The organism is Sedimentitalea todarodis (assembly GCF_032595355.1).
In the GTDB taxonomy this organism is placed as follows: Bacteria; Pseudomonadota; Alphaproteobacteria; order Rhodobacterales; family Rhodobacteraceae; genus Sedimentitalea; species Sedimentitalea todarodis.
On record NZ_JASMWN010000001.1, the window covers coordinates 282176 to 397518 of the forward strand.

Here is a 115343-nt window from a genome sequence, read left to right on the forward strand (position 1 = left end):
AGAACGGGAAAGCAGTCGGCATGGGGGAGCTACCTTGTCTCGTTCCCCGAACCCGACGGCGGTTGTGTCGGCAGAGCCGGTCACACTGTCCTGTCCGCGTCAGCTCGCTTCGAACAGGACCAACGACTGGCAAGCCCGTGATGCGTTTTTCTTGGATTTGAATGTTCACACGGATAAGTCGACGTAATTTCCTGCCAAGACTCAGCGAGCCAAGACTCAGGGAGCCAAGACACGACCAGCAACAGCATCAAGCCGCGCCACCAGGTCAGGATCGCGCGCGTCAGGCGCGGTCAGGATCGCGTGTTCAAGCGCGATGTCACAGCCGTGGGGGCAGGGTTGGCGGTCTGCACCCAGAAGATCTGGCAGGCGGCGCACAAGCGATCGTGCCTTGTCCGCGTTGCCTGTCAGCGTTGCGATGATGTCCGAGATATCAACCTCGCCATGATCGGGGTGCCAACTGTCAAAGTCGGTGATCATCGCGACGGACGCATAGCAAAGTTCGGCTTCTCGGGCGAGTTTTGCTTCGGGCATGTTGGTCATGCCAATCACGTCGCAGCCCCAGATTTCGCGGTACATGCGCGATTCGGCGAGCGTCGAGAATTGCGGCCCCTCCATCGCGAGGTAGGTGCCGCCGCGATGCACGGTGATGCCAGCGTTGCGCGCCGCTGTTTCGCAGGCATCGCCAAGGCGAGGACAGGTTGGATGCGCAAGGCTCACATGGCCGACACAGCCCATCCCGAAGAATGACTTTTCGCGCGCAAACGTGCGGTCGACGAATTGATCCACAATCACGAAATCACCGGGCGTCATTTGCTCACGGAACGAACCACTGGCAGACACGCTTATCACATCCGTCACGCCCAACCGTTTTAACGCATCGATGTTGGCACGGTAGGGGACGGTGCTGGGCGAATGCACATGACCGCGACCGTGGCGCGGAAGAAATGCCATATCGACCCCGTCCAGAACCCCGGTCAAAATGGCGTCGGACGGCGTGCCCCACGGGCTGTCCACCTGTTGCCATTGCGCGTCCTGAAGCCCGTCTATGTCGTAGAGTCCCGAGCCGCCGATGATACCGAGTCTGGTCTTGGTCATGAAAATCCCTATCGCTTTCGCGTTGGTAAGGTGACGAGCTTGGCCCCGGAAATCAAGCAGTGAACCCGGCGGATGGTCTCGAGGTGATCCCTTGCGACCGGGATGCGACCTGCCGGCAGCCACGAAACAACGGGAACGTGAGTATCCGGGCGTGAGCCCGTGTCGGAGGCGGGCAAGGCCGGCAAGGCGGACAATTGCGGCACAGTGGCCCGAGCGGCGGCTGTCTCTGGACCTTTGGTTCGGGATGCGTCATATCAGGAACGAATTCGCGGAGGCACGCATGGGCATTCTCAACTCTTTACTACGCGCGGTGACCTGGTGGAACGGGCAGACACTGAACACGCAGATCTTTACCTGGCGCAAGGGCATCAAGGTGGGTGATGACGAGCAGGGCAACGTTTATTACCGCAACTCTGACGACAGCAAACGCTGGGTGATCTTCAATGGCGAAGTCGAGGCAAGCCGGGTCAATCCTGATTGGCATGGCTGGCTGCACCATACCTGGGACGAACCGCCAACTGACAAACCCCTTGTGCACAAGCCCTGGCAAAAACCGTACCATGAAAACCTGACCGGAACCGCGCTTGCCTATGCGCCGTCCGGATCGCTCCGCCGGGCGGACCCTGCGCCACGGCGCGACTACGAGGCGTGGAGCCCCGAGTAAGCTCGGCAAATCAACGGAGCGCGACATGTCGCACAACACAACCGAAATCGTCGTCGGCGGCGCCGTTCTGGCCGGAGCGCTGGCCTTTGCCCTCTATGCCGGTCAGGCGACGGGGCTGTCCGGCACAGGCACGGGTTATGAACTGAACGCCAGTTTCCGCTCGCTCGAGGGGGTCAGCGTCGGCACCGATGTCCGCCTCGCCGGGGTCAAGATCGGGACAGTGACCAAAATGGAACTGAACCCCGAAACGTACCGCGCCGACACTACGTTTTCCGTACTCGAAGGCGTTCCGGTGCCTGATGACAGCGCTGTGGTGGTGTCATCCGAGGGGCTTCTTGGTGGCAACTTCGTCGAGATCATGCCCGGCGGATCACCGTTCTTTTTCGAGCCCGGAGCAGCGATCGAAGACACCCAGGGTGCGGTCAGCCTGATTTCCTTGCTGGTCAAGTTTGTGGCGGGCAGCGGAGGCGACGAGTGATCCGCAACCTGTTGGCCCTGGCGCTGTGTGCCCTTGTCGCGCTTCCGGCGGCGGCTCAGCATCAGAATGCCGTATCGGCGGCAGGTGCAGTGCTGCGCGCGCTGGACAAGGTCGACGGGAAAACGATCGATGTCACGGTGCGCTCCGGAGGGGCAGCGGATGCATTCGGCCTCACGGTTGAACTTGCCGATTGCCGCTATCCGGCGGACAACCCGACCGGGGATGCCTTCGCCTTTCTGATCATCCGCGATATCGGCGCATCCGATGTCGACTTCCAGGGCTGGATGATTGCATCTGCCCCGGCACTGAACGCGCTGGATCACAGCCGCTATGACGTCTGGGTATTGCGCTGTATCACGTCCTGAGCGGAGGGAACCGGCGGTCCGGAGAAGTTGGCGGGCTGGCCAATCGCTTGGTCAAGGCGTTCGTGATAGTCCCCACGAGGGATTTCCACTGCGCCGAGCGATGCCAGGTGCTCGGTCAGGAATTGGGTGTCAAACAGTTGAAATCCGGCCTGTCGAAGACGATCCACCAGATAGGCAAGTGCGATCTTTGAGGCGTCCGTCCGCCGCGAAAACATGCTTTCGCCAAAGAAGGCTGCACCAACCGTCACGCCGTAAACCCCGCCAACCAGGTCCGCGCCGTCCCACACCTCGAGGGAATGTGCATATCCGGCTTCGTACAGCGCGATGTAATGCCGGCGAATCTCTGCGTTGATCCAGGTTTCGGCCCGATCCGCGCAGCCATCGACGACTGCGGCAAACGCAGTATCAATGCAGATGGTAAACCCGCACCGCAGAAGGCGGCGGCGCAGGGTTCGCGATATGTGAAAGCCGTCCAGCGGCATGATGCCACGACGCTTGGGGTCTACCCAGAATATCTCGGCATCATCGCGGTGCTCGGCCATCGGAAATATTCCGATGGTATAGCCACGCAACAAAAGCTCGGGTGTCAGAGTCATCCGCGCCTCATCAGAGCGGTTGAGCCGATCGGAGCCTATCCGTCGGCCAAATTGGTTTCCAGCCAGTGCTCAAGCCAGTGAATGTTGTAATTGCCGCTGTGGATATCCGGTTCAACGAGCAACTCCCGGAACAGAGGAATGGTTGTGTCTACCCCGTCGACAATCAGTTCCCCCAATGCCCGGTTCAAACGCGCCAAGGCTTCGGGGCGATCGCGGCCATGGACGATCAGCTTGCCAATCAGGCTGTCGTAATAGGGTGGGATCGAATAGCCGTCATAGAGTGCCGAATCCATCCGCACACCCAATCCGCCGGGCGCGTGATACTGGGTAATCTTGCCGGGGCAGGGCGAGAAGTTTGGCAGTTTCTCGGCATTGATCCGCACTTCGATCGCGTGGCCATTGATGACCAGATCATCCTGTCCAAAGGACATCGGCAGCCCCGAGGCCACCCGAATCTGTTCGCGCACGAGATCGACGCCGAAAATACTCTCGGTGACGGGGTGCTCGACCTGCAAACGGGTGTTCATCTCGATGAAATAGAACTCCCCGTTCTCATAGAGAAACTCGATGGTGCCGGCGCCGATATAGTTGATCTTGGCAACCGCATCGGCACAGACCTTGCCGATCCGGGCGCGTTCTTCGGCGGAAATCACGGGGCCGGGGGCCTCCTCGAAAACCTTCTGGTGCCGCCGCTGCAACGAGCAATCCCGCTCGCCCAGATGCACGGCCGTCCCCTTGCCATCGCCAAACACCTGAATTTCGATGTGGCGCGGGGTGGTCAGGTATTTCTCGATATAGACTTCGTCATTGCCAAAGTTGCTCTTGCCTTCGGCGCGGGCGGTTTGAAAGGCGCGCTCCGTGTCGGCGGCGGTTGCAGCCACTTTCATGCCTTTGCCGCCGCCACCTGCCGTGGCCTTGACGATCACCGGATAGCCGACCTCTTCACCGATCCGTTTGGCGGTGGCCAGATCAGGCACGCCGCCTTCGCTGCCGGGCACGCAAGGCACGCCGAGTGCCTTCATCGTGTCCTTGGCAGTGATCTTGTCGCCCATGACGCGGATGTGTTCGGCGGTGGGGCCGATAAAGGTCAGGCCGTGATCTTCGACGATCTGCACGAAATTTGCGTTCTCAGACAGAAAGCCATAGCCGGGATGGATCGCCTGCGCTCCGGTAATTTCACAGGCCGAGATGATCGCGGGCAGCGACAGATAACTCTGGCTGCTGGGCGGCGGACCGATACAGATCGATTCATCGGCCATGCGCACATGCATCGCATCGCTGTCGGCGGTGGAATGAACCGCGACCGAGGCAATGCCCATTTCGCGCGCTGCACGGACCACACGCAAGGCGATTTCCCCGCGATTGGCAATTAGGATCTTGTCAAACATGAGATTGCCTTATTCGATAATGACCAGCGGGGTGCCGTATTCCACTGCAGCGCCATCCTCGACCAGGATACGCTTGACCGTGCCCGATTTCGGGGCCGGGATATGGTTCATGGTCTTCATCGCTTCGACGATCAGCAGGGTATCGCCTTCGGAGATACTGGCCCCGACGCTGACAAAGGCAGGCGATTCTGGTTCAGGCTGCATATAGACCGTGCCGACCATCGGCGACAGGACCGCGCCGGGGTGGCTGGCCGGATCTTCGGCAGCGTCGGATATTGCGGCTGTGGGGGCCGCCGGGGCGGCGACAGAAGCGGGTGCTGCGGCGAAGGGCATTTGTGCGGCAGCCGGCGCGGCTTGGATCACGCGACTAACACGGACATTCAGGCTGTCGTCTTCGGCGTAATCGCGTTTGACCTGCACTTCCGTCAGGTCGTTGTCTCGCAGCAACTCGGCAAGTGCCTTGATGAATGCCACGTCTGACTCGTGTTTGGTGTCTGTCATGATGTCCTCGACCGGTTCTGCTATGCCCGCCTGTCCCGCGGTTTTTCGTCTCCGCGCTTATAAGACAAGGTCTTGCCTGTGAAAAGCGCCGTTCGCTTTGCACAACATGGCGATTTATTGGGAGAATTGCCAGTGGTCCTGTCGCAATGGCCTTCGAGATGGTCCTCAAGGGGAATTCGGCGTCGGTTTCGCGCCGACCCACTTGCGTGTCGTGGAAAAGCGGTCGCTGGATTGGGCCTGCTCTCGTGCCTGTGATGAGCCGGGTGGTTGCGCATTTCCCATCACGGCCATGCGACAGCGCAGTGGCCAGGTTGGCAAAAATCCGGATACAACTGTCCAAGGCGATCATTGCATGGGGTGGGTGGCATGAACCTTGGTAACTGGCTGTTCCGGCAGGCGCAGGCGAATCCGGCGCGGCCCGCGCTGTACCTGGGCAAGGAACAGGTCGCGGATTTTGACGGCTTTCATGACCGGGCGAGCCGGACCGCGGGGTGGTTGGCGGCCCAGGGCATTGCACCGGGCGACCGCGTTGCAATCTTCATGATGAACTGCCCGGACTACCTCATTGTGAAATACGGCATCTGGTATGCGGGGGCGGTCGCGGTGCCGGTCAATGCAAAGCTGCACGGGCGCGAAGCGGCGTTCATATTGCAGGATTCGGGCACCTCTCTGGTCTTTGCGACACCGGCTCTGGCGGAATCCCTGACTGACGCACAGGTTGAATGCCGTGTCGTGATCATCGGTGACACCGAGCACGCAAGCGCATTCGACGCAATCCCCGTCGACGTCCCGGTACCCCGCGGCGCGGATGATCTGGCCTGGCTCTTTTATACATCCGGCACCACTGGACGGCCAAAGGGCGTGATGATCACAAATCGCATGTTGATAACGATGTCGCTGGCCTATCCGCTTGATGTCGACGCCGTGTGCGCGGAGGACGCGGTGATCTACGCCGCCCCGATGAGCCATGGCGCGGGCCTTTACAATATCGTCCACGTTCTGAAGGGGGCACGCCATGTCTGTCCGACGTCCGGCGGATTTGAGCCCGCGGAAATCTTCGATCTCGCGCGGCATTTCGGACGGGTCCAGATGTTTGCCGCCCCGACAATGGTCAAACGCATGACCGAGACCGCAAAGGCGACAGGCGATACAGGCGAGGGGCTGCGCACGGTCGTCTATGCGGGTGGGCCAATGTACAACGCCGATATCATCGACGCGGTTGACCACTTTGGGCCAAAGTTTGTCCAGATCTATGGTCAGGGGGAGTGCCCGATGGGGATCACCGCGCTGTCCCGACACGATGTTGCGGACCGGACGCATCCAGGGTGGCGTGCGCGATTGGCCAGCGTCGGTCGCGCGCAATCGCCGGTCGAAGTGCGCATCGGGGACGCTGACGGAGCCCCGGTCCCCGCCGGCACCCATGGCGAGATCATGGTGTCAGGTGATGTCGTGATGCCAGGATACTGGCAGAACCCGGAGGCCACGCAGAAAACCCTGATGGATGGATGGCTGATGACCGGGGATATCGGGTTCATCGATGCGGACGGCTACGTGACCATGCAGGACCGCTCCAAGGACATGATCATCACCGGTGGTTCAAACGTCTATCCGCGCGAGGTCGAGGAGGTGCTTCTGACGCATCCCGACGTGCGCGAAGTTTCAGTGGTGGGCAGGCCACATCCGGAATGGGGCGAAAGCGTCGTGGCCTTTGTCGTGGGCACCGCGTCGCCCGAGGATCTCGATCGGCTGTGTATCGACAACATCGCCCGGTTCAAGAGGCCCAAAGACTATATCGCGCTCGATGAACTGCCCAAGAATAACTATGGCAAGGTCCTCAAGATCGAATTGCGCAAGTCGCTGGAGGACGGCAAATGACGGATTTGACGGGAAAAACGGCACTGGTCACCGGGTCGGTTCAGGGCATCGGACTGGCGATTGCCGAGACGCTGGCAGGGGCCGGTGCGCGGATTGCGGTGCACGGGATGGCCGGGGACGCGCAGATCAAAGATGTCTGCTCGCATTTGAAACACGCGGGTGCGCCGCAAGCGGAATTCTTTGCAGGCGATTTGCGCAATCCGGAGCAAATCGCCGATCTGATGAGCGCTGTCACTGATTGGGGCGGGGCCGACATTCTGGTGAACAATGCGGGCATCCAGCACACCGCGCCCCTGACCAAAATGCCTGCCGAAACCTGGGATGCGATCCTCGCGGTCAACCTCAGCGCGGCGTTTCATACCATGCAGGCCGCGCTGCCCGAGATGGTCGCGCGTGGCTATGGGCGGGTGATCAACATCTCCTCCGTTCATGGGCTTGTGGCCAGCAAATACAAGGCACGCTATGTGGCGGCCAAACACGGGCTGATCGGGCTGTCCAAGGTTGTGGCACTGGAACACGCAGCGAAAGGGGAGCGCGCGCAGGGCGGTGTAACCATCAACTGCATCTGTCCAGGATGGACCAACACCGCAATCATCGAACCACAGATTGCCGAGCGGTTGGACGCATTCAGAGGGGATCAGGACGCCGTGATCGCAGACCTGATGAAGGAAAAGCAACCCAGCTTGCGCGGCTCTGATCCGTCTGAAATCGGCGCGCTGGCGCTGTGGCTATGCAGCCCAATGGCGCACAATGTGACTGGCACCGCGATTCCGGTTGATGGCGGATGGACCGCGCAATGAGGTTGGTTACAGCTGCGGGTCTTGATCCAGTTCGCGGGCCTGCTGATCCAGCATCTCCATGATCTTGATTTGAATGGCAGACGGCGGCGCGGCTTCCTGTTGCTCTCCGTCGCCTGTGCGTCGCTGCCCCGTTTGTGCGGAAGTCTCTCCTTCGGAGGCAGGCGTGACCATCTGCGTACTGTCCGGCCGCTTCGGTTCCGCAGGAAGCGAGGCCGGGTGGCCGGTTGGTTGCGGCGCCAGTGCCGGTAGCGCAATGGAGATGTTCATTTGATTGCTCCAATCCTTTGGCGGAGCCCTCACCCAAGTACTAGAATGTGGGCAAAATGATTAGCAAAAGGTAAATTGGGCAGGGGAATCATACTAAGAAAAACATCAAATTCAGAAGGATGCTGAGTCGGGAAGGTCGGTCACAACAGACCAGATTTCAACGTTTTGCCGTGCATCCGAGAGCGTCAGGCCACTCATGCAACATGCCTATTAGTCCGCGCAATCGGCCTTTTCCTGCACCGGAGCGCGCTGCGACCTGTGAAATCCGATTTGGACATTTGGTCTTCGCGAACAAACCCTGCCGCGACATGTTCTTGATGACGCCTACGAGCATTTTCATGCAAATTCAGTATCGGTCGGCGATCGAAAATCGCGCAACAAGCTGCTTGAAAAGAAAGAAAATGTTGTAAATAGGTATGCAAGTTGTGCGGCGGATTTGTAAATTTTCCAATGTTGCAACGCAGAAAGCCATTGATACCGCGCTGAAAGGGAGATTTTCGCGTCATGGCCCGTGACACCTTGACCGGCAGCCGGATCCGCGAACGGCGATCAATCGCGGGCATGCGTCAGGCCGACCTTGCACGGCAGGTGGGAATTTCCGCCTCCTATCTCAACCTGATCGAGCATAACCGTCGCAGAATCGGCGGCAAACTCCTGCTGGACATCGCTCAGGTCCTGGGGGTTGAGCCCTCGATGCTGACCCAGGGCGCGGAGGCCGCCCTGATTGCGACCCTACGCGAGGCGGCGGCAGATGCCGGCGCGGTGGCGGCAGAGGTGGACCGGGCGGACGAGTTCGCCGGCCGTTTCCCGGGCTGGGCCGAAGTCCTTGCGGCAGGTCATCGGCGGATCGCGTCTTTGGAGAGGGCGGTGGAAACACTCTCAGACCGGTTGACCCACGATCCGCATCTGGCGGCGTCGCTGCACGAGGTGCTGTCAACGGCTGCAGCGATCCGATCCACGGCCTCGATTCTGGCCGAGACCGGAGAGCTGGAACAGGAGTGGCGGGAGCGGTTTCACAAGAACCTCAACGAAGACAGTTTGCGGCTCGCCGAAAGCAGCAAAGCGCTGGTGGCCTATCTTGATGAAAGCGAAGACGCCGATGAACGGCGCGGGTCGCCGCAGGAAGAGGTCGAAGCGTTCGTTGCCATGCGTGGTTTTCACTTTGTCAGGATCGAAGATGGCACATCAGAAGCCGACGCGCTGGTGCGTGACGCACCTGAGTTGACCTCGCGCGGGGCGCGGCTGATCGCACGAGAAGTTCTGACGCGCTATTCCGAAGATGCAAAGGCGATGCCGTTGGAGGCGTTTCGCGACGCAATCGGACGGTTAGGGTCCGACCCGATCGCATTGGCCGAGAGATTTGGAGCCGATCTTTCGGCCGTGTTCCGGCGACTGGCCACGATGCCTGATGGCGTGCTGGCGAGCGATGTCGGCCTCGTGGTCTGCGATCCCTCGGGCAGTATCCTGTATCGTAAGCAGGTCGAAGGGTTTGCGTTGCCGCGATTTGGGGCCTCGTGCCCGCTCTGGCCGGTTTTCACCGCGTTGAGCCGCCCGATGATGCCGATCCGACGCCGCGTTTCGCAATTGGGGCGTTCTGCAATGCTGTTTGACTGCATGGCGGTTGCACAACCCGTCGGGACGCCGCTCTTCGACGAAAACCCGCTCTACCGATCGACGATGCTGATCCTGCCGGTGTCTGGCGAGAACGAGGACAAGACGACGGTCCAGCCGGTCGGCAGCAGCTGCCGGGTCTGCCCGCGTTCGGAGTGTCATGCCCGCCGTGAACCGTCGATTCTGAGCGATGGCTTTTGACAGGGTCACAGAAGCAGGGTTAGGTTGGGCAAAAGCAATAAAGTTGCGCGACTGCGCGCCCCTGGGGAGGAACGGCGCATATGGGGCGACATGTCCTGCTGATCGAGGATGAACCGAACATCATCGAAGCCATAAGGTTTTTGCTCACCCGCGACGGGTGGGACGTTGGCACACATTCTGACGGTGCGGACGCGGTAGAGGTCATTCAGGCGGCATCACCTGATATGGTCATTCTTGACCTGATGCTGCCGGGCAAAAGCGGCATGGATATTCTGCGCGACCTGCGCGATATCCCCGAGTTCGCCGGGTTGCCGGTGCTCATGCTGACGGCGCGCGGGCAATCTCGCGACCGTGAAATGGCCGAAAAGGCCGGTGTTAGCCGTTTCATGACCAAGCCTTTTTCGAATGCCGAGGTACTGACGGCCGTGCGTGACCTTCTTGCGCAGGCTTCGCGGAAATGACACGGGGCGGACCCGATAGCGAGCTCTCCGACAAGATGCAGCCATCGATGATTCTGGAGCGTCAGAACTACCGCCGCCGTCGCCTGATGGATGCCGCGCGCATTCTGCCGTTGCTCGGTGCGTTGTTGTTCGCGCTGCCATTGCTCTGGCCCGCGTCAGGACCGGAAGGCGACTTGGGCGATGACGGCGTCGCAATGTCCAGTGCCATCATCTACGTGTTTTCGGTCTGGTCCGCTCTGATCGTGTCGATCCTTGTCTTTGGCAAGTCCACGCAGGCCTGGTCGCGCCCGAGCGACGATCAGGGATGAGCTAGGTGGCGTCGCTGAACCTGCTGGTCCTGGTCTGCCTCGGATACGTGGTGTTATTGTTCATCGTCGCCTTTGTTGCCGACCGGCTGGCGGCACAAGGGCGCAGCCGATGGTTGCACACACCGTTGATCTATACGCTGTCGCTGTCGATCTATTGCACGGCCTGGACCTTTTATGGCGCAGTCGGCTATGCGGCGCGGTCCGGCCTTGAATTCGTGGCCATCTATCTCGGACCGACGCTGGTCATGGTCGGATGGTGGTGGGGATTGCGCAAATTGGTGCGCATCGGCCGCAGCCAACGCGTAACCTCGATCGCCGACCTGATCTCGTCGCGCTACGGTAAATCCAACGCGCTGGCAATCTGTGTGACACTCCTGGCGGTGATCGGCGTGACGCCTTATATCGCCCTGCAGTTGCAATCGATCACCCTGTCGTTTTCGATCTTTGCCGAGGCGGACCCGGACAGTGGCTATGTTGATGGATCAAGCGCGCTTTACGTGGCGGCGGGACTGGCAGTCTTTGCCATTCTATTCGGGACGCGCAACCTTGATGTGAACGAACGCCATCACGGTGTGGTCACCGCCGTCGCACTTGAGGCGGTCGTCAAATTGCTTGCGCTGCTGGCCGTGGGGGCATTTGTCGTCTGGGAACTGGCCGGGGGCATTGGCCCGGTCATGGCACAGATTGATGCGTCGGAGATTGGCCAGTGGAATGTGCATTCCGGTCGCTGGGCGACGTTCACCTTCTTGTCCGCTGCGGCCTTTGTCTGCCTTCCGCGCATGTTTCAGGTGCTGGTTGTGGAAAACAGCGACGAGCGCCATCTCAGAACCGCCGCATGGGCGTTTCCGTTCTACCTGTTGTTGATGAGCCTGTTCGTCATTCCCATCGCGGTGGTCGGTCTTGACCTGATGCCCGAGGGATCGAACCCGGACATGTACGTTGTTACCATACCGCTGAGCCAGGGGCGCGAGGGATTGGCGATGCTGTCATTCCTTGGCGGGTTTTCTTCGGCCACCTCCATGGTGATCGTTGCGGCGATGGCTCTGTCAACGATGGTGTCCAATCATATCGTGATGCCGATCTGGCTGTCCTGGCACGGAGAGGGGGGGGCGGTGTCCGGCGATGTACGCAACGTGGTCTTGCTGGCACGGCGGATATCGATTGCCGGAATCCTGGCGCTTGGATACTTTTACCATCGTCTGTCCGGCGGCGGCGATGCCTTGATATCCATCGGGCTGGTCGCGTTCGCCGGAATTGCGCAGATCCTTCCGGCCCTGGTCGGCGGTCTGTTCTGGCGCGGCGCCACGCGGACCGGGGCGCTTGTCGGGCTGGTGGTTGGCTTTTCCGTCTGGCTATTCACGCTCTTGTTACCGGAACTGGGCGGAAATGTCCTTTCGGACCGGATCTACCAGGATGGCCTGTTCGGGATCGGTTGGCTGCGGCCGCTCGCCCTCTTCGGTGTCTCGGGACTGGACCCGGTCGTGCATTCGGTGATGTGGAGTCTCCTACTGAACGCTTCTGGCTTTTGCATCGTATCTCTGGTCACCTTTCCAAGCCCACTGGAGCGCCTTCAGGCCGCGCAATTCGTCAATGTATTCGACCATTCCGTCGGCCCGCGCGGATGGACCGGAACGATCGGCCAGAGCGAAGACCTGATGATCATGTCGCAACGGATTCTCGGGGCTCAACAGGCTCAGGATCTCTTCCATCGCGAGGCCGTGGCGCAGGGCCAGCGCGGGTACTTGCCAGAACCAAGCCCGGCGTTCCTGGATCGCCTGGAACGGGTGCTGTCCGGTTCGGTCGGCGCGGCCACGGCCCACGCCATGATCGGGCAGATCGTCGGAGGATCGTCCGTCTCGGTTGCGGATTTGTTGGCTGTGGCCGATGAAAGCGCACAGTTGCTCGAATATTCCAGCAAGCTCGAGGCAAAATCTGCGGAATTGAGCAATACAGCGCGCCAGTTGCGCGAGGCCAATGCCAAGCTGACCCAACTGTCGTTGCAAAAGGACGCATTCCTCAGCCAGGTCAGCCACGAGTTGCGCACGCCGATGACATCGATCAGCGCGTTCTCCGAAATCCTGCGCGACACCGATGGTTTGGATGAAGCCGAAAAGACCCATTATGCAACGATCATTCACGACGAAGCCCTGCGATTGACGCGGTTGCTGAACGATCTGCTGGATCTGAGTGTTCTGGAAAGCGGACAGGTCAGCCTGAACATGCGTGACGGCAACCTGTCTGATGTGCTGGACCGGGCCGAGGCCGCCGCATTGGCGGGATCGGATCGGCCGCTGCTGGTGCGACGTCAGCGGGACGAAGAGAGATTTGCGTTGCAAACCGATCTGGACCGGCTGGCCCAGGTGTTCATCAACCTGATTTCGAATGCTCAGAAGTATTGCAATGCCGAGAGGCCGGAACTGCGGATCAAGGTGCGAGCGGTTTCCGACAGGTTGCTGATCGATTTTGTCGACAACGGCAGCGGTATCCCGCCCGATTCCCGGTCGGTGGTTTTTGAGAAATTCACACGGGTCAGCGGTGAAAAGGCCGGCGGTGCGGGGTTGGGGCTGGCGATTAGCCGCGAGATCATGCAGCGTCTGGATGGCAACGTCAGCTATTTGCCGGGAAAATCCGGCGGGGCGTTCCGGGTGATACTGCCGCTAGCGACGCGGATGGCAGCACAAGAGCTGCGGGCGTAAAGGTAATTGTAACCAACCCTGCGATAGACCGGGCTCAGACATCTCCCGACTGGCAGGCCGCATTTCATGGTTACCTCTGAGTCAAACTCAGCAATTAGGCGCAAGACGGACACGAATCGGGAAGGTGTGTCCGGGGCGGGCAGATCTGCCGCCGGCGCGCTGCGACTGGGGATTGCGCGGTCTGCGGCGAACCTTTTTGATCTGGCGATTTCGGTCATCGGTATTCGTCAGGCGCGCGCAGAACAGGATGCAATTGGGCGGCACCTCTCTGACGAAAGGCTGTTGATCCTGCTGGATGGTCCACCCGGTTTGACCGGCGCGCTGGTTCTGGATCGTGCCCTCATGGTCGCACTGGTCCAACAGCAGACCATGGGGCGCGTCACCGCCACACCACCGGATGAAAGACCCTTCACTGCGACAGACGCGGCGATGGCAGCACCGCTTGTGGACGCGACACTGGAGCGCGCGGCGAAACTGGCCGAACTGCCTGCCGATGTTCTGTGCCTGACCGGGTTTCGATTTGGCGCACATGTCGAGGACAGACGGTCGGCCCTGCTTGCGTTGGACGCAGATGTGTATCGGGTCTTTGACCTGACACTGGAGTTGGATGGCGGGCCCTTGCAGGGTGAGATGTGCCTGATTCTGCCCGAGCCAAAGCCGCAGGCCGAGACGACCCGGGATGCATCAACGGCGCAGGACCCGCCCACACTCGGTCATGCAATCGGGGTTGCGCGCGCCGATCTGATCGCGGTGATTTCACGGATGCGCGTTCCGCTGGCAGATTTCTCCAAGATGCAGCCGGGGGATCTGTTGCCGCTGGTGCAGGAGCGTCTGGACCGGATCGAACTGGTTTCGATCACGGGTCAGAAGGTGGCCGTGGGACGGCTGGGTCAGGCTGGTGGCCTGCGCGCATTGCGTTTGAATGAAATGCGAACGCCGACACTGGCCGATCGGGATGCGTTTGCAAGCGGCACCGGAGCAAAGGCAACAGCTCTGGACGACCCGATGACAGTGGAAGGGCATCTGGTCGATCCCGAAGTGGACCCTGCCGGCGTCGATGTGCTGTCTGAATCGGAAACCGAAGAGGACTATTCGGGAATGAGCCCCGAAGACGCAGCCGTGGAAATCTCGGCATTGGCTGGGCTAAGAACGGATGAAGCCGGCGGGCTGGAGGAGCCATCCGGGTAAAGCCGGTCGCCGCGTTCAGCTTTGGTGCAGTTGCTCCAGGGTCGGACGCAGCCCGTCCAGTTGATAACCCGCCGCCGACGTGTCGGCGAGGACGTCGTCGGCGGTTCTCGTCGCGGCCTGACCGAGGGCCCAGATGACCGAACATCGCGTTCCCGAGGCGCAGTAGGCCAGAACCGGACCACCCGCGGACTCAACAAATCCTGCCTGACGGGCCACGTTCTCCGGCGTCATCGTTTGGTGGGTCAACGGCAGGACTTCAAAGCGCAGGCCAGCTTCGCGCACCGCTTCGCCGATTGCGTCGGCCTGATGCGATGGCGGCACTTCGCTGTCCGGGCGGTTGCAGATCACAAGCGTGATGCCGGCCTCGACAATTGCGGGGACGTCCTCGACCGAGATTTGCGGCGAGACGGCGTAGACGGGGGATAAGTTGCGCAGGTCCATGGACCGCTGTTTACGCGCGTGTCGTCAGCCTGTCCAGTCGGCCACCAATCGACGTGGCGCATGGACTTCACTGTCGCCAACAGATCTGCCCCCTTGCGTCGATTGCCAGGCGAGGGCCACCTGAGATGGTGCTACGCAGCCCAGCCTGCCCACGACCGGCGAGACCCCAGAAACAGCTTTGTTGACTATATGCGGCTTCACGTCTTTGCGTGACGGTACAGTGATCAGAGCTTGTTGATCGGGATCTTGAGATACACGTTTCCCGCGTCGTCCCTGGGCGGCATTTGACCTGCCCGCATGTTGACCTGGATCGACGGCAGGATCAGTCGCGGCATCCCGAGCGTTGCATCCCGTTCATCACGCATCCGCACGAAATCCTCGACGCAGCACCCCTTACCGATATGCACGTTCAACTCCTTTTGTTCGCCCACAGTGGTTTCCCATGCAAAGTCATCGCGCCCCGGTGCCTTGTAATCATGCCCGACAAAGACACGGGTATCATCGGGCAACGCCAGAATTCTCTGGATCGAGTTGAAGAGCGCCTCGGACGAACCGCCGGGGAAATCGCATCGCGCAGTCCCGAAATCCGGCATGAACAGGGTGTCGCCGACAAATGCGGCATCGCCGATCACGTAGGTCAGGCAGGCAGGCGTATGACCGGGCGTGTGCATGACGTCGCCGCGCAGCTGGCCGATGTGAAAACTGTCGCTTTCCTTGAACAATGCATCAAACTGGCTGCCGTCCCTCTGAAACTCCGTGCCCTCGTTAAACACCTTTCCGAAAGTGTCCTGGACAACGGTGATATGGTCACCAATGCCGATTTTCCCGCCGATCCTCTCCTGAAGATAGGGTGCGGCCGATAGATGATCAGCATGCACGTGGGTTTCAAGAATCCAATCAACACGCAACTTATGCTTGTTCACGTGGTCGACGATAGCGTCGGCGGACTTGGTATCGGTGCGCCCTGATGCCTGATCGAAATCAAGCACACTGTCGACAATTGCACAGGTACTGCCCTGCGGTTCACGTACGACATAGGACACAGTGTTGGTTGCGTGGTCGAAAAAGGCTTTTACATCGGGTGACATGGCGCTCTCCGTACCTTTGTCCGTTCTGACCAAATTGGTACAGATTCCAGTATCTGAATCCGGGATTCGGATGCTGCTGATTTGATTTGTATCAAGGTCTGCGGGCTAAGCGGATGTGAAAATCGGAAATGTGAAGAAAATCATCTTGGGGTTGTGGGAGTTTTCTGAGACTATGGGGGGATGGTACACGTGTTTTGTGTGGCGGTGTTGTGCAGCCGTTACATTTGGAATGTACCCAAACAGAATTAACCGGGGAGAAAGACATGACGATCGACGATCTGAAATTGAGAGCGGCAAATCTCGAAGAGCAGATTTCCCGTGCCAAGGCCGAGACGCGGATTGCGCTTCAGCCTCAATTCTCATCTGTACTTGGAAAGATTGCCGCAGAAGGCGCTCAGGTGCCGGGGCGGTTGCGACGGCTTGATGCGATGCTGGTCGATGAAGCGATCGAAGCGCGGTTCGACAATATGCCTGTCTGAGCAATCAGCCCAGGATCACGCCAACGACCACGAGCATCAGCCCGACCACGGACAGGAACAGGGCGCCCATGTTCATCGGCAGCACCGATTGAAGGATGGCGCGCATTTCCTCATCGGGGAGCTTTGCGCGTCGCGCCTTTGCGACGCGCAAAATACACCATATCAGTCCTGCAAGACCGGCGAGCGAAATCGCCGCGCCTACCCAGATCATCGTTTCAAACATGCTGCCCCCGAAAGGTTCCCTCGTACGCGACGCGCCTAGCGGATCATGTGCGGTCGTGCAACTAGGTTCCGTGCCTGTGCCTGCGGTTTGAGCCTTGCAGCGGCGGCAGGGCGGCGGTATCGACGCAGTTTCTGACATCCATTGATCCACGGAGCCCCTGCAATGAGCGATACCAATACCGATACCACCTATCGAGTGACTGCCGATGAGTTGCGCCAGTTCATCGAACGGGTGGAGCGGCTGGAAGCGGAAAAGCAAGACATCGCGGATCAGCAGAAGGAAGTGATGGCCGAGGCCAAGGCCCGCGGCTACGACACCAAGGTCATGCGCAAGGTGATCGCCTTGCGCAAACGCGACAAGGATGACATCGCCGAGGAAGAGGCGATTCTGGAGATGTACAAGGAAGCGCTTGGCATGTAGGCGCTATCCCGCGCCGACATCGGTGCGGGCGATCGACACCGATTTGATGACCGCATGGATGTGATCGCCAGGCTGCAGAGCCATCACATCGGCGGACCGGCGGGTGATCCTTGCCAACAGGCGGTCTTCGCCGCATTGCATTTGCACGATAACACCGGGGCCGTCGCCGTCGCGCAGCGCCAGTATCGTGGCCGACAGGATGTTCAGGGCGGACAACCCCTGTGGCAGAGCGCGTGACAGGATCACGTCATGTGCCAGGATGCGCACCCGCGTTGCCGTTCCAGGTGCGGTGTCCATTTCTGGCAAGAACAACCGGCCTCCGGACACGCTTAATTCTGTCAGCCCGTCGTTGTGGTGCCTGGTGATCGTCGCTGGCAAGACCGCACCCGCATCGCGCACGCCGATCTGGCGCACCATGCCGGGGTCGGACAGGACGTGTTCGGCTGGTCCTGATCGTGCCACGCTCCCGCCTTCGAGCACGACAACCGTGGTTGCGAGGCGGGCGATTTCGGCGACCGAATGGCTGACGTAGAGGATCGGGATATCGGTGTGGTCGCGCAACCGTTCCAGAAACGGCAGAATTTCGGCCTTGCGCGCCGAATCCAGCGCGGCCAAGGGTTCGTCCATCAGCAGGATCCGAGGCCGTGACAGCAGCGCGCGCCCGATGGCGACACGTTGCTTTTCGCCCCCCGACAGGCCGCCGGGGCGTCGCTCCAACAGGTCCGAGATGCCGAGCAATTCGCTGACCTCTGCGAGGGATGCCCGAGGTTTGGCGCGGGCAAAGCGCTCGCCATAGGTCAGGTTCTGGCGCACAGACAGATGCGGGAACAATCGTCCATCCTGAAACACATAGCCGACGCGGCGCTTGTGTGTCGGCACCGAGAGATCCGAACGGGTGTCGAATACGGGTTCGCCGTCCAGTTCGATGCGCCCGCTTTCGGGTGTCAGCAGACCCGCAACCGCATTGATGACCGTTGTCTTGCCTGTCCCGGACCGGCCGAAGAGCGCAGTAACCCCGCCTGGCGCGCGGAACGAGATTTCCAGGTCCAGCGCACCGAGGCGATGGCGGATATCCACCAGGAGGCTCATGATCCGGCAATCCGCTGTACGGCGCGACGGGCGAGCCATTCCGAAGCCAGAAGCGCGCCCATGGCGACTACGACTGACACGACGACGAGCCGCAGTGCAGACCCTTCGCCACCCGGCACCTGCAGGAACGCATAAATGGCGGAGGGCAGGGTTTGGGTTTGACCGGGAATGTTCGACACGAATGTGATGGTCGCGCCGAACTCGCCCATCGCCTTGGCGAAGGCCAGCACCGACCCTGCGATCAAGCCAGGAAGGATGAGGGGGAGTGTTACCGTGACAAAGACCCAAAGGCGGGGCGCGCCAAGCGTTGCCGCGGCCTGTTCCAGTTTCGGATCCACCGCTTCGATTGCCAGTCGCAGGGACCGGACCATCAGGGGAAACGCCATGATCGCGGCGGCAAGCACTGCCCCGGTCCAGCGAAACGCCAGGATTACGCCAAAGTTGTCATAGAGCCAGCTGCCGATTGCACCCTGCCGTCCGAAGGTCAGCAACAGGAGATACCCGGTGACCACGGGTGGCAGGATCAGTGGCAGATGCACGAGCACATTCAGGATGTGCTTGCCGCGAAACTGCCAACGGGCCAGCGCATAGGCGATGAACACGCCGAATGGCAAGCTCAGCAGGGTCGCAAAGAAAGAGACCCACAAGGACAGCGCAAGCGCCTGCCACTCTGCCGGACCGAGCCAATCGCTCACGCGCCGTCCCCCGGCAATCCAAATCCGTGCTTCTGAAACACTTCGCCAGCTTCCGGAGTGAGTAGAAAGTCCAGAAACGCTTGCGCCGGGGCAGGGTTGGCACCCGTGATGGGTGCTGCCGGGTAGCGGATCGGCGGATGCGAGCCTTCGGGGAACATGCCGACAACCCGAACGTCGGGGCTTGCCTCTGCGTCGGTGGCATAGACGACGCCATAGGGCGCTTCGCCGAGCACCACCAACATCAATGCGGCGCGCACGTTGTCGGTTTGCGCGACGCGGTGGGCGACCTGCTCCCAGACGCCGAGAGATCGCAGCGCGGCGGCACCGTAGATGCCCGCAGGCACGGCGTCGATGAGTGCCATTGCCAGGTGATCCTGCCCCAGTGCGGCTGCGAGATCGAACCCCGGCTCGATCGTCAGATCAGGGTCCACATCCGGCCCCGCGATCAGGACCAGCCGGTTGGTCAAGAGCGTCCGGCGACTGGCAGCAACGATCAACCCATCCTGTTCCAGAACATCCATCCATGCCGCGTTGGCCGAGATAAAGAGATCGGCCGGAGCGCCGTGCTGAATTTGCCGGGCCAGCGTCGAACTGCCGCCATAGGAAATATGCACCGGGTCCGCATAAGTTGCCGCAAGTTCGTCGAGTGCTGATTTCAGGCTGGCGGCAGCAAAGACCGTCACCGGCGTTTCCGCCTTGGTCACGAACGGCGTGATCATTGCAGCGAGCGACATGGCCAGAAAAAGCCGCCGGGACCAGTGGTGCAGCATGGTTGACCCTCTCCGTTGCGAAGGATGGTTCAGATATCGCAAGGGGGCGGGGCGCGATGCAAGCAGATTAGCGCTGGAAAACTGTCACGGGTCAATCAGCGTGACCCCCGGGATCTGCCGGATGCGTGCCAGATCTTCATCGTAGAGCTCGGTCAGTTCCTCGACCAACTCGTCGGTCCAACCGGGCAGGTCGAGTTCTTCTTCCAACTGCTCGGGAATTGCAAAATTCTCCAGAAAGGCGGCGATCACACCACGTTTCTGTTGTTCGTTCAGCCGTGGATGCTTGTGCAGATAGGCGCGAAAACGCTGCATGCCCTCGCGTGTGATCAGATCGCTCAACAGGTCAAAGCCGCCAACGATTTTCTCGTCAGACGGCAGTCCGGCCATTTGCCGAATGATATGGGCCCAGAGCAGGGGGGTATCTTCGTTGCACCAGATCGTCATCTCCATCTGAGGTGCCGCCGCCCGAATTCTGCGCAGACAATCAGACCAGCGCAGTTTTTGCGGGTCCGTTCCCCCAAGCGCATCTGCGAGGTGCTCGGGCGTTGTGCTCCCCAGTACCGCCGGCAGGAATGTCGCCGGATTGCGCAATCCCATGAAAAGGTTCAGTTGATCCCCGCGAAACAGCTTGTGCAGATGGATGACCCGCTCCGGTGCGGCGGGGTAGAACTGTCCGTCCTGAACGGCAAACCGTCGCGACCCGAGAAAATAGGCGTTGGACAGGATCATCCGGTCGGCGTGCTCTTCGTCAAGGATGGCATCCATTAGGACGTCGCGTGCATCTGATGCAGGCGGTGTCGTGGACATGGCCCGGAAGGATTGCCCAAGAAGCTCGCGGTACTTGCCGGGACCGGGTGTTGCGATACCGCGTTGCGAAAAGCCCTGTTTGTTGCGCAAGAGGCATTTCAGAATGCGATCACCATCGGTGCAGTGCGCGCCTGTATGAAAGATGACCTGCATGCCTGCCTTATCGCTCTTTCTTTCGATCTGTGGAAAATTTCAGGTACCCTGTTGTCAGGTGGCCGTCAAATGGCTTTGCCCGACACGGCGGGTGTGACGTCTTGCCATGGTCTGATCTGGCGGCCTGCATCTGTCGTGGATTGTCGCACGACACAGATCGAACGCTTGACCCCGCCTGCTTGCCCGGCCATGAAACGGGGCCAAGAAAATATCGCCCTTCAGGTGGTATACCGAATGACCAAAGGAGGCGAGATGGCCCGCCGACCCCAAACGAGCCCATCCGCGCCAGCAGTGGCCCCCGTCGCCACGGAAGAGCGAGAGCGCTCAAGGGCGATTGGTGGTCTCCAGGCCCTCTGGCCCTTCATGTCCCCGTATCGCGGGTTGATTGTCGCGTCGATCATGGCGCTGGTCCTGACGGCCTGCGTGTCGCTGGCCCTGCCCTTGGCCGTGCGCCGGGTGGTCGACAATTTCCGTGTGCAGGATGGCGCCATTCTGGATCAGTACTTTATGGCGGCGCTGGCCATCGCGGGACTTCTCGCGATTGGCACGGGCCTGCGCTATGCACTCGTTACGCGCCTTGGGGAACGGGTGGTTGCCGATATCCGCATGGCGGTCTTTGACCGCGTGATCGGGATGAGCCCGCAGTTCTTTGAAAAGATCATGACCGGCGAAGTGCTGAGCCGGATCACCACCGATACAACGCTGATTCAATCGGTACTTGGCTCGTCGATCTCGATTGCATTGCGCAACCTTCTGATTTTCATCGGTGGCTTGATCCTGATGTTGCTGACATCGGGCAAACTGACGGGGCTGGTCTTGCTCATCGTTCCGGCTGTCATCGTGCCGATTCTGGTGCTTGGACGAAAACTGAGGGTCATCAGCCGGGAAAATCAGGACTGGATCGCGGCGAGTTCGGGCAATGCGTCCGAAGCACTGGGCGCGGTGCAGACCGTGCAATCCTATACCCATGAAACGGCCAGCCGGGCGCAGTTTGCCGAAATGACAGAGACCTCCTACGAGGTCTCGCGCCGCCGCATTCGCACGCGGGCGCTGATGACGGTGATCGTGATTTTCCTGGTCTTTACCGGCGTTGTCGGCGTTCTCTGGATGGGCGCGCTGGATGTACGGGTCGGAGTCATGAGCGAAGGCACGCTGATCCAGTTCGTGATCTATTCGGTGATGGTTGCCGGGTCGGTTGCGGCGCTTTCGGAAATCTGGGGCGAGTTGCAGCGGGCGGCGGGGGCAACCGAGCGTCTGGTGGAACTGCTGGCAAGCATTGACGCTGTGCAGGACCCGGACCTGCCCAAGGACCTGCCGGAGCCGGTGCAGGGGCGGATTGCCTTTGAAAACGTGTCGTTCCGCTATCCCGCCCGTCCTGAAACCGCAGCACTTTCGGATGTGTCCCTGGATATCGCGCCGGGTGAAACCGTCGCCTTTGTCGGGCCGTCCGGTGCGGGCAAGACGACGATCATCCAACTGATCCAGCGGTTCTACGATCCCGACAGCGGCCGGATCACGCTTGATGGCGTGGCGTTGACGGACCTTACCCGCGATACCTTTCGCCGGCATATCGCACTGGTTCCACAGGACCCGGTGATCTTTGCGACCTCGGCGCGCGAGAATATCCGCTTTGGCCGCCCCGGAGCGAGCGATGAAGAGGTCGAGGCCGCCGCGCGGGCCGCTGCCGCACACGACTTCATCAAGGCGCTGCCGGACGGCTATGACAGCTATGTGGGCGAACGCGGCGTGATGCTGTCGGGCGGGCAGAAACAGCGGATCGCCATCGCCCGTGCCATTCTGCGCGACGCTCCGGTTCTCCTGCTTGATGAAGCGACCAGCGCGCTGGATGCCGAAAGCGAGCGGCTCGTCCAGCAAGCGGTCGATGAGTTGAGTGCCGGACGCACCACTCTGATTGTCGCGCACAGGTTGGCGACCGTCAAAAAGGCCGACAGGATCGTTGTTCTGGATCAGGGGCATATCGTTGCGACCGGGCCGCATGATCAATTGGTGGCCGAGGGTGGTCTATATGCCCGTCTGGCGCGGTTGCAGTTTACCGATGGCAGTGCCGCAGCCTGACCTCCGGGCACGATGGATTTCGTCAATGGTTGAATGCGTTGCGCCACGTCACATGGCTCTGGTGCGGATCAGGCCGTGATGGACCCTTGCGCGACATCTGTTTTCCCCGCATTTTGATATCCAAGTTAAACGCCCGAAACCGGGCGCCCTGGGGAGGAATCCATAATGTCCATTGCCAATCTGGCAGATCGCAACGCGATAGAAACCGAAATGCCATGGGCAGAGCGGGACGTTCCCAAGACCCTCTATCAGATGCTGTCCAAGACCGCACAGAAGTTTCCCAACGGAAATGCCGTCAGCTATCAGATCCTGTCCGGTCCCAAGGACAAGGCGGAAACCCTGACATGGTCCGAATTGTTGCAGCGTTCCGTACAGGCGGCCAACCTCTTTCGCTCACTGGGTGTGGGGGAACAGGATGCCGTCGCCTTTATCCTTCCCAATTGCAACGAAACGATCCTGACCATTCTGGGCGGCGCAATCGCCGGAATCGTCAACCCGATCAATCCCTTGCTTGAACCCGAACAGATCGCGTCGATCCTGCGCGAAACCAAGGCAAAGGTCGTGGTGACGCTCAAGCCGTTCCCCAAAACCGATGTCGCGGAAAAGACCGCCGAGGCCGTGCGTCACGCACCCGATGTCGATACGGTGCTCGAGGTCGATCTGAACCGGTATCTGACGCCGCCGAAATCCTGGATCGTGCCCCTGATCCGCCCCAAGCTGCCAAACAAGGAACATCTGGCCCACGCGGATTACAAGGATTTCAACAAGGAACTGGCGCGCCAACCCACCAGCCTGACCTTTGACGACAGCGCGGGCGACCGTGTTGCGTTCTATTTTCACACCGGTGGCACCACCGGCATGCCCAAGGTCGCACAGCACACCTATGGCGGCGTGGTCTACAATGGATGGGTCGGCGGCGAACTGTTGCTGAGCGAAGAGGACAACATCATGTGTCCCTTGCCACTCTTTCACGTGATGGCCTGTCATGTGATCCTCATGGCGGCGGTCTATTGTGGCAGCCACGTGATCTTTCCAACGCCACAAGGGTATCGGGGCGAGGGTGTATTCGACAATTTCTGGAAGCTGAACGAACGCTACAAGACCACGTTCATTGTAACCGTGCCAACCGCCATCGCCGCCAGCATGCAGCGCCCCGTGGATGCCGATATCTCGACCGTGAAAAAGGCATTCTCAGGCTCCGCACCACTGCCGCTGGAACTGTTCCGCCGCTTTGAAAAGGCCACGGGCGTCACGATCATCGAAGGGTATGGGCTGACCGAGGCGACCTGTCTTGTGTCGGGCAACCCGGTGGATGGCGAAAAGAAGGTCGGTTCGATCGGCATTCCGTTTCCCTATACCGATGTCAAGATCATCAAGGGTTCCGCAGACGGGCCTGTCGAGGCCGGAGAGGACGAGATCGGCGAAATCTGTATCGACAATCCCGGTGTCTACACCGGCAATACCTATACCGAGGTCGCCAAGAATGCTGATCTCTACCATCAGGACAAATACCTCAAAACCGGCGACCTTGGCCGGATTGACGCGGATGGATATCTCTGGATTACCGGGCGCGCCAAGGATCTGATCATTCGCGGCGGCCACAATATCGATCCGGCCGAGATCGAAGAAGCGCTGCTGGGGCATGAAGCGGTGGCATTTGCCGGCGCGATCGGACAGCCGGACGCGCATTCGGGCGAACTCCCCTGCGCCTTTGTCGAACTGGTCGACGGGGCCTCGGTCACGTCGGAAGAGCTGATGGAGTATTGTCAGGTGCATGTGCATGAGCGGGCCGCCAGACCCAAGCATGTCGCGATCCTGGACGAACTGCCCAAGACGGCGGTCGGCAAGGTTTTCAAGCCGGACCTGCGCAAGAGGGCCATCACCCGCGTTTACAACAGCGCACTTGCAGAAGCGGGGAACGCTGCCCGGGTGAGCAAAGTCATAGACGACAAGAAACGCGGTCTCGTGGCGCAGCTTGAGCGCAACGGTGCCGTCGAGGAAGATGTCGCCAAGGTTCTCGGAGACTTTACACGCCCGTGGGAATGGTCAAGCTGACTCCAGCCAGCAAACCTTCCTGGAGGCGGCGATGGACTACGACGCTCTGATCGACACGGAAACCTGGGATTTTATCCGGCGAACGCGGGAAACCTATCCGGATGATCCCGCTGGCCGGACGCTCGAAGAAGAGCGCGCAGCCTATGATGCAATGTGTGCCGTGTTCAGAGCACCTCGCCCCGACGTTGTGGATGTTCAGGACGTAACGGCGCGCGATGTGCCGGTGCGCGTCTATTCCGCAGGGGCCCCGTCTCGGACGGTTGTCTATTTCCACGGAGGCGGCTTTGTGGTTGGCGGGCTTGACAGCCACGACGATGTTTGCGCCGAGATCTGCGTACAGACGGGGTACCGTGTGGTTGCGGTCGACTACCGACTCGCGCCCGAACACAAGCACCCTGCGGCTTTTGACGATGCCTATGCGGCGACGTGCTGGGCCGAAACGGAATTCGGCGATCCAATCATTCTGGCCGGAGACAGTGCCGGCGGCAACCTCGCGGCTGCTGTGGCCCAGCACGCGCGGGGGCGCCTGACGTGCATTATGGGGCAGGTGCTGATCTATCCCGGACTTGGCGGGGATGTCGACGCGGGCTCTTACATCGAACATGCCGACGCGCCGCTGCTGCAGCGCGTCTATCTGGTCCAGTACGCCGGGGTGCGTGCGGAAGACGGCAAAGCGCCCACAAGCGATGCGACCTATGCGCCGCTACAGGGCATTGATTTTTCCAACCTTCCGCCGACCATCGTGTTCTCCGCCGAATGCGATCCGGTGCGTGACGACGGACAGGTCTATTGTGACCGCATCCGCGCGTCTGGGGGCAAGGCGCATTGGATTTGCGAGCAAGGGCTTGTGCATGGATATCTGCGTGCGCGGAGGACTGTGGCCCGTGCACAGGATAGTTTCGAGCGGATCGTGGTCGCCATAGAGGCGCTTGGCCAAGAGGTTTGGCCCTACGACTGATCCGGGTCTGTGGCCCGATCAGGTCAGGAAGGGCTTTGCCTGCATCGTCTCGGGGATCGGCGCGCCCAGGCGTGACAGGACCGTCGGCGCGATCTGCAACTGGTCGATCATTGTATCTTCAGGTGGTCCATCAGCCGGGCCGAAATAGTAAAGGGCCGTGTCCTGTTGCAATGGATCGCGCCCGCCATGATGGCCCCGCGCGTCCTGCCCGTGATCGGCGGTCACGATGATCTCGTAGCCGGCGGCCCGCCATTTCGGGATGAAGGGCGCGAGCATCTCGTCCATCATGGCGCAGGCGTGATCCATCTCGGTGCAATCGTGGTGGAACCGATGCCCCATGCTGTCGAGCGTGCAGGTGTGCAACAGCCCGTAATCCAGGCCGAACCTCAGGCAGAGGCTGGTCAGGGTGGCGAACAGATCCACATCGCTTGGGGTCATCTGATTGTCTTGACCATAGCCGGTCATGCTGTGGAACCGGCCATGATTGATGGTATTGCTTTCGGGTTCGTCATATTCGATATCGCGAACGTAATCAAAGGGGTGGCGGTTGAAAAACTCGGACCAATAAGAATGCGCCACGGCCCCGGTCACGCCGTTTTCTGCGCGCACCTGGCTGAACACATCGGGCTGAGACAGGCGAAACACGTTCTTGTTGCCGGTGCAGCCATGCACCTGCGGGCTGACCCCGGTGTGGATCGAAGCATAGCAACTGGCCGAGATTGACGGCAGCACCGCGCGGTGTGTCCAGACCCGTGCCTCGCCGGACTGAACCCAGCCTTCGAGATTGCCGAAGAGGCGCCGGAAGTTACGATAGGGCACGCCGTCAAGAATGATGAGAAGGAGTTTTTCGTCCATGCCGCTGCCCCGCTGTTTTGTTCGGCATAGGATCGGAAACTCGGCTAGCGTGCAACGTGAATACGCCAGCCTATGGGCCCCGCCCTGCGCTGGCACAACGGGCCTGCGGCCCCTGTATCCGTACCGTTGGTATATTAAATGAAACGACAAAGGACAGCGAAGTGCAAGATTCGGAGTTTGCGAAGTCGGTTGGCACACATACGTGAAGGCACGTATTGGCGGTCACTCGTCTAGAATTTGAGCAACAAGTACTAAGAGTCGACAATAGTATTTATTCCACTGGCCCTAGTGGTGGCAAGGAATTGATCCACGTGTTGTCATCAACAACTATGCCAGCGTCGAGTAGCTCTGCAAAATACTTTCGATTTTTTCTGATTTCCTTGTCCTTTTGGTATTCGCTCTCCCAACACGAACTATCTTCGAGGCAACTTGTGAGGCTCTCAAGATAGAGCGTAATGACTCTAGCGGTGTTGAAAACGGTAGCGAGATATCCGTTTGAAATCTTCACTGCCTCACGAGTCCAAGTCCTCTTCTTCTTTGTCACAAATCGCTCAAAGGTCCATGTAATGCGATCGGGAGTAGACTCAGTAAAAGATATCGACCCATGAGCAATGATGGTTCTTACTGCGTAGAGCTCATCTAGCTGATATTGTAGCCACAGGAGATTGAGTTCTCCGGTCTGAAGAATCGGAACTTTTAGTGGTTTTGGGGAGTTGGCCACGGCATTGATCAGGAAGGTAGAGGTGGTCCTGGATTTTCGACCAGTTTGCAGCCTTGTTAAGATGGATCAGGTTTTCAAATCAGGCTGCTAATCTCATTGGTTCTGTTTTGCTGGCATATGCCTCGTCAGGGGTCAAGATTCCGTGCGTCGAGTGCGGGCGTTCAGCATTGTAGTCGGCCAGCCACTTTCCGATGCCAGCCCTCGCCTCTGAGCCCCTTTCGAAGGCACGTATATAGACGCATTCGTACTTCAAGGATCGCCAGAGCCGTTCGATCATGCGGTTGTCACGCCACGCGCCTTTGCCATCCATGCTGATCTTTATCTTTGCCTCGGTGAGCACGTCGACCCAGTCGCCGCTGGTAAATTGGCTTCCCTGATCCGTGTTGAATACTTCCGGCGTGCCGTGTTTGGCCAAAGCCTCGTTCAGGGCCTCGATGCAGAATCCTGCATCCATGCTGTTCGATAAGCGCCAGCTCAGAACCTTGCGACTGTGCCAATCCATGATCGCCACCAGATACAGGAAACCACGCCGCATCGGGATGTATGTAATGTCAGCGCACCAAACCTGGTTCGGGCGGTCGATCACCAAATTGCGCAACAGATATGGCCAAATCTTATGCTGCGGATGCTTTCTACTGGTGTTGGGTTCCTGATAAATCGGAACCAAACGCATAAGGCGCATCAACCGCCGGACACGATGACGGCCACATTGGTGATTATTGCGCTTCATATATCGAGCCATTTGGCGTGACCCATACCATGGCGTTTCCAAAAACTGCTTATCAATGATCCCCATGAACCGCAGGTTCTCGGTACTTTCGCCCTTTGGCTCATAGTAAAGATTGGACCGCGTCAGTGTTAGCAGGGCACATTGTCGGCGAACGCTCAGCTTGTGGTCCTTGCTCACCATTTTTTGCCTCGCGTTCCGAGAAGTTGGTGCGAGGCATCGGCCAAAAAATCCCGTTCCACCACGAGCTGGCCAATCTTGGAATGCAGCTTGTCAACTTCGGTGGCGTTAATCTGTTCTGGTGCCGCGCCTCGGCGCGCGAATGCCGCCGCCATGTTCTCTATCGCAGCCCGCTTCCATGTGCCGATCTGAGTCGGATGCACACCATATTTTTTGGACAGTTCCGCCAGCGTCATCTCCTCCCGGATCGCTTCAAGCGCAACGCGGGCTTTGAATTCTGGCGAATGGTTCTTTCGTTTCTTCATTCTGGATCACTTCTTTCATCATGCGATCCACCTTAACAACTGGTCCGAAATCCCGCGACCACCTCTCTTTTGCATTGCCTGCATTTAGGCCAGGTGCGGATGTTTGGTGCACGGTGCTGGGCGGGTGGTTTCGGGTGGCTGGGTTCCGGTCAATTCCCTGCGCTTTCCATCTTGCGGTTCTCGATGACCTCTTCCAGCCACCCCAGCCTCATCTCGGGAACCGAAGACAGCAACAGGTCGGTATAGTCGTCAAACGGTGGGCTCAGAACCTCGGTCTTTGAGCCATAGCGCTGCACCTTGCCCTGATACATCACGGCAATGCTGTCGGCGATGGCGCGCACCGTGGCGAGATCGTGAGTGATGAAGAGATAGGCCACATCTTCGACCTTTTGCAGTTCGAGCAAAAGCTTCAGGATGCCGTCCGCAACTAACGGGTCGAGCGCCGATGTCACCTCGTCGCAGATGATCATCTTGGGCTTGGCCGCCAGGGCGCGGGCGATACAGACGCGCTGTTTCTGGCCACCGGACAGTTCCGCCGGATAGCGATCCTGAAAGCCGTCGCCCAGTTCGATTTCGTCCAGCAATTCCTGGATGCGCTGCTGTTTTTCACGTCCCTTGAGACCGAAATAGAATTCGAGCGGGCGGCCAATAAGGGTGCCGACCGTCTGGCGGGGGTTCATCGCGACGTCGGCCATCTGATAGATCATCTGCAATTCGCGGAGATCCTCAAGGGTGCGGCCTTCGAATGCCGGGCTGAGAGTGCGCCCTGCAAAGTCGATGACGCCGTCGCGCGGCGGCAGCAGCCCGGTGATGACACGGGCCAGCGTGGATTTGCCAGAGCCGCTCTCGCCAACGATAGCGAGGGTCTGGCCCGGATGCAGATCAACGCTGACATCATGCAGCACGTCAAACTGCGTACCGGGATAGCGCGCGGTGATGTTCCTTACCGACAGCACCGGTTCCGGGGTCGGCTCCTTTTCGATATGCTTGATCGAGCGGACGGACACCAGCGCCTGCGTATACTCTTCCTGGGGTGCGTTGATGATCTGATCGGTGGTGCCGTATTCGACCATGTCACCCATGCGCAGCACCATGATGTGATCGCTGACCTGCGCCACCACGGCCAGGTCATGGGTGATGTAGAGCGCAGCGACACCGGTGTCGCGGATCGCGTCCTTGATGGCGGCCAACACGTCAATCTGCGTGGTCACATCAAGCGCCGTGGTGGGTTCGTCAAACACCACCAAATCGGGTTCGGGGCAGAGTGCCAGCGCCGTCATGCAGCGTTGCAGCTGCCCGCCCGAGACCTGGTGCGGATAGCGGCTGCCGATGGTTTCCGGATCGGGTAGACCGAGTTTGGTGAACAGCTCGATCGCGCGCTCTTCGGCTTCCTTGCGGCCGAACTTGTTGTGGCGAATGGCGGCTTCGGTGACCTGCTCCATGATCTGCTTGGCCGGGTTGAAAGAGGCGGCAGCGGACTGGCTGACATAGGTGACTTCGCCACCGCGCAGACGGCGCACATCGCGCACCCCGGTCGTCAGGATATCGCGCCCGTTGACCCAGACTTCGCCGCCGGTGATTTCAACGCCACCCCGACCATAGGCCATGGTTGCCAGACCAATGGTGGATTTGCCGGCTCCGGATTCGCCGATCAGGCCCAGAACTTCGCCTTTCTGAAGGTCGAAATCCACACCATGCACGATTTCGATGTCATGGGGTTTTTCACCCGGTGGATAGACAGTTGCTCCGATCTTGAGACCACGGACTTTGACAAGTGGTTCTGACATTATCCACGCCCTCCTTTCAGGCTGGTGGTGCGGTTCAGCACCCAGTCGGCCACAAGGTTGACCGAGATCGCCAGTGTTGCGATGGCAAAGGCAGGGATCAGCGCCGCCGGGATGCCGTAGACGATGCCTTCCTTGTTTTCCTTGACGATCCCGCCCCAGTCCGCCTCGGGCGGTTGCACGCCCAGTCCAAGGAAGGACAGTGTCGAGACGAACAGCACGGCAAAGATGAACCGCAGGCCCATCTCCGCAACCAGCGGACTGAGGGCATTGGGCAGAATTTCACGGAAGATGATCCACGCAATTTTTTCGCCGCGCAGGCGGGCGGCCTCGACATAGTCCATCACGGTGATGTCAACCGCCACCGCGCGCGCAAGGCGAAAGACACGGGTCGAGTCAAGCAGCCCCATGACGAGGATCAGAACCGGGACAGTGACCGGCATGACCGACAGAACAACAAGCGCAAAGATCAGCGTCGGGATCGACATGATCAGGTCGACAAAGCGGGACAGGACCTGATCGACCCAGCCACCGGATACAGCGGCCAGAAATCCGAAAATCGAGCCGGTAACAAAGCTGATGATGGTGGCCATGGTGGCGATAAAGATCGTGGTGCGGCCGCCATAGATCATGCGCGACAGCAGATCACGTCCGATGCTGTCGGTGCCAAGCAGGAATTGATCCGAGGATGGCTCCCAGACACCGCCGACGATTTCGGCCATGCCATAGGGGGCAAGGAGCGGCGCAAAGACCGCCATGAGAAAGTAGAGTCCGGTGAAGAACAATCCGATGAGCGCCGAAATGGGAATATTCTTCATTTCGGATGCCTCAGACGTGGATTGGACAAGATAGAGACAATATCGGCGAACATATTGAGGCTGATGTAGACCGCTGCAAAGATCAGTCCGCAGGCCTGCACAACCGGTACGTCGCGTTTGCTCACGTGATCCACCAGATACTGACCCATGCCGGGATAAACGAACACCACTTCGATCACGACGACGCCCACCACGAGATAGGCGAGGTTCAGCATCACAACATTCACAATGGGCGCAATGGCGTTGGGAAACGCGTGTTTGCGGATGACGTCGAGACCTGACAGCCCCTTGAGTTCGGCGGTTTCGATATAGGCGGATTGCATGACGTTCAGGATCGCGGCGCGTGTCATGCGCATCATGTGCGCCAGAACCACAAGTGTCAGCACCATGACTGGCAGTGCGATGGCATTGAGCTTCTGGCCCAGGGACATGCCGTCATTGATCATTGCCACGGACGAAAACCATCCGAGTTTGACCGCGATCAGATACATGAGGACATAGCCGATCAGAAATTCGGGGATCGAAATCGAGGTCAGGGTTATCGCCGAAATCAGCTTGTCCGGCCAGCGGTCCTTGTAACGAACCGACAGCAGGCCGAGGAAGATGGCCAGCGGTACCGAGATCAATGCGGCCCAGAAGGCGAGGAACAAAGTGTTGCTGAGGCGGCTGCCGATGCTTGAGGCGATGTCTTGTCCGCTGGTCAGCGCGGTGCCCAGATTACCTTGAAAAATGCCGCCCAACCAACTGAAATAGCGGCTGATTGCAGGCTCGTTCAGGCCCAGTTCCGCGCGCAGGTTGGCCAGTGCTTCGGGGGTTGCCGATTGCCCCAGAATGGACTGTGCCACATCGCCCGGAAGAACGATTGTGCCGGCGAATATCAGCGCTGAAACCAGCAACAAAAGAAGCAGGCTCAGCGCAATGCGCTGAGCCACAAGTGTCAGAATGGGTCCCATTTCAGGCGTTTACCCACATCCGGTGCGGAGCATAGCCGTTCATCAGGATCTGGCCCGGAATGCCTTCGATAAAGCCTGACACCCGCGTGCTGGAGGCCTCGACAAAATCGTTGAACATCGGGCAGATCAGCCCGCCTTCCTCATGCACGAGCGTACCCATATCGGCATACATCTGCTTGCGCGTGGCCTGATCCAGTTCGGCGCGTGCGGCCAGCAGCAATTGGTCGAACTGCTCGTTCTTGAAGCGCGTGTCGTTCCAGTCGGCGGTGGACAGATAGGCGGTGGAATACATCTGATCCTGCGTCGGGCGCCCGCCCCAATAGCTGGTGCAGAACGGTTGGGCGTTCCAGACCTCGGACCAGTATCCGTCATTCGGTTCTCGCTTGATCTCGACATCGATGCCCGCCGCCTTGCAGCTTTGCTGAAACAGGGCTGCCGCATCCGGTGCGCCGGGAAACGAGTTGTCCGAGGTGCGCAGCAGGATCGAGCCATCATGACCGGATTTCTTGTAGTGAAACGCGGCCTTTTCCGGATCGTAGCTGCGCTGTTCCAGTTCGGAATAGAGCGGGTAGGACGCGTTGATCGGTGTGTCGTTGCCGATCGAGCCATAACCGAACAGGATCTTGTCGACGAGTTCCTGCCGGTTGATGCCGTATTTCAGTGCCAGCCGCAGATCCTTGTTGTCGAAGGGCGCGGTGTCACAATGCATGATGAACACATAATGTCCTGGTCCCGACGTCTTGTGGACGTTGATGTTGGGCGCGCGCGCCACCAGGCCGGCGGTGCGTGGCGGCACTCGGTCGATCAGGTCCACCTGACCCGATTGTAGCGCGGCAACCCGTGCCGTATCATCATTGATGACCAGTATTTCAATCGTTTCCGCATGGCCCAGATCGCCCCAGTAGTTGGGGTTTTTCTCGGCGACGAAACGCACGCCCATGTCCACATCCTTGAGGATGTAGGGGCCGGTGCCGATGGCCGCGTCCGGCGCGCCCTTGCCACCGCCGGGCTGGATCAGCAGATGGTAGTCCGACATCAGATAGGGCAGGTCGGCATTCGGCGATTGCAATTCGATCACAACATCCTGGCCATCGACGCGAATGTCCTTGATATCGCGCATCAACCCCAGGGCACCGGACTTGGATTCATCGTCGGAATGCCGTTCAAGTGTCGCCACCACATCTTCGGGTGTGACGGCCTGACCGTTGGAGAAGGTGATGCCGTTGCGCAGGCGGAACCGCCAGGTGCCGGCGTCATCAGAACCTTCGAAACTCTCGGCCACTTTGCCTTGTAGCCCCCCATTGTCGTCCTGTTCGACCAATGGCTCGCCCCAGAGGCGGAGCAGCATCAGACCGGCGGCGTTTGTGGTCAGTGCCGGATCCAGGCTGTCAGTGGTCGAACCGCCCTGCATACCCAATTTGAGGCTGCCACCCTTCACCGGGTCTGCGGCGCGGGCTGCCCGCGCGTACATGGTGCTCGCCATCGCCGCCCCGATACCCAGTGCTGCGGATCGGCCGATAAAGTCGCGGCGGGTCATTTTTCCGGCCGTCACGCGGCGCGCCATGTAGTCGAGTTGGTTGTTCATCAGAATCTCCCGGTTATGCGCCGTGCTTTGCGCGCGGCTGTTATTGATTGATGAGTCAAGGTTTGCGCATTTCGGCCTTCCTCGCAAGAGCGGATGTCACCCGCAGGACAGTCAGTGTCACAGCAGATCGCGCTGAATGCTGTCGCTGACGTCGCGATCCAGTATCAGGATGTCATTTTCATAGGCTTCCAGCCGGGCCGTCAGGTGAAATTGGGTCTTGTCCGACCACATTTCACAGCTCGTTTCGGTCCGCAGGCGGATGTCGTCGCGTTCCAGTTCCGTGGTCCAGTGGCAAACACCCCGCGCCGACAACGGATCGTCAGGGTGAATGGTCCAGCGTTCGCGCGCAATCGACCCGGCGATCAAGCCGTGATCGGCATCGCGGACCTTGCCGAAATCATCCTCGATCACCAAATGCACGTCTCCCGTTGTCAGATCGGTCTCCTGCCGGCGCACATGCGACACGGGGCGCAGGGTCTCGGTCTGCCAGGGAGGATCGGCGTCCGGAGGCGGAAACCGCCATTCATCGCCGGCTGCCGTCTTGCGCAGGGGCAGGTCCAGCGCACCTCGGGTCAGTGTCAGGGCTGTCGTTTCCGGGCTGGGCCAGATCAGCGGCCAGTATGCGGTTGAAATCGCGAGTCGCAACCGGTGGCCCCTGGGCACCCGATAGGCGATGTGATCCAGTGCCAGTTCGATATCGACAGGGGCGCCGGGTGTCAGCGGGGCAGGGTTGTCGGACCCGTCGCGATGACAGAGGTTGAGTAAACCATAGGTGATGCGCGTGCTGGCCCCGTCCGGGTGGACATGGTTCAGCCGGACGGCGATCTGGGCCCGCAGCTTGTCGGCAGTCAACGTCAGGCGCAAGGACGGCGCGCCCACGATATCCATATCGTCTGCCAGCGGGCTGGTGTCAAAACAAGCCGACAGCGCGTCATCTGCACGCTGATCACCGGGCAGTTCGGGGCCCAGCCAGATGGCGCAATATTCGCCCGCCGCCATGCCGCAATGATGGGGCGACCGGATGTTGGCCCCAAGACCGCCCCCGTGGTCGGTGAGCCCCGAATCGGTCAGATGCAGAGTGCGTCGGGGCAGGTGCGATGTTGCGCTGCCGCTCTCGGCGATCCAGCGACCGGGGCGCTCGGTGTACCATGTTGCAGGACGCAGGCCATCCATCAGAAACGCGCGGTAGTCCGGATCGGAGTCGACACCCGTTTCCTCATTCTTGAGCCAGCGATCCCACCAGCGCAGCGCCTCTTGCAGAAATCCGATACGCGGCTCCGGAACTGCGAAATGCGGGTACTTGTGGACCCACGGGCCGACAATGCCCTTGGTGCCGGGGACGTTTTCGACCAACTGTGGAACGGCGTTCTTATAGGCATCCCCCCAGCCGCCCACGGCCAGCACGCGGGCCTTGAACGCGCCGAATGCCTGGCAGACAGAGCCATGTTTCCAATAGTCATTGCGGCGCTGATGCCGCAGCCAGAGCGCGGGCAGAAACGGTTCGTTCTCAAGCCGGTCAAGCCACATCTCGCGCCAGTTTTCGCGCAGCGCCGGATCGGGCGCGCGGCTGGAATAGGACCACATCGTCGCGCCCCAGCCGAGGTTTTCGTTCAGCAGGCAACCGCCCTTGTAGTGGATATCATCGGCAAACCGGTCAACGGTCGAACACAGGGTGATGATCGCCTTGAGCGGCTCCGGCTGAAGCGCCGCGACCTGCAGGGCGTTGAAACCTCCCCAACTGATGCCCATCATCCCGACGCTGCCAGAACACCAATCCTGCGCGGCGAGCCAGTCGATCACTTCGACCGCATCGGCGAGTTCCTGCGGCGTGTATTCATCCGACATCAGGCCATCGCTGTCGCCGTTGCCGCGCATGTCGACACGCATGCAGGCATAGCCGCGCCGGGCGAAATAGGGGTGGGTCAGCGCATCCCGCGCGCAGGTGCCGTCGCGTTTGCGATAGGGCAGGTATTCGAGGATCGCAGGCACCGGATCGGTTGCCGCATCGACAGGCCGCCAGACGCGGGCGGACAGGCGGCAGCCATCGGACAGGATAATGCCCATATCGGACAGTTCTTCGATCTCGCACGGAACGTTTGCGGCGTGGGTCATTGCACGACGGTCTTGTGATGCGGCGCGTGTGTCAATCCCGCACCGCGATCAACAGGTCCATCACGTTGGTGCCCGTCGGGCCGGTTGTAAAAAGCGCACCTTGCTCTTCCAGAAAACGGCCGCTGTCAGCGGCCTTCAGCGCCTCGGCGGCGCCCGCACCCCAGGTGGTGCCATCAACGACGCCTCCGGCTGCATCGGTTGGCCCATCGCTGCCATCGGTGCCACCGACGATAACGGTGATCCCCTCGGTCCCTTCGATTGTCCGGGCCAACTCCAGCGCCAGCGCCTGATTTCGCCCGCCGCGACCGGGGTTGGGCGGCAGCACCACGGTCGGCTCGCCGCCCAGAACAATGACGCCTTGCGGCATGTCCCGCAATCGCGGGCCGATCTGTTTTGCAAGTGTCGGAAGGTCGTCATGCAGTGATTCGGCATTGTCCAGGACTTGCAGTCCAAGCGCCTTGGCCGCGTTGACCGCTGCGAGGCGGGCGATCGTGTTGCTGGCGATGATCCGGGTTTCACAGTCAAAGGGACATGGGTCCGGTGGCGCGCCGATGCCGGACCCGATGACCGACAAGTCGTCGCCCGGCACATCGGAGATCGCCAGCACCTGCGCTGATTGGCCGGGGAATGCGCCGAGCAGGCCACCGCCCTTGATGCGCGAGATTTTCCGCCTCTCGATGTTCATGGCCGTAATGTCCAGCCCGTCTGCCAGAAGCCCGGAGTTGAGGGTCTGAAGGTCCGTCAGGGTCTTGCCCTCTACCGGATCCTCGGCCAGCGACGAAGCCCCGCCGGAGACAAGCAACAACAGATGCGTTCCCGACCCCATACCCTGCACAGAAGTGCGCAGGGCCCGGCCCGCTGTCAGGCTGCGTGCGTCCGGAACCGGGTGCGAGGATTCGATGACATGGACCTCGTCGGGCAGGCCCTTTGCATGGCCATCCTTGGTCACGACCAACGCCGGCAGCGACCCAAAGTGGTCCAGAGCGGCCCGTGCCATGTCTCCCGCCGCCTTGCCAACGGCGATGATCCGGTCGGGCGTCGGGCCGTCAGTGGCCGCAAGTGCTGTGCGCGTGGCGGCATACCCCCCGACCGCATCCACGCCGGCGCGCCAGATCTTGATCGCTCGGGTGTCCATTCAACTCTCCATCCAGATGGTAACGGGGCCGTCATTGACCAGTGCGACTGCCATATCGGCTCCGAATTCGCCAGTTCTGACCGGTATCCCCTGCGCGGCCAGTTCGGCTGCAAAAAGCTCGTAGCTCCGCTTGCCCTCCTCCGGTGGCGCGGCGGCAGAAAAACCGGGACGGTTGCCGCGTGAGGTGTCGGCGGCCAGCGTGAACTGGCTGACGACAAGTGCCGCGCCGCCGGTGTCGAGCAGGGACTGGTTCATCTTGTCGGCCGCATCGCGAAAAATGCGCAGCTTGGGAATCTTGGTCGCGAGTTTGCGTGCGGCATCGTCGCTGTCGCCATGCATGGCGCACACAAGGATCAGCAGGCCGGACCCGATCTCGCCGATTACCTCGTCGTCTACGGTCACACTGGCCGAACTGACCCGCTGAACAAGGGCGCGCATCAGGCTGTTCCCCGCCAGTCAATGATGTCCGAAACCGCGGCGCGTTCCGTGCGAAAGCTATTGGCCGGATGATCGGTGTCCGCGTGCCCAAACGAGATGCCGCAGAGGATCAGGCGATCCTTCGGAATATCAAGATGATCGTGCAGGAAGGGTCCATAAGAAGCCACGGCCGCCTGCGCGATGCTTGCGATCCCCTGCGCCTCAGCGGCAATGGTGAAAGCGGTGACAAAACCACCGCAATCCATCGCGCCATAGGGTCCGAGATCGGCGGGACTGGAGACGATGGCGCAATGTGGCGCGCCAAACAGTGCAAAATTCTCCATCATCTGCCGTGCGGAACCGGCGCGATCCCCTTTTTCAACGCCCACGGCCTCGTAAAGCTGCCAACCGCAGGTGCGGCGGCGCTCCTGATAGACACCCGCATAGCGCGTGGGCCATTCCAGGTCGGGTTGTGGTGTGCCGCTGCTGGCCTCTTGCTGCAAGGCGGTGCGGAACCGGTCAGTGTCTGCACCGCTCGTAACGGTCACTTGCCAGGGTTGCGCATTGCACCAGGATGGCGCGCGACGCGCGGTGGCAATGATCTCCTGGATAACCGCGCGCGGCACCGGATCGGGGCGGAACGCCCGGCAGGAATGCCGCCGCGAAAAAAGCGCATCCAGATCGGAAGGGGTCATTGCGCGTCCTTTGTTGGTTCTGGGGCGCAGGATGACCGCACGGCAACCAATCTGCAAGGGGGCGGAAACACTCAGAGAAACGGTTTGGGTTGATCGAACCGAACGCTACTGGTTGGTCGCTACCACATAGCCTACAGCGGCAGCGACGAGCAGTCCTGCAACAACCGCAATCGCGATCTTGATCGCGGACCACGGCCTCTCGCCCTGCACACGGCCAGTCTGGCCATTGACCACAAAACGATAGGTCTGTCCCCGGTATTTGTAGGCGGCCAGCCAGACCGGCAGCAGGACATGTTTGAAAGTCACGTCGCTGACATCCGTGGCAATGTCGTGGACCCGTTGCTGATCACCGCCAATGTCAAACCGAACGTCACGCTCGATCACCCGCGCCATGTGATGGCGGGCCTCCTCGTAGCCATCCTGAAGCGTGACAGAATAGGCCTCTGCGCGGAAACCAGCGAGAAATTGCGGCTGGTAGGGTGCAAGTGCGGCGAGATCCCATGGCTGCAGGGCGTCCGTAAAGCGTTTGGGCAGGCTGGTCGACGCAAGGATCAGAACATCATCAAAGAATCGCGCCACCCGCCCTGATGCGCGGGTCCAACGGACCTTGGCCACGCGTTGCTGAACGCGTTTTCCATCCCGAACGACGGTTCGGGTGGTGTAATAGACGGTCCCGCGCTCGCCTTTGTATTGTGACCGGGTATTTGCGTCAAAGGTCCAGTAGGGCACATAAATGCCCTGCATCTTGCGCCCCTTGCGCGCATAGTCCTTGAGCCCGCCCGGCGCGAACCAAAGGCGCCCGAGCCAGTTGCTCATCGCGTCATGCGCGCGTCGTTCGTCGAGCATGAACGGCAGCACACCGCGTGGCTTGATGTGCCGGTTGGTGCCGGTATCCGTGACCACGGGCGTGGCGCAAAACGGGCATTCCGCCGCGTGGGTATTGGGGTCGAATTCCACCTGGGCTGCGCAGTTGGGGCATTTCAGAACCCGGGTTTCCTCGATTTCGGTCAATGGCAGGTTCTGGGCCATCGCCGCGTCGAAATCCAGTTCGTTCAGGTTTGCGCTTGCCCACGGACCACCGCTGATCTGCCGTGTGTCGCCGCAGTGATCGCAGACAAGCATGTTCTTGACGGGATCAAACCGGTAGTCCGCGCCGCATTGGTCGCAGGGGAAGCGATGGTCCTGTGGCGGTTCGTGTCCTGCGTCATCCGTCATGTGTGTGTCGGCTCCTGTCGCGCGTCGTCAGGTGGCGGGTGGAGGAGGCGGCAGGATCGTGAAGAGCTGCGCCAGTTCCTGAACATCTTCGGCACGCTTCCAGCCATCCTGTCCGGCGGTCCAGACGAAGGTGTCGCGCCCGAGTGCCCCCTCGGTCGCCATGCGGCCCATCGCGGCCTTGGAAAACGGTCCTTTGGTTTGCCCGGATTCGGCGATGTGCCAGACATGCTCGGCGGGAGGTGGCGGCGGTGCAGGGGCCGCCGCCTGTTGCGCGCGCGGGGCAGCGCCCCAGGGGCCCTGGTTTGCCATTTGACCCGCCATCGCCATGCCCATACCGGCACCAAGCCCTGCCGCCATACCGCCGCCTGCCTGATTGTTGGCGGCGGCGGTCATGGCCTCGGCGGCGGAGTATTGCGTGAACTTGCCAAGATCGCCCGCGAGCCCCATTGACGTGCGCTTGTCGAGCGCGGCCTCGACCGCAGGCGGCAACGAGATGTTTTCGATGTAGAGTTCGGGGATCGACATGCCGTATTCTTCGAGCGTCGGTGAAATCGCCGCCGCGATCAGCTTGCCGAGATCGGCAGTATTGGCGGCCATATCAAGCACCGGAATGCCCGAGCTCGCGATCACCCGCGAGAATTCCTGCACAATAATATTGCGGACCTGAAAGCTGATCTCGTCCATGGTGAATTCGCCATCGGTGCCAACGATTTCGATCATGAATCGCGCAGGATCGGTGACGCGGACGGAAAAGGTACCAAAGGCGCGGATGCGCACCGGGCCAAACTCGGGATCCCGACAGATGATCGGGTTCTTGGTGCCCCATTTCAAATCGGTGAACCGCGTGGTGTTGACGAAGTAGATCTCCGACACGAAGGGGCTTTTGAAACCATGATCCCAATGGCTCAGCGTGGTCAGGATCGGCATGTTGTTGGTTTCGAGCATGTAGAGACCCGGCGTGAACACGTCGGCAAGCTGGCCTTCATGCACGAAAACCGCCGCCTGACCTTCGCGCACCGTCAGCTTGGCGCCGTATTTGATGGCGTGGCCTTCGCGCTCAAAGCGCCAGACCATCGTGTCGCGCGTGTCATCGACCCAATGGATCACGTCGATGAATTCGCCGCTCAGGAAATCGAAGATGCCCATGATGAGGTTCCTTTCAGATCGGGTTCTATAGCTGCTGGCCCATCAGATCGCGGGCGATCTTGCCCGTGACAGGACGCGCCTCGTCAGCGGTCATGCCCTGTTTCAGGCGCGGGTCATACAGCATTTTCAGCAGCAGTTCGTCGTGGCTCGTCAACAGCGCAAACTCGTCGTCATCGTTGAAGATCGACGGGCGGGCGGACGGGCTGTCGTTTGATAGTCCGAGGCCTTGTGCAAGTTCTTCGTGAACACAGGACAGCCGAACGAGATCAGGGTGTTCCGCCCGGATCAGGGCGACGGCGCGGACATAGTCATTGGGATTGTTCGTGTCGGAAACGGCCGCCACGAGGCAATAGTAGGAGCGGGGCAGATTGGTGAACAGATCCAGCTCTGCCTTGCCAATCCCCGGCACGATCTGTTGCAAGCGCCCCCGCAGGAAATCGCTGTCATCCTCGCCCACCACAAAGACATGGAAGTTCGTACCTGTTCTGACCGATGTGATCGCGTGCCCGGTGATCCGAGCCAGGCGGCTGGCATAGCGGTCGATCTGGGCCTTGTCGCGGGTGCGCTGGTCTTGCGGAACTGTGGCTCCAAATTCAGTCCCGATGCGCACCGGGCCGCTCCAACGGCTGAGGCGACCACTTTGGTCCGTGCGGGTGCGGCTCAACCCGGCCCCGCGCGAGTACTCGTCAAAAAAGACGATGTTCTCGAAATTGCGCACCAGATCATCGGAGGAATAGGGCGTGTCGGGGCCACCGCCTTCGGTGCGCAGCAAGCCGCGCGTCAAAAGATCGTTCTGGACCTTGGCATAATAGCGCGCGAGATCGGCGCTCTGGGCCGACGGCGCCACAGGGGCGGGCGGCGTAACGCGCAGGCTGGCGGGGCGTACCTGGGGCGTGGGCGAAGATTTGAGACCGATCTCGTCACACCCTGCAACGAGCAGAGTGGCGCAAATGACCAATGCCGGCCACCGCCTATGCCACCCCGAGCGCATATTGCCGCCTTAGCCCGGAACCGCCGTGCCGGAGTTGTCACCAACCCCGTCGCGGCGGGCTTTGGCCGATGCCAGTGTATCGCGCAGTTCGGCCTCCATCTTCTTCAATTCGTCTTCGGCAGCCGCCCGGCGCGCCTTGCCTTCATCTGCAATCGCGAGGCTTTCGTTGATGGTGCCGATCAGGTCGGCATTGGCCTGCTTGACGGCCTCGATATCAAAAACGCCGCGTTCCATCTCCTGGCGGATCATCTTGTTGCTGTCGCGCAGATTGGCGGCGTTGGCGGTCAACAGTTCGTTGGTCAGATCGTTGGCGTCGCGCACCGCATGGGCGGCCTCCGCGCTGCGCTGGATGGTGACGGCCTGCGCCAGTTGGGTTTCCCAGAGCGGCACGGTGTTGACCAGTGTCGAGTTGATCTTGGTCACAAGGCTCTTGTCGTTTTCCTGAACCAAACGGATCGAGGGCAGCGACTGCATGGTGACCTGTCGCGTCAGCTTCAGATCATGCACCCGGCGTTCCAGATCATCGCGCGCGGCGCGCAGATCGCGCAGTTCCTGCGCGGCCATGACCTGTTTGGCCTCTGGTGCGGCGGCGACGGCAGCTTCCTTTTCCGGGATGTCCGTGGCGTCGATCCGTGCCAGCTTTTCTTCACCAGCGGCAATGTAGAGCGCCAGTTCGTCGTAGAAGTTCAGCGTCTTTTCATACAACAGATCCAGCGACTTGATGTCCTTGAGCAGCGTGTGCTCGTGTCCAAGCAACTCGTCAGTGACGCGGTCGATCTGTCCCTGCACCTCTTCGAACTTGGCGGTGAACTTGGCAAAGGGCGCTGCGCGGCCCAACAGTTTTTCCCACCAACTGCGTTCGCGGCGCACATCCAGCTCGCTGACCGAGAATCCGCGGATCGTCGTAACGATGTTGCGCAGGCTGTCGCCAGCAGGGCCGACATCCTTGTTGCGGACATCTGCGAGCATCGCCTGGCTGATTTCCTGCAACTCCGCCTGCGCGCCAGAGCCGAAGGCGACGATGGAATTGGTGTCTTCCATGTCGATCTCGTCCATCCGCCTGATGATCTCCGCGCTGGCCGGCTCGTCGGCCTTTTCAAGTGGCACGATTTCGGAGGCCGGATCGGCGAGAACCACGGCGGTGATCTCTTCGACTTCGGTCAGGGTTTCCTGCGCCTTTTGGCGGACAGTGTCGGACATGGGTGGGCTCCTTGTTATGTCACGGGGCGTCTGTGCGGACGCCTTCGCGCTGCAACCGTTCGCGCAGCACTTCGATTTCAACGGTTAGGTCGCTGCGATCATCTAGCAGCATCTTGCGCGTCCGGGCAGCGAAATTTTGCTCCAGATCATCCAGCAGGGCGAGATAGTCTTCGCGCGCCTGCACATCCCGGCTGCGCGCATGGATATCTGCATACTTGATGGTCGCGTCGCGCGCGCCCTGCAGGTAAACCGTCAGGTATTTGCGGGCGGATGTCAGATCGCGGGGGTCTTCCTCGACCGTGCGAAACAAGTCGCGCGCCGTTGCCTGAAACTGATCTACACGGGTTTCGATCTTGCGATCGCCGGCGCGTTTGACCGCATCGCTCATTTCGGACAACCGGCTTTCGGCTTCGTCGATCACGCGGGCGACCCGGTCCTGCTGAAAGGTGTCAACGCCTTCCATGCCCTTGTCGCGCAGCGGATCCAGACCAAAGGCGAAGCCGTGCAGCACCGTGGCGACGCCACCATAGAGAATCGGTGCAACCAATCCCGGTTCGCTCTTGAAGGCCGCGAGCGCTATCCCCACTCCGGTCAGAAGGCTGGCGGCCATCTTGCGGGGAAAGGCCGGCCGCCGCGCCACCTTGCGCGCGTTATAGGCTGCCTCCGCCCGCAATCCTTCGCGCACGAGCCAGGCCGCCAGCGTCAGCACCGCCGCCGCCACCAGTGCGAGCGTCAACCCGATCGCGCCGTCGCCCAAGGACATGAAGACCAGTGGAATCGCAGGGATGAAGAGTATGTTCGTGCGCGCACCCGCAGGATCCACGCGCGCACCATCAAAGGTTCCCCGTGCCTCGATCTTGTCGTTTTCCGATTGACCGTCGGGGCTGAATTTTCCGCCATAGCGTTTTGCCATGGTCTACAGCCCTCCCAGCCATCCGGTGCACACACCGAACATCAGAATGATCAAGACCACATAGGCCGTCTTTCGTATTCCTGCATGTGACATGTCAAATCCCAGACCGTTCCATGCCTTGGAAGGTAGGTCATGCTCCCCCGGCTTGCTAGGGGGAACTATGCACCGATTGGATCAGCTCTTGCGGAATTGCGGTTTTTTCGCGCGCTTGCGGGTTGGACGCGCGGTACCGACCGGCTCTTGGGCTTCCAAACCCAGTTGTTCGCGCAGGATACGCCGTTTCAATTCCTCAACCTCGCCGGGTTTCAGCGTGCCGAGTTGAAACGGGCCGTAGGACACGCGGATCAAGCGGTTTACCGTCAGGCCGATATCTTCGATCGCGCGTCGAATTTCCCGGTTCCGGCCTTCGCGCAGGGCGATGGTCAGCCAGGCATTCGCGCCCTGCTGGCGGTCCAGCGACACCTGCATCGGCTGAAAGCGTTCCCCTTCGATGACGAGGCCCGCACGCAGCGGAGCGAAATCTTCGTCTTTCGGGCGGCCGTTTATCCGCACCCGGTATTTTCGCAGCCAGCCTGTGCTGGGCAATTCCAGCTTCCGCTTGATCGCGCCGTCATTGGTCAGCAGCAGCAGCCCTTCGGAATTCAGATCGAGCCGTCCGATGCTCATCACGCGGGGCATGTCATCGGGCAGGTCGTCAAAAATAGTCTTGCGCCCTTTTTCATCACTGGTGGTGGTCACCAGCCCCGGCGGCTTGTGGTATAGCCACATCCGGCTTGGTTCCGGTTCGGCCAGGGGTTTGCCGTCGACCGTGATCCGGTCCTTGTCCGTCACGTTCAGCGCCGGGCTGTCGATCTTGCGCCCGTTCACGGTGACGCGCCCGGCCTCGATCATCCGTTCGGATTCACGCCGGCTGGCAACACCTGCGCGGGCAAGAACCTTGGCGATGCGGTCGCCGGGAGGGGTGGGTTTTTCGCTCATGTGCGGGGCTTAACCCATTCCACGGACTTGCGAAAGCGGGGAATGCGGGGCAGGTTGCACCATGGTCTTTAAATCCCAGATGAATCAGGCACTTGAACAGGCGCGTGCTGCGGGCGCACGCGGCGAAGTGCCGGTCGGCGCGGTTGTTGTCGCGCCGGATGGTCGGGTTGTGGCCGCCGCGGGAAACCGGACCCGCGAGTTGAACGACCCGACGGCCCATGCCGAGATTCTGGCGATCCGTGCCGCATGTGCGGCGGCGGGGAGCGAGCGGTTGGTCGGGCATGACCTCTATGTCACGTTGGAGCCGTGTCCGATGTGTGCCGCCGCCATTGCCTTTGCCCGGATCGGGCGGCTGTACTACGGGGCATCCGACCCGAAATCAGGTGGCGTCGCGCATGGCGCGCGAGTCTTCGACCACGCCCAGACGCATCACGCCCCAGACGTTTACGACGGACTCGCCGAAGCCGAGTCCGCCGAGCTGCTGCGCCAGTTCTTTGTTCAACGGCGCAGCGAGGGTTAGCGCGCAGGTGTCGAACGGCGGACATTGCCGTGCCAGTCTTCTCCGGGGATCGACCCGGTCTCCAGGTTCAATCCAGCGAGAAAGCCGCCGGTGCCGCCGCGCTCAAGCGCGACAAGCCCGGCCAAGGCTGCGATCAGCGGCAGGGCGATCCAGATCCGAGAGCCGCGAAACCAACGTGTGGCGGGACGCGCGGTTGACGCGGGCAGGCAGTCTGCAGTGTGTGTCATGGAAATCTCCAATCCTGACGATATGAGTTGATATCGTTGATATAGGACCGGCAGATACATAATGAAAATGAATGTTTGATCTGCAAACTATCACCAAAAGTGATGGTTTGCGAGACCCTCCGGACACTTGCGGAGCAGGGAGAGCACCCACGCCTCTAGATCTGTATCGGTTGCAGCACCTGTGGTTCGATCACATCCACGTCGGGCAGGGCCTTGGCCAGCGTTTCAGCGGATTGTTCGAGAATCGGAAAAGTACGATAATGGCAGGGGATCAGGGTCTTGAAGTTGAAGTAGCGTTTGGCCGCGTAGGCGACCTTGGCCATGTCCATCGTGAAATGCCCGCCTGCAGACAGGATGCCGATGTCGGGTTTGTAGTAGTCTGCGAACCATTCCATATCTGCCATGATGTCGGTGTCGCCGCTGATATAGACGGTGTGGCCTTCGGCGTTCAGCATATAGCCGACCTCCGATCCGCCGGTGCGCGGGCCGTCTTCGGTCGAGAAGGTCGAGGAATGCTGGGCGGTCACCATCGAGAGCGTTGCGCCGCCCAGATCGACCGTGCCGCCCTTGTTGAAACCGACGGTGTTGATCTCTTCGGTTTCACCCCAGAAGCCCATGATATCATACTGGCCGACAGCGGGGATGTCCAATTTCCTGCACAGCGCCACGACGTCCACGACATGGTCGAAATGCACATGGGTCAGGATGATATGCGTGGCACCGGCAACGGCATCTTCGTGCTGGTCCTCGCCGAGCATCGGATTGCCTGTCAGCCAGGGGTCGATGAGCAAGACCAGATCGCCGGTCTCGATGCGAAAACTGCCATGTCCAAGCCAGATGATATTCATAGGTGTCTCCCTTTGCCTGTCTCGACCCTAGCAACTGGCAGCGAGAAATCCAGCGACAGCGGTATCAGGTCTTGGGACCGCCCTTCATGTTCGGCGCTGTCCGTCCCCGGTATCGCACGGTGAGGTCGAGTGGCGCGTCGTTCTCGTCATAGACACCGAGCACGATGCCACGTCCTCTGCTCATCGTGCGCATCTCGATCAGTTGCGCCTCACTGCGCGTCGTGCGTTGCGAGGGGCGTCGCGCCCAGACAAACAGCTTGTCATACATCTTTGCGATGACATCGGCATGATCTTTGCTTTCCCCCAGATCGTTCAACTCATCCGGGTCGTTGACAAGATCAAAGAGCATGGGCCGATGGCCGCCCTCGAAATGCATCAGCTTCCATTGCTTGTCCGCCACCATGAACATGGTCGCATCCCGCACGCTTGCACCAAGTTTGTCCGCCAGTGGCGAAGCGGAATAGTCATATTCGCAGATCACATAATCGCGCAGCGTCTCCGCAGATTTGCCGTGCAGGATCGGCATCAGGCTTTCGCCTTCCAGGATGTGACGGTCCGGTGCGGTGCCAGTGGCTTCGACAAATGTCGGGGCAAGATCAATGCACTCCACGAGCGCATCACAGACGCTGCCACGGGTGGAATCGGCTTCGGCGGAGGGGTCATAGATGATCAGCGGTACGACTGTCGATGCGTCGTGGAAAAAGGTCTTTTCGCCCAGCCAGTGATCACCGAGGAAATCGCCATGATCGGACGTCAGCACGATCATGGTGTCCTCCATCCGGCCGGTTTGCTCCAGCCATTTGAACAAGCGCCCCATCTGGTCATCGGCCTGTTTGATCAGTCCCATGTAGGCGGGGACCACGGCCTCGCGCACGTCTTGCCGGGAAAAGGCCTCGCCGACCTGACTTTCCATGAACGCCCTGAAGACGGGGTGGGTCGTCTCCCGCTCGCTGTTCGAGCGCACCGGAGGCAGCACGTGTTCCGGCCCGAACATCGAGGCATAGGGGTCCGGCACGATATAGGGCCAATGTGGTTTGATGTAACTCAGATGGCAGCACCACGGCCCATCCTGCCTTGCGATAAACTCCATGGCCCGACCGGTAAGATAGGGTGTTTCGCTGTCAGGCTCGGCAATGTTGGCGGCGCTGGTGGCATTCTTGAGGAACCAGCCCGAGAGTACATTGCCCGCCTCATCAAGGCCGGAATTCGCAAAGTCATGCCAGGGGTTGTCGCTCTCATATCCCTTTGCCTTCAACCAGGCATTGTATGCCTTGGCTCCGTCCGGGTCGTAATACCCGTCCGGACCTTCCGGCAGCATGCCGTCATCGCGTTCGAACACGTCGAACCCGCACTCGGCGACACGGGCACCGATAAGGCTGTCGGGCGCAAGTCCCAGACGTGCCATCCCCTCGGCATCGGCGCGCATATGGGTCTTGCCCACAAGAAAGCAATCCATTCCGGCCTTGCGCAGATGGTCGCCCATCGTGACTTCCCCGACCTTAAGCGGAATGCCGTTCCAGCTGGCACCATGGCTGTGCACATAGCGCCCGGTATAGGTCGACATGCGCGAAGAGCCGCAGACGGGAGATTGAATATAGCACCGGGTAAAACGGACACCCTTTGCCGCCAGCCGGTCGATGTGGGGTGTCTTCAGGTGCGGATGGCCGTAACAGCTCAGGTAATCGCACCGCAACTGATCGAACATGATGAAGAGGATATTCTTGGGTTTGGCCATGTCTGTTAACTGGGGCGGCACACCCGGACTGCATTGCGCACCCCGGCAGCCTGCCTCTCTCCCTTGATTCTGGGCGTCAAACTAAGGAGCGAAACCAGAAAGAGGAAACAGTTAGTTTGCAGGCCTCAACGCAAGATGGATCTTGGTGGAGGCGAAAGGCCGGCATGTTTGCGAAGTGATCTTTGGCCGGGAGCAAGGCGCAGGCCGAAGTGTCACCGGTTTTGGGATGGTCTCAATGGAGCGGGCGATGAGATTCGAACTCACGACCCTAACCTTGGCAAGGTTATGCTCTACCCCTGAGCTACGCCCGCGTCCTTGAGTGAGGCGTGAGATATAAACAACTGACCCGACCCGCAAGGGGAAAAACAAGGGATGCACCAAAAAAATCGCCGCAACGCGACGGAACTTTGTCGCGCCAGCGTATCAGAGGTGTTGACGTTGTAGAATTGATGAAAGGCGCGATGATGACGGCTGTTGAGACGTGCAGAATTGTGTTTCTGAGTTGCGCGATCCTGTTGGGCCTGACCCTCGATGCGTTCGCCTCTACGCAGGTGACCGCAGATGACGTTCCGCTGGTTTGGATCACGGACGGCTGAGTCCAGAGCCGCAACCGGGATGCCAGGCACGGGCGATCCCGGCTGGCAAAAATCGCCAGCAGGCTTCTAACTTTGGTCGTGGCGCGCTAGGCTCTGGGCTTGCCGGCCCGCGAGGGCCCATGTCACAGGTGGCTGCACAATGGTCAGGGACGAGTTCAATCGCTACTGCGCGAGGTTCAGCGGCGCAACGCATGTCGTGCAATGGGGAAATTCGGATGTCTGGAAGGTCGGGGGCAAGGTCTTTGCGATCTGTGGCTGGGCTGAAGGCGAGGACGCCTATACGTTCAAGGCCTCGGACATCGCGTTCGAGGTCTTGTCAGACATGCCGGGCATCCGCCCCGCGCCATATCTCGCCTCGCGAGGGTTCAAGTGGTTGCAACATTACGCGGCGCCGGGGCTAACCGATGCCGAGTTGAAGCGCCACATCTCTGAATCCTACGATATGGTTGTCGCCGCCCTGACCAAGAAAAAACGCGCCGAACTGGGGCTGTAGGCCGAAAAGAGCGCCGAGAGCGTTGTGCGGATGACTTGGGCCATCCGGTTTCACCAACGCATTGAGAGCTATGATTTCAAACAGCTCTCGGTGAGTCTGGCATAGCGCGAGCCGCTGAAGTGCGACGTCGACAGGATGCGGATCAGGCGGCACCTTGTGCCGGGAAACGCGACCACGCCCGCGCCCGCCCGGTGGTTCAATACCGAGCGGTGCAACGCTGTAGGTCTATTCCAGTTCGATCAGCAGGTCCTTTGCGTCGATCTGGCTGCCGGGTTGGACATGGACCGTTTTGATTGTCGCAACGCGTTCGGCGTTCAGCCCGGTTTCCATCTTCATGGCTTCGATGGTCAGCAGCAGATCGCCCTCCTTGACGGCTTGACCCGCCTTTACTGCAACGGTAGCGACAACTCCCGGCATCGGAGCGCCGATGTGGTCAGGGTTGCCACTCTCGGCCTTGGCGCGTTTCTCGGCGGTGGATTTGACCATGCGGTTGGGCACGCGGATGACGCGGGGCTGGCCGTTCAGTTCGAAGAAGACCTTGACCTCGCCTTCTTCATTGGTTTCGCCCACCGCCTGCATGCGGATTTCCAGCGTCTTGCCCGGATCGATTTCCGCACTCAGTTCCTCGCCCGGTTGCATGCCGTAAAAGAACGTCGTGGTCGGCAGAGTGCGCACCGGACCATAAATCCGATGGCGCCCCATGTAGTCCATGAACACCTTGGGATACATGAGATAGCCGCACAGATCCTCTTCATCTATCTCCTTACCTTCAAGCTCTGCCGTGACGCTGGCGCGGACCCCATCGAAATCGACTGGGGGCAGGTGTTTGCCAGGGCGCTCCATGTTCGGTGTATCGCCCTTGAGCACCTTTTTGGTGATGCCCTCGGGAAAGCCGCCCGGCGGGTGGCCCAGATCGCCGCGCATCATGCCAATGACCGAATCCGGGAACGAGAGGTCCACATTCGGATCTTCGACATCTGCACGGGTCAGGCCCTGGCTGACCATCATGAGGGCCATGTCACCGACCACCTTGGAGGATGGCGTGACCTTTGGAATGTCACCGAACATCTGGTTTACATCGGCATACGTCTGCGCCACTTCGTGCCAACGCTCCTCAAGTCCCAGGGACCGCGCCTGGGCCTTGAGATTGGTGAACTGCCCGCCGGGCATCTCGTGCAGGTACACCTCGGAGTTGGGCGCTTGCAGACCGCTCTCGAAAGCCGCGTATTGTGCGCGAACCTGTTCCCAGTATTCGCTGATCTCCCGGATCGCGACCATGTCCAGCCCGGTGTCTCGGTCGGTGCGGCGCAGTGCCTCGACCACCGAGCCAAGCGTTGGCTGGCTGGTGTTGCCCGACAGTGCGTCCATCGCGCAGTCGACGGCGTCCACCCCCGCTTCGGAGGCCGCGAGGATGCTGGCGCAGCCGGCGCCGGCGGTGTCATGCGTGTGAAAGTGGATCGGCAGGCCGACCTCTTCCTTCAGCGCCCTGACCAGCGCCTTGGCGGCGGTGGGCTTGAGCAACCCGCCCATGTCCTTGAGGCCCAGGATGTGGGCCCCCGCATCGCGCAGTTCCTTGCCGGCCTCGACATAGTACTTCAGGTTGTACTTGGCCCGGTCGGGATCGTTGATATCGCCGGTATAGCAGATCGAGCCTTCGCAGAGTTTGCCCGAGTCCAGCACAGCATCCATCGCCACGCGCATGTTCTCGACCCAGTTGAGCGCATCAAAGACACGGAACAGATCGACGCCGGTTTCGGCGGCCTGCTTCACGAATTTCTGCACCACGTTGTCGGGATAGTTGGTGTAGCCGACCCCGTTGGAGCCACGCAGCAGCATCTGGGTCATCACGTTGGGCATGGCCGCGCGCAGGTCGCGCAGGCGCTGCCACGGGCATTCCTGCAGGAACCGATAGGCGACGTCGAAGGTGGCCCCGCCCCAGCATTCAACCGAGAACAACCCCGGCAGATTGGTGGCATAGACGGGTGCAACCCGGATCATGTCGATCGAGCGCATGCGCGTTGCCAGCAGCGACTGGTGGCTGTCGCGCATGGTGGTGTCGGTCACCAGCAGCTGCGATTGCGCCTTCATCCACTCGGCCACCGCCTGCGGTCCCTTCTGTTCCAGCAGGTTGCGGGTGCCCATCATCGGTTCGCCCCGCTGCGCAGGTGCCCGCGGCAGTTTCAGGTCGGCAGGCGGGCGCGGACGATCCTTGACCTCGGGATGGCCGTTGACCGTGATGTCGGCGATATAGGTCAGGACTTTGGTGCCGCGGTCGCGGCGACGCTTGAAATGGAACAGGTCCGGCGTTTCGTCGATGAATTTGGTGGTGTAGGTGTTGTTCAGAAACGTCGGGTGTTTCAGCAGGTTCTCGACAAAGGCGATGTTGGTGCTGACCCCGCGCACCCGGAATTCGCGCAGCGCGCGGTCCATCCGCGCAATCGCCGCCTCGGGGGTCGGCGCCCAGGCGGTGACCTTGGTCAGCAGGCTGTCGTAGTAGCGCGTGATGAAACCGCCGGCATAGGCGGTGCCGCCATCGAGCCGGATGCCCATGCCGGTGGCTGACCGAAACGCGGTAATGCGGCCGTAATCAGGGATGAAGTTGTTCTGCGGGTCCTCGGTCGTGACACGGGTTTGCAGCGCGTGACCGTTCAGGTGCACATCTTCCTGGCTGGGCTTGCCGGTGGCATCGGCGATGGTCTTGCCCTCGGCGATCAGGATCTGCGCGCGGACGATGTCGATGCCGGTGACTTCTTCGGTGACGGTGTGTTCGACCTGCACGCGCGGGTTCACTTCGATGAAGTAGAACTGCTCGTTCTCCATATCCATCAGGAATTCAACCGTGCCCGCGCATTCATAGTTCACGTGCTTGCAGATGCGATATCCAAGGTCGCAGATCTCGGTGCGCTGCGCCTCGGTCAGATAGGGGGCAGGGGCGCGTTCAACGACTTTCTGGTTGCGGCGTTGCACCGAACAATCGCGTTCATAAAGATGATACATCCCGCCATGCTTGTCGCCGAGGATCTGCACCTCGACATGGCGCGCGCTGGTAATCATTTTTTCCAGATAGCCTTCGCCATTGCCAAAGGCGGCCTCGGCCTCGCGGCGGCCTTCGCGGATTTTCTCCTCGAGTTCGTCGGCATTCAGGATCGGACGCATGCCGCGTCCACCGCCACCCCAGGACGCCTTGAGCATCAGGGGATAGCCGACTTTGTCCGCCTCGGAGCGGATCGCATCCATGTCCTCGCCCAGAACTTCGGTTGCCGGGATCACCGGCACGCCGGCTTCGATGGCGACCTTGCGTGCGCTGGCCTTGTCGCCAAGCGCGCGCATCGTTTCGGCGCGTGGTCCGATAAAGGTGATTCCGGCCTGGTCGCAGGCATCGACGAAATCGGGGTTTTCCGACAGCAGGCCATAGCCCGGATGGATCGCATCGGCGCCGCATTCGCGCGCCACGCGGATGATCTCTGCGATCGACAGATAGGCCGCGACCGGCCCCATCCCTTCGCCGATACGATAGGCCTCGTCGGCCTTGAACCGGTGCAGCCCGAGCTTGTCCTCTTCGGCATAGACCGCAACCGTGCGTTTGCCCATCTCGTTCGCAGCCCGCATCACGCGGATCGCAATCTCGCCCCGGTTGGCAATCAGAATCTTCTTGAAATCAGGCATGGCATGCTCCTGGTGCCTCAAAGTATCGGCTTGTTCTATTCAGCTTGTTACCAGACGTAAACGTCTGCGTCTGATGTTATTGCCACGCCGCGCCTCATGCCTCTTCGTTGGGCACTTCAGCATATCGTCGGCAGTTCTATGGGATCAGGCAAATCCTGCAAACTGTGTGCACCAATCTGCCCCATGTTGGCCTGCATGTCCCTGGTCAGCAGGTCGACCAGATGCGGCGGCCCATCCGCGCCGAGGGCGGCCAGGGCAAAGTGAAATCCACGCCCCAGCATCACGAAATCCGCACCGAGCGCTAAGGCGCGCAGGATATCGAGGCCGCTCTCGATCCCGCTGTCGAAGAGGAGCGGCAGCGTCGTTTCCGCCCGGATGGCGGGCAGCACCTCGATGCTCGACAACGAGCCGTCAAACTGCCGTCCGGCATGGTTGGACACCCATAATGCGTCGATACCGATCTGTTCCAGCGGTGCTGCATCCTCGGGGCGCATGATCCCTTTCAGGACAAACGGCCCGTCCCAGTGATCGCGCAGCCAGCGGACATACTCCATGTCCGGCGAGGTGCGCAGAATATAGCCGATATGCGCGGTCGGCGGCAGATTGGCCTGCGCGCCGGTGATGTATTTGTCGAGGGTGCGCATGCGTGGCATCCCCCTGCGGGCCATGCCCGCAGCCCAGACCGGGCGCATTCCGACCTGGGCCAGAAGGCGGGGCGTGAGCCGGGGCGGTTGCGTCAGCCCGGACCGGGTCTGACGTTCGCGGCGCGACGCAACCGGTACATCCACCGTCAGCACAAGCGTGCAAAAGCCCGCGGTGCGCGCCCGGTCCAGCAGATCGCGGCGAATCTCGGGAGCCTTGGGCGGGTACAGCTGAAACCAGGCATCTGGTCCCAGGTGCGGTGCTATGTCTTCGGGACTGGCGCTGGCGACGGTGGACATGCAAAAGGGCATCCCCGCCTGCGCTGCGGCCTGGGCCAGCAGGGCCTCGGCATCTGGCCAGATCAGGCCGGACATGCCGATGGGAGAGACGCCAAACGGTTGTCGATATGTTTGGCCCAGCAAGGTCGTGCTGATATCCGGTTCGATCGCGCCGTGCAGGATCGAGGGAGCAAAGCCGATTCGATCCAGCGCAGCGCGGTTGCGCGACTTGGTCGCCTCGGCGCCGGTGCCGCTGTCGAGATATTCCCAGACGAACTTGGGCAACCGACGTTTGGCGCGCCATTTCAGATCGATCAGACCAGGATACCTGCCGTGAAAATCCATACTGTCTTTTCCGGTGTGCCGCGCAACAGCGCAAGCTTTAACAACGCTGCGGCTGGATGGAATTGCCGTTTCGTGCTAAAGTTGTCGGGTTTTATTGAAATCAAAGAAATTTGTTCGGAGTTTGCCATGACCATTGAAACCGCAATTCGCGTTTGTGCCTCGTCCTCAGTCACCGCTACCGCAGCTTTTGCGGCCTGGCAGGCCGTTGAAAGCAAGCTGGAAGAGATCGGTGTTAACAACGACCGTCGCCGTGCCAGCCTGATTGGTCAATGCGCCCATGAAAGCGCACGGTTCAAGACACGGTTCGAGAACCTCAACTATTCGGCCGCCGGGTTGTGGAAGATTTTTCGCCGCCATTTTTCCTCGCAGGCCGAGACCAATTCCTTTGCCCGGGACCCGGAGAAAATCGCCAATCGCGTCTATGCCAACCGGATGGGCAATGGCAGCCGGACGTCGGGGGATGGCTGGCGCTACCGTGGGCGCGGGTATCTGCAGCTGACCGGCAAAGACAACTATACGCGCTATGGGACCGCGATTGGCGAGGATCTCGTATCGAACCCGGACCGCGCGGCCGATCCCGATATCTGCTGGCTGATCGGGGCCGAGTATCTCTCCCGCACCCGGCGGTCAGGCCGGACGCTCCTGGAATGGGCAGATGTCCCCGACATCCTGATGGTCACGAAGGGCATCAACGGCGGCACCCATGGGTTGGCCGACCGCGAAGTTCTGACCGGCAAGGCACATGCGGAATTGACCGGCAACGCGAGTGTTGCGGAATGGCAGGCGTTGTTGCTGAACGCGGGACTCAATCCGGGGCCGATCGACGGGTTGTTCGGCTCCAAGACCGAAGCCGCCCGCGAGGCCGCCGAAGCCCACTTTGGCGTGAACGGCGATGCGCTGCTCGCGGTTCTGCGCGGGATCGAATAAGGCCGGAACAAGCCGCGAACATCCCTTTTCCTGCCTGCCGGGTTCGGCTACATTGCCCGCATGAGCAGTTTTGACGATATCGACACCTTTGAAGGCGGATCGCTTTCGGCGCGCGCAATGGCCGCGCGCCCGCAGCCCTATCTTGACGGCCTGAACCCGGCACAACGCGAGGCGGTCGAAAAACTGGACGGCCCGATGCTGATGCTGGCCGGGGCAGGGACCGGCAAGACCAAGGCGCTGACTGCCCGGATCGTGCATCTGATGCAGACCGGCGCGGCGCGACCGAACGAGATTCTGGCGGTGACCTTCACCAACAAGGCCGCGCGCGAAATGAAGAATCGCGTGGGTGGCATGTTGGGGCAATCGATTGAAGGGATGCCGTGGCTGGGCACGTTCCATGCGATCTGTGTGAAACTGTTGCGCCGCCATGCGGAACTTGCCGGGCTGAAGTCAAATTTCACCATTCTGGATACCGACGATCAAATCCGGCTGATGAAGCAATTGATTTCCGCGACGGGGATCGACGACAAGCGTTGGCCAGCACGGCAACTCGCAGGGATCATCGACGGCTGGAAAAACCGCGCGTTGACGCCCGAAAAAGTGCCAGCGTCGGATGCGGGCGCCTACAACAACATGGGTGTCAAACTGTACGCCCAGTATCAGGCGCGGTTGAAAGAGCTGAACGCGGTCGATTTCGGCGATCTGCTGTTGCACATGGTGACGATTTTCCAGAGCCACCCGGATGTTCTGGAGCAATACCAGCGCTGGTTCCGCTACATCCTCGTGGATGAGTATCAGGATACCAACGTCGCCCAATACATGTGGCTGCGGCTGCTGGCGGCGTCGCACCGGAACATCTGTTGTGTCGGTGATGATGACCAGTCGATCTATGGCTGGCGCGGGGCCGAGGTGGGCAATATCCTGCGATTTGAAAAGGATTTCCCCGGCGCGCATGTGGTGCGGCTGGAACAGAATTATCGCAGCACGCCGCATATTCTGGCTGCTGCTTCGGGTGTCATCCGAGGCAATGAAGGGCGTTTGGGCAAAGAGCTGTGGACCGAAGCCGAAGGCGGTGAGAAGGTCCGCTTGATCGGTCATTGGGACGGCGAGGAAGAGGCGCGTTGGATCGGTGAAGAGATCGAGGCGATGCAGGGCGGTGCACGCGGGCTGCGGCCGATCGGACTCGACGAGATGGCCATCCTTGTCCGCGCCAGCCACCAGATGCGTGTCTTTGAGGACCGGTTCCTGACCATCGGTCTGCCGTATCGCGTAATCGGCGGACCACGGTTCTACGAGCGGATGGAAATCCGCGATGCCATGGCCTATTTCCGCGTCGTGGTCAGCCCCGAGGACGATCTGGCGTTTGAACGGATCGTCAACACGCCAAAACGGGGCCTGGGTGACAAGGCGCAACAGACCATTCAGACCACGGCGCGTGCCAATGGCGTGCCCCTGATCGAAGGGGCGCGGCTTGCGGTGCAGGATGGTTTGATCAAAGGCAAGGGGGCTGCGGCGCTGGCCGGACTGGTCGAAGGCATCGCGCGATGGGGCCGGATGGCCGACGATGCAGGCATGACCCACATGGAACTGGCCGAGATCATTCTGGACGAAAGCGGCTATACCGGCCATTGGCAGAACGACAAGACGCCCGAGGCACCGGGCCGGCTCGAGAATCTCAAGGAATTGATCAAGGCGTTGGAGGGGTTCGAGAACCTGCTGGGGTTTCTGGAACACGTCAGCCTGATCATGGACAATGAAAAAGATGACGCCGGGCAGAAGGTCAGCATCATGACCCTGCACGCCGCCAAGGGGCTGGAATTTCCCGCCGTGTTCTTGCCGGGCTGGGAGGACGGGTTGTTTCCGTCACAGCGCAGCATGGATGAAAGCGGGCTCAAGGGGCTCGAGGAAGAACGCCGCCTCGCCTATGTCGGTATCACCCGCGCCGAAGAACTCTGCACGATCTCCTTTGCCGGAAACCGGCGGGTGTTTGGCCAATGGCAATCACAACTGCCGTCCCGCTTTATCGACGAATTGCCCGAAGAGCATGTCGAGGTACTGACCCCGCCGGGGCTTTACGGTGGTGGGTACGGGGCTGCAGGCATGGCGCAGCAACCGGATGTGCAATCTGATATTTCCGAGCGTGTGGCCAGGGCGGACGGGTACAATTCGCCCGGCTGGAAGCGGTTGCAGGCGCGGGCGGGCGAGCGGGGGTTGTCGCAACCCAAGGAGAGCCGGAACACCGTGATCGACATGAGCGCGGTCAGCAGCTTTGTTATCGGAGAGCGGGTGTTCCACCAGAAATTCGGCTATGGTGCCATCACCGGGATCGAAGGTGACAAGCTCGAGATCGACTTTGAAAAGGCCGGGTCCAAGAAGGTCGTGGCCCGGTTTGTCAGCGCAAGCGACGATATCCCGTTCTGAACCGCACGTGGATCACAGGATTGGTCCGACCGTGGCAACCGCGTTGTTCCAGATGCGCCTGTGCCGCGGCCAGGCGTCCACGTCAGCAAGCGTCACAAGATCAGACTCGGCGATGTAATCGGCCTGGCGTGCGGTGATGTCGGCGGTGATGGCACGATCGCACAGCAGCAGATTGTTTTCGTAGTTCAGATCAAAGCTGCGCAGGTCGAGGTTCGAGGACCCGATCAGGCTGACTTCATCGTCAATGGTCAGGGTCTTGGCGTGAAGCAAGCCGCCGCGATACTCGTGAATCGTCACCCCCGCCTCGAGCAGGTTGCGATAGCTGGAATGGCTGGCGGCGGCAACAATCCAGGAATCGTTCAGTTTGGGAAAGATCATCGTCACCGCAACGCCCCGAAAGGCTGCGGCGCAGATCGCCTCAAGCACGATGGCATTGGGCACAAAATAGGGCGTCGAAATCGTTACGCGTTTGCGGGCTCCGTTCATCAGCGTCGAAAACAGATGTGGTGTCGCCAATCGCCGCTCGGTCGGGCCGTCCCCCATAATCTGCGCGATACAGCCGGGTTCATGGCGGCCCGGAGTCAGCCGGAAATCGTCAAGCGACCCGCCAGAATGGGCGATCCAGTCGCCGGCGAACAACAACTGGTTCTGGGCGACCACCGGCCCTTCGATGCGCAGCATGATATCAACCCAGGGCGCATAGCGGGCCTTGACCCGGAATTCGGGGTCGGCACAGTTCTGGCTGCCGCAATAGGTGATTTTCCCGTCGATTACCGTGATCTTGCGGTGATTGCGCAGATCGAGCCGACTCTTGAAGATTGTCGCGATCGGGTTGTTGATCGGCAGCGCCACCGAAGTTTCAACACCCGCCTCGCGCATCTCGGCCCAAAGCGCCGATTTCACGAGGGTCCGCGATCCCAGTCCGTCGGCCATCGCCCGGCAGGTCACCCCCCGCCGCGCCGCGCGCATCAGCGCCTTGGCGGTGTTGGTGCCGGTCTCGTCATCCAGCCAGATATAGTAGAGGACGTGCACCTGGTGCTCTGCCGCATCGATGTCGGCAATCAGGCGGTCGCGGGCGGTCTGCGCATCGGGCATCAGTTCCACGGCGTTCCCGGAGACCGGCGGAAACCCGTTGATCGAATGGCTATACCGAAACGCGGGCACGAAACGGTCGGGTATCCGGTCGGTCGGGTCATCATCCGCCGATTGCAATTCGCGACCCATGGCATGAACCTCTTTCGTAACCGAGGCGATCCGTTTGCTGGCGGTATGGCCGAGGTCGATTTCTCCAAAGAGAAAATAGAGTATCGAGCCAACCACCGGAAGCACGCTGATCACCATGAACCAGGCCAGTCGGGTGGTGGCAGCCAGATCCTCCCGCAGCAGGATCCGAATGGTAAATGAAACAACGACCAGGATGTGGAGGGCGAGGGCAAGCATGCGTGCTGTCTTTTCATGAGGGCGCGGTTGCGCATTACACACAGCAGAAATGATTTGCACAAGATTGGCAACGCTGGCGCGTCTTTCGCCGGAGTTTCCGAAACGAGACGCTGGCCGAAAGGAAAAACGGCGACATCAGGGAGGAGGAATGATGCCGCCGCTCCTACAACACCAGTGCGCAGGGAGGAGGAACGCGCCCGGTGTATCAAGCCCGGTCTGTTGGACCGGAATAAAGGTGCGGCGACATCAGGGAGGAGGAGAGATGCCGCCGCTGGAAACAGACGCTCCAGGGAGGAGGAGAGGCGGGCCTGAACTCGAGTAACAGTTGCGTCCTGCGTGTCAGTTTGCTTCGTAAGCGGCCTGGTAGGCGACACGTTTCAGGATCGAACGGCGCAGGCCGAGATCGGCAAGATCGCGATCCGACAAGGCCGACAATTCGTGTAGGGTGCGGCGATACACGCGATAGCTTTGAATCCGCGTCAATAGCCCCCGCAGCCATTCAGCTGCACCGGGCGCGCTGTTTGAGTTCTTCAGTGCAAGTGTACTCATTGGTCCTTACCTCAGATGCTTTGGCGCTTGTTTGCGCCTCGACTTGCAAGGAAGATAGGCCAATGCTGCAGATGCACAATAGGCGACTGTTCAATGCTGCTATGCAGCAATTGCATGGGGCAAATGTATGTTCAGTAGGCGATTGCTCCGATTCTGCATAGAAAACAGTCGTATTTCCCGTTTCAGGCGACTACGACCGGGCTAACGCATACAGTGGGCAAGGAATGATCACATGAAGATTACGCAAGGTCATGTAAAGTCAGTACTTTCGACTTTGAGTCTTCCCGACGGCGGTGACCTTGTGAGTCGCGACATGGTGCGTGCCATTGCGATCGACGGGGGCGCAGTTCGGTTTGTGATCGAAGCACCGTCGCCAGAGATGGCGCAGCAAATGGAACCGTTGCGCCGTGCGGCAGAGGCCGCGATCCGGAATATGGAAGGTGTGGAAACCGTGTCGGTGGCGCTGACGGCGCATGGACCCGCAGAGAAACCTGCGGCGCCGAGCCTCAAGATCGGCGGCCACCCGAAACCACAGGAGGGGCCAACACGGCCCAGCGGAGTGGACCGGATCATCGCGGTTGCTTCGGGCAAGGGCGGTGTAGGGAAATCTACGGTGTCGTCCAATCTCGCGGTGGCCTTGGCGCGGGCGGGGCGCAAGGTGGGGCTGCTGGACGCTGACATATACGGTCCCAGCCAGCCGCGCATGATGGGCGCGTCCGGCAAACCGGCGTCGCCCGATGGCAAGACCATCATCCCCCTGCATGCACATGGGGTCACATTGATGTCGATCGGGTTCATGATCGAAGAAGGCAAGGCGATCGTCTGGCGCGGGCCCATGCTGATGGGCGCGCTGCAACAGATGTTGGGACAGGTGGAGTGGGGCAAGCTGGACGTGCTGATTGTCGATCTGCCTCCGGGAACCGGGGATGTGCAACTGACACTCTGTACCAAGACGCAATTGACAGGCGCAATCGTGGTCAGCACGCCGCAGGATGTCGCGCTGCTGGATGCGCGCAAGGCGCTGGACATGTTCGCGACACTCAAGACACCGGTTCTCGGGCTCATAGAGAACATGTCTGGTTTCGTCTGTCCGGACTGTGGCGCAGAGCACCAGATATTCGGTCATGGCGGCGTGGCTGCCGAAGCCAACAAGCTGGGCGTGCCCCTGCTTGGGACCTTGCCGATTGACCTTGAAACGCGACTAGCGGGAGATGGCGGTACGCCGGTGGCAGCAGCAACCGGCCCTGCAGCAGAGGCGTATGCGCGCATGGCGAACGGCCTGATTGAGGGCGGCATGGCCTGATCGGCCCCGCTCGCGCCTGTCTGGGAAATCATGGGACATTGCTGAATCGCCGCGGTTTCAGGCCGAATCAGACGGCATGACTCTTGCGGAATGGACAAGATTCGCCTGAGATATCAGGAACATAAAGTGAACACGAGAGCTGTGAATGTCACATTTGGAAAAAAGTTGGGAAATCGTGGGACAAATTTCAACTCAAACCAAGCCACTATATATTGTTATAAGTTCTCCACAGGGCACAACTTGTGACAAAGCGTTGTGCATTTTCCAGAAATTTCATCACATTTTACCAAGTTCTGGCCTAGGATTCGCTCGGGCCCTTTGCAATAAACAGTTGCGTCCCATTAATTCCCATGCGATCCCTAGTTCATCGGATGAAGAAGACAGCAGGGGCACCAAACGACCCCAAGCCAACGATAAGCAGGTTTCATACAGGCTACGACTTCATCAGACCAAGAGATCCGGCGCGCAAGCGAGCAGACATCCCCCCAGGTGGCGCGCGCGACTGGACACCCGCAAAGCGGGACGATGGCGGCGGGTTGATCAGTGGCAGCGGATCAACCCGCCGTTTTCTCTTTCAGGGGGTGAGCAGACGGGCGTTGGGACGCGTATAGAAGGGCAGGGAACTTGGGCCGCAGGTTCAGAGGCGAAGGCCACCACAAGGTGGATGCAAAGGGCAGGGTGTCAATCCCGGCCTCTTTTCGCCGTGTGCTCGAATCCGGTGATCCCAATTTTCAATCAGGTGGCAACCCCGAGCTTGTGATCGTCTATGGCGATCATCGCCGCAGTTACCTTGAATGTTACACGATGAACGCGATCGACGAGGTCGATGCCAAGATTGACGCCATGCCGCGCGGTTCGATGGAACGCAAGATGTTGCAGCGCCTCTTCCACGGCCAGTCCTTTCCGACCACTGTTGACGAGACCGGGCGCCTGGTTCTGCCCGCCAAACTGCGCAACAAGATCGGGCTGGAGGGCGAGGCCTTTTTTATCGCTGCCGGTGATACATTCCAGATATGGAAGCCCGAGACCTATGATACTGAGGAATTGGCCAAGACCGAGGCCTGGCTGGACGACCTTCCCGACGATTTCGATCCCCTTGTCTATCTGGACGGTGCCGGACCGCCCAGCGGTTCCGAGGGTTGAGCGGATGGCGGTCGAGGCCCATCCGGAAAAGTCTGACGCCCACATTCCTGTCCTGCTGCGCCCCCTGCTTGCCGCTGTGTCGCCGGTTGGCGGTATCTGGCTTGACGGAACCTTCGGAGCCGGCGGGTATACACGCGGTTTGCTTGACGCAGGGGCCGACAAGGTCGTCGCGGTTGATCGCGATCCGTTGGCGTTCGACATGGCAAAGGGCTGGGCCGATCAATATGGTGATCGGCTGGTCATGCAATCCGGCGTGTTCTCGCGGATGGACGAATACGCGAGTGCGCTGGACGGCGTCGTGCTTGATCTCGGCGTGTCGTCAATGCAACTCGATCAGGCGGAACGCGGGTTCTCGTTCATGAGAGATGGTCCGCTGGACATGCGGATGTCGCAATCTGGCCCGTCCGCAGCCGATCTTGTCAACGAGGCCGACGAGAGCGTGCTGGCCGACATTCTGTTTCACTATGGTGAAGAGCGCGCGAGCCGACGGATCGCGCGGGCTATCATCCGGGCGCGAACGGATGCGCCGGTCACCACGACGTTGCAACTCGCCGGGATCATCGAATCCTGCCTGCCCCGGCCAAAACCCGGGCAATCGCATCCGGCGACGCGCAGCTTTCAGGCGCTCCGGATCGCGGTCAACGAAGAGTATGACGAACTTTACCAGGGGCTCATGGCCGCCGAACGCGCGCTTAAACCCGGTGGGCAATTGGCCGTGGTCAGCTTTCATTCCATCGAGGACCGGATGGTAAAGCGATTTCTGTCGGCGCGTGCCGGGCAGGGCGGGCGCGCCAATCGCTACGCCCCCGAGACCGAAGAGGCAGCGCCGCAGTTCGCGCTCAAGTCACGCAAGGCCATCGGAGCCGATGAAGAGGAACTTGCCGAAAATCCGCGTGCACGATCGGCAAAACTGCGTGTTGCGATCCGCACGGATGCACCGGCAGGAACGCTCGACGCGCAGACCATTGGAACGCCACAGCTAAGAGGAGGACGCTGATGCGCAGCATCGCATATGTTCTGGCCGCGCTGGCAGTCTTTGGGCTGGCCTTCTGGGCCTATCGTGAAAACTATGCGACGCAGCGTGTGCTGGGTGAAACCCGGCAGTTGCAGCGCGATATCGGCGCGGCGCAGGTCCGGTTGAGTGTGCTGCGTGCGGAATGGGCCTATCTGAACCGTCCTAATCGGCTGCGCGAGCTGGCGGATATCAATTTCGACCGATTGGGCCTTCTGCCTCTGCGCCCGGATCAGTTCGGTCGCGTGGACGAGGTCAGCTATCCGATGGTGGACCTGTTGCCACTGATGAATCCGATCGACATCTCGACGCTTGCCGTGGAGGATCCGCTATGATCCGCACGCCTCTGCGCCCTCTGGCGCGCATCCTGTCGGCCCGCGCCAAGGGCGAAAACCCCGATGCCATCGAGCGCGAGAACATTCGCCGCCGGCACGAGGAGATGCGTGATCGCACCCGGGCCCGCGCCGAAGGGCGTCTGCTGGTTCTCGGCGTGTTCTTTTTCTGCGCCTTTGCCCTGGTCGGCGGGCGCATGGGCCTCTTGGCGACATCCGAAGCCACGGAACCGGTTGCCAATGGCGGCGACACCACCATCGCCACCCAGCGGGCAGATATCGTGGACCGGAAGGGCCGGATTCTGGCGACGAATTTCGAGACACACTCGCTCTACGCGCAACCGCCGTTTCTGATTGATGCAGTGTCCGCTGCCGAGGGGCTGGCCAGGATATTCCCAGATCTCGAGGCCGAGCGACTGCTCAAGGATTTTACCGGGAAACGCAAGTTTGTCTGGGTCAAGAAAAAGATCAGTCCGGAGCAGAAGCAGGCCGTGCATGATCTGGGGGATCCCGGTCTGCTGTTCGGTCCGCGCGAGATGCGCCTCTATCCCAACGGCACGCTGGCTGCGCATATTTTGGGCGGGGCGAGCTTCGGCAAGGAAGGCGTGAACGCTGCCGAGGTCATCGGGGTTGCCGGTGTTGAAAAGGAGTTCGATGACTACCTGCGGGATCCGGCGAATGGTGCGACACCGCTGCAGTTGTCTCTGGACCTGACGGTGCAGGCGGCGGCCGAACGGGTGCTCTACGGTGGCATGAAGCTGATGAACGCGCGTGGCGCAACCTCTGTCCTCATGGATGTGCACACCGGTGAAGTGATCTCGATTGTGTCGTTGCCGGATTTTGATCCCAACGAGCGCCCGCGCCCGCCGACATCCGGGTTTGATCCGTCGGCAAGTCCGCTGTTCAACCGGGCGGTGCAGGGGGTGTATGAACTTGGTTCGACCTTCAAGATTTTCGCCACGGCACAGGCGCTGGACCTGGGGCTGGTCAGCCCTGAAACCATGATTGATATTCGCGGGCCGCTGCGGTGGGGCAAGTTCCGCATCTCAGATTTCCGCAACTATGGCAAAGAGTTGTCTGTCACCAAGATTATCGTGAAATCCTCCAACATCGGCACCGCGCGGCTGGCACAGCAGATCGGTGCGGCGCGTCAGAAGCAGTTCATGGGCGCGCTCGGGATGCTGTCCGCCACCCCGTTCGAAGTTGTCGAGGCCCGTGGGGCGGAACCGCTCTTGCCAAAGAACTGGTCTGAACTGAGCACGATGACCGTGTCCTACGGGCACGGCCTGTCGGTCAGCCCGATGCATCTGGCGGCGGGCTATGCGGCCATTGCCAACGGCGGTTTCTATGTCAAGCCGACGATCCTCCGTCAGGATGGCCCGCAATATGGGCCGCGCGTGTTATCCGATCGGGCGGCGGCGGCCTCGCGGCGCATGTTGCGGCAGGTGGTGACCGACGGCACGGCGAGTTTTGGCGAGGTGCCCGGCTATGGGGTCGCCGGCAAGACCGGGACCGCGGACAAACCCAAGCCACGCGGTGGCTATTACGAGGACAAGGTCATCGCCACCTTTGCGACCATGTTTCCCGTGCAGGATCCGAAATACGTTCTCATCGTGACCTTGGATGAACCGTCCGAGAACTCCGGGAGCAAACCGCGTCGCACCGCCGGGTGGACGGCGGTGCCGGTGGCGGCGGAAATGATCGGTCGGATCGCACCGCTTCTGGGCGTGCGTCCTGACGTTGAACCCGGGCAGTCGGCTGGTATAAGGCTGACCTCGAACTAGCCTTGGGAGCAGGGCCTATGAGTACAGCCGAAACACCACTGGTCAAATCACTGAGCCAACTGGCGCTGACCGCGCGCGGCGGGCATGACCCGCAGATCACCGGCCTTGCGGTGGACAGTCGCGATGTGAAGGACGGATACCTGTTCGCCGCCTTGCCTGGCAGCCGTGTGCACGGCGGCGAGTTCATTCAGTACGCCTTGCGCATGGGCGCTTCGGCGATTCTGACAGACGCTGAAGGCGCCGCACTGGCGGAAACCGAACTGGCCGCGTCCGATGCGGCGTTGGTGGTTACCGAAGACCCCAGACAGGCACTGGCGTTCACCGCCGCATTGTGGTTTGGGGAACAACCCAGGACCATCGTCGCCGTAACGGGCACCAACGGCAAGACCTCGGTCGCGACGTTCGTGCGCCAGATCTGGACCGAGTTGGGACATGCCGCGATCAACCTTGGAACCACCGGGGTCGAAGGGGCATGGTCGGCACCGCTCGCCCATACCACACCCGAGCCGATCACCTTGCAGCGCACCCTGGCCGGCGCAGTGGTGCAGGGGATCACGCACGCCGCAATGGAGGCGTCGAGCCACGGGCTGGAGCAGCGCCGTCTGGACGGGGTGCATCTGACGGCGGCGGGGTTCACCAACTTCACCCAGGACCATCTGGACTATCACGACACGTTCGAAGCCTATTTCGCGGCCAAGGCCGGACTGTTCCGTCGGGTGTTGCCGTCCGAAGGCACGGCGGTCATCAATCTGGACGATGATCGCGGCCCGGAAGTGCGCGCCATCGCCGCCGCACGCGGGCAGCAAATCCTGACCACCGGGCGCGGCCTGGGTGACATCAACCTGCTGTCGCAGCGGTTTGACTCCACCGGACAGGACATCCGGTTCACCTATCGTGACAAACCCCAGCAGATCCGGCTGAACCTGATCGGCGGCTTTCAGGCGCAAAACGTGCTTCTGGCCTGCGGGCTGGCGATTGCCTGCGGGGACGCTGCGGGCGATGTGTTCGAGGTTCTGCCACGGCTCACGACAGTCAGGGGCCGCATGCAACTTGCGGCCACCCGATCCAACGGTGCCACTATTTTCGTCGACTACGCACATACGCCCGACGCGGTTGCGACTGCACTCAAGGCCCTGCGCCCGCATGTGATGGGTCGTCTTGTCGCCATTGTAGGCGCTGGCGGTGACCGGGACGTGACCAAGCGGCCCCTGATGGGGCAGGCGGCAGCAGAGCATGCGGATCTGGTGATCGTGACCGATGACAATCCGCGCAGCGAAGATCCTGCCCTGATCCGCAAGGCGGTTCTCGCTGGCGCACCCGAAGCAACCGAAGTCGGGGATCGGGCCGAGGCGATCCTGCGAGGGATCGATGAACTGGGTCCGGGGGATGCCCTGCTGATCGCGGGCAAGGGCCATGAAACCGGGCAAATCGTCGGGGAAGACGTGCTGCCTTTTGATGACGTGGAACAGGCCAGTGTCGCGGTTGCGGCGCTGGATGGAGGAATTGCATGACGCTATGGACCGCGCGAGCCGCCGCCGAGGCCACGGGCGGGCAGGCCCAGGGTGACTGGGCGGCCAGTGGAGTCTCCATCGATACGCGGACGTTGCAACCCGGCGATCTCTTTGTCGCGCTCAGGGCCGCCCGCGATGGTCACGACTTTGTTGCCCAGGCCCTGGACAAGGGGGCGGCGGCGGCGTTGGTCACCCATGTCCCGGATGGCGTCGCGCCGGACGCGCCTCTTTTGATCGTCGATGATGTGCAGCGCGGTCTTGAGCGGTTGGGTCACGCCGGTCGCGCCCGCACCGGTGCGCGCGTGGTTGCCGTTACCGGCAGCGTCGGCAAGACTTCGACCAAGGAGATGATGGCGCAGATGCTGGCCGATCAGGGTCGCACCCATGCCAGCGTCGCCAGCTACAACAATCATTGGGGCGTGCCGCTTACCCTGGCGCGCATGCCGCGTGACACCGAATTCGCGGTGATCGAGATCGGCATGAACCATCCCGGCGAGATCGAGCCGCTGGCCCGCATGGCGCGCCCGCATGTGGCAATGATCACGACCGTTGCCGCCGTGCATCTGGAAGCCTTCGCCGATGTCGCGGCGATCGCCACGGAAAAGGCCGCGATCCTCGACGGGCTGGAACCGGACGGCACGGCTATTCTGAACACGGATATCGAACAGGCTGATATCTTGCGTGACAAGGCAAGGTCGGTCGGGGCGACGATTGTCGAATTCGGCACCCGTGCAAAAGACTATCACCTGCTGGATGTCACCGTGACAGGTGACAAGACCATCGCCCGTGCAACCGTGCACGGAGAACCATTGCTCTTCAAGATCGCCACCGCCGGGCAGCATTTCGCCATGAATGGCCTTGGTGCTTTGGCCGCGACCACGGCGCTTGGCGCAGATGCTGCATTTGCGGTGCTCAGCCTTGGCAGGTGGAGCCCCTATCGAGGGCGCGGCGTGCGCGAGGTGATCCACATGGATGCCGTCGAACCCGATCATGACCTGATCCTGCTGGATGACGCCTATAACGCCAATCCCACCTCGGTGGCCGCCGCCCTTGAGGTGCTGGCAGGGACAGACAAGGGCAGGGGCCGTCGCATCGCGATATTGGGTGATATGAAGGAACTGGGCCCGCAGGGTGCTGCCATGCACGCTGCGCTGGCTGATTTGCCCGCAATGGCACAGATCGACATGGTTCATTGCATCGGACCCCTCATGGGCAACCTGCACACCGCTTTGCCAACGGCAAAGCGCGGACAGCACGCGCAGGACAGCACAGCACTGCTCGCGATCCTGCGCCGGGTCGTGCACGGCGGTGATGTGGTTCTGGTCAAAGGCTCGCTCAGCATGAAACTGGGCGAGATCGTTGACGCCATCCGCAAAATGGGTCATGGCGAACCGGAATTCGCGACACAAGATAATGAGTAGGGGGCGCTGACATGCTCTATTGGTTGACGGCGCTTTCTGACGGAGGGGATTTTTTCAACCTCTTTCGCTACATCACGTTCCGTGCTGGTGGCGCGTTTCTGACGGCTCTGGTCTTTGGCTTTCTCTTCGGCAAACCGCTGATTGCGGTGTTGCGCAAGCGGCAGGGCAAAGGCCAGCCGATCCGGGATGACGGCCCCGAAGGCCATTTTGTCAAGGCCGGAACCCCGACCATGGGCGGGTTGCTGATCGTTGGCGCGTTGGTCACGGCTACGCTGCTCTGGGCCCGGCTGGACAACCCGTTCGTCTGGCTGGTTCTCTTCGTAACGACAAGCTTTGCGGCGATCGGATTTGCCGATGACTATGCCAAGGTCAGCAAGCAGAACACCTCGGGCGTGCCGAGCAAGCTGCGGCTGGCGCTTGGTATTCTGATCGCAGTGATCGCCGCGTGGTGGGCGACACAGTTTCACCCCGAGAACCTGCAGGGACAACTCGCATTGCCGGTGTTCAAGGATACGCTGATCAACCTTGGTTATTTTTATGTGCCGTTTGGCGTCATTGTCATTGTTGGTGCGGCCAATGCGGTAAACCTGACAGACGGACTCGACGGGCTTGCCATCATGCCGGTGATGATCGCGGCCTCGACCCTTGGCGTCATTGCGTATGCGGTCGGGCGTGTCGACTTTACCGAATATCTCGATGTGCATTACGTGCCTGGCACCGGTGAAATCCTGATCTTCAGCGCGGCTCTCTTTGGCGGCGGGCTTGGCTTTTTGTGGTACAATGCGCCGCCTGCTGCCGTCTTCATGGGCGACACCGGATCCCTCGCTCTGGGCGGGGCGCTCGGGGCGATTGCGGTGGCGACCAAGCACGAACTGGTGCTGGCCATCGTCGGCGGACTGTTCGTCGTCGAGGCCCTCAGCGTGATCATTCAGGTGCTCTACTTCAAGAAAACCGGCAAACGCGTGTTCCTGATGGCGCCGATCCATCACCACTACGAGAAAAAGGGATGGGCAGAACCGACCATCGTCATCCGTTTCTGGATCATCTCGCTGATCCTTGCGATGATCGGACTGGCGACGCTGAAGGTGCGGTAGATCTACATTTGCAGTCCCGGATCGAACCGAGTTGCCACGCTTTGACTGATTTTCATGCAGTCGCACAGGGCGGTTATGGGATATGACGAGGGAATGGCTACAGATTCAGTACTCTATTGGACGGCGATTGGGTCAGGGGCCACTGTGGTTTCGGCCGGTGACTCTCGGCTTGTCGTTTTGCGGGAACGAGGTCGCGCCGGTGCCGAACTGTATGACACAATAAAAAACCGCGACGATCCGCAGAAAGAACGGGCAAAGGCCGGAGCTCGACTGGCTCAGATTGGCACAGAGCGGTGTACCGACTGCATAAGAGAACGCCGGGACGGCGGTGAAGTCGAGCAGGCACAGGAGTCACCATTTCGATGTGCCGCCTCTCAATCCAAAGTGCTCGGTCTCGTGGCCGAACCACTGGCAGCGCCGCAGTTCCCGGACAGTGAAGCCCACGAAGCGGATGCGATCGAGTTGGCGCACCGCCTCGCCCTGAATGAGAGGACGGAGCATCCGATCACAATTGCGGGCAGGACAACCCCGACCGTTTCCCGGCGATCCGTCATGACAGGCCGGGGGGTGCATCTTGTCGCTTGAAAGGCTGATACAGGATCTCGGGCTGCCGGGGATTGTTGTCGGAACCGTGGCCGAGGGCGATACCGTTGCCTTTCTTGGCGGGGTGTTGGCGCATCGCGAGATCTTGCCTTTTTTCGGTGTTGTGCTCGCGGCGGCCCTTGGTGCGATGCTGATCGACAATGTGATGTTCCTTGTCGGGCGGCATGCCGGGCACCGGGTGTTTGTTCAGAAACAGCTGTCGCGCAGGTCCGTCTCTGCCCTGCGGGCACGGATAGAAGGACATCCGGTCACGACAATCCTCGGGTTCCGATTTATCTACGGCATGAAGACCGTCGGCGCGATCCTGATCGGTATGACTCCCGTTTCCTGGCTGCGTTTTGTGCTGCTCGATCTCGCCGCGGCACTGCTTTGGGCCTCGGTCTTTTGCGGTCTGGGCTTTGGCGTGGGCGGGACGATCCGGTCGGTTCTGGGGCATCTGGATTTGCACTTGCACCTCGGGCTTGCTGCGGCGATTTTTCTGTGCGGAGTCCTGGTGATTTGGCTGGGGCTGCGATGGCGCAGCAGGCACAAGGGAGAGCCTCGATGATCCCAGTTACGGGTATGACCGATCGACAGGTTGCGGTTCTGGGCTTGGGGCGCTCGGGTCTGAGTGCCGCGCGGGCCTTGCAGGCCGGGGGTGCGCATCCGGTCTGCTGGGACGACAACCCGGCGGCGCGGGCGACGGCCGAGGCCGAAGGCTTCTCCTGTCGCGATCTGACAGAGGGCGGGGCGTTTGACGAGGTGGCGGCGCTGATCGTCAGCCCCGGCATTCCGCATCTCTACCCGACGCCCAACCCGGTCGTGGCTGCGGCCCTGCGGGCCGGTGTGCCCGTGGACAATGACATCGGGCTGTTCTTCCGATCTTTTGCGACGGGGGACTGGGACAATTTCGATACCGCGCCGCGCGTGATCGCGGTGACCGGATCGAACGGCAAATCCACCACCGCCGCGCTGATCCATCACATCCTGACCGACGTTGGTCGCCCGGCACAATTGGCCGGCAACATCGGGCGCGGCGTGCTGGACATTGATCCGGCTATCGATGGCGAGGTGGTGGTGCTGGAACTCAGCAGCTACCAGACCGAACTGGCCCGCTCGTTGACACCCGACATCGCGGTGTTCACCAACCTTTCGCCCGATCATCTGGACCGGCATGCCGGGATCGGCGGCTATTTCGCTGCCAAGCGTCGCCTGTTTGCCGAAGGTGGACCAGATCGCGCGATTGTGGGCGTCGATGAGATCGAGGGCCAGTTTCTGGCCGGACAGCTTTCGGAAGGTGCTGCGGATGACCGGGTGATCCGGGTCTCGGTTTCGCAAAAACTGGACGGTCCGGGTTGGCAGGTGTTTGCCCGCAAGGGGTTCCTCGCTGAGTATCGCAAGGGGCGTCAGGCCGGATCCATTGATCTGCGCCAGATCACCGGGCTGCCCGGGGCGCATAATCACCAGAATGCCTGTGCGGCCTATGCCGCCTGCCGCGCCCTGGGGCTGGCGCCGCGGGTGATCGAACAGGCGCTGCGCAGCTATCCGGGCCTGCCTCATCGCAGCCAGATCATCGCGGTTGCAGAAGGCGTGACCTATGTGAACGACAGCAAGGCCACCAATGTGGACAGCGCCGCCAAGGCGCTGAGCGCGTTTTCCCGCATCCGCTGGATCTGTGGCGGGCTTGAGAAAGAGGGTGGGCTTGCGCAGTTGAACGCGGCCAGTGATGCCGTCGCCAAGGCCTATGTCATCGGACGCGAGGCGGCGAATTTTGCAATGCAACTCGACGTGGAAACCGAAATTTGCACGACCATGGCCGAGGCCGTGGCGCGCGCGATGGCCGATGCAGAGCCGGGCGATACGGTCCTTTTGGCCCCGGCTGCCGCAAGTTTTGACCAATATGACAATTTTGAACAGCGAGGCGAGGATTTCACTGCCGAAGTCCGCGCTCGGCTGGCCGGGTAAAGGGGCGCTGCCCCCTCCGGTGAAAATCGCTGATTTTCACCGTTCGCCCCCGGAGTACTCCTGCAAAGATGAAGGGCGGGGTCAGGACCGGCAGGCAATGGCCTTGCCTGCGGCATATCCGGACGACCAGGCCCATTGGAAATTATAGCCGCCGAGCCAGCCCGTGACATCGACCGCCTCGCCAATCGCATAGAGCCCCTCGACCGTGTGTGCCTGCATGCTCTTTGAAGACAAGGCGGCGGTGTCGATTCCGCCCAGCGTCACTTCGGCGGTGCGGTAGCCTTCGCTGCCCGACGGGGTGAGATGCCAGTCAGACAGCGCGGCGACGAGCGCGGTCAGGGCCTTGTCGGACTGGTCACCGAGACGCCCGGACAGGGGCAGTCTGGCCGACAGATGATGCACGAGCCGTGCGGGAAGATGGCGGGACAGTTCCGTGTTGAGTTGGCGACGGCCGTCACTCTGGCGGCGCGCGCGCAAGGCTTCCAGCAGCGGGACGTCGGGGATCAGGTTCACGGCGATCTCTTCGCCCTCGCGCCAATAGGACGACAGTTGCAACACTGCGGGTCCGGAAATGCCACGATGGGTGAACAGCATGGCCTCGTCGAATCCGGCCCGGTCATTGGACAGGCGCACCGGCAGCGAGACCCCGGAAAGATCGGCAAATCGACCCTCCGGAAATGTCAGCGGCACCAGCGCCGGACGGGTTTGCGCCACCGGCAGGTCAAACTGTGCCGCGATGTCATAGGCCAGACCGGTTGCGCCCATTTTGGGAATGGACTTGCCGCCCGTGGCGAGCACCAGATTGCGGCACCGCACAACCTCCCGCGCACCGTCGCGATCCAACTCGACCGTATAGCCTGCATCGGTCTTGCGCAGGTCTTTGATACTGGTGTGCAGCCAGAGCGTGGCCCCGGCACGATCAAGCTCGGTCAGCAGCATCGCGATGATCTGCTTGGCGGAACCGTCGCAAAACAGCTGTCCCAGCGTTTTCTCGTGCCATGCGATGCCATGGCGTTCTACGAGATCAATGAAATCCCACTGGGTGTACCGCGCCAGCGCGGATTTTGCGAAATGTTCGTTCGCGGAGATAAAATTGGCAGGCCCTGCATGGAGGTTGGTGAAATTGCAGCGCCCGCCTCCGGAAATGCGGATTTTCTCTCCCGGCGCGCGCGCATGATCAATGAGCAGAACGCCCGGTCCCGCATGCGCCGCACACATCAGACCGGCGGCGCCGGCGCCCAGAATGAGGGTTTCAAACTCCATCCTTGCCGGTTGGCGCGGATTGCCGCCAAAAGCAAGAGGAAGAGGCTGGTCTGACGTCCGATTATGCTGTAGCTTTGCCGCAGAGATCCCGAAAAGGGGCGGACAGAGGCAGAAACGGCGGTAATCCATGACCGAAATGGTGTATGGCGCGGTCCCCGAGCGGGGCGGCGATCCTATTCTTCCAAAATGGTGGCGGACCATCGACAAATGGTCGATGTCCTGCGTGCTGATCCTGTTTGTGATCGGCCTGTTGCTGGGGCTTGCGGCCTCGCCCCCATTGGCGGCGCGAAACGGGTTCGAGCCGTTTCATTATGTGTCCCGGCAAGCGGTGTTTGGCATCCTGGCACTGATTGCCATGTTGCTGACCTCGATGATGTCACCGACCCTGGTGCGGCGCCTGGCGGTGCTGGGGTTTCTTGCGGCCTTTGTCGGCCTGGCCATGCTGCCGTTCCTGGGAACCGATTTCGGCAAGGGCGCGGTGCGCTGGTACAGCCTCGGTTTCGCCAGTATTCAGCCCTCCGAATTTCTCAAGCCCGGCTTCATCGTTGTCGGTGCCTGGATGCTGGCCGCCAGCCAGCAGATCAACGGGCCACCGGGCACGGCATGGTCGTTTTCGCTCTGCGTGGCCATCGTTCTGATGCTGGCCCTGCAACCTGACTTCGGACAGGCCTGCCTGGTTCTGTTCGGCTGGGGGGTGATGTATTTCGTGGCGGGTGCCCCCATGATCCTGTTGGTCGGAATGGCGGGGCTGGTCATTCTGGGCGGCACCCTGGCCTATTCCAAGTCCGAACATTTCGCCCGCCGTATCGATGGCTTTCTGAACCCGGACGTGGATCCGACAACGCAACTTGGCTATGCGACGAATGCAATCCGCGAGGGCGGGCTGTTCGGGGTCGGTGTTGGCGAGGGACAGGTGAAATGGTCGCTGCCTGACGCCCATACGGATTTCATCGTCGCCGTTGCGGCAGAGGAATACGGACTGGTGTTGGTTCTGATCATCATCGCGCTCTACGCCAGCATCGTGGTGCGTTCCTTGCTTCGCCTGATGCGGGAACGTGATCCGTTCATCCGGCTGGCTGGAACCGGGCTTGCCTGTGTCTTTGGTGTGCAGGCGATGATCAACATGGGCGTGGCCGTGCGGCTGTTGCCGGCCAAGGGCATGACGCTGCCCTTTGTCAGCTATGGTGGCTCGTCGCTGATCGCCGGCGGCATCGCGGTTGGAATGCTGCTGGCCTTTACCCGAACCCGGCCACAGGGCGAAATTGCCGACCTGCTGCGAGGGCGCGGCAGATGAGCCAGCCGCTCTTGATGATGGCGGCGGGCGGTACGGGTGGCCACATGTTTCCCGCGCAGGCGCTGGCCGAAGCGATGCTTGAGCGGGGTTGGCGGGTCAGGCTGTCCACCGATGCGCGCGGCGCGCGATATACGGGCGGCTTTCCCCATTCGACCGAGATTACCGAAGTGACCAGTGCCACATTCGCGCGCGGCGGTCTTGCGGCCAAGGCCATGGTCGCGCCCCGGATCGCGTCGGGCGTGATGGGCGCGATGTTGCAGATGCGCCGCGACCGACCGGATGTCGTGATCGGCTTTGGCGGCTATCCGACGATCCCGGCACTCGGTGCGGCCGTCCTGTTGAAGCTGCCCCGCATGATCCACGAACAGAACGGTGTTCTGGGTCGCGTCAACCAGTTGTTCTCGACCCGCGTCGCCTGTGTCGGGTGCGGCGTCTGGCCCACTGACCTGCCCAAGGGGGCCGAGGGCATCCACGTGGGCAACCCGGTGCGGGCCGCCGTGCTGGACAGGGCCGGGGCCTCCTATATCCCACCGGGCGACTATCCCATGTCGCTTCTGGTGATGGGGGGCAGCCAGGGCGCGCGTATCCTTTCGGATATGGTGCCTGACGCCATCGTCGCCCTGCCAGAGCCGATCCGCAAACACCTGCGTGTCAGCCATCAGGCCCGCCCCGAAGATATCGATCGCGTCACCGCGCGCTATGCAGCCAACGGCATCGACGCCGATGTGCAGCCTTTCTTTCAGGATGTACCCCGCCGGATGAGCGAGGCGCAGCTGGTCATCAGCCGTGCCGGGGCGTCCTCAATCGCCGATCTCACCGTAATCGGACGGCCCTCGATCCTGATCCCCTTCGCCGCCGCGGCCGGGGACCACCAGACCGCCAACGCGCGCGGGCTGGTCGAGGCAGGTGCCGCGATCCTGATCCCGGAACGGGCTCTCGCGGTTGCCAGCCTGTCAGAGCAAATGGCGGCGATTCTGGAGAACCCCGTCGCGGCACAGCGCATGAGCGCGGCGGCGATGTCCGTGGGCGCACCGAACGCGACAGAGCGTCTTGTTGCGCTCGTGACTGAATTGGCACAAAGGACGGATTAGACCCATGATGGATGGAAGCCCGGTTATGAACGCAGCCACCAAACTCCCTCTCGATATCGGGCCGATTCACTTTGTCGGCATCGGCGGCATCGGCATGTCGGGCATTGCCGAGGTTCTTCTGAACCACGGTTACCGGGTGCAGGGGTCCGATCTCAAGGCCTCCAAAATCACCGACCGTCTGGCGCACCTCGGTGCCGAGGTCAGCATTGGCCAGAACGCGGAAAATCTGGGCGAGGCCGAGGTGGTTGTGATCTCCTCTGCGATCAAGCCGGGCAACGCCGAACTGGACGAGGCGCGCCAGCGCGGATTGCCTGTCGTGCGCCGGGCCGAGATGCTGGCCGAACTGATGCGCCTGAAATCCAACATCGCGGTGGCCGGAACCCACGGCAAGACGACAACCACCACAATGATGGCCGAACTGATGGTGGCCGGGCATTTTGATCCGACAGTGATCAATGGCGGCATCATCCACGCCTATGGCTCCAATGCCCGCATGGGGCAGGGGGAATGGATGGTCGTCGAGGCGGACGAATCCGACGGGACCTTTAACCGGCTGCCTGCAACCATCGCCATCGTCACCAATATCGACCCGGAACATATGGAACACTGGGGCGATTTTGACAGGCTGCGCGACGGGTTCCACGAATTCGTCTCCAATATTCCGTTCTACGGCGTCGCCGTGTGCTGTACCGACCATCCCGAAGTGCAGGCACTGGTCGGCCGGATCACCGACCGTCGAGTCGTGACCTACGGGTTCAACGCGCAGGCCGATGTGCGTGCCGCGAACCTGACCTACAAGGCCGGTGTCGCCCATTTCGACATTCAACTGCAAGCCGAGGACAAGGTGATCGAGGGCTGTACCTTGCCGATGCCGGGCGATCACAACGTGTCAAACGCGCTGTCGGCAGTCGCGGTTGCCCGCCATCTGGGCATGAAGACCGATGAAATCCGCGATGCGCTGGCCGCATTTGGCGGCGTCAATCGGCGCTTTACCAAGGTGGGTGAAGTCGATGGTGTCACAATCATCGACGACTACGGCCACCACCCGGTGGAAATCACCGCCGTGCTCAAGGCTGCGCGTCAGGCGACCGAGGGTCGCGTGATCGCCGTGCACCAGCCGCACCGCTACAGCCGCCTGCATGATCTGTTCGACGATTTCTGTGCCTGTTTCAACGACGCTGATGTTGTGGCCATCGCCGAGGTCTTTGCCGCCGGTGAAGATCCGATCGAGGGTGCCAGCCGCGACGATCTGGTGGCCGGGCTCATTCGCCACGGCCATCGTCACGCCCGTGCGCTGATCGACGAGGACGATCTGGTTCGGATGGTTCGCGAACAGGCGCGGCCGGGCGACATGGTGGTCTGTCTCGGTGCCGGTACAATCAGCGCTTGGGCAAACAACTTGCCGGATCGCCTGCAAGGGTAGCCGTGGCTGAAAACAGACCTGCGGAGAGTGGAGTTTTGGCCAAAGCGGGATTGCATTTTGGAAGCGGGGATTGCAATAGCAACCCAGTTTTCTGTCGAAGGACTGGCCGCAGGCCCGGGGCGGCAATCGGTGATGACACTGAGGATCTGAATATGCCACTGTCCCTGATCCTTGCCGCCCTATGGGCGCTGATCGCAAATGTTCTGGCGCTGCTGCCAAGCCGTGATCACCATTGGCGCAGGGCCTACGCCCTGATTGCCTGCGGTATCCCGATTCTCGGCTATGTCACCTATGAGACCGGCCCCTGGGTCGGTTTGGCGGTGCTGGTGGCGGGCATGTCTGTGCTGCGCTGGCCGGTGATATACATGACTCGCTGGGCACGGCGAAAATCAGCGACATTGCGTGATCATGGTTGATCTGTCCTATGCCAGCGTGCGCGGGCGGCTGACCGCCGACCGTGAACTTTCCGACCTCACCTGGCTGCGGGTCGGCGGACCGGCGGACTGGCTGTTTCAGCCTGCGGACTTGAGCGATCTTGCCGGTTTTCTTGCATGGCTCGATCCTGACGTTCCGGTGTTCCCGATGGGGGTCGGATCAAACCTCATCGTGCGCGACGGGGGCATTCGCGCCGTGGTGATCCGGCTGGGGCGCGGGTTCAATGGCATCGAGATCGACGGCACGAGGGTTACGGCAGGGGCGGCGGCGCTGGATGCGCATGTAGCGCGCAAGGCGGCGGACGCCGGACTCGACCTGACATTCCTGCGCACCATCCCCGGCAGCATCGGTGGCGCCGTGCGGATGAACGCGGGCTGCTATGGCAGCTACACCGCCGATCATCTGATCTCGGCCCGCGCGGTCCTGCGCGACGGAACAATCGCCACACTGACCCCCGAAGACCTCAAACCGCGCTATCGTCAGACCGACCTGCCCGAGGGTGCGGTGCTGATCGATGCAACCTTTCGGGCCGCCCATGGAGACCCTGCGGACCTGCACGCGCGCATGGCGGAACAGGTGAGAAAGCGAGACGAGACGCAGCCGACCAAGGACCGTAGCGCGGGATCGACCTTTCGCAACCCGGCTGGCTATTCCAGCACCGGGCAGTCCGATGATGTGCACGATCTCAAGGCCTGGAAAGTCATCGACGATGCAGGATTGCGCGGCGCGCGGCGCGGCGGCGCGCAGATGAGCGGGAAGCACCCGAATTTTCTGATCAATTCCGGCGGCGCGACAGCGGCGGATCTCGAGGGATTGGGCGAAGACGTGCGAAAAAAGGTTTACGATTCGAGCGGTATCACGCTAGAGTGGGAAATCATGCGGGTCGGAGATCCTGCAGATACATAAAGACCCCGAACACACCCGAACAGGCAAAAATCCGGGTGCGAGATAAACGGGTAAAATGAGAAACACCGGCCGCAAAAGGTACGGGAATTTGAGGCGCTAGTCGTGGGTCAGTCGAGCAGGACACCCCGAACAGTTGCGGTATTGATGGGCGGACCCTCGGCTGAACGCGAGGTATCGCTGTCCACCGGGCGCGAATGCGCAACCGCTCTGCGGGACGAAGGATTTGAAGTGACAGAACTGGACGCGGGTCCGGACCTGTGTGATCGCCTGCGCGAGATTTCTCCGGACGTCGTATTCAATGCTCTGCACGGTCGCTGGGGCGAAGATGGCTGTGTGCAGGGGCTGCTGGAATGGCTGGGGCTGCCCTATACCCATTCAGGCGTGCTGGCCTCGGCGCTGGCGATGGACAAGCAACGCAGCAAGGATGTCTTTCGCGCCGTCGGATTGCCCGTGGTCGAGAGCCTGATCTGCGCGCGCGAAGAGGCGCGCGCGCGTCATGTGATGCCCCCCCCCTACGTCGTCAAACCCAACAATGAAGGCTCTTCTGTCGGCGTCTACCTTGTGCACGAGGTGGCCAACGGCCCGCCGCAGCTGTCGGATGACATGCCTGGGCAGGTCATGGTGGAAGCGTTTGCGCCGGGGCGCGAACTGACCACAACAGTGATGGGTGACAAGGCCCTGACCGTGACCGATATCCTGACCGACGGCTGGTACGACTACGACGCCAAGTACAAGCCCGGCGGCTCGCGCCACGTGGTGCCCGCCGACATCCCCGCCGATATTTTCGATCTCTGCATGACCTACGCCCTGCGTGCGCATGAGGCACTTGGCTGCAGGGGACTCAGCCGTACCGACTTCCGTTGGGACGAGAAATGCGGCGTGGACGGGCTGATCCTGCTGGAGACCAACACGCAGCCGGGCATGACACCAACGTCGCTCAGCCCGGAACAGGCCGAGAAAACGGGGATCGGCTTTGGTCCGTTGTGTCGCTGGTTGGTCGAGGACGCATCATGCAACCGGTAGCTCCTGCGCCTCGCGATCCCGCCCCCTCGCGCCTGCGCTACCGGATGCAGCGCTGGATGCTGACGCCGGGCATTCGCACCGCCTTGCGCATTGGCATTCCCCTGATGATCGTCGTCGGGGCCACCGGTGGGCTTCTGTCTGATCAGGGCCGCCGCGACGCAATGATGCTCAAGATCAGCGAATTGCGCGCCAGCATCGAGGAGCGGCCGGAGTTCATGGTCGGGCTGATGGCGATCGACGGAGCGTCGCCCGGCCTGTCCGACGATATCCGCGAGGCGGTGCCGCTTGATTTTCCGGTCAGTTCGTTTGATCTGAAACTCGAACAGATCCGCATGGATATCGCCGAGCTTGACCCGGTCAAGAGCGCAAGCGTGCGTATTCGCCCCGGTGGGGTGCTTCAGGTCGATGTGATCGCGCGCAAACCTGCGATTATCTGGCGGACTCGCGACGGGATCGAACTGCTCGACCGGACGGGCGCGCATATCGATGTGATCGCCAGCCGTCTGGAACGTCCTGAACTGGCCGTGATCGCTGGCGACGGCGCTGATGCCGTTGTTCCCGAAGCGCTGGCGCTGATCCAGGCAGCAGCGCCACTGGGCGACCGGCTGCGCGGGTTGGTCCGGGTGGGCGAACGTCGCTGGGACGTGGTGTTGGACCGCAACCAGCGCATCCTGCTGCCGCCTGATCGCCCGGTGCGGGCGCTGGAACGGGTGATCGCGTTGAGCGAGGCGCAGGACATGCTGGAACGCGATGTCGCCGTGGTCGATCTGCGGCTTGCGGCGCGACCGACCCTCAGAATGACATCGGACGCCGTCGAGAACTGGTGGCGCATTCGGGAAATCAACGGAAGCGGGCAGTAACCAATGGCAGATTTTTATCACACACAGCGAGCAATGCGGCAAATGCGGCGACAGGCGCTGCAGCGTGGCGTGATCGCCATTCTCGATGTGGGCAGTTCCAAGACCGCCTGCCTTGTGCTGCGCTTTGATGGGGCGGATCAATTGAGCGAGGACAACTCGATCGGGTCTCTGGCCGGGCAATCGGCCTTTCGCGTTGTCGGAGCGGCAACGACGCGGGCGCGCGGGGTCCAGTTCGGCGAAATCACCGCGATGCAGGAAACCGAACGCGCCATTCGCACCGCGTTGCAGGCGGCCCAGAAGATGGCTGAAATCCGCGTCGATCACGTCATCGCCTGTTTCTCGGGCGCCAGCCCGCGCAGCTATGGGCTCGATGCGCAGGTGGAACTCGAAGGCCAGGTTGTTACCGAGGCCGAGGTCGCCCGCGTGCTCGCCGCCTGCGATGTGCCGGAATACGGGGCAGGGCGCGAGGTGCTGCACGCGCAGCCAGTCAATTTTGCGCTTGATCACCGCTCGGGCCTGATCGACCCGCGTGGCCAGTTGGGTCAGACCCTGTCGGCGGACATGCACATGCTGACGGTTGACGCCGATGCCGTTCAAAACCTGGTGCATTGCGTCAAACGGTGTGACCTGGAGCTCGCCGGCATTGCCAGTTCGGCCTATGCCAGCGGCATATCGGCGCTGGTCGAAGACGAGCAGGAGCTTGGCGCGGCCTGCGTCGATCTGGGTGGCGGATCGACCGGCGTCTCGATCTTTATGAAAAAGCACATGATCTATGCCGATTGTGTGCGTATGGGCGGCGATCATGTCACCGCCGACATCTCGATGGGCCTTGGCATTCCGGCTGGCAACGCCGAACGGATCAAGACCTTTTATGGTGGTGTGCATGCAACCGGCATGGACGATCGCGAGATGATCGATATCGGTGGTGATACCGGCGACTATGAACATGACCGGCGCACCGTTAGCCGCGCCGAACTGATCGGTATCATGCGACCGCGTGTCGAGGAGATCCTGGAAGAGGTACGCGTGCGGCTGGATGCGGCGGGTTTTGAACACCTTCCCAGTCAGCAGATCGTCCTGACCGGCGGCGGCAGCCAGATCCCCGGCCTTGACGGGCTGGCCAGCCGCATTCTGGGCCAACAGGTGCGCCTGGGCCGTCCCTTGCGGGTGCATGGTCTGCCCCAGGCGGCTACAGGCCCCGGATTTGCCAGCGCTGTCGGGCTCGCCCTGTTTGCGGCGCACCCGCAGGACGAATGGTGGGATTTCGAAATTCCCGTAGATCGCTATCCGGCGCGCTCCTTCCGGCGCGCGGTAAAGTGGTTCCGGGACAACTGGTGACCGCTAGATATTGCCAAACAGGCGACATTGGGCGGAAACACGCGCGAGAAGACCCACATTTTGGGGTGTTTTTGCGTTTTTGTGGTGACGACCGGCCATATGGCGGCTAAGGTTGTGACAATTGGACGAAAAAACACCCGCGAATGTGGGTCGGCAGAACAGGCGGAACTCTTATGACATTGAATCTATCGATGCCCGGACAGGACGACTTGAAACCCCGGATTACCGTGTTCGGTGTCGGTGGGGCAGGCGGCAACGCCGTTAACAACATGATTGAAAAACAGCTCGACGGGGTCGAGTTCGTTGTGGCCAACACCGACGCACAGGCGCTCCAGCAAAGTGCCTCGCAGAACCGGGTGCAACTCGGCGTCAAAGTAACCGAAGGGCTGGGCGCCGGTGCACGGGCCAGCGTCGGGGCCGCGGCGGCCGAGGAAAGTATCGAACAGATCGTTGATCACCTTGCGGGCGCGCATATGTGCTTTATCACTGCGGGCATGGGCGGAGGCACCGGCACCGGTGCCGCCCCGATCATCGCACAGGCCGCACGTGAACTCGGCGTTCTGACGGTTGGCGTCGTGACCAAGCCGTTCCAGTTCGAAGGCGGCAAGCGGATGCGCCAGGCCGAGGACGGCGTCGAAAGTCTGCAAAAGGTCGTCGACACCCTGATCATCATTCCCAACCAGAACCTGTTCCGGCTGGCGAACGAAAAAACCACCTTTACCGAAGCATTCTCGATGGCGGATGACGTGCTGTATCAGGGCGTCAAAGGCGTGACCGACCTCATGGTCCGTCCTGGCCTGATCAACCTCGACTTTGCCGATGTGCGGGCCGTTATGGACGAGATGGGCAAGGCGATGATGGGCACGGGCGAGGCCGAGGGCGAAGATCGTGCCATCCAGGCCGCCGAAAAGGCCATCGCAAACCCGCTTCTGGACGAAATCAGCCTCCGAGGCGCCAAGGGTGTTCTGATCAACATCACCGGCAGCCACGATCTGACCCTGTTCGAACTGGACGAGGCGGCGAACCGGATCCGCGAAGAGGTCGATCCCGAGGCGAATATCATTGTCGGCTCCACTCTGGACACCGCCATGGAAGGCCTGATGCGCGTCAGCGTGGTTGCCACCGGCATCGACGCGGGCGAAGTGAATACCGAAGTTCCGGTTCCGCGTCGCTCGATGTCAGCGCCGCTGCGCACCAGCGTCAGCGTCGAAGAAGAACAGCCTGAGTCACAGTACGAAGAGATGCCGGTCGCCGCGACCGCAAGCAACGCAGCCCAGGAGCGCATGCTGTTTGAAAATATCGAGCCGATCGAAGCTGTAGGCGATGAAGAACCCGAAGAGTTCTATCCGGCAGCCGCCGAGACCCGCGAACAGGATGACGGCCTGCCACCACCTGCCTATGAGCCGCGCGTCGCCGCATTCGAGCCGCGCGCCGAACAGGCCGAGGTCGAGAGATTTGTTGCACCCCGCGCTCCGGCACCGGGAACCCCGTCACCCGAAGCACTGGCGCGTCTGCAAAAAGCGGTGCAAAACGTGCCGAACGGCGCACAACGCGCGACAGCCGTACAATCGCGCCGACCTGCCGCCGCGCCGGCCCCGGTCGACACGGGTGACAAGCCACGGTTCAGCGTCAATTCTCTGATCAATCGCATGACGGGCCATGCGGCAGACACGCCAGCCGATCGCGGTGCGCAAACGGCGCGCCAGCAGCCACCGATGCACCAGCGTGACGCTACGGAACCCTATCATGACGAACCTGACCATGATCAGGACCGGATAGAAGTTCCGGCCTTTTTGCGGCGCCAGGCCAATTGATCACGTCACAAAAGACACCGAACGGGCCGCCTTTGGGCGGCCTTTTCTATTTTACTAACAGGTACTTACGAGACATGCGGCGGGGTTCTGCCGATATGTTACATGCATGTTTCATTCGGTTGCAAAGATTGAGTTGAGTGACAAACAGCGGCCGCTTAACTGAAGCTACGCCAACCCGGACGTGGTTGGAGAAACGGTTAGAGGCCTGTCTTGCAAAATACGCTCAAAGCCCCGGTGACGTTTGATGGTGTCGGTCTGCACTCTGGTGCGCCCGCCCGTATGGTGCTGCGCCCGGCGCAGGCGGGTTTTGGCATCCGTTTTCGCCGCACAGATATCGAGCTTGGCAATGCTGTGATCCCGGCCCTCTGGGACCGTGTGGAACGCAGCCCGCTTTGCACCCGCCTTGTGAACGAGGCCGGCGTGTCGGTTTCGACAGTGGAACATGTGATGGCGGCCCTTTCGGGCTGTGGCGTCAACAACGCGCTGATCGATATCGATGGCCCCGAAGTTCCGATTCTGGATGGCTCGTCCGCACCTTTCGTGCGTGGCATCATGGCCCGTGGCGTGCAGCTGCAAGGTGCGCCTGTCGTGGCTCTGGAAATTCTGAAACCTGTCACCGTTGAAAAGGACGGCGCCCGCGCCACGCTCTTGCCTGCGGATGGATTCGAGATCGAGTTTCACATTGATTTCGCCGACGAAGCCATCGGTCGCCAGAGCAAGGTCCTTGATATGCGCAACGGGGCTTTTGCGCGCGAACTGTGTGACAGCCGCACGTTTTGCCGTCAGGCCGATGTGGACGCGATGCACGAAAAAGGTCTCGCGCTTGGCGGAACCCTTGAAAACGCGGTTGTCGTCGATGGCGAAGACGTGCTCAGCCCGGGTGGCTTCCGCCACGCCGACGAAGCGGTGCGCCACAAGATGCTTGATGCTTTGGGTGATCTGGCACTGGCGGGCGGCCCGATTCTCGGCCGGTATATCGGGGAACGCGCCGGTCACGCGCTGACCAACACGCTTTTGCGTGCCTTGTTTGACACGCCCGGCGCGGTTCGGATGGTTGTTTGTGAAGGCGAAGAGGCTGCACGTCTGCCAGGGCAGGGGCTTGTCTGGGCAGAAATCCCGCAAGTCGCCTGACTCCGAAGCAGCTCCACCGACACGATCTCGCTCTCATGGCTTTAAGGCGTTTTGCACGCGAAAATATTGTGCTAGACCCTTCCGCAATCGGGGCTACACCCCGGATCAGGCGACAAGGGTAATCTAGCATGTTGGGTGGCAAGTTCAGGGCCAAGGTCATCGGCACCGTTCTTATCGTGGCGTTTCTCGCCTCCTGCGGTGGCAGTGGACGGACCGACCGGACCGAGTCGCTGGAAGGGTACACACCCGAGCAGATCTTTGAACGGGGCGAGTTCGATTTGGCGCGCGCGCGCACCGATGATGCCGCCTGGTATTTTTCCGAGATCGAGCGGCTGTACCCCTATTCCTCATGGGCGAAACGGGCCCTGATCATGCAGGCGTTTTCCTACCATCAGGGCAAGGATTACCCCAACAGCCGCGCGGCAGCGCAGCGCTATATCGACTTTTATCCGACGGACGAAGATGCCGCCTATGCCCAGTATCTGCTTGCCCTCAGCTATTATGATCAGATCGACGAAGTCGGTCGCGATCAGGGTCTGACCTTTCAGGCGCTGCAGGCCCTGCGCACCGTGATCGAGGTCTACCCGGACAGCGAATACGCCACTACGGCGATTCTGAAATTCGATCTCGCGTTTAACCATCTCGCAGGTAAGGAAATGGAAATCGGTCGCTATTACCTGCGGCGCAGCCATTACACTGCCGCCATCAACCGATTCCGGGTTGTGATCGAGGATTTCCAGACCACAAGCCACACCGCCGAGGCCCTTTTCCGCGCCATCGAGGCCTATCTGTCGCTTGGTCTGCTGGACGAGGCACAGACCGCCGGCGCGATTCTGGGGTACAACTACCGCTCTTCGGAGTGGTACGACGATGCCTATAAACTGCTGACCAGCCGTGGTCTCAAGATGAAGAGCCGTGGCAACAACTGGCTCAGCCAGATCTATCGCCAGTCGGTCAAGGGCCAGTGGCTCTAGAGTGTTTCCGGATCGCGGCCTATGCAATGTCCATCGGGGTTTGCATTGGTGCTAATCGCGGCATGCCGCCCAACGTGATCCAATGTTGACAATATGCCCGTACCAAAACCGGGCGGTGCCTCTCATGTGGAATGGTTCGGATGCTGCGCGCGCTTGATATTCGCGACATGCTCATCATTGACCGGCTGGAACTCGCCTTCCAACCCGGTCTCAACGTGATGACCGGAGAAACCGGGGCTGGCAAGTCTATCCTTTTGGATTCGCTTGGCTTTGTTCTCGGCTGGCGGGGGCGTGCGGAATTGGTGCGGCAGGGCGCGGAACAGGGCGAGGTTGTCGCCGTGTTCGATCTGCCCGCCGGGCATGCGGCCCATGCGGTGCTTGAAGAAGCGGGCCTGCCCGGTGGCGACGAATTGATACTTCGCCGCATCAACCGACCTGACGGGCGCAAGACGGCCTGGGTCAACGACCGTCGTTGCTCGGGCGACGTGCTGCGCGCGCTTTCGGATACACTGGTTGAACTGCACGGGCAGCATGATGATCGCGGCCTGCTGGATCCGCGCGGCCACCGCGCCATGCTCGACACATTTGGTGGGCTTGAGCAGGTGCGTGGCGAAACCCGTGCGACATGGGGCGCCTATACGCGGGCGCAAAAGCGGGTTGAGGCGACCCGAGCGGCGCTGGATGCGATCCGCGAAGAGGAAGAATTCCTGCGCCATGCCGTGGCCGAATTTGAGGCGCTTGATCCGCAAGCCGGGGAGGACGCCGAACTCGATGCGCGCCGCCGAACGATGCAGGGGGCGGCGCGCATTCGCGAGGATGTCGCCCGCGCGCTTGGCTTGCTGGGAGGCGATGGGGCCGAAGGGGCGATGGCAGACGCGCTGCGCTGGCTTGACGGTGTTGCCGGGAACGCCGATGGAACGCTGGACGCGCCGCTCTCCGCGCTGAACCGGGCGATGGTCGAACTCGGAGAGGCCCAGGCCGGGGTCGGGGCCAGCCTTGATGCGCTCGACTTTGATGAGCACGAATTGGAAAACACTGAAGAGCGGCTGTTTGCCATTCGGGCGCTCGCCCGAAAGCATGATTGCGCCCCTGACAATCTGCCAGATGTCGGAGTTGCGCTGCGCGATCGTCTGACGACGCTTGATGCCGGAGACGCGGACCTCGCCCAGCAAGAGGCAGATCTCTGCGCGGCTCAGGCCGCTTATGAGGCCGCTGCCACCATGCTCAGCGACAGGCGTGCCGCGGCGGCGGTGCGGCTTGACGCTGCGGTGATGGCGGAACTCGCACCGTTGCGGATGGAGCGTGCCGAATTCCGCACGATCCTTGGCGCAGCGGATCCCGGCCCGGATGGACATGACACCGCGACCTTTACCGTTGCGACCAACCCCGGCGCCCCAGCAGGTGCGTTGAACAAGATTGCGTCGGGCGGCGAACTCAGCCGGTTTCTGCTGGCGCTCAAGGTGTGTCTGACCGGGCCTGACAGCGGATTGACGATGATCTTTGACGAAATCGACCGGGGTGTCGGGGGTGCCACTGCGGATGCGGTCGGACGACGGCTGGCCGATCTTGCGCGGAACGGGCAGGTTCTGGTTGTCACCCATTCGCCGCAGGTCGCAGCGCGCGGGACGCATCATTGGCGCGTCGAGAAGCAGGTCACAAACGGCGCGACGCTGTCTCGCGTGGTGCCGCTGTCAGACACGGACCGCATCGACGAAATTGCCCGCATGCTCGCGGGAGATACCGTTACGGACGAGGCTCGTGCAGCCGCGCGTGCACTGCTCAACCCATAGCGGCCCGCTCCGCGCCGGACTCGCGCCTGTCGCAGAAATCGCCGCGATTTCGCCCCGCCCTTGCCGTCCATGGGACCTAGCTTGTTTAGATAGGTTGTTTTTTTGTTAATAGGTGTTCTTGTGAAACCATCATTCCAGGCCCGCTGGGCTCTCCCTGCCTTGGGACTTGCTATCCTGACGCTGACTGCAAACCCGAGTTTCGCGGTAACGGCTCCGCCGGACCCCGAACCGGATCCGCCTGCGTCGTCCCCTCCCGACTCCCCAAGCGAAAACGAGGGCGGCGAGCGCAACGCGCCGTTCTTTTCCCCAGACCCGGTCAGTCGAAACGCGCCGGTGGGGTTCGTGGTGCCGGACCGGGCCTGTCGCGGCGACAAGCTCGACCCCTGCTTCTGATCCGGGCAGGTCCAGACAGCAGAACTGCAGCAAGATCAATGCGATGTTGGCGCGCAGATTGGAAAACACAATTCAGCTTCCGGAAAATCTGCGCTAGACAGGTCGGGCAGTCACCCTCGAGGTACAGATGGCCGACTCCACCCGCTCGATCCTCGCCCAGCAGATGGCCAACGCGTTGCGCGCGCTGCGCAACGGCTTGCGGGTGATCCGCCGGCGCGGGCCGAGTCAGATCCAGTTCTGGTTCATCGCGCTGATCATCGGTATCGCTGCCGGGTTCGCGGCGCTCGGCTTTCGGCTTGGGATCGCTGCGTTGCAGGCTGCCCTTTACGGCACTGATGATGTCCGGCTCTTGCACAGCCACGCCGAGCAACTGCCCTGGTACTGGATCCTTGCCATTCCGATCGCCGGCGGGCTGGTCGTTGGTCTAATCCTCAACCGGTTTACGCCTGATGGACGTGTGCGTGCGGTGGCCGACGTGATCGAAGGCGCCGCCGTGCGGGATGGCCGCGTGGAAATCCGCGCCGGGCTGGCATCGCTTGCGGCCTCTCTCATCACGCTCAGTTCCGGCGGCTCGTCTGGCCGCGAAGGTCCGGTCGTGCATATGGCAGGTGTGATTTCCACCTGGGTCAGCAACCGCATTCACGCCGATGGCATCACCGGGCGCGACCTTTTGGGATGTGCAGTGGCGGCGGCTGTCTCGGCCAGTTTCAACGCGCCGATTGCCGGGGCGATCTTTGCCCTCGAAGTCGTGCTGCGCCATTTCGCCGTACACTCCTTTGCCCCGATCGCCATCGCCAGCGTTGCGGGGACCGTCATCAACCGGCTGCATCTCGGAGATGTGGCCGAATTCAACCTGATCACACCGGGTGCCCTGCAATTCTATGTGGAACTGCCGGCCTTCCTGCTGCTTGGTCTGATCTGCGGCGTCGTCGCTGCCGTGCTGATGCGCGGCATCTTCTGGACCGAGAACATGGGCGACCATCTGCAACGGCGCATCGGTTTTCCCGGATGGATCCGCCCGGCCATCGCCGGGGCGATGCTTGGTGGTATCGCGATCTGGTTTCCGCATATCATCGGCGTCGGCTATGAAACCACGCGGATTGCCTTGTCTGGCGAACTGGTGTTGGTCACCGCCATCCTGTTCACTGTCGTCAAGGTTGCCGCTGTTGCGATCACCATAGGCGGGCGCATGGGCGGCGGGGTGTTCTCTCCGTCGCTGATGATCGGGGCACTGACCGGTCTGGCCTTTGGCATCATCGCGACCGATGTGCTTCCCGAAGTTTCGGGAACGCACGCGCTCTATGCCTTTGCCGGCATGGGAGCAGTGGCCGCTGCGGTGCTGGGCGCGCCGATCTCGACGACACTGATCGTGTTCGAACTGACCGGCGACTGGCAGATCGGCATTGCCGTGATGGTGTCTATCAGCCTCTCGACCGCACTGGCTTCGCGGATCGTGGACCGGTCGTTCTTTCTCACCCAGTTGCAGCGCCGTGGCATCGCGCTCGCGGCGGGGCCGCAGGCCTATGTGTTGTCGCTGTTGCGCACAGGGGCCGTGATGCGCCCGCCCGAACACAAGCGTGCGGCCGATCCCGAACGCTGTGCCGTGCTGATTGCCGATGGCGTCTGTGTTACGCCGTCCAGCACGCTTGAATCTGCCATGCCCATGCTGGAACGCGGAGAGGACGGTTTCCTGCCCGTGGTGGTTCTGGAAGGCGACGACACCAAACCAAGGCTTGTGGGCGCCTTGTTCTATATCGACGCGCTTAAGGCGTACAACCGCGCGCTGGCGGCAACCGCTGCCGAGGAACATTCCTGATCCAAGCCAGATTTTTTCGCGATACGGACAATTGTCTGAAAGTTGACGTAATTGGGTCGTCATTTGACCATCTACCCGGGCGAAACAGGAGCCAGTGAAGTTACCAGTACGCGGAGTTACTCGCATGACGTTCAAACTTTCAGGGCTGGCTGCGGTCGTTTTTGTTTTCGTAGCCAGTCTTGTGTCCCCTGCAAGTGCTGCAACCGTCGATGCACGGAATGTGGTTGCATTTGAATTTGATTTTTCAACAACGGGTGTCACCAGTTTCGACAGGTTTGGCTATAATTGTGGTCGCTGTGGCGGCGAGGGTCTGTTCCTCTCCGGCGCAACGATGCAGCTCGATTTCGGAACCACGCTTGGCGCGGCGGACATCGGCTCGCGGACCTTCAGCAACCCGTTCAATTTCGCGATCAGCAATGTCAGCTCGGGCCTGACACCTGAAGTCGCGGTTCCCGGTGCAGTTGATCGCCTGTTTCTGACCTTCCGGTTCGTGGATGATGTGTTCGACATTTCGTCGGCGACTATCTACGGCCAGTCGATCGGTGTCATGAACGGAACACTCATTGAGAACGTGCCACCTTCGCCGGTGCCGCTACCGGCAGGCATTTTTCTGATGGCCAGTGCCCTTGGCGGCCTCGCCTTCATGAAGCGCAAATAGAATTCGGAACGATTACTGAAACAAGAAAACCGGGGCCAGGCGCCCCGGTTATTCAAGTTTGGGCTGTTGCGTAAATCAGAGCTGTTCGACCTTGATCGAGTCACCTGTGTAGAATGCGAGATGGTCCTTGATCTCCGCGACCGCATCCAGCGGGTTTTCATAGGTCCACACGGCATTTTCATCGACCGATGATTTGTTGACGATCGAGTAATAATTCGCATCACCCTTGTGCGGGCAATGTGTGGTCTTGTCGGTTCGGTCCAGAAACGCCATCGCGATATCGGTGCGGGGGAAATAGATCACCGGCGCCAGGTCGCCTTCGCTCAACTCGAGCGCGTTGGTCGTTTCGCCCAACACCGCACCGCCCGATCGCACTGTCCAGGTCCCCGGTTTCCTGCGTATGCGAATGTGATCTGCCATCTCGATTCCCTTTGAAACAGTGCGTCAGGCCCGCCGGACCCGCGCGATAAGACACGCCGCGGCATCAGAGCGGGGCGGTTGCCGCATCCAACCACATCCGGGCAGACTTGCCTACCCGAGGTGCGATTTTTTCCCGCACCTCGGCGTGGTAGGCATTCAGCCATGCCCGCTCGTCCTGCGACAACATCTCGGTCACGATTAGCCGCCGGTCAATCGGGACATAGGTCAGCGTTTGCCAGCACTGCATTTCGCGTTCGGCGTCTCCGCCGGGCAGTGCCGGGGCAGGCTGAACAACCAACAGGTTCTCGATGCGGATGCCAAAGGCTCCCTCGCGGTAATATCCCGGCTCATTTGACAAGATCATTCCGGCTTCCAGAGGCACGGCGCTCATCCGGCTCAGCCGCTGTGGCCCTTCGTGAACGCTCAGATAGGCACCGACCCCATGGCCCAGCCCGTGGTTGAAATCCTGCCCTGCCAGCCAAAGCGGCATCCGCCCGATGGCTTCGATATCGCGCCCCGCCAGCCCCTTGGGCCAGCGCAGGCGCGAGATCGCGATCATGCCCTGAAGTACGCGGGTAAAGGCCGCGCATTCGTCTGACCCCGGCGACCCAATCGCAATCGTACGGGTAATGTCGGTGGTGCCGTCGAGATACTGACCGCCGCTGTCAAGCACCAGCAATTGCCCGTCCTGCAGCACGCTGTCGGTTTCTTCGCTGACCCGGTAATGCATGATCGCGCCGTTGGGGCCGGTGCCGGAAATGGTATCAAAGCTGATATCCTGCAACGCCTTGTCCTTGCGCCGGTTTTCCTCCAACTGCTTGACAACCGCGATCTCGGTCAGGCGTCCAGAGGACTGTTCATCCAGCCAGGCGAGCAGTTCAACCATCGCGGCGCCGTCTCGCAGATGCGCCGCCGCGCTGCCTTCGATCTCGGCCCGGTTCTTGCGTGCCTTGGGAAGTACACAGGGGTCATCGCCATACACAGCCGCCGCACCAAGCACATCGGCAAGTTTCTGTGGCACGGTTGATTTCTCGATCCGCACTGGCGCATTCAGCGCCGCCAGAGCCGTCAGAAAACCGTCGGGCGGACAGATCGTCACCGTATCATCCAGAAGGTCGCGCACAGCGCCCAACTTGGCCGCCTCCATGAACAGATCAACCCGCCCGTCGTCATGCAGGACCGCGAATCCATGCGCCACCGGGTTGCGTGCAATGTCAGAGCCGCGAATGTTCAGGAGCCACATGATCGAGTCGGGCAGGGTGATCACCGCCGCACGGTGCCCCGCCTTGCGCAACGCCTCTGCCAGCCGCGCGCATTTTTTGGTCGCCGTTTCGCCGGCAAATTCCAGCGGGTGCGCTTTGACCGGCTGCAGCGGCGGTGCCGGCTGCTCCGTCCAAACGCGGTCCACGAGATTGTCCGATTGCACCATGACAATCCTGGTTCCATCAAGAACCTGCGACCAGCGTTCGATTTCTGCCGCCGTATGCAACCATGGATCAAAGCCGACCCGCCCGCCGTCCGGCAACTGTTCGATCAACCATTCAGGCAGACGCACATCGGGCCATGGCACGGGCGTAAAATCCCTGGCCACCTGCGCCTTGACCTGTGTGCGGTAACGCCCGTCGACGAACACCCCCGCAGCATCACGCAGCGCGGCGCAGAAGCCGGCGGACCCTGTAAAGCCCGTCAGCCAGGACAGCCGCGCATCATGGTCGGCCACATACTCCCCCTGATGCGCATCCGCGCGCGGCACCAGAAAGCCGTCGAGCCCTTCGGCCTTCATCTCCTCGCGCAACCGGGCCAGTCGCGGCGGGCCCTGTTCGGGCCGGGCAGTCACTTCAAAACTCTGAAACATGTGCGGCCTATCTGCTTCTTGCGCTGCGGCGAAACCTGAGCGGGTGAGGAGAAAATGTCCAGCCCGTCCAATGGATATCTGCCCGATGCAACACGCACGGCTTGCGAAACCGCGGGCAGCGGCGCTACGTTACTCCTGGATACCAAGAGGACCACGCCTGATGAAGAGCCTGATCTCCATCCTGTTACTCTTGCCGGCAGCGGCGCTGGCTGAAGGCACCGAGGAACAGGTTGAAATGCCGGATCTCGCAGCCGATGCGCTTGCGGAAGAGGCCGGGTCGGCAAACCGGGTCAGAGGGTTGGAGCTCTCCCGTGCGGTTCCCCGCCGCAACGGCAGCAAGACCATGTGCGCCACCACCAATGCCTATAACAGGTCCGGCAACTTCATCGGTTTGACCTACTGGGAATTCACCTTCAACGGCGATGGAACCGAGCTTGATTCCATGCGCGATGTGACGGGGCTGAACAGCGCCTGCTACAGCGCCAGATACAAGAAATATTAGAAATCTGCGGACATCCCTTCCACGGCCCTGAAGCAATCAGATCCGCCTCTGGTCGCGCCTGCGTATCAGGACCCCGGATCTGTTGGCCAAGCGCTGGACTGGGGGGCCAAGAGCCCGGGCAGTTCATCCATGCCAACAACGTGGCAGTAGATCATGTTGATGATCTCAAGTTCCTTTTCGTGCAATTCATCCGTTGCTGCCGCACAGGCGTCATGAACAACGACCACGCCAAAGCTCTCGTCGGCGAGAGACCGGACCGTGGAACTCACACATTGGTCGGTGAAGATACCTGAAACAATGATGTCGGTGATCCCGATGTTGCGCAGAATGAGCCTCAGATTGGTGCCCGTTAGCGCACTGTCGGTGGTTTTGGTCACAACGATCTCATCGCCCTGTGGCGACAATTGCGGTACGATCTGGCTGTCGTCTCCATCCTTGGGCAACAGCAGGTAGTTGAATCCTGGTTTCTTCTGGCTGAGGGACCGGTCGCGGCCATCTTGGGTCTGGCAGGCGATGCGGGCAAACATGACCTCGATCCCTTCGCCGCGCGCCCATTCCAGAAGCCTGGCGTTGTTGGGGATGACGATCGTATTCATCCGGTCATAAAAAGGTTGCCAGCGCGCGGCCTCCCTGGGGTCGCTGTCCGGTTCCAGATAGGTGTTCTGAATATCGATCACCAACAGTGCGGTGTGACTACGCGACAGGACGATGTTTTCTGGATTGTCGGCGGTTTCATAGTAGAAACTGCGAAAGGCGGTTTTCCAATTGCTCATGCTCTGTCCTGTCCTGCGCCGATCCTGTCCATCCAGTCTTGGCCGATCCGTGCAGTGGTGGCGGCAAATCCGGGGGCCAGTTCCTGCGGTTCCGGTGCTTCAATATGGCTGCCAATCCACGCCAGAAGGGCCATCCGGCGCAGCATCATGAAGGTGTCGATCTCGGCCTCTTCCTCGGGGCTCATGGCGCGAACCGAGCGATAGCCCCGCACCCAGGCGGCCTTGAGATCGGGGATGCGCGGATCATCTTCGATAAAGCTTATGGCCGCGGCGAAATCATAGAGAAACCAGCCCCAGCCGCAGTCATCAAAGTCGATCAGACGGGTGCCATTGTCGTCGATCAGCAGATTGGCCAGCCGCATATCGGCATGGATCAGGTTGAACCGGTCCGGGGCCTTGCCGAAGGCGTCAAGACGCGCGCGGATCGTCGCCTCCACCTTCTCCAGCGTGGGCCTGACGCTGTCATCCACCTCCGGCGCGTCGCGCCAGTTGCCCCAGGTCGGCGTGGCCCCAAATACCGCGTCCACATCCCAGGTAAGCCGCTCGAATCCCTCCGGCTTTTGCCAGCGCAGCACATGCTCGTGGCAGCGCGCGGCGATAGCGCCCAGTTCCTCGTATCCAGCGCTCATGTCGCCGCTTTCATCCGGGGCCTCGCCCTCGACGAAATGAAACAGCACCATGTAACGCGGATTGCTCAGGCCCTCGACGCGGCCCTGCTGGATCGGATCGCCATTCCTGCCGACATAGTAGCCGGGCGTGGTCACGACCTTGTCGGCATCCAGCGCTTCAAGCCAGGCAAGCTCGCATTCGATGGCACGGTGGGAATGATACTGCTCCCGGTGCACCCGCAGCACGGATTTGTACCCGCCCGGCGCCTCGACCAGATAGGTCGCGTTTTCCGACACGTTGATCAGGCGCGCCGTGGCGCCCTCGGGAACGTCCCACAGGGACAGCGACTGGTTCGCCAGCACCCCCAGATATCCCAGCAACTCCTCCAGCGGCATGTCTGTTCCGGCCATGATCTTCTCCTGCGCTGGTCTTCAGATTTCCTCGATGGCTTCGAGCGATTCCGGAATGATCTGCCCCCCGTCCACGACGATCTGCTGACCTGTGATATACCCCGCCTCGTCCGAGGCAAAGAACAGCGCAGCATTGCCGATATCCTCGACATCGCCCAGCCGTTTCAGCGGGATCGAGGCCGCCATCGTGTCCAGATAGTCCTGCCCGAGATCCTGCAAGCCTTCGGTATAGATATTGCCCGGCATCACCGCGTTGATCGTCGTGTTGTAGCGCGACAGTTCCATCGCGGCCGTCTTCAGAAAGCCGAGCTGCCCCGATTTCGAGGCGCCGTAATGTGCCCAGCCGGGAAAGCCGGTGATCGGCCCCGTGATCGACGAGGTCAGGACGACACGGCCCTTGCCTGCCGCCTCAAAATGCGGGATCGCCGCCTTCACACAGAGGAACGAGGATTTGAGGTTGGTCGCCATCACCTGATCCCATTCCGACGGGTCCATGTCGGTGATCTTGGTCTGCGGAAACGCGCCCGCATTGGCGCACATCACGTCCAGACCGCCCTGGGCCTTGGCCGTACTGTCGACCATCGCCTTGACCGACGCCCAGTCCGAAACATCGCAAACCTCATGGCGCACATCGCCTTCGATCTCGGCTGCGGCCTTCTTCAGATCGTCCTCGCCCCGGGCCGCGATGGTGACCTTCGCCCCCTGCCGCGCGAACACCGTGGCTATGCCGCGCCCGATACCCTTGGAGCCGCCGGTAACGATAACGCTTTTGCCTTTGAGGGATGTAAGCATATTGATTTCCTCCGAGTTTGTTTATTTAGTTCTGTGCCGCGCGGCTTTCCCGGTTGGCTCTGAGCAGCCAGGCCACCGCAAGCGCCATCAGGATCAGCATGAACGACCCCACCACCGACATCACGCCCAGCGTCGGCACCAGCGGCGAATACCCCGAAACCATCTTGGCATACAGCCATTCGGGCAGGGTGCTGTCCGCGCCGGTGGTAAAGAGCGACAGCGGGAAATTGCCCCAGCTGAGCAGAAAGGCAAAAAGCCCCGCCGAAACCAGTCCCGGCATTAGCAGCGGCAGCGTGATTTCGCGCAGGATGGTCCAGGTGCCGGCCCCCATGTCGCGGGCGGCTTCCTCAAGAGCGGGGTCGAAACTGTAGGCGCGGATGGCGACGATCAGCGTGGCGATAGGGGCAATCCAGACCAGATGCGCCACGACGGCGGTTTTCCAGCTTGGTATGATACCCACCGAATTGAACCACATCAGCAGCGCCAGCCCCAACACCGTCTGCGGAAAGAAGATCGGTAGCAGGATCAGCTTTTGAAAGGTCGTGCGATAGCGCCACTCGTAACGGGCAAAGGCCAATGCGCCGAAAAAGGCGATGACGACCGAGATGATCGTGACCAGCACTGCGACGGAAAGCGAGGTGGTCAGCAGATCGCGTACCGTGGAGCTTTCCAGAGCTTCGCCATACCACTTTGTCGAATAGCGCTTGATCGGAAAGCTGAGATAGCGCGCCTTGGAAATCGACGCAAAACCAACAGACAAGAGCGGCAGGTATAAAAAGGCGATGACCACAAGGCCGTAGACGTAAAGAGCGATCCGGGTCGACCGGGAGGTCGGCATCAGCGTTTCCTCCCCATGATGGCATCAAGATCAACCTTGGAAACGCCGAACAATGCCAGCCCGCCAATGATGACGATCAGAATCATCGACAGCGCAGAACCAAGCGGCCAGTTCTGGCCGAAGGTAAAGGCAGTTTCGATATCGTCGGCGATGGCAATGACAGCCTGGCCGCCGAGGATTTTCGACTCAGCCAGCGCCCCTGCGGCCAGAACGAAACTGAGCAGCGAGCCGACCACAATGCCGGGTGCCGCCAGCGGGACTTCGATCTGCCAGAGAACCTGCCAGCGGGTCGCGCCCAGATCATAGGCCGCCTGACGCGTATCGTCGGGCACCATTGCGATGCCCTGCGCCAGTGGAAACAGCATAAAGGGCAGGTACACATAGACCAATCCGAAGACGATGATCGGTATGCCGTAAAGCGGGCTGTCAAAGCCTTCGCCGGTGTAGGCACGTAGATGGCCCTCGATCAGGCCACCCTTCATCAAGGTCAGAACCCAGCCAAAGAGGCGGATGTTTTCAGAAACGAAAAGGCTCATCACGACGGCGATGGTCAGCACCAGGGTGAAGCGGCCAAAGACCTTGGACATCGCATAGGCAAGGGGCCAACTGACCACCAGCAGGATCACGGTAGAGGCCAACGCCATGCCAAGCGACCACAGCAGCGACTTGTAGTAACCTTGGCTGAAAAATGTCGAATAGGCCGAAAAGTCGGGCATGTTGTTCAGGCTGAACACCTTGGCTGGCATGATCGAAAAAAGCGCGACCACCACCATGGGTGCCAGAAACGCCACCAGGAGCACCGCTGTCAGCGGCAGGGCGGACAAGACGCCCAGTTTGCGATCGAGGCTTTTCATGATGCCTCGCTGATGAAATGGGTGGCGTCGGTGTTGAAACCCAGATTCACCTGCGCGCCTTCGCTGGCTTCAAACCTCTCTTCGCGCAGTTTTTCAACGGTAACCATCTCACCCGATGGCAATTCGATCTCGTATTGAATGCGCGAGCCCAGTGCGTATTCGCCATGCAGAATGCCCGACAGTGTGAAATCGTAAGTGTCGCCGCCGGTGGCAAAGCGCACATATTCAGGCCGGACCATCAAAAGGCCATATCCGCCCGCGGAAAGCCCCTGGACCGACGTCCCGGTCCGGATGTCAAGCGCATCGCTGGCGGGTGCACCCTCGGCCCCGGCAGTCACGGCAAAGAGGTTCACCTCGCCCATGAACTCCGCCACGAAGCGGGTCACCGGGCGGCCATAGATCTCATCGGCCACGGCAATTTGCTCAAACCGGCCCTCTTTCATGATGGCGATGCGGTCGGACATCACCATGGCCTCTTCGAGGCTGTGCGTGATGTAGACAAACGTCTTGCCCGTTCGCGCGTGCAGATCCTTCAGTTCTTTCTCCAGCGTCTTGCGCAGACGGTAATCCAGCGCCGAGAGTGGCTCGTCAAAGAACAGGATTTCAGGATCGAAGGCCAGAGCACGTGCGAGCGCGACCCGCTGTCGTTCACCGCCGGAGCATTGCGAGATGCGTTTGTCATAATAATCTCGTGGCAGGCGCAAGAGGTCCAACAGCTCCAACGCCCTTCTGCGGCGTTGATCAGGTGGTTCCTTGCGCAGCTTGAGTGGAAATTCGATGTTCTTTCCCACTGTCAAATGGGGGAACAAGGCCAGCGATTGAAATACCATACAGGTGGGTCGCAGGTTGGCAGGTGTCTGGTCAATGCGCCCGTCACGCAGCCAAATCTCGCCTTCGGTGACGTCGTCCATACCCACCAGAAGGCGGATCAGAGTGGATTTGCCGCTGCCGGATGGGCCGACAATGGTGAAAAACTCACCTTCTTGAATATCCAGGCCAACGTTGTCCAGGGCGGTGAATTCGCCAAATCGTTTCACCACATTGCGCAGACGTAAGAGTGCCGAACCTTGCATGCGTAACCCTTGAATGTTCTTGATTGGCCTGGAACGGCCCCGGGGCTCGTGCCCCGGGACCGATCTCATGTCAGGAGCGACGCTCTTGCGTATATATGTCGATCAGCGCGTCGTATGACGTCACCACATCGTAGTTGAGCGAGCGGGACATCTCGTCGGCGAGACTATCCATCTGGATTGCGTCCAGCTCTTCTTCGTCGAACTTGGCCATGACCTCGTCGGTGCCCATCTGGCTGACCGGGTTGTAGGTGCCTTCGGTAAAGGCGACCGCCTTGGAGATCTCCGGGTCCTGCACGAATTCCAGGAAATCCTCGGCCAGATTGCTTGGGTCGGGGTTGTTCACCGCCGACGTCAGTTCGACCCAGACAACACCGCCCTTGCCATCGACAGGGCCGGAGTTGGGGGTGATACCACGGATTTGCGTGGCCCCATCATAGCGCGCCGGAGACGCGGTATAGGTGCCGCCGGTAAAGTAGGCGTCAATCTCGCCATTGATGAGCGCCGTGTTCATCGCCACCAGATCGTCCGTCATGAGCTTTGAGCCGCCAAAGATCGTCTTGGCCACCTCGCGGAACTTCTCGACATCGGCGCCTTCGACGGGGGCAAACGGGTTCAGTCCGGCGGTCAGGCACATGTGGATGACGTTCCAGTTGTCATAGGTCAGAACGCCGAACCGGTCCTTCATCGCCGGATCAAGGAACAGGTTCCAGCCCTGATCCTCGGCCATTTCGCGGCTGATCTTGTCGGTGTTCACCACAAAGCTGAACGGGCCATAGCGCTGTGGCATGCCGATCAGTTCACCATCCTCCGCATATGACAGCGGGTAGTCCTTGAACTCCGGCAGCATCTTGTCGAAGTAGGGAACGAACCGGTCCTTGTTCAGCGGTTTGATCAATCCCTCGGGATAAAGCTGATCACGCGCCCAGGGCTGGTTCACGTTGATCAGGTCCCAAACGGTGGTTTCACCGGCGCGCAGCTTGTTGATCATGTCAGGATCCGAGGTGCCGCTCTCGGCGCGTACCGTGGCACTGGGATTGGCATTGCGGAACGGCCCAAGAACTTCGTCCGAGTTGTAGCCTTCCCAGCACAGAATATTCATCCGGTCATCGGCCGCGAATGCCGGGCTGAGCGGTCCTGCGGCGGCCACGCCGGCAAGGGCGGCGGTGCGGCTGACAAATTGCCGTCTGTTCAGTGTTGAAGTCATGTGGTGTACCTCCTGTCGCTTCTGAAATTGGGGATCATCCCCGGTCCTGTTGCGCCCTGTTCATGCAGAGCGGCCTTTGATTTTCTTTAGTGTTTCGGTAATTCTGTCACTTGCGATCTTCATCTCTGCGGGCGTGCCGGACATGAAGATCCGGCCCGTCGCCCCCATCATCTGCACATTGTTGATCGTGGCACCGGGTGCGGCCTTTTCAGCCTCGTTGGCGGCCACGCAGGCAAACAATGCGGGGGCCATCTCGTAGATGAGCAGCGCCAACCCCGGTATCAGGATCGAGCCATCGCGCGAGCGGTTCAGGATGATCGCATGTTGATCCGACAGATCCTCGATGATGTCATGGTACAGGATCTGTGGCGCGAGCTGATCACTGGCCTTGGCCCCGATCCCCTTCAGAATGGCTTTGCCCGCTGCGTCCAGATCGGCCATATCATCGGCATGCAGCTCCAGGAGACCAAACTGGCGTTCGGTATAGAGAATACCCGGTTCCATATCCGGCGCTGCCTTTAGGGCCAGGTCGGTAATGCGGTGGATGCTGAGCGCCGGGGCCACCTCGATAATCAGCGAATTCTGCCCGCGAAACGGTGGATAGGCGCGCGCGCGTGTGGGCGAGGACAGCCAGGCCGCAAATTGCGGCTGCAAGTCCTCGATCGGCAGATAGACCCGTAGTTCTGTCATATCCTGCACGCTTCCCAAACGCCTGAGGATTTCATCACTTTACAGCCGCTGCCGAAAAATGCTCGCCCAAATCCGCGTGTGGACGTGGAATGACATGCACGGCCGTCACTTCGCCGACCTGGCTGGCCGCTTCGGCCCCGGCTTCGGTCGCCGCCTTGACGGCGCCAACGTCGCCTTTGACGACGACCGACACCAGCCCTCCGCCCACTTCATTGCGGGCAACGATTTCGACATTCGCCGCCTTGACCATGGCATCCGCGGCAGACAGTGCCGGGACGTAGCCCTTTGTTTCGATCATTCCGATTGCCTGATTGGCCATGAGAGTCTTCCTTCATGATTACTTGCGGGTTTTCTTCGGTATTTCTTCGTCGATGGAGCCGATAATCAGCGCGTCAATCGGCGCGGTTCTGCCGGTGAAATAGGCGGCGGCGACCGATCCTTGGGTGATGAGCACCGCTTCGCCCGTGTTGCAGCCCAACGGGTCAAAGGCGACAAGATGCCCACCGTCGTTGGTTTCCACCTCGAGCAGGGCACCGCCCGGCATTGAGTCCACGCGGCGCGAGGACCAGATCTTGCCAATAACACGACCTCTTATCATGCCTTACTCCTTTCGATCCGTATGCCCCTGCGTCGCGCCTCGTCGCGCGCCAGTGGGGTAAGGCAGGACCGTTTGCCGATCCGCAGGAGCCGCACGCCACTGACTGCGGCGATGTCGCGCTCGGAGATGAGTGCCTTGTCCAGAACGTCGGCCGGGCCTTTGGCGGGGCCGGAAACGATTGCCTCGTCGGCCTGCCATCTGGCCAATTCGAACCTCAACCCTCCGCTTGCCACCTGTGCCGCAAAGACAGGGTCTGCTGCACGGGCAACCAAATCCTGCGCAAACCGGGTGAGGTCCGCACCGTTCGAGATACGTACTCTTTCGCACGTCGGCGCGGAGGAACCCGTCTCGGCTTTGAGCGCAGCAAACTCCTCGCGCAAGATGGCGCGAATTTCGTCTCGCAGGCTCGACATTATTCTGCCCCAGCATCACGGAGCGCGCCTTCGGCCGCGTTTCTGGCATTGCGCACGTCAGCCTCGGTCCCGGCAAGATAGAGCCGCCCGCTCGCCCCGATCATGCGCATGTCGATCAATTTCACATCTGCCTCTTTTTCAGCCTCGTTGCAGGCCAGGATGGCGTAGGCTGCGGATTGGCATTCCAGAAGGTAGATGCTGTCGCCACCCAGAACCATGGAGCCGAGCTTGTTGCGGTTCATCAGGAATGCATGCTGGTCATCCACGTTCGTCACCAGTTTGGACGCGAGGATCCTGGGAGGGGCCACATCGGCCATCGTCTTTCCCAATGCCTCCAGGATCGCCGCGGCACCGGAATGCACTTCTGCGGTGGAGTGTGAATGAAACTGAAGCGTTCCAAACTGACGCTCCACCACCAACAGCCCCGCGCGCACGTCGGCGCTCTTGAGAACCTGGTCGGTCAGCGCTTCGACATCCATACCGGGCGCGATTTCGACAATCTGCGCGGCCATCCGCAGCCGGGGAAGCGTGCCGCGCATCCATGTCGAAACATAGGCCAGCGTTTGCGGCTGCAGTTGGTCGATGAAGATCGACGCGCGCAGGTCGGGCATCACGCGTCTCCTTTCAGGCTTCGCAGCTCTTCCAGGATCAATTGCCGCAATTCATCCCGGCTCACCGGGCTGGCCGTGTCCGCTTGCCGGGCAACCGGAGTCGTCGGCTGTGCGGTGGGCCGTTCGGTCGACACTGCCCGGAGGTCGATCTTGTCCAGATCGGCCGGCGCATCCTTGCCATGGGCAATGCGCGTCCACTGGACCAAATGCTGAGGCCCGACATTTTCACCCACCGAAGACCGCCCGGCGAAACCCGTCCCGATTGTGAAGGACGGTGGCAGGTAGGTATCGAACCCCGCCGCACCTTGCGAACAGGGCACGTTCACGACCACACGATACACCGGCATCGCCTGCGAGAACGCGACGAGGCGTGTGGTATCATCACCGTGAAACGCTGCCGAATGGCCAGCCCCCCGGCGCATCGTATGCTTGGCAAAGGTCACCGCCTGCTGATAATCCACCGCCGAGGTCAGCGTCAGGACCGGGCACAGCTTTTCGCGGAACAGCAGATCGTCCTGACCCGGCGTTGCCACCACGGGAACAAGGATCCTGGTTGACGGGCCAACCCGAATGCCGGCCCGCTCCGCAACCCATTGCGCACTCTTGCCGAGCGCTTCGAGGTTGAAGCTGTCATTCGGGAAGAGGTAGTCGCGCAACCGGTCGGTATCGACCTCGTTGCAGACATGCGCCCCGGCAGAGCGCAGGGCGCGCTCCATGTTGCCTCGGTTGCTGTCAAGCGTCAGCACCACGCTCTCACTGGTGCAGAGTATGGAATTGTCAAAGCTCTTGCTGTTCACCAGACATGTCGCGGCTGCATCCACCTTGGCCGAAGGATCCACATAGGCCACTGCATTGCCGGGGCCGACACCCAGGGCCGGGTTGCCCGATGAATAGGCCGCGCGCACCATGGCCGTGCCGCCCGTGGCGATGATCACGTTGATCCGGTCAGACGACATGATGTCCTGCACCAGCGGCACCGACGGCTCCTCGACACATTGGATCAGCCCGGCGGGCGCACCGGCAGCTTCTGCGGCTTGCGCCAGATGCTCCGCCGCCCGGGCAGAGACGTGCCTGGCCGCCGGATGAGGGCTGAGGACAATGGCATTCCGACTCAGCACCGCCAGCATCGCCTTGTAATAGACCGTCGCCACCGGGTTGGTCGCCGGAGCGAGCGCAAAGACCACACCCGCCGGTTTCGGAAGCTCGACGATCTTGCGCTCCGCATCCACGCGCGGCGTGACAAGATCCATGTCGCGGTAAAACTCCAACAACTCGTAAGTGCACAGCCGGTTCTTGAGCGTCTTGTGCTCAACCACGCCATAACCGGTTTCCGAAACGGCCAGTTCGGCGAATTCCCCGGCCTTTTCATGGCCTGCCTTTGCCACCGCCTCGGCAATGGCCAGCACGGCGTCGCGACTGAAGCTCTTGTAGTATCGCGCCGCCCATGCCGCACGCCCCACCTTCATCCGGGCGCTCGACAGGGCACGGTCCGGGACAGCAAGACGCGGCGCGTCGTACATCATGTGCTCGCTCATGCTGCGCGCCGCCCTGATTTGAGCAACTGCCGCGCGCGGGGCATGGCTGCATCAAACCGGTCCATGATTTCCTGGCAGGTGTCCACATCCAGAACCACGCCGGGCTTGAATTGCAACACGCGCTTGTCCAGCGATGAGAAGATCGCCCAGACGCCGTTTTCATACAGTGCCCGGCTGACGGCGACCGCCCCTTCGGGATGGTCGAACTCCAGCCCCAGGACAACGCCGCGCTGACGTACCCCGACAAAGATATCGGAATGGCGTGCCATCATTTCCTGCATGCTTTGGGCGAAGTATTCGGAGACGAATTGCACGTTCGAGATGACTTCGGGCCGTTGCAGCATCTCGATGACATGATGCCCCACCAGGCAGCCCAGTTCAGCCCCGCCCGACGTGGAGATATGCGCGGCCCCATCCTCGATCAGCCACTGGCCGCATTCTTCGGTGACAAGGCAGGCGCTGATCGGGTAGATGCCGCCACCCAGACCCTTGCCGCAGACAAAAATGTCTGGTTGCAGCCCGTAGCCCTGCCAGCCCCACATCACGCCCGTGCGCATCAAACCTGTCTGCACTTCGTCGGAAATGAACTTGGCACCGTATTTGCGGCACAGATCCTGACAGGTCTTGAGATAGCCATCGTCGGGCATGGGAAACCCATAGGTGGCCGGGATTGTCTCGATGATGAAGGCCGCGACGTCGCCCCCCCTGAGCACCCGCTCCAGAGCGTCGGCATCGTTGAACGGCACCTGGATGAATTCATCGGGTTTGTCGGACAGGAAAATCTTGGAAAACCGTTCGTCACCCGTGGCCACCGACAGGCCGGAATGGCCGTGATAGCCCTTGATGATCGACACGATCTTTCTGCGCTTGGTGGCGTAGCGCGCGGTCTTGAGCGCGATTTCCACCGCCTCAGCGCCACCGGCACCGAAAATGGCATATTTCGTATGGGGTGCCGTTTTCACGAGTTGTTCGGCAAAGGCCGCCCGTGCCACCGATGGAAACCAGTGATTGCCCATATCAAAGTAATCAAGCCCGGATTTCAACACATCGACCAGTTCAGGATGGCGATGCCCGAAATTGTAGGTGCCCCCGTTGAGGTGCAGGTCGATCAGCCGCTTGCCCGACATGTCATAAAGGAAATAGCCCTCGCGCCGGTCGATCACCATCGGCGTGCCGGCCTCGGTCCAGAAGTTGACCTTGCCGGGATTCCAATATTCCGCCGCCTTCTGCAGCAGCGCCTCCTTGGAGTCGAAGGAAAAATATCCGTAGTTGAACACGCGATTCCCCTTTGAAGTTGCACAAAAACTATCAGATGATCTTTGACTTACAACATTTTTTGCATGATGTTGGTCAAAACCTTTAGATTTTCGACAAAATCGCCGTACTATTGGGCAGTGGCCGACACACCGGAACCTTGGATGTCAAAGAAAACCCGACGACATGAGCGCATCTTGAGTGTGCTGGATGCGAATCCCTCGATCCGGGTCAAAGAGCTCGCCGACGAGCTGGGCGTATCCTCGGAAACCGTGCGTCGCGACCTGACAGAATTGGACAACACCGGACGGATTGCCCGTACCTACGGCGGTGCAGTGCGTACCAAAGCTTTTGAACCGGCGCTTGCCGAGAGATTGAAACTGCATATCGCACAGCGCGAAGCCATCGCGCGGCTGGCGGTCGAGCGTGCCGGCACTGCCAGCAGCCTGTTCATCGGCGGTGGCGCCACGACGCTGCATTTCGCCCGTGCGCTGCGCCAGACCAGCCGCCGACTGACCGTCTTGACCCCTGCCTTCAGCATCGCGACCGAACTGTCTACCAACCCGATGATCGAGGTGATGGCGCTGCCCGGCATTGTCGAGCCGAAGGAGGGGGTTGTTTATGGCGGTGAAACGCTGAAATGTATTGCCCAGTTTCGAACACCTCTTGCAGTGATCGGCGCATCGGGTGTGGATGCGGACGGAGTCAGTGAAGCATTGCTCAACGTGGCACAGGTCTATTCGGCAATGGTCAGGCATTCAGATGAAACGCTTGTCCTCGCCGACAGCTCGAAATTCGGGGTCCGGTCGCTGCAACAGGTCGTAGGTCTTGAGCGGAACGTGTGCTTGGTCACGCAAAAGGAACCGGAACCTGCCTTGCAGGCCGCTATTCGGCAACGTGGAGCAGAACTGCTCTATGACACATCCCGGTCGGAGAGCCGGCCATGACATTGCCAAAGGAGCACAGATCATGAGCCAGAGCATGGGAGCAAACCGCTGGAAGCGTTTTGATGACTGGGATGATCGTGCCTTGCGGCTGGACACATTCGCGATCGAAGACCCCGAGAATGGATTCTCGGCCTTTCACGGAGCGGCGGACCCCAAACCGGACCTTGGGATCAAGGGTAAAAGGGTGACGTCTATGGATGGTGTCGCGGCAGAGGATTTCGACCTGATCGACGCCTTCATCGCGACCTACCATATCGACCCGGACATCGCCGAAGAGGCGATGGCGATCCCGTCAAACCAATTGGCCCGAATGCTGGTGGACATGAATGTCCCACGGACCGAGCTCACGCGCCTTGCCCGTGGTCTGACCCCGGCAAAGCTGGCCGAAACCGTGGCCCAGATGAACGCCATGGAAATCGCATTTGCCTATTCCAAGATGCGCGCGCGCCAGACGCCGGGCAACCAGGCGCATGTGACCAATGCCAAGGACGATCCGCTGCAACTGGCTGCGGATGCCGCGATCGCGGTCGCCCTTGGCTTTGACGAGATCGAAACCACCATGCGTGTTGCCCGCAATTCCTGGTCCAATGCTCTGGCCTGCTGTGTCGGCTCCGCTGTAGGGCGGTCGGGCACGCTCTTTCAATGCTCAAGCGAAGAAGCCGAAGAACTTGAAATCGGCATGGCGGGCTTCACGTCCTACGCCGAGACCGTCTCGGTCTATGGCACCGAAAGCGCCTTTGTCGATGGCGATGACACACCGTGGTCCAAGGCCTGGCTGGCGGCGGCCTATGCCTCGCGCGGGATCAAGATGCGCTGCACCTCGGGCGCGGCAGCCGAGTTGCTGATGGGCTTTCATGAATCGAAATCTCTGCTCTATCTCGAAGCGCGATGCCTGTGCCTGCAACGCGGCATGGGATCGCAAGGCACACAGAATGGTGGCATTGACGGCGCTCCGCTGGCCTCTTCGATTCCCGGTGGCGTTCGCGAAATCATGGCCGAGAATCTCGTGGCCGTCTGGCTTGATCTGGAATGCGCCTCGGGTAATGACGCGCGGCATTCAGAGTCCGATATGCGGGTGGCGGCCAAGGTTCTGCCCTTTCTGATCGGTGGATCCGACCTGATCTGCTCGGGCTTTGGCAGTATTCTGAAATACGACAATTCGTTTAACCCGTCTTCGTTCAATGGCGAAGAACTCGAGGAATTTCTGGTGCTTCAACGGGATTTCGAGGCCGACGGCGGGTTGACCGCGGTGGAAGATGCGCGGGCGCTGGAACTCCGGCGGCGCGCGATCGACGCCCTTTCCTTCGTGCTCAGGGATCTCGGACTTGCCGAGGCAACCGAGATCATGAAACGGTCGGTCGCCGTGGCCTCGGGATCAAACGACACAGAGAGCTTTGCCCCGCGCGATGTGGCGCTGATCAGTGACAAGATCCAGGGCAACGGGGTGGATGTGCTGGATGTCATCCGTTCGCTGCATCGCGGAGGGTTCAAGGCGGAGGCCGAGAACCTGCTGTTCCTCGTCAAGCTGCGGGTGTCGGGCGATTATCTTCAGACCTCGGCCATCGTGCGTGACGGGCGGGTGATCAGTGCGATCAATGATCCGAATGAATATGACGGGCCCGGCTCCGGATATCGCCTGACCGACAAACGGCGCGAAGAACTGGCCGCGATCCGCAATGTGCTCAACCGCGAGGAAGTGTTGCGTGCCGAAGCCGCCAGCGAAATGGGCGAGGCCAAGGCCATACGCTATCAGTCGATGGGTCCGGCCACGCCCGGTACTGCAAAAAACCAAATCGTCGTGGGGGTCAGCCCGGGCTTCGGGACAAAGATTTTCCGCACCCTCGCCGGACACCGGCTGAGTGCGGTTCTGAAGGCGTTGAAATCAGGGATCGAACGCGGCGGAGGGACGATGCGCCTGGTCCGGTTCTGGCATACCGCGGATACTTCCTTTCTGGGCCTGAGTGCTGCGCGCCTGTCCGGCTCGGGCGTGGGGATCGGCCTGCAATCCAAAGGGACGGCCGTTGTTCACCAGAAGGATCGCCTTCCTCACAACAATCTCGAACTTTTCTCGAATGCCCCGGTCACCACGCTGGAGCATTACGAAAAGATGGGTTTCAACGCCACATGCTATGCTGGCAATGAACTGCCCGAACCGGTGGTCGTCCCCACGCGCGGCGAGGCCCTGGGGGCCAGGTTCCACGCCCGCGTCGCCCTGACCTATGCGATTGAAACCGCGTTGACAGAAGACGACGCCTCACCGGAGGATCTTGAACTTGCCTTCCTGGAGCCAGGACCATGACGGATGAACTAGACGCCAAGGACTACCCCATTGCACAAACGCGTCCCGAGCGGGTCCTGGGCCGCCGTGGCAAACCTCTGGACAGCCTGACGCTGGACGCGGTCATCGACGGCGACGTCGAGATGGAGGATCTGCGCATTACACCGCAAGCCTTGTTGCAGCAGGCCCAGATTGCCAAATCGGTCGGCCGCGCTGCATTGGCGGGGAATCTGGAGCGCGCGGCCGAGATGACGGAGATCCCACAGGCCGAAGTGATGCGTATCTACGAGTTGTTGCGTCCCGGTCGCTCTGCTTCGAGTGACGAGCTGCGCGACGCCGCACACCAGATCAGATCGCGCTACAACGCAACACTGCTCGCGGATTTCATAGAAGAAGCAGCAGCGTTCTACGACAAGCGCGGGCTCTTTCGAAAGCGCTACTGAGCCTGATGCCATTTTCGGCCAGGCAGTCCAACTGATTTCCTGTCCGCTCAGGCGTGCAAGGCAACGGGCCTCTGTTGGCAATGTGTCGGCCGCATAACATGCAGCGTTGCATCGGGAATTCCCGAGGATCAGCGCCAACTCACCTCCAGAAGGTCTCAGCTTGCCCGCTTGATCCCCATGACCCGCGCGCGGGCGCGAGGATCGGAATCAAACAGCGCGGCAAGCTGTTCTGTCATGGCACCGGCCAGTTGTTCGACATCGGTAATCGTCACGGCGCGTTCATAGTATCGCGTGACGTCATGGCCAATGCCGATGGCCAAGAGTTCCACTGCCTTGCGCCGCTCGACCATTTCGATCACATCGCGCAGGTGCTTTTCCAGATAGCTGGCGGGGTTCACCGACAGGGTGGAATCATCGACAGGGGCGCCGTCTGAAATCACCATCAGGATCTTGCGCGCCTCGCGCCGGTTTACCATGCGCCGGTGCGCCCATTCCAGCGCTTCGCCGTCGATATTTTCCTTGAGCAGGCCCTCTTTCATCATCAGGCCCAGATTGTCGCGCGAGCGCCGCCACGGGGCATCCGCACGCTTGTAGATGATGTGGCGCAGATCGTTCAGGCGACCGGGTTGCTGCGGGCGGCCATCATTCAGCCATGCCTCGCGCGCCAGCCCGCCTTTCCACGCCCGCGTGGTAAAGCCCAGGATCTCGACCTTGACGTTACAACGTTCCAGCGTGCGCGCCAAAACGTCGGCGCAGATCGCGGCAATTGAAATCGGTCGGCCCCGCATCGACCCGGAATTGTCCAGGAGGAGCGTCACGATGGTATCGCGGAATTCGGTGTCTTTCTCGACCTTGAAACTCAACGGCGTGGTCGGGTTCGCCACCACGCGCGCCAAACGCCCGGCGTCCAGAATGCCTTCTTCGCGGTCAAATTCCCAACTGCGATTCTGTTGAGCCTGCAGGCGGCGCTGCAACTTGTTTGCCAGCCGCGATACGGCCCCCTTCAGCGGTTCAAGCTGCTGATCCAGATAGGCGCGCAACCGTTCCAGTTCGACCGGCTCGGCCAGATCTTCGGCGGCGATTTCCTCGTCATGATCGGTCTTGTAGACCTTGTAATCGGGGTCTGCGTCCGAGATCGGCTGCGGGGCAGGCGGCTCGAGCGGCGCTTCGCCGTCGGGCATCTCGGCATCCTCGGCCAGATCCTGATCAGCCAGATCATCAGAGCTGACTTGGGCCTGCGACTGGTCCTGCTGATCGTCCTGCGTCTGCTCCGGGTCGGCATCGGCATTGTCGTCGTCATCATCCTGACCGGTGCTGTCGGGGTCCTGATCCTCCTCGGCATCTTCCTCGGCCTGGTCGTCCTGATCCTCGTCCTCGCTGTCCGGGTCTTCGCCAAGCTGATCGCCATATCCCAGGTCGGCAATCACCTTGCGTGCAAACTTGGCAAAACCGGTTTGATCGGCCAGCTGTTCCTGCAGGTCTTCGAGCGTGCCGCCCGCCTGATCCTCGATGAACCCGCGCCACAGGTCCATGACGTTCTGCGCCCCACGCGGCATGCCCCGACCGGTGGCAAGGTGACGGATCAGATAGCCCGCTGCCACAGCAAGCGGCGCCTCGGATGCCTGGGTGATCTGATCATAGCCCCGGCGCAACGCATCATTGCCGATCTTGGCATCGATATTGCCGGCGGTGCCCGGCATGTCGCGCGCGCCCATCGCTTCGCAGCGGGCCGTTTCCATCGACTCGTAGAGTTCGCGCGCCATGTCACCCGGTGGCGCATAGCGCGCATGGGTGGCGTTGTTGTGATACTTGCGGTTCAGGGCCAGCGCATCTGCGGTGCCCCGTGCCAGCATCACCTCGTCGCGTGTCATTCGGCGGCTGACTTGCGGCAGGCGCATCGCATCGCCCGACAGTCCGGACGGATCAACCGTGTAGCTGATCGACAGTTCGGGATCGTCGGCCATCACCTTGGTCGCCTCGGCCAGCGCCTTCTTGAACGGATCGGCTGGGTTGTCGGATTTGATGGCCATTGCGATGCTCGACAGTCTCAGGGTTAGCGTTGCGCGCCGGGTGTATCCCACGCATGATAATCTGCTCCGATTGATGACGACCGTACAGGGGATACGGGGGAAACCGGTCCTGCGCGTTGTATATTGTGTTTACGCAAAGCGAAAGTACGTCTTGCAGATGGAGGCGACGATCGGCTCGCTCTGGCGCGTTCATCCCGAGGTGCACATCGAGATCCACACCACGTCGGACTGGGCACCGCGTCTCGCCCAACTCGATGCTATTATCCGGCTGCCGATCTATAATTGTCGTCTGCCGCTACGCCAGATTCGGCGTCGAAAGGGCGGATGGACCGACGTCCGGATTCACAAACAGCCCTCGCGCCCCGCCACCCGACCCTGCGAGCGGCGACGATCACAATGCCGTTTCCAGAGGACGCTGACGCCGTTCCTTATCCCAAGGCGGTGCTTGCGGCACTCTCAGGCAGTTCTTCATCAAAGCAACGCTGATAGAACTCGGCGACGGTCTGTCGTTCCAGTTCATCACATTTATTGAGGAAGGACAGGCGGAAGGCATAGCCGACATTGCGGAAGATCTCGGCGTTCTGGGCCCAGGTGATCACGGTCCGCGGGCTCATCACGGTGGAAAGATCGCCATTCATGAACGCGGTCCGGGTCAGATCGGCAACCGTCACCATCTGGCCGATCGTCTTGCGCCCGTCAGAGGTGTTGTAGTGCGGTGCCTTCGCAAGAACGATGGCGCTCTCGGCGTCATGGCTCAGGTAATTCAGCGTCGCCACCAGAGACCACCGGTCCATCTGTGCCTGGTTGATCTGCTGCGTACCGTGATACAGACCCGTGGTGTCGCCAAGGCCGACCGTGTTGGACGTCGCGAACAACCGGAAATAGGGGTTCGGCGTGATGATCTCGTTCTGATCCAGTAGCGTCAGTTTGCCGTCATGCTCCAGGACACGCTGGATCACGAACATGACGTCCGCGCGTCCCGCATCATATTCGTCAAAGACAATTGCGGTGGGATTGCGCAGTGCCCAGGGCAGGATTCCTTCGTGGAATTCCGTCACCTGCTTGCCATCGCGCAGCTTGATCGCGTCCTTGCCGATCAGGTCGATCCGGCTGATATGGCTGTCGAGGTTGACCCGAACCGTGGGCCAGTTCAATCGCGCCGCAACCTGTTCGATATGGGTCGACTTTCCGGTGCCGTGATAGCCTTGGATCATCACCCGCCGATTGTGCGAAAACCCGGCCAGGATCGCCAGGGTGGTATCCGGGTCGAATTTGTAGGTGGCATCGATTTCGGGCACTCGGTCGCTGCGATCGGCAAAACCCTTTATCGTCATCGGGGTATCGATCCCAAAAACATCCCGCACCGAAACGTCTTCGGTCGGTTTCGCATTCATCTCAATCGCGCCGTCCGCCATGCCCGTCGTCCTTATCCTCTGTCCCCCCGGCTGGGGGCTGAACCCGCGTGTGGTGCAACATTAAGCGGGCAAGGGCAAGGGGACGGGCGTTGAAATTCGATCCAACAGGGCACTGAGTTGGACGTTTCTAGAAATGGTGCAGACAGACATAGCGCAGCGGCCATCCACACAATCGGTTCGCCATGCATTGATTGATGGTCGGCACCGCGGGACGAAGCGGTCATTGCGACGCTTGACGCAACCCATAAAATGACTGATCTTGCCTAGGTGAGCTGGCCGTATTGGCATTCCGATCAGGACATTTGTGCCAGACATTACGGTATCGAATAGCGCAAGCAAAGACGCTTCCGGACAAGCGTCTCAGAATCAACTCACATCAAAAATCATCGGAGGCTGAGAAAATGATCTCATCCGAATACTGCCGACTCATGGCTCGCTACAATACATGGCAAAACATCTCGTTGGTTAACGCCGCCGATGGACTCACCAATGCGGATCGCTGGAAGGATCGAGGTGCGTACTTTCAATCGATTGCGGCTACTTTGAACCATCTTTATTGGGCTGATGCCTTGATGTTGCAGCGACTAAAAGGCAACGGACGCCCAGAGGAAACCATCACGCACTCCCTAACCAGCCCATCGAATTGGGATGATTTCAAAACGCTGCGCTTGCAACGCAACGAGGAAATTGAAGAATGGACGGCCCGATTGGTCGATGCTGACCTCAACGGTACAGTTGTTTGGTATCCTGGGGACGGTTCAGCCCGGATCGAGAGGCCAACGGCTCTCTGTGCGGCTGAGCTCTTCAATCACGAGACCCACCACCGGGGGCAGGTCCACGCTATGCTGACGGCTGCGGGTGCTAAGCCAGAGCCAACCGACCTCTCGATGGTGCCATAATCTGTTCGCCCGGGTTCAAACCTGAGATTGGCGCCAAAGCGAGAGCGACCTCAGTCCTTGAAGTTGCGGCTGACCTTGATCTGATCCCAGGCCCAGACGACCTCTTGCAGCTGTTCTTCCTGCGACCGGTCGCCGCCGTTCATATCGGGATGCAGCACCTTGATCAGCTTCTTGTAGGCCTTGCGCACTTCGGGCTTGGTCCAGTTGTCCTTGGCTTCGAGTATCTCGATCGCCCGCCGCTCGGTCGGGGGCAACCGGCGTCCGGCGCCACCATTGCGTCCGGGGTTTTGCGTGGCATTCGCGCCCAGCACCTGGTGCGGGTCTTCGATGCCAAGACGCGCCCAGGCACGCGCCTCGGGGTCGGACATCGGCTTGGTCGAGCGTTCCCACACCTTGTCCTTGGATTGCTGCGCGTTGATCTCGGCCTCGGTGGTGCCGTCAAAGAAATTCCATTTCAGATTGTACTCGCGCACATGCTGCTGGCAGAACCAGTAATAGTCATCCAGCACGTCCGGCGCCTTGGGTGCGCGGAACTTGCCCGGTTCCTCACAGCCCTCGTGATGGCACTGCCGGACCGAGGTTTCCGACGCCCCGGACATGCCGCGCCGCCCGCGAGGGTTCTTTTTCTTGGCTGACTTGATCGACATGTCAAAGCCAAAGGGATCTGATTTGGTCATCGAAGGAACCTTTACACGGGCATCTTTCAGTTTCGGAGACCAGAGTTTAGAGTATGTGGCGTGAGATAGAAGAGGGTGCGGTGAAAAAAATCCGCAAATACACAAAATGAGCGTCACCACCGACATCCATGAGCGGCTTCAAGCCGCTTTTGCCCCTTCCGCGCTGGACGTGGTCGATGACAGCGAAAGTCATCGCGGCCATGCCGGCTATCAAGAGGGCGGCGAAAGCCATTTCAACGTGCGCATCCGATCAGAAGCGTTTCGCGATCAATCCCGGATCGACCGGCACCGCGCCGTGCATGCCGCACTTGGGGCTGATCTGGTGGGTCGCATCCATGCGCTGTCGCTGGATATCGGTGTCTGACGGCGACCGGCGCAACGACGATCCTGCCATGCGGACGGCTGTCAAGGCGAGCGAGCAACGCCAGACCGATGCCGGGTGACACCTGCAGGCTCCTCATCGTGTTCCCGGTGCAGGGAGTTGCGAGCGGCGCCCGTTCGATCGGGTCTCGAGCGTCGTTCACGCCCAGCCAAGCTGTCTCAGCGAATGAACGTCGTTCCAGATTTTCGTCATATGCCGGAGCTTCCCCGCATCAAAATCCAGGACATAGACGTAATCTGCCGCAATGCTCTTGCCTGTCGGCTCTCCTGACCCGGCATCGACCGTATGTGTCCCGTGAAAAACCGCAGCCGCGATCACCTTGCCGTGCTCTTCGTCCTCGGCAAATGATTTCAACTCGTAGTGACCGTCGGGGACAGGCACGAACAATCCTTTCATCCACTCGGCGTACCCTTCGACGGTGGTGACATCCGCAAGCGCATCCGCCTGCGCCGAAAAACTCGCGTCGTCGTGGCACCACTGCTTGCAGGCGTCCCAGCCCTGGCCGGTCTCGCAGGCTTCAAAGAAGTCTCGCGCCGCTTTCTTGTTTGTCATCCTGCTTTCCCACATCTGTTGTCGGACAGCCACGAATACTTGCCCGCAGAATCAATAACACGACATACGTGTATTTCAAACACAGACGGAATGGCGCCTCTTTCCCGAGCAAGCCGAGCAAGCCGAGCAAGCCGAGCAAGCCGAGCAAGCCGAGCAAGCCGAGCAAGCCGAGCAAGCCGAGTAAGCCGAGCTGCTGTGTGCTGTGTGGCCAGCATCGGCAGGCTTGACCCGGCGGGGCCCACTGCGTACGCAGTGCCGGGTGACGGCGAGGGCAGGGCAACCGGGACGGTGCCGGGGCAGCGGAGGATTCCACGGATGAATGGGCGTTTTGCCGTGGTATTCGGGGCCTGCCTCACCCAGTTCACGATTATCGGCTTGCTGTTCTCCTATGGCATTTTCATCAAGGCGTTCGAGACCGAGTTCGGCTGGTCGCGCACCCTCTTGTCCGGCTGTTCGACGCTTGCGTTTTTCATGATGGGTTTGCTTGCCATGGTCAGCGGGCGTCTCAGCGATCGGTTCGGGCCGCGCCGGGTGCTGGCCGTGACCGGCATCAGCTATGGGCTGGGCTATGTGCTGATGTCGCAGATCAGCGCGCCATGGCAGCTCTACCTGATCTTCGCCACGTTCCTTGGGCTGGGGCTCGGCTCGCATGATGTGGTGACGCTGTCCACCATCGGGCGCTGGTTCTCCGCGCGACGGGGCATCATGACGGGGCTGGTCAAGGTCGGCACGGCCACCGGGCAGATCATCGTGCCGCCGCTGGCTGCCTTGCTGATCGCCGGCTTCGGCTGGCGCATGGCGCTGATGACGTTGGGCGTGGCGGCGGCGGTCCTGCTCTTCATCGCCGCCATGGCCATGCGAAGCCCGCCGGTTGCCGCCAGCACCGATCCCCTGGCGCCGCCGCAGGGAATGGCGTTCGCCTCTGCCCGTCGCACCCGCGCCTTCTGGACCCTCGGCGCGACCCAGTTCCTGCTCATGCCGTCGCTGTTTACGGTGCCTTTGCACGTCGCGGTGCATGGCATGGATATCGGGATGAGCGCTCCGCTGGCGGCAACGCTGCTCTCGGCCATTGGCGTGGCCAGTATCGCGGGCCGGCTTTTGGTTGGCGGTCTGATCGACCGTATCGGTGGGCGCAACGGCTATATCTGCTGCTTTGCCGCCCTGATACTGGGCCTTTGCATCTTGATCCTGGGACATTCCCACATCGCGCTCTTTGCGGCGATGGCGGTCTACGGCTTTGGCCACGGCGGGTTTTTTACCGTGGTTTCGCCCACGGTCGCCGAGTTCTTTGGTCTGCGCGCGCATGGGGCGATCTTTGGCACGGTCCTGTTCTTTGGGACGGTCGGCGGCTCACTCGGCCCGATCCTGGCCGGTCTCGTCTTTGACACCACCGGCAGCTACTTTATCGCCTTCAGCGGGCTTCTGGTTATGGCCGCGCTCGGCCTCGGGCTGGTTCTGTCCCTTCCAACGCCCGACCCAGAGGCCGTACCGGCATCGGTCTGAAATATCACTCAGTTCCGTTCGCGCTCGATATCCTGCTGTTCGGGCATTGGCTCCACGCCCGAAACCAAAGGAGGCGTGCGAACCGGCTCCTCCACCGTCACCGATGGTGCGGGCACGACCGGAGGGGCCTTGGCGGCGGGCGTCGTCATCACCGGGGAAACCACGGCGCTGTCGTCCTCCAGCGCGCGGCGAAAGATCAGCACATTGCGCCAGTTGGTTGTCGATCCGGTCAGCCCGCTGCGCTCTTCGCTGGGCAACAATTCGG

The 115343-nt window shown here is 61.0% G+C and carries 108 protein-coding genes and 1 tRNA gene (1 of these 109 cut by a window edge); 51 read left to right on the forward strand and 58 right to left on the reverse strand.

Going from position 1 to position 115343, the window contains the following annotated elements; all coding sequences use genetic code 11:
* Positions 1 to 216: 216 nt before the first annotated feature.
* Positions 217 to 1095: an S-methyl-5'-thioadenosine phosphorylase gene (locus QO231_RS01370; protein ID WP_316772397.1), complete on the reverse strand. Its 879-nt coding sequence runs from the start codon at positions 1093 to 1095 to the stop codon at positions 217 to 219.
* A gap of 280 nt (positions 1096 to 1375) precedes the next feature.
* Here QO231_RS01370 and QO231_RS01375 point away from each other — a divergent pair, with 280 nt between their 5' ends.
* The 3 genes from QO231_RS01375 to QO231_RS01385 are packed head-to-tail and all read left to right on the forward strand — an operon-like array spanning position 1376 to position 2602.
* Positions 1376 to 1759: an NADH:ubiquinone oxidoreductase subunit NDUFA12 gene (locus QO231_RS01375; RefSeq protein WP_316772400.1), complete on the forward strand. Its 384-nt coding sequence runs from the start codon at positions 1376 to 1378 to the stop codon at positions 1757 to 1759.
* 25 nt (positions 1760 to 1784) lie between these two features.
* Positions 1785 to 2237: an outer membrane lipid asymmetry maintenance protein MlaD gene (gene mlaD, locus QO231_RS01380; protein ID WP_316772403.1), complete on the forward strand. Its 453-nt coding sequence runs from the start codon at positions 1785 to 1787 to the stop codon at positions 2235 to 2237.
* Positions 2237 to 2602, forward strand: coding sequence for a DUF2155 domain-containing protein (locus QO231_RS01385; protein ID WP_316773062.1), 366 nt, complete (start codon positions 2237 to 2239; stop codon positions 2600 to 2602). Before mlaD ends, QO231_RS01385 begins: the two co-directional genes overlap by 1 nt.
* Here QO231_RS01385 and aat read toward each other — a convergent pair.
* From aat to accB, 3 genes are read right to left on the reverse strand one after another with little or no spacing between them, the layout of a single operon-like run.
* Positions 2566 to 3198 carry a leucyl/phenylalanyl-tRNA--protein transferase gene (gene aat / locus QO231_RS01390; protein ID WP_316772405.1) on the reverse strand — a complete coding sequence of 211 codons (633 nt, stop codon included), beginning with the start codon at positions 3196 to 3198 and terminating at the stop codon, positions 2566 to 2568. The two genes, QO231_RS01385 and aat, sit on opposite strands and share 37 nt — an antisense overlap.
* A gap of 35 nt (positions 3199 to 3233) precedes the next feature.
* Entirely contained in the window at positions 3234 to 4586 is a 1353-nt protein-coding gene (gene accC, locus QO231_RS01395) for an acetyl-CoA carboxylase biotin carboxylase subunit (protein ID WP_316772408.1), read from the reverse strand.
* A 9-nt stretch (positions 4587 to 4595) separates the two neighbouring features.
* Positions 4596 to 5087: an acetyl-CoA carboxylase biotin carboxyl carrier protein gene (gene accB / locus QO231_RS01400; protein ID WP_316772411.1), complete on the reverse strand. Its 492-nt coding sequence runs from the start codon at positions 5085 to 5087 to the stop codon at positions 4596 to 4598.
* A gap of 366 nt (positions 5088 to 5453) precedes the next feature.
* On the opposite strand from accB, the gene QO231_RS01405 reads away from it, so the two are divergent.
* Positions 5454 to 6962, forward strand: coding sequence for a class I adenylate-forming enzyme family protein (locus QO231_RS01405; RefSeq protein WP_316772414.1), 1509 nt, complete (start codon positions 5454 to 5456; stop codon positions 6960 to 6962).
* Complete coding sequence (locus QO231_RS01410; RefSeq protein ID WP_316772417.1) at positions 6959 to 7762, forward strand: 3-hydroxybutyrate dehydrogenase; 804 nt, start codon at positions 6959 to 6961, stop codon at positions 7760 to 7762. The genes QO231_RS01405 and QO231_RS01410 overlap by 4 nt, the downstream gene beginning before the upstream one ends.
* 6 nt (positions 7763 to 7768) lie before the next feature.
* On the opposite strand, the gene QO231_RS01415 is transcribed toward QO231_RS01410, so the two are convergent.
* On the reverse strand, positions 7769 to 8029 hold the full coding sequence (locus QO231_RS01415) for a hypothetical protein (protein ID WP_316772420.1): 261 nt from the start codon (positions 8027 to 8029) through the stop codon (positions 7769 to 7771).
* Between the two features lie 504 nt (positions 8030 to 8533).
* Between QO231_RS01415 and QO231_RS01420 the strand changes: the two genes are divergently transcribed.
* The 5 genes from QO231_RS01420 (at position 8534) to QO231_RS01440 (ending at position 14494) form a co-directional block, all read left to right on the forward strand.
* A complete protein-coding gene (locus QO231_RS01420) occupies positions 8534 to 9841 on the forward strand; it encodes a short-chain fatty acyl-CoA regulator family protein (RefSeq protein ID WP_316772423.1) in 1308 nt (435 codons plus the stop codon).
* 80 nt (positions 9842 to 9921) lie between these two features.
* Positions 9922 to 10302: a response regulator transcription factor gene (locus tag QO231_RS01425; RefSeq protein WP_316772426.1), complete on the forward strand. Its 381-nt coding sequence runs from the start codon at positions 9922 to 9924 to the stop codon at positions 10300 to 10302.
* Positions 10299 to 10610, forward strand: a complete 312-nt coding sequence (locus QO231_RS01430) for a hypothetical protein (RefSeq protein ID WP_316772429.1) — start codon at positions 10299 to 10301, stop codon at positions 10608 to 10610. The genes QO231_RS01425 and QO231_RS01430 overlap by 4 nt, the downstream gene beginning before the upstream one ends.
* Positions 10611 to 10615: 5 nt before the next feature.
* Positions 10616 to 13306 carry an ATP-binding protein gene (locus tag QO231_RS01435; protein WP_316772431.1) on the forward strand — a complete coding sequence of 897 codons (2691 nt, stop codon included), beginning with the start codon at positions 10616 to 10618 and terminating at the stop codon, positions 13304 to 13306.
* Between the two features lie 66 nt (positions 13307 to 13372).
* Positions 13373 to 14494 carry a FliM/FliN family flagellar motor C-terminal domain-containing protein gene (locus QO231_RS01440; RefSeq protein ID WP_316772434.1) on the forward strand — a complete coding sequence of 374 codons (1122 nt, stop codon included), beginning with the start codon at positions 13373 to 13375 and terminating at the stop codon, positions 14492 to 14494.
* 15 nt (positions 14495 to 14509) lie between these two features.
* On the opposite strand, the gene QO231_RS01445 is transcribed toward QO231_RS01440, so the two are convergent.
* Positions 14510 to 14935 (reverse strand): TIGR01244 family sulfur transferase, encoded by a 426-nt coding sequence (locus QO231_RS01445; RefSeq protein ID WP_316772436.1) that lies wholly within the window; start codon positions 14933 to 14935, stop codon positions 14510 to 14512.
* A gap of 224 nt (positions 14936 to 15159) precedes the next feature.
* Positions 15160 to 16023, reverse strand: a complete 864-nt coding sequence (locus QO231_RS01450; RefSeq protein ID WP_316772439.1) for an MBL fold metallo-hydrolase — start codon at positions 16021 to 16023, stop codon at positions 15160 to 15162.
* Between the two features lie 263 nt (positions 16024 to 16286).
* On the opposite strand from QO231_RS01450, the gene QO231_RS01455 reads away from it, so the two are divergent.
* On the forward strand, positions 16287 to 16502 hold the full coding sequence (locus QO231_RS01455; RefSeq protein ID WP_316772442.1) for a hypothetical protein: 216 nt from the start codon (positions 16287 to 16289) through the stop codon (positions 16500 to 16502).
* 4 nt (positions 16503 to 16506) lie between these two features.
* On the opposite strand, the gene QO231_RS01460 is transcribed toward QO231_RS01455, so the two are convergent.
* Positions 16507 to 16725: a hypothetical protein gene (locus tag QO231_RS01460; protein ID WP_316772445.1), complete on the reverse strand. Its 219-nt coding sequence runs from the start codon at positions 16723 to 16725 to the stop codon at positions 16507 to 16509.
* A gap of 162 nt (positions 16726 to 16887) precedes the next feature.
* On the opposite strand from QO231_RS01460, the gene QO231_RS01465 reads away from it, so the two are divergent.
* Positions 16888 to 17145: a DUF2312 domain-containing protein gene (locus tag QO231_RS01465; RefSeq protein WP_316772447.1), complete on the forward strand. Its 258-nt coding sequence runs from the start codon at positions 16888 to 16890 to the stop codon at positions 17143 to 17145.
* Between the two features lie 3 nt (positions 17146 to 17148).
* Here QO231_RS01465 and modC read toward each other — a convergent pair whose 3' ends face one another.
* From modC to QO231_RS01485, 4 genes are all read right to left on the reverse strand, one after another.
* Positions 17149 to 18234, reverse strand: a complete 1086-nt coding sequence (gene modC, locus QO231_RS01470; RefSeq protein ID WP_316772449.1) for a molybdenum ABC transporter ATP-binding protein — start codon at positions 18232 to 18234, stop codon at positions 17149 to 17151.
* Positions 18231 to 18929, reverse strand: coding sequence for a molybdate ABC transporter permease subunit (gene modB / locus QO231_RS01475; protein WP_316772453.1), 699 nt, complete (start codon positions 18927 to 18929; stop codon positions 18231 to 18233). Before modB ends, modC begins: the two co-directional genes overlap by 4 nt.
* The gene (modA, locus tag QO231_RS01480) at positions 18926 to 19699 is read right to left on the reverse strand and encodes a molybdate ABC transporter substrate-binding protein (protein WP_316772456.1); all 774 of its coding nucleotides are present in this window, start codon (positions 19697 to 19699) and stop codon (positions 18926 to 18928) included. The genes modB and modA overlap by 4 nt, the downstream gene beginning before the upstream one ends.
* A gap of 84 nt (positions 19700 to 19783) precedes the next feature.
* Positions 19784 to 20659, reverse strand: coding sequence for a hypothetical protein (locus QO231_RS01485; RefSeq protein WP_316772459.1), 876 nt, complete (start codon positions 20657 to 20659; stop codon positions 19784 to 19786).
* A 252-nt stretch (positions 20660 to 20911) separates the two neighbouring features.
* Between QO231_RS01485 and QO231_RS01490 the strand changes: the two genes are divergently transcribed.
* The 3 genes from QO231_RS01490 to QO231_RS01500 all read left to right on the forward strand — a co-directional run bounded on the left by QO231_RS01490 (position 20912) and on the right by QO231_RS01500 (position 25748).
* Positions 20912 to 22735: an ABC transporter transmembrane domain-containing protein gene (locus QO231_RS01490; RefSeq protein WP_316772461.1), complete on the forward strand. Its 1824-nt coding sequence runs from the start codon at positions 20912 to 20914 to the stop codon at positions 22733 to 22735.
* A gap of 165 nt (positions 22736 to 22900) precedes the next feature.
* Positions 22901 to 24790, forward strand: coding sequence for an acyl-CoA synthetase (locus QO231_RS01495; protein ID WP_316772462.1), 1890 nt, complete (start codon positions 22901 to 22903; stop codon positions 24788 to 24790).
* A 31-nt stretch (positions 24791 to 24821) separates the two neighbouring features.
* Positions 24822 to 25748, forward strand: coding sequence for an alpha/beta hydrolase (locus QO231_RS01500; RefSeq protein WP_316772464.1), 927 nt, complete (start codon positions 24822 to 24824; stop codon positions 25746 to 25748).
* An 18-nt stretch (positions 25749 to 25766) separates the two neighbouring features.
* Here QO231_RS01500 and QO231_RS01505 read toward each other — a convergent pair whose 3' ends face one another.
* From QO231_RS01505 to QO231_RS01580, 16 genes are all read right to left on the reverse strand, one after another.
* Complete coding sequence (locus QO231_RS01505; RefSeq protein ID WP_316772467.1) at positions 25767 to 26603, reverse strand: alkaline phosphatase family protein; 837 nt, start codon at positions 26601 to 26603, stop codon at positions 25767 to 25769.
* A gap of 800 nt (positions 26604 to 27403) precedes the next feature.
* A protein-coding gene (locus QO231_RS01510; RefSeq protein WP_316772470.1) for an IS3 family transposase occupies positions 27404 to 28536 on the reverse strand; the annotation gives its coding sequence in 2 pieces (ribosomal slippage) (positions 27404 to 28257 and positions 28257 to 28536; 1134 coding nt in all).
* A 149-nt stretch (positions 28537 to 28685) separates the two neighbouring features.
* The gene (locus tag QO231_RS01515) at positions 28686 to 30323 is read right to left on the reverse strand and encodes an ABC transporter ATP-binding protein (RefSeq protein ID WP_316772473.1); all 1638 of its coding nucleotides are present in this window, start codon (positions 30321 to 30323) and stop codon (positions 28686 to 28688) included.
* Positions 30323 to 31138 (reverse strand): ABC transporter permease, encoded by an 816-nt coding sequence (locus QO231_RS01520; RefSeq protein ID WP_316772477.1) that lies wholly within the window; start codon positions 31136 to 31138, stop codon positions 30323 to 30325. Before QO231_RS01520 ends, QO231_RS01515 begins: the two co-directional genes overlap by 1 nt.
* Entirely contained in the window at positions 31135 to 32091 is a 957-nt protein-coding gene (locus tag QO231_RS01525; RefSeq protein WP_316772480.1) for an ABC transporter permease, read from the reverse strand. Before QO231_RS01525 ends, QO231_RS01520 begins: the two co-directional genes overlap by 4 nt.
* A gap of 1 nt (position 32092) precedes the next feature.
* A complete protein-coding gene (locus QO231_RS01530; RefSeq protein ID WP_316772483.1) occupies positions 32093 to 33676 on the reverse strand; it encodes an ABC transporter substrate-binding protein in 1584 nt (527 codons plus the stop codon).
* A 117-nt stretch (positions 33677 to 33793) separates the two neighbouring features.
* A complete protein-coding gene (locus QO231_RS01535; protein WP_316772486.1) occupies positions 33794 to 35788 on the reverse strand; it encodes a CocE/NonD family hydrolase in 1995 nt (664 codons plus the stop codon).
* A 31-nt stretch (positions 35789 to 35819) separates the two neighbouring features.
* The gene (locus QO231_RS01540; RefSeq protein WP_316772489.1) at positions 35820 to 36923 is read right to left on the reverse strand and encodes a glycerate kinase type-2 family protein; all 1104 of its coding nucleotides are present in this window, start codon (positions 36921 to 36923) and stop codon (positions 35820 to 35822) included.
* Positions 36924 to 37361, reverse strand: a complete 438-nt coding sequence (gene dtd, locus QO231_RS01545; RefSeq protein WP_316772492.1) for a D-aminoacyl-tRNA deacylase — start codon at positions 37359 to 37361, stop codon at positions 36924 to 36926.
* Positions 37361 to 38035, reverse strand: a complete 675-nt coding sequence (locus QO231_RS01550; protein ID WP_316772495.1) for a nitroreductase — start codon at positions 38033 to 38035, stop codon at positions 37361 to 37363. The genes dtd and QO231_RS01550 overlap by 1 nt, the downstream gene beginning before the upstream one ends.
* Before the next feature lie 105 nt (positions 38036 to 38140).
* Complete coding sequence (locus tag QO231_RS01555; protein WP_316772498.1) at positions 38141 to 39250, reverse strand: primosomal protein N' (replication factor Y) - superfamily II helicase; 1110 nt, start codon at positions 39248 to 39250, stop codon at positions 38141 to 38143.
* Positions 39251 to 39277: 27 nt separating this feature from the next.
* Positions 39278 to 40396, reverse strand: a complete 1119-nt coding sequence (locus QO231_RS01560) for an SPFH domain-containing protein (protein WP_316772500.1) — start codon at positions 40394 to 40396, stop codon at positions 39278 to 39280.
* 25 nt (positions 40397 to 40421) lie between these two features.
* Positions 40422 to 41387: a DUF2927 domain-containing protein gene (locus tag QO231_RS01565; RefSeq protein WP_394356554.1), complete on the reverse strand. Its 966-nt coding sequence runs from the start codon at positions 41385 to 41387 to the stop codon at positions 40422 to 40424.
* A 9-nt stretch (positions 41388 to 41396) separates the two neighbouring features.
* A complete protein-coding gene (locus QO231_RS01570) occupies positions 41397 to 42587 on the reverse strand; it encodes a toxic anion resistance protein (RefSeq protein ID WP_316772505.1) in 1191 nt (396 codons plus the stop codon).
* 19 nt (positions 42588 to 42606) lie between these two features.
* Positions 42607 to 43500 carry a 5-bromo-4-chloroindolyl phosphate hydrolysis family protein gene (locus QO231_RS01575; RefSeq protein ID WP_316772508.1) on the reverse strand — a complete coding sequence of 298 codons (894 nt, stop codon included), beginning with the start codon at positions 43498 to 43500 and terminating at the stop codon, positions 42607 to 42609.
* A 174-nt stretch (positions 43501 to 43674) separates the two neighbouring features.
* Positions 43675 to 44478 carry a pseudouridine synthase gene (locus tag QO231_RS01580; protein WP_316772511.1) on the reverse strand — a complete coding sequence of 268 codons (804 nt, stop codon included), beginning with the start codon at positions 44476 to 44478 and terminating at the stop codon, positions 43675 to 43677.
* A 61-nt stretch (positions 44479 to 44539) separates the two neighbouring features.
* Here QO231_RS01580 and QO231_RS01585 point away from each other — a divergent pair, with 61 nt between their 5' ends.
* Positions 44540 to 44998 (forward strand): nucleoside deaminase, encoded by a 459-nt coding sequence (locus QO231_RS01585; RefSeq protein WP_316772513.1) that lies wholly within the window; start codon positions 44540 to 44542, stop codon positions 44996 to 44998.
* Here QO231_RS01585 and QO231_RS01590 read toward each other — a convergent pair.
* The 4 genes from QO231_RS01590 to QO231_RS01605 form a co-directional block, all read right to left on the reverse strand.
* A complete protein-coding gene (locus tag QO231_RS01590; RefSeq protein WP_316772515.1) occupies positions 44995 to 45225 on the reverse strand; it encodes a hypothetical protein in 231 nt (76 codons plus the stop codon). The genes QO231_RS01585 and QO231_RS01590 overlap by 4 nt on opposite strands.
* Positions 45226 to 45380: 155 nt before the next feature.
* Positions 45381 to 46073, reverse strand: a complete 693-nt coding sequence (locus tag QO231_RS01595) for a metal-dependent hydrolase (protein WP_316772518.1) — start codon at positions 46071 to 46073, stop codon at positions 45381 to 45383.
* Positions 46074 to 46137: 64 nt separating this feature from the next.
* A complete protein-coding gene (locus QO231_RS01600; protein WP_316772520.1) occupies positions 46138 to 47808 on the reverse strand; it encodes a sulfatase-like hydrolase/transferase in 1671 nt (556 codons plus the stop codon).
* Positions 47809 to 48044: 236 nt separating this feature from the next.
* Positions 48045 to 48119: transfer RNA gene (locus tag QO231_RS01605), tRNA-Gly, on the reverse strand.
* 424 nt (positions 48120 to 48543) lie between these two features.
* On the opposite strand from QO231_RS01605, the gene QO231_RS01610 reads away from it, so the two are divergent.
* Positions 48544 to 48897: an MmcQ/YjbR family DNA-binding protein gene (locus tag QO231_RS01610; protein WP_316772523.1), complete on the forward strand. Its 354-nt coding sequence runs from the start codon at positions 48544 to 48546 to the stop codon at positions 48895 to 48897.
* Between the two features lie 225 nt (positions 48898 to 49122).
* On the opposite strand, the gene QO231_RS01615 is transcribed toward QO231_RS01610, so the two are convergent.
* Complete coding sequence (locus QO231_RS01615; RefSeq protein ID WP_316772524.1) at positions 49123 to 52563, reverse strand: pyruvate carboxylase; 3441 nt, start codon at positions 52561 to 52563, stop codon at positions 49123 to 49125.
* A 116-nt stretch (positions 52564 to 52679) separates the two neighbouring features.
* Complete coding sequence (locus tag QO231_RS01620; protein WP_316772527.1) at positions 52680 to 53828, reverse strand: alpha-hydroxy acid oxidase; 1149 nt, start codon at positions 53826 to 53828, stop codon at positions 52680 to 52682.
* Between the two features lie 126 nt (positions 53829 to 53954).
* On the opposite strand from QO231_RS01620, the gene QO231_RS01625 reads away from it, so the two are divergent.
* Both QO231_RS01625 and QO231_RS01630 read left to right on the forward strand, forming a co-directional pair.
* Complete coding sequence (locus tag QO231_RS01625) at positions 53955 to 54755, forward strand: glycoside hydrolase family 19 protein (RefSeq protein WP_316772530.1); 801 nt, start codon at positions 53955 to 53957, stop codon at positions 54753 to 54755.
* A gap of 60 nt (positions 54756 to 54815) precedes the next feature.
* Positions 54816 to 57176, forward strand: coding sequence for an ATP-dependent helicase (locus QO231_RS01630; protein WP_316772533.1), 2361 nt, complete (start codon positions 54816 to 54818; stop codon positions 57174 to 57176).
* Between the two features lie 12 nt (positions 57177 to 57188).
* Here QO231_RS01630 and cls read toward each other — a convergent pair whose 3' ends face one another.
* Both cls and QO231_RS01640 read right to left on the reverse strand, forming a co-directional pair.
* On the reverse strand, positions 57189 to 58616 hold the full coding sequence (cls, locus tag QO231_RS01635) for a cardiolipin synthase (protein WP_316772535.1): 1428 nt from the start codon (positions 58614 to 58616) through the stop codon (positions 57189 to 57191).
* A 339-nt stretch (positions 58617 to 58955) separates the two neighbouring features.
* Entirely contained in the window at positions 58956 to 59165 is a 210-nt protein-coding gene (locus QO231_RS01640) for a DUF1127 domain-containing protein (protein ID WP_316772537.1), read from the reverse strand.
* Between the two features lie 232 nt (positions 59166 to 59397).
* On the opposite strand from QO231_RS01640, the gene QO231_RS01645 reads away from it, so the two are divergent.
* The 10 genes from QO231_RS01645 (at position 59398) to murD (ending at position 71312) form a co-directional block, all read left to right on the forward strand.
* Entirely contained in the window at positions 59398 to 60468 is a 1071-nt protein-coding gene (locus QO231_RS01645; protein WP_316772538.1) for an Mrp/NBP35 family ATP-binding protein, read from the forward strand.
* A 624-nt stretch (positions 60469 to 61092) separates the two neighbouring features.
* Positions 61093 to 61611, forward strand: a complete 519-nt coding sequence (gene mraZ, locus QO231_RS01650) for a division/cell wall cluster transcriptional repressor MraZ (protein WP_316772541.1) — start codon at positions 61093 to 61095, stop codon at positions 61609 to 61611.
* Between the two features lie 4 nt (positions 61612 to 61615).
* On the forward strand, positions 61616 to 62608 hold the full coding sequence (gene rsmH / locus QO231_RS01655) for a 16S rRNA (cytosine(1402)-N(4))-methyltransferase RsmH (protein WP_316772542.1): 993 nt from the start codon (positions 61616 to 61618) through the stop codon (positions 62606 to 62608).
* Complete coding sequence (ftsL, locus tag QO231_RS01660; RefSeq protein ID WP_316772544.1) at positions 62608 to 62958, forward strand: cell division protein FtsL; 351 nt, start codon at positions 62608 to 62610, stop codon at positions 62956 to 62958. Before rsmH ends, ftsL begins: the two co-directional genes overlap by 1 nt.
* Positions 62955 to 64739: a peptidoglycan D,D-transpeptidase FtsI family protein gene (locus tag QO231_RS01665; RefSeq protein ID WP_316772546.1), complete on the forward strand. Its 1785-nt coding sequence runs from the start codon at positions 62955 to 62957 to the stop codon at positions 64737 to 64739. The genes ftsL and QO231_RS01665 overlap by 4 nt, the downstream gene beginning before the upstream one ends.
* A 17-nt stretch (positions 64740 to 64756) precedes the next feature.
* Positions 64757 to 66250, forward strand: a complete 1494-nt coding sequence (locus QO231_RS01670) for a UDP-N-acetylmuramoyl-L-alanyl-D-glutamate--2,6-diaminopimelate ligase (RefSeq protein ID WP_316772549.1) — start codon at positions 64757 to 64759, stop codon at positions 66248 to 66250.
* Positions 66247 to 67671 (forward strand): UDP-N-acetylmuramoyl-tripeptide--D-alanyl-D-alanine ligase, encoded by a 1425-nt coding sequence (locus tag QO231_RS01675; protein WP_316772552.1) that lies wholly within the window; start codon positions 66247 to 66249, stop codon positions 67669 to 67671. The genes QO231_RS01670 and QO231_RS01675 overlap by 4 nt, the downstream gene beginning before the upstream one ends.
* A gap of 11 nt (positions 67672 to 67682) precedes the next feature.
* Positions 67683 to 68765 carry a phospho-N-acetylmuramoyl-pentapeptide-transferase gene (mraY, locus tag QO231_RS01680; protein ID WP_316772555.1) on the forward strand — a complete coding sequence of 361 codons (1083 nt, stop codon included), beginning with the start codon at positions 67683 to 67685 and terminating at the stop codon, positions 68763 to 68765.
* 574 nt (positions 68766 to 69339) lie between these two features.
* Positions 69340 to 69915 carry a DedA family protein gene (locus QO231_RS01685; protein WP_316772557.1) on the forward strand — a complete coding sequence of 192 codons (576 nt, stop codon included), beginning with the start codon at positions 69340 to 69342 and terminating at the stop codon, positions 69913 to 69915.
* Positions 69912 to 71312 (forward strand): UDP-N-acetylmuramoyl-L-alanine--D-glutamate ligase, encoded by a 1401-nt coding sequence (murD, locus tag QO231_RS01690; protein ID WP_316772560.1) that lies wholly within the window; start codon positions 69912 to 69914, stop codon positions 71310 to 71312. The genes QO231_RS01685 and murD overlap by 4 nt, the downstream gene beginning before the upstream one ends.
* 81 nt (positions 71313 to 71393) lie before the next feature.
* Here murD and QO231_RS01695 read toward each other — a convergent pair whose 3' ends face one another.
* Positions 71394 to 72575 carry a BaiN/RdsA family NAD(P)/FAD-dependent oxidoreductase gene (locus QO231_RS01695; protein ID WP_316772563.1) on the reverse strand — a complete coding sequence of 394 codons (1182 nt, stop codon included), beginning with the start codon at positions 72573 to 72575 and terminating at the stop codon, positions 71394 to 71396.
* A 127-nt stretch (positions 72576 to 72702) separates the two neighbouring features.
* Here QO231_RS01695 and ftsW point away from each other — a divergent pair, with 127 nt between their 5' ends.
* From ftsW to QO231_RS01770, 15 genes are all read left to right on the forward strand, one after another.
* A complete protein-coding gene (ftsW, locus tag QO231_RS01700; protein WP_316772565.1) occupies positions 72703 to 73869 on the forward strand; it encodes a putative lipid II flippase FtsW in 1167 nt (388 codons plus the stop codon).
* Complete coding sequence (locus tag QO231_RS01705) at positions 73866 to 74960, forward strand: UDP-N-acetylglucosamine--N-acetylmuramyl-(pentapeptide) pyrophosphoryl-undecaprenol N-acetylglucosamine transferase (protein ID WP_316772567.1); 1095 nt, start codon at positions 73866 to 73868, stop codon at positions 74958 to 74960. Before ftsW ends, QO231_RS01705 begins: the two co-directional genes overlap by 4 nt.
* Before the next feature lie 25 nt (positions 74961 to 74985).
* On the forward strand, positions 74986 to 76383 hold the full coding sequence (gene murC / locus QO231_RS01710; RefSeq protein WP_316773063.1) for a UDP-N-acetylmuramate--L-alanine ligase: 1398 nt from the start codon (positions 74986 to 74988) through the stop codon (positions 76381 to 76383).
* A 152-nt stretch (positions 76384 to 76535) separates the two neighbouring features.
* Complete coding sequence (locus tag QO231_RS01715; RefSeq protein ID WP_316772568.1) at positions 76536 to 76799, forward strand: DUF2484 family protein; 264 nt, start codon at positions 76536 to 76538, stop codon at positions 76797 to 76799.
* Positions 76792 to 77724: a UDP-N-acetylmuramate dehydrogenase gene (murB, locus tag QO231_RS01720; protein WP_316773066.1), complete on the forward strand. Its 933-nt coding sequence runs from the start codon at positions 76792 to 76794 to the stop codon at positions 77722 to 77724. Before QO231_RS01715 ends, murB begins: the two co-directional genes overlap by 8 nt.
* Before the next feature lie 144 nt (positions 77725 to 77868).
* Positions 77869 to 78747 (forward strand): D-alanine--D-alanine ligase, encoded by an 879-nt coding sequence (locus QO231_RS01725; protein ID WP_316772569.1) that lies wholly within the window; start codon positions 77869 to 77871, stop codon positions 78745 to 78747.
* Positions 78735 to 79607, forward strand: coding sequence for a cell division protein FtsQ/DivIB (locus QO231_RS01730; protein WP_316772571.1), 873 nt, complete (start codon positions 78735 to 78737; stop codon positions 79605 to 79607). Before QO231_RS01725 ends, QO231_RS01730 begins: the two co-directional genes overlap by 13 nt.
* Before the next feature lie 3 nt (positions 79608 to 79610).
* Entirely contained in the window at positions 79611 to 80945 is a 1335-nt protein-coding gene (ftsA, locus tag QO231_RS01735; RefSeq protein ID WP_316772574.1) for a cell division protein FtsA, read from the forward strand.
* Positions 80946 to 81118: 173 nt separating this feature from the next.
* Entirely contained in the window at positions 81119 to 82759 is a 1641-nt protein-coding gene (ftsZ, locus tag QO231_RS01740) for a cell division protein FtsZ (RefSeq protein WP_316772577.1), read from the forward strand.
* Positions 82760 to 82969: 210 nt separating this feature from the next.
* Positions 82970 to 83890, forward strand: a complete 921-nt coding sequence (gene lpxC, locus QO231_RS01745; protein ID WP_316772581.1) for a UDP-3-O-acyl-N-acetylglucosamine deacetylase — start codon at positions 82970 to 82972, stop codon at positions 83888 to 83890.
* A 128-nt stretch (positions 83891 to 84018) separates the two neighbouring features.
* On the forward strand, positions 84019 to 84864 hold the full coding sequence (locus QO231_RS01750; protein WP_316772584.1) for an outer membrane protein assembly factor BamD: 846 nt from the start codon (positions 84019 to 84021) through the stop codon (positions 84862 to 84864).
* A gap of 140 nt (positions 84865 to 85004) precedes the next feature.
* Positions 85005 to 86654, forward strand: coding sequence for a DNA repair protein RecN (gene recN, locus QO231_RS01755; protein WP_316772587.1), 1650 nt, complete (start codon positions 85005 to 85007; stop codon positions 86652 to 86654).
* Between the two features lie 120 nt (positions 86655 to 86774).
* Positions 86775 to 87047 (forward strand): hypothetical protein, encoded by a 273-nt coding sequence (locus QO231_RS01760; RefSeq protein WP_316772588.1) that lies wholly within the window; start codon positions 86775 to 86777, stop codon positions 87045 to 87047.
* 127 nt (positions 87048 to 87174) lie between these two features.
* Entirely contained in the window at positions 87175 to 88863 is a 1689-nt protein-coding gene (locus QO231_RS01765; protein WP_316772589.1) for a chloride channel protein, read from the forward strand.
* Positions 88864 to 88987: 124 nt separating this feature from the next.
* Positions 88988 to 89521 carry a VPLPA-CTERM sorting domain-containing protein gene (locus tag QO231_RS01770; protein ID WP_316772591.1) on the forward strand — a complete coding sequence of 178 codons (534 nt, stop codon included), beginning with the start codon at positions 88988 to 88990 and terminating at the stop codon, positions 89519 to 89521.
* A 75-nt stretch (positions 89522 to 89596) separates the two neighbouring features.
* Here the strand turns inward: QO231_RS01770 and QO231_RS01775 are convergent, their stop codons facing one another.
* Positions 89597 to 89941, reverse strand: coding sequence for a DUF427 domain-containing protein (locus QO231_RS01775; RefSeq protein WP_316772594.1), 345 nt, complete (start codon positions 89939 to 89941; stop codon positions 89597 to 89599).
* Positions 89942 to 90005: 64 nt separating this feature from the next.
* Positions 90006 to 91796, reverse strand: coding sequence for an aminopeptidase P family protein (locus QO231_RS01780; RefSeq protein ID WP_316772596.1), 1791 nt, complete (start codon positions 91794 to 91796; stop codon positions 90006 to 90008).
* Positions 91797 to 91956: 160 nt separating this feature from the next.
* On the opposite strand from QO231_RS01780, the gene QO231_RS01785 reads away from it, so the two are divergent.
* A complete protein-coding gene (locus QO231_RS01785; protein ID WP_316772598.1) occupies positions 91957 to 92298 on the forward strand; it encodes a hypothetical protein in 342 nt (113 codons plus the stop codon).
* Between the two features lie 65 nt (positions 92299 to 92363).
* Here QO231_RS01785 and QO231_RS01790 read toward each other — a convergent pair whose 3' ends face one another.
* The 14 genes from QO231_RS01790 to QO231_RS01855 all read right to left on the reverse strand — a co-directional run bounded on the left by QO231_RS01790 (position 92364) and on the right by QO231_RS01855 (position 103975).
* Positions 92364 to 93071 carry a cysteine hydrolase family protein gene (locus tag QO231_RS01790; RefSeq protein WP_316772601.1) on the reverse strand — a complete coding sequence of 236 codons (708 nt, stop codon included), beginning with the start codon at positions 93069 to 93071 and terminating at the stop codon, positions 92364 to 92366.
* Positions 93068 to 94090, reverse strand: a complete 1023-nt coding sequence (locus tag QO231_RS01795) for a phosphotransferase enzyme family protein (protein WP_316772604.1) — start codon at positions 94088 to 94090, stop codon at positions 93068 to 93070. The genes QO231_RS01790 and QO231_RS01795 overlap by 4 nt, the downstream gene beginning before the upstream one ends.
* 21 nt (positions 94091 to 94111) lie before the next feature.
* Positions 94112 to 94882, reverse strand: coding sequence for a 3-oxoacyl-ACP reductase FabG (gene fabG / locus QO231_RS01800; protein WP_316772607.1), 771 nt, complete (start codon positions 94880 to 94882; stop codon positions 94112 to 94114).
* A gap of 25 nt (positions 94883 to 94907) precedes the next feature.
* Positions 94908 to 95720 (reverse strand): ABC transporter permease, encoded by an 813-nt coding sequence (locus QO231_RS01805; RefSeq protein WP_316772610.1) that lies wholly within the window; start codon positions 95718 to 95720, stop codon positions 94908 to 94910.
* Positions 95720 to 96574: an ABC transporter permease gene (locus QO231_RS01810; protein WP_316772611.1), complete on the reverse strand. Its 855-nt coding sequence runs from the start codon at positions 96572 to 96574 to the stop codon at positions 95720 to 95722. Before QO231_RS01810 ends, QO231_RS01805 begins: the two co-directional genes overlap by 1 nt.
* Positions 96571 to 97647 (reverse strand): ABC transporter ATP-binding protein, encoded by a 1077-nt coding sequence (locus QO231_RS01815; RefSeq protein WP_316772613.1) that lies wholly within the window; start codon positions 97645 to 97647, stop codon positions 96571 to 96573. The genes QO231_RS01810 and QO231_RS01815 overlap by 4 nt, the downstream gene beginning before the upstream one ends.
* A gap of 70 nt (positions 97648 to 97717) precedes the next feature.
* The gene (locus QO231_RS01820) at positions 97718 to 98851 is read right to left on the reverse strand and encodes an ABC transporter substrate-binding protein (protein ID WP_316772615.1); all 1134 of its coding nucleotides are present in this window, start codon (positions 98849 to 98851) and stop codon (positions 97718 to 97720) included.
* Between the two features lie 60 nt (positions 98852 to 98911).
* Complete coding sequence (locus QO231_RS01825; protein WP_316772617.1) at positions 98912 to 99541, reverse strand: hypothetical protein; 630 nt, start codon at positions 99539 to 99541, stop codon at positions 98912 to 98914.
* Positions 99542 to 99575: 34 nt separating this feature from the next.
* A complete protein-coding gene (locus tag QO231_RS01830; RefSeq protein ID WP_316772619.1) occupies positions 99576 to 99860 on the reverse strand; it encodes a BMC domain-containing protein in 285 nt (94 codons plus the stop codon).
* 18 nt (positions 99861 to 99878) lie between these two features.
* Positions 99879 to 100139: a EutN/CcmL family microcompartment protein gene (locus QO231_RS01835; protein ID WP_316772620.1), complete on the reverse strand. Its 261-nt coding sequence runs from the start codon at positions 100137 to 100139 to the stop codon at positions 99879 to 99881.
* Complete coding sequence (locus QO231_RS01840) at positions 100136 to 100552, reverse strand: hypothetical protein (protein WP_316772622.1); 417 nt, start codon at positions 100550 to 100552, stop codon at positions 100136 to 100138. The genes QO231_RS01835 and QO231_RS01840 overlap by 4 nt, the downstream gene beginning before the upstream one ends.
* Entirely contained in the window at positions 100552 to 101163 is a 612-nt protein-coding gene (locus QO231_RS01845) for a BMC domain-containing protein (protein ID WP_316772624.1), read from the reverse strand. The genes QO231_RS01840 and QO231_RS01845 overlap by 1 nt, the downstream gene beginning before the upstream one ends.
* The gene (locus QO231_RS01850) at positions 101163 to 102698 is read right to left on the reverse strand and encodes an aldehyde dehydrogenase family protein (protein ID WP_316772626.1); all 1536 of its coding nucleotides are present in this window, start codon (positions 102696 to 102698) and stop codon (positions 101163 to 101165) included. The genes QO231_RS01845 and QO231_RS01850 overlap by 1 nt, the downstream gene beginning before the upstream one ends.
* Positions 102695 to 103975, reverse strand: a complete 1281-nt coding sequence (locus QO231_RS01855; RefSeq protein ID WP_316772627.1) for a class-III pyridoxal-phosphate-dependent aminotransferase — start codon at positions 103973 to 103975, stop codon at positions 102695 to 102697. The genes QO231_RS01850 and QO231_RS01855 overlap by 4 nt, the downstream gene beginning before the upstream one ends.
* A 141-nt stretch (positions 103976 to 104116) precedes the next feature.
* Between QO231_RS01855 and QO231_RS01860 the strand changes: the two genes are divergently transcribed.
* From QO231_RS01860 to QO231_RS01870, 3 genes are read left to right on the forward strand one after another with little or no spacing between them, the layout of a single operon-like run.
* Entirely contained in the window at positions 104117 to 104899 is a 783-nt protein-coding gene (locus tag QO231_RS01860) for a DeoR/GlpR family DNA-binding transcription regulator (protein WP_316772628.1), read from the forward strand.
* Between the two features lie 22 nt (positions 104900 to 104921).
* Positions 104922 to 107198: a propanediol/glycerol family dehydratase large subunit gene (locus QO231_RS01865; RefSeq protein ID WP_316772629.1), complete on the forward strand. Its 2277-nt coding sequence runs from the start codon at positions 104922 to 104924 to the stop codon at positions 107196 to 107198.
* Positions 107195 to 107620: a diol dehydratase small subunit gene (locus tag QO231_RS01870; RefSeq protein WP_316772630.1), complete on the forward strand. Its 426-nt coding sequence runs from the start codon at positions 107195 to 107197 to the stop codon at positions 107618 to 107620. Before QO231_RS01865 ends, QO231_RS01870 begins: the two co-directional genes overlap by 4 nt.
* Before the next feature lie 155 nt (positions 107621 to 107775).
* Here QO231_RS01870 and cobT read toward each other — a convergent pair whose 3' ends face one another.
* Positions 107776 to 109650 (reverse strand): cobaltochelatase subunit CobT, encoded by a 1875-nt coding sequence (gene cobT / locus QO231_RS01875; protein WP_316772631.1) that lies wholly within the window; start codon positions 109648 to 109650, stop codon positions 107776 to 107778.
* A gap of 428 nt (positions 109651 to 110078) precedes the next feature.
* Positions 110079 to 111065 carry a cobaltochelatase subunit CobS gene (gene cobS / locus QO231_RS01880; RefSeq protein ID WP_316772633.1) on the reverse strand — a complete coding sequence of 329 codons (987 nt, stop codon included), beginning with the start codon at positions 111063 to 111065 and terminating at the stop codon, positions 110079 to 110081.
* Between the two features lie 401 nt (positions 111066 to 111466).
* Between cobS and QO231_RS01885 the strand changes: the two genes are divergently transcribed.
* Positions 111467 to 111964 (forward strand): DinB family protein, encoded by a 498-nt coding sequence (locus QO231_RS01885; protein WP_316772635.1) that lies wholly within the window; start codon positions 111467 to 111469, stop codon positions 111962 to 111964.
* 50 nt (positions 111965 to 112014) lie between these two features.
* On the opposite strand, the gene QO231_RS01890 is transcribed toward QO231_RS01885, so the two are convergent.
* Positions 112015 to 112641, reverse strand: coding sequence for a J domain-containing protein (locus QO231_RS01890; RefSeq protein WP_316772636.1), 627 nt, complete (start codon positions 112639 to 112641; stop codon positions 112015 to 112017).
* A gap of 106 nt (positions 112642 to 112747) precedes the next feature.
* On the opposite strand from QO231_RS01890, the gene QO231_RS01895 reads away from it, so the two are divergent.
* Complete coding sequence (locus tag QO231_RS01895) at positions 112748 to 113005, forward strand: BolA family protein (protein WP_316772638.1); 258 nt, start codon at positions 112748 to 112750, stop codon at positions 113003 to 113005.
* Positions 113006 to 113161: 156 nt separating this feature from the next.
* On the opposite strand, the gene QO231_RS01900 is transcribed toward QO231_RS01895, so the two are convergent.
* A complete protein-coding gene (locus tag QO231_RS01900) occupies positions 113162 to 113575 on the reverse strand; it encodes an ester cyclase (protein ID WP_316772639.1) in 414 nt (137 codons plus the stop codon).
* 315 nt (positions 113576 to 113890) lie between these two features.
* On the opposite strand from QO231_RS01900, the gene QO231_RS01905 reads away from it, so the two are divergent.
* On the forward strand, positions 113891 to 115078 hold the full coding sequence (locus tag QO231_RS01905) for an MFS transporter (protein WP_316772641.1): 1188 nt from the start codon (positions 113891 to 113893) through the stop codon (positions 115076 to 115078).
* A gap of 8 nt (positions 115079 to 115086) precedes the next feature.
* Here QO231_RS01905 and QO231_RS01910 read toward each other — a convergent pair whose 3' ends face one another.
* A protein-coding gene (locus tag QO231_RS01910) for a DUF4177 domain-containing protein (RefSeq protein WP_316772643.1) crosses the window boundary here: on the reverse strand, positions 115087 to 115343 show its 3' portion. 145 nt of this gene lie beyond the right edge of the window; the window shows 257 of its 402 coding nt (coding positions 146-402); its start codon lies beyond the right edge, outside the window — the gene reads right to left on this strand; its stop codon occupies positions 115087 to 115089.

Coding starts and splice junctions, on each gene's coding strand:
- modA (WP_316772456.1), bottom strand. CDS start 19,699: ATGCTGCACCACTGGTCCCGGCGGCTTTTTCTGGCCATGTCGCTCGCT.
- murD (WP_316772560.1), top strand. CDS start 69,912: ATGATCCCAGTTACGGGTATGACCGATCGACAGGTTGCGGTTCTGGGC.
- QO231_RS01640 (WP_316772537.1), bottom strand. CDS start 59,165: ATGAGTACACTTGCACTGAAGAACTCAAACAGCGCGCCCGGTGCAGCT.
- QO231_RS01575 (WP_316772508.1), bottom strand. CDS start 43,500: ATGGCAAAACGCTATGGCGGAAAATTCAGCCCCGACGGTCAATCGGAA.
- modC (WP_316772449.1), bottom strand. CDS start 18,234: ATGAGCCTCCTGGTGGATATCCGCCATCGCCTCGGTGCGCTGGACCTG.
- QO231_RS01505 (WP_316772467.1), bottom strand. CDS start 26,603: ATGGACGAAAAACTCCTTCTCATCATTCTTGACGGCGTGCCCTATCGT.
- QO231_RS01775 (WP_316772594.1), bottom strand. CDS start 89,941: ATGGCAGATCACATTCGCATACGCAGGAAACCGGGGACCTGGACAGTG.
- QO231_RS01770 (WP_316772591.1), top strand. CDS start 88,988: ATGACGTTCAAACTTTCAGGGCTGGCTGCGGTCGTTTTTGTTTTCGTA.
- QO231_RS01810 (WP_316772611.1), bottom strand. CDS start 96,574: ATGAAAAGCCTCGATCGCAAACTGGGCGTCTTGTCCGCCCTGCCGCTG.
- QO231_RS01610 (WP_316772523.1), top strand. CDS start 48,544: ATGGTCAGGGACGAGTTCAATCGCTACTGCGCGAGGTTCAGCGGCGCA.
- QO231_RS01670 (WP_316772549.1), top strand. CDS start 64,757: ATGAGTACAGCCGAAACACCACTGGTCAAATCACTGAGCCAACTGGCG.
- QO231_RS01805 (WP_316772610.1), bottom strand. CDS start 95,720: ATGCCGACCTCCCGGTCGACCCGGATCGCTCTTTACGTCTACGGCCTT.
- QO231_RS01785 (WP_316772598.1), top strand. CDS start 91,957: ATGAAGAGCCTGATCTCCATCCTGTTACTCTTGCCGGCAGCGGCGCTG.
- QO231_RS01490 (WP_316772461.1), top strand. CDS start 20,912: ATGGCCCGCCGACCCCAAACGAGCCCATCCGCGCCAGCAGTGGCCCCC.
- murC (WP_316773063.1), top strand. CDS start 74,986: ATGAACGCAGCCACCAAACTCCCTCTCGATATCGGGCCGATTCACTTT.
- QO231_RS01620 (WP_316772527.1), bottom strand. CDS start 53,828: ATGGATTTTCACGGCAGGTATCCTGGTCTGATCGATCTGAAATGGCGC.
- ftsW (WP_316772565.1), top strand. CDS start 72,703: ATGACCGAAATGGTGTATGGCGCGGTCCCCGAGCGGGGCGGCGATCCT.
- QO231_RS01825 (WP_316772617.1), bottom strand. CDS start 99,541: ATGACAGAACTACGGGTCTATCTGCCGATCGAGGACTTGCAGCCGCAA.
- QO231_RS01525 (WP_316772480.1), bottom strand. CDS start 32,091: ATGGGACCCATTCTGACACTTGTGGCTCAGCGCATTGCGCTGAGCCTG.
- QO231_RS01850 (WP_316772626.1), bottom strand. CDS start 102,698: ATGAGCGAGCACATGATGTACGACGCGCCGCGTCTTGCTGTCCCGGAC.
- rsmH (WP_316772542.1), top strand. CDS start 61,616: ATGGCGGTCGAGGCCCATCCGGAAAAGTCTGACGCCCACATTCCTGTC.
- QO231_RS01695 (WP_316772563.1), bottom strand. CDS start 72,575: ATGGAGTTTGAAACCCTCATTCTGGGCGCCGGCGCCGCCGGTCTGATG.
- cls (WP_316772535.1), bottom strand. CDS start 58,616: ATGCTTGCCCTCGCCCTCCACATCCTGGTCGTTGTTTCATTTACCATT.
- ftsZ (WP_316772577.1), top strand. CDS start 81,119: ATGACATTGAATCTATCGATGCCCGGACAGGACGACTTGAAACCCCGG.
- QO231_RS01840 (WP_316772622.1), bottom strand. CDS start 100,552: ATGTCGAGCCTGCGAGACGAAATTCGCGCCATCTTGCGCGAGGAGTTT.
- QO231_RS01445 (WP_316772436.1), bottom strand. CDS start 14,935: ATGGACCTGCGCAACTTATCCCCCGTCTACGCCGTCTCGCCGCAAATC.
- QO231_RS01905 (WP_316772641.1), top strand. CDS start 113,891: ATGAATGGGCGTTTTGCCGTGGTATTCGGGGCCTGCCTCACCCAGTTC.
- QO231_RS01520 (WP_316772477.1), bottom strand. CDS start 31,138: ATGAAGAATATTCCCATTTCGGCGCTCATCGGATTGTTCTTCACCGGA.
- QO231_RS01430 (WP_316772429.1), top strand. CDS start 10,299: ATGACACGGGGCGGACCCGATAGCGAGCTCTCCGACAAGATGCAGCCA.
- QO231_RS01585 (WP_316772513.1), top strand. CDS start 44,540: ATGGTCTTTAAATCCCAGATGAATCAGGCACTTGAACAGGCGCGTGCT.
- QO231_RS01715 (WP_316772568.1), top strand. CDS start 76,536: ATGCCACTGTCCCTGATCCTTGCCGCCCTATGGGCGCTGATCGCAAAT.
- QO231_RS01500 (WP_316772464.1), top strand. CDS start 24,822: ATGGACTACGACGCTCTGATCGACACGGAAACCTGGGATTTTATCCGG.
- QO231_RS01625 (WP_316772530.1), top strand. CDS start 53,955: ATGACCATTGAAACCGCAATTCGCGTTTGTGCCTCGTCCTCAGTCACC.
- QO231_RS01895 (WP_316772638.1), top strand. CDS start 112,748: ATGAGCGTCACCACCGACATCCATGAGCGGCTTCAAGCCGCTTTTGCC.
- fabG (WP_316772607.1), bottom strand. CDS start 94,882: ATGCTTACATCCCTCAAAGGCAAAAGCGTTATCGTTACCGGCGGCTCC.
- QO231_RS01835 (WP_316772620.1), bottom strand. CDS start 100,139: ATGATAAGAGGTCGTGTTATTGGCAAGATCTGGTCCTCGCGCCGCGTG.
- QO231_RS01860 (WP_316772628.1), top strand. CDS start 104,117: ATGTCAAAGAAAACCCGACGACATGAGCGCATCTTGAGTGTGCTGGAT.
- QO231_RS01795 (WP_316772604.1), bottom strand. CDS start 94,090: ATGGCCGGAACAGACATGCCGCTGGAGGAGTTGCTGGGATATCTGGGG.
- QO231_RS01450 (WP_316772439.1), bottom strand. CDS start 16,023: ATGTCACCCGATGTAAAAGCCTTTTTCGACCACGCAACCAACACTGTG.
- QO231_RS01420 (WP_316772423.1), top strand. CDS start 8,534: ATGGCCCGTGACACCTTGACCGGCAGCCGGATCCGCGAACGGCGATCA.
- QO231_RS01370 (WP_316772397.1), bottom strand. CDS start 1,095: ATGACCAAGACCAGACTCGGTATCATCGGCGGCTCGGGACTCTACGAC.
- QO231_RS01885 (WP_316772635.1), top strand. CDS start 111,467: ATGATCTCATCCGAATACTGCCGACTCATGGCTCGCTACAATACATGG.
- QO231_RS01425 (WP_316772426.1), top strand. CDS start 9,922: ATGGGGCGACATGTCCTGCTGATCGAGGATGAACCGAACATCATCGAA.
- QO231_RS01890 (WP_316772636.1), bottom strand. CDS start 112,641: ATGACCAAATCAGATCCCTTTGGCTTTGACATGTCGATCAAGTCAGCC.
- QO231_RS01515 (WP_316772473.1), bottom strand. CDS start 30,323: ATGTCAGAACCACTTGTCAAAGTCCGTGGTCTCAAGATCGGAGCAACT.
- QO231_RS01375 (WP_316772400.1), top strand. CDS start 1,376: ATGGGCATTCTCAACTCTTTACTACGCGCGGTGACCTGGTGGAACGGG.
- QO231_RS01560 (WP_316772500.1), bottom strand. CDS start 40,396: ATGGGCATCTTCGATTTCCTGAGCGGCGAATTCATCGACGTGATCCAT.
- QO231_RS01765 (WP_316772589.1), top strand. CDS start 87,175: ATGGCCGACTCCACCCGCTCGATCCTCGCCCAGCAGATGGCCAACGCG.
- QO231_RS01410 (WP_316772417.1), top strand. CDS start 6,959: ATGACGGATTTGACGGGAAAAACGGCACTGGTCACCGGGTCGGTTCAG.
- QO231_RS01750 (WP_316772584.1), top strand. CDS start 84,019: ATGTTGGGTGGCAAGTTCAGGGCCAAGGTCATCGGCACCGTTCTTATC.
- accC (WP_316772408.1), bottom strand. CDS start 4,586: ATGTTTGACAAGATCCTAATTGCCAATCGCGGGGAAATCGCCTTGCGT.
- QO231_RS01565 (WP_394356554.1), bottom strand. CDS start 41,387: ATGCGCTCGGGGTGGCATAGGCGGTGGCCGGCATTGGTCATTTGCGCC.
- QO231_RS01455 (WP_316772442.1), top strand. CDS start 16,287: ATGACGATCGACGATCTGAAATTGAGAGCGGCAAATCTCGAAGAGCAG.
- QO231_RS01555 (WP_316772498.1), bottom strand. CDS start 39,250: ATGACGGATGACGCAGGACACGAACCGCCACAGGACCATCGCTTCCCC.
- accB (WP_316772411.1), bottom strand. CDS start 5,087: ATGACAGACACCAAACACGAGTCAGACGTGGCATTCATCAAGGCACTT.
- dtd (WP_316772492.1), bottom strand. CDS start 37,361: ATGCGCGCCCTTGTTCAGCGGGTCAGTTCGGCCAGTGTGACCGTAGAC.
- recN (WP_316772587.1), top strand. CDS start 85,005: ATGCTGCGCGCGCTTGATATTCGCGACATGCTCATCATTGACCGGCTG.
- QO231_RS01495 (WP_316772462.1), top strand. CDS start 22,901: ATGTCCATTGCCAATCTGGCAGATCGCAACGCGATAGAAACCGAAATG.
- QO231_RS01665 (WP_316772546.1), top strand. CDS start 62,955: ATGATCCGCACGCCTCTGCGCCCTCTGGCGCGCATCCTGTCGGCCCGC.
- QO231_RS01675 (WP_316772552.1), top strand. CDS start 66,247: ATGACGCTATGGACCGCGCGAGCCGCCGCCGAGGCCACGGGCGGGCAG.
- QO231_RS01485 (WP_316772459.1), bottom strand. CDS start 20,659: ATGCAGGTCATCTTTCATACAGGCGCGCACTGCACCGATGGTGATCGC.
- QO231_RS01570 (WP_316772505.1), bottom strand. CDS start 42,587: ATGTCCGACACTGTCCGCCAAAAGGCGCAGGAAACCCTGACCGAAGTC.
- QO231_RS01780 (WP_316772596.1), bottom strand. CDS start 91,796: ATGTTTCAGAGTTTTGAAGTGACTGCCCGGCCCGAACAGGGCCCGCCG.
- mlaD (WP_316772403.1), top strand. CDS start 1,785: ATGTCGCACAACACAACCGAAATCGTCGTCGGCGGCGCCGTTCTGGCC.
- cobS (WP_316772633.1), bottom strand. CDS start 111,065: ATGGCGGACGGCGCGATTGAGATGAATGCGAAACCGACCGAAGACGTT.
- QO231_RS01615 (WP_316772524.1), bottom strand. CDS start 52,563: ATGCCTGATTTCAAGAAGATTCTGATTGCCAACCGGGGCGAGATTGCG.
- QO231_RS01845 (WP_316772624.1), bottom strand. CDS start 101,163: ATGCCCGACCTGCGCGCGTCGATCTTCATCGACCAACTGCAGCCGCAA.
- QO231_RS01460 (WP_316772445.1), bottom strand. CDS start 16,725: ATGTTTGAAACGATGATCTGGGTAGGCGCGGCGATTTCGCTCGCCGGT.
- QO231_RS01630 (WP_316772533.1), top strand. CDS start 54,816: ATGAGCAGTTTTGACGATATCGACACCTTTGAAGGCGGATCGCTTTCG.
- QO231_RS01595 (WP_316772518.1), bottom strand. CDS start 46,073: ATGAATATCATCTGGCTTGGACATGGCAGTTTTCGCATCGAGACCGGC.
- ftsA (WP_316772574.1), top strand. CDS start 79,611: ATGGCAGATTTTTATCACACACAGCGAGCAATGCGGCAAATGCGGCGA.
- QO231_RS01820 (WP_316772615.1), bottom strand. CDS start 98,851: ATGACTTCAACACTGAACAGACGGCAATTTGTCAGCCGCACCGCCGCC.
- QO231_RS01580 (WP_316772511.1), bottom strand. CDS start 44,478: ATGAGCGAAAAACCCACCCCTCCCGGCGACCGCATCGCCAAGGTTCTT.
- QO231_RS01865 (WP_316772629.1), top strand. CDS start 104,922: ATGAGCCAGAGCATGGGAGCAAACCGCTGGAAGCGTTTTGATGACTGG.
- QO231_RS01415 (WP_316772420.1), bottom strand. CDS start 8,029: ATGAACATCTCCATTGCGCTACCGGCACTGGCGCCGCAACCAACCGGC.
- QO231_RS01540 (WP_316772489.1), bottom strand. CDS start 36,923: ATGGACACCCGAGCGATCAAGATCTGGCGCGCCGGCGTGGATGCGGTC.
- QO231_RS01405 (WP_316772414.1), top strand. CDS start 5,454: ATGAACCTTGGTAACTGGCTGTTCCGGCAGGCGCAGGCGAATCCGGCG.
- mraY (WP_316772555.1), top strand. CDS start 67,683: ATGCTCTATTGGTTGACGGCGCTTTCTGACGGAGGGGATTTTTTCAAC.
- aat (WP_316772405.1), bottom strand. CDS start 3,198: ATGACTCTGACACCCGAGCTTTTGTTGCGTGGCTATACCATCGGAATA.
- QO231_RS01725 (WP_316772569.1), top strand. CDS start 77,869: ATGGGCGGACCCTCGGCTGAACGCGAGGTATCGCTGTCCACCGGGCGC.
- cobT (WP_316772631.1), bottom strand. CDS start 109,650: ATGGCCATCAAATCCGACAACCCAGCCGATCCGTTCAAGAAGGCGCTG.
- QO231_RS01645 (WP_316772538.1), top strand. CDS start 59,398: ATGAAGATTACGCAAGGTCATGTAAAGTCAGTACTTTCGACTTTGAGT.
- QO231_RS01870 (WP_316772630.1), top strand. CDS start 107,195: ATGACGGATGAACTAGACGCCAAGGACTACCCCATTGCACAAACGCGT.
- QO231_RS01550 (WP_316772495.1), bottom strand. CDS start 38,035: ATGACCCCTTCCGATCTGGATGCGCTTTTTTCGCGGCGGCATTCCTGC.
- QO231_RS01900 (WP_316772639.1), bottom strand. CDS start 113,575: ATGACAAACAAGAAAGCGGCGCGAGACTTCTTTGAAGCCTGCGAGACC.
- QO231_RS01790 (WP_316772601.1), bottom strand. CDS start 93,071: ATGAGCAATTGGAAAACCGCCTTTCGCAGTTTCTACTATGAAACCGCC.
- QO231_RS01530 (WP_316772483.1), bottom strand. CDS start 33,676: ATGAACAACCAACTCGACTACATGGCGCGCCGCGTGACGGCCGGAAAA.
- QO231_RS01440 (WP_316772434.1), top strand. CDS start 13,373: ATGGTTACCTCTGAGTCAAACTCAGCAATTAGGCGCAAGACGGACACG.
- QO231_RS01590 (WP_316772515.1), bottom strand. CDS start 45,225: ATGACACACACTGCAGACTGCCTGCCCGCGTCAACCGCGCGTCCCGCC.
- murB (WP_316773066.1), top strand. CDS start 76,792: ATGGTTGATCTGTCCTATGCCAGCGTGCGCGGGCGGCTGACCGCCGAC.
- QO231_RS01465 (WP_316772447.1), top strand. CDS start 16,888: ATGAGCGATACCAATACCGATACCACCTATCGAGTGACTGCCGATGAG.
- QO231_RS01600 (WP_316772520.1), bottom strand. CDS start 47,808: ATGGCCAAACCCAAGAATATCCTCTTCATCATGTTCGATCAGTTGCGG.
- QO231_RS01535 (WP_316772486.1), bottom strand. CDS start 35,788: ATGACCCACGCCGCAAACGTTCCGTGCGAGATCGAAGAACTGTCCGAT.
- QO231_RS01815 (WP_316772613.1), bottom strand. CDS start 97,647: ATGCAAGGTTCGGCACTCTTACGTCTGCGCAATGTGGTGAAACGATTT.
- QO231_RS01830 (WP_316772619.1), bottom strand. CDS start 99,860: ATGGCCAATCAGGCAATCGGAATGATCGAAACAAAGGGCTACGTCCCG.
- QO231_RS01705 (WP_316772567.1), top strand. CDS start 73,866: ATGAGCCAGCCGCTCTTGATGATGGCGGCGGGCGGTACGGGTGGCCAC.
- QO231_RS01730 (WP_316772571.1), top strand. CDS start 78,735: ATGCAACCGGTAGCTCCTGCGCCTCGCGATCCCGCCCCCTCGCGCCTG.
- ftsL (WP_316772544.1), top strand. CDS start 62,608: ATGCGCAGCATCGCATATGTTCTGGCCGCGCTGGCAGTCTTTGGGCTG.